The 113,142-nt window shown below is 68.7% G+C and carries 113 protein-coding genes, 2 tRNA genes and 1 pseudogene (2 of these 116 cut by a window edge); 50 read left to right on the top strand and 66 right to left on the bottom strand.

What is annotated here, in order from left to right; all coding sequences use genetic code 11:
- The 3 genes in view from JOE30_RS10745 to JOE30_RS10735 are tightly spaced (each overlapping or abutting the next) and all read left to right on the top strand, a layout consistent with a single transcriptional unit that may run on beyond the window.
- Nucleotides 1-1,187, top strand: the 3' portion of a protein-coding gene (locus JOE30_RS10745) for an ATP-grasp enzyme (protein ID WP_204866593.1). It extends 106 nt beyond the left edge of the window; 1,187 of the gene's 1,293 nt are visible here — the last part of the coding sequence; its start codon lies off the left edge, out of view; the stop codon is at nt 1,185-1,187.
- Nucleotides 1,180-2,265: a D-alanine--D-alanine ligase gene (locus tag JOE30_RS10740; RefSeq protein ID WP_307806137.1), complete on the top strand. Its 1,086-nt coding sequence runs from the start codon at nt 1,180-1,182 to the stop codon at nt 2,263-2,265. Before JOE30_RS10745 ends, JOE30_RS10740 begins: the two co-directional genes overlap by 8 nt.
- On the top strand, nt 2,262-3,044 hold the full coding sequence (locus JOE30_RS10735; RefSeq protein ID WP_239532351.1) for a TauD/TfdA family dioxygenase: 783 nt from the start codon (nt 2,262-2,264) through the stop codon (nt 3,042-3,044). The genes JOE30_RS10740 and JOE30_RS10735 overlap by 4 nt, the downstream gene beginning before the upstream one ends.
- Nucleotides 3,045-3,053: 9 nt before the next feature.
- On the opposite strand, the gene JOE30_RS10730 is transcribed toward JOE30_RS10735, so the two are convergent.
- Entirely contained in the window at nt 3,054-3,962 is a 909-nt protein-coding gene (locus JOE30_RS10730; protein WP_204866590.1) for a LysR family transcriptional regulator, read from the bottom strand.
- 85 nt (nt 3,963-4,047) lie between these two features.
- Between JOE30_RS10730 and JOE30_RS10725 the strand changes: the two genes are divergently transcribed.
- Together JOE30_RS10725 and JOE30_RS10720 are read left to right on the top strand one after the other, a co-directional pair.
- Nucleotides 4,048-5,274 (top strand): MFS transporter, encoded by a 1,227-nt coding sequence (locus JOE30_RS10725; RefSeq protein WP_204866588.1) that lies wholly within the window; start codon nt 4,048-4,050, stop codon nt 5,272-5,274.
- A gap of 34 nt (nt 5,275-5,308) precedes the next feature.
- Entirely contained in the window at nt 5,309-6,109 is an 801-nt protein-coding gene (locus JOE30_RS10720) for a HugZ family protein (protein WP_204866586.1), read from the top strand.
- 31 nt (nt 6,110-6,140) lie between these two features.
- On the opposite strand, the gene msrA is transcribed toward JOE30_RS10720, so the two are convergent.
- From msrA to JOE30_RS10705, 3 genes are all read right to left on the bottom strand, one after another.
- Complete coding sequence (msrA, locus tag JOE30_RS10715; protein WP_056447231.1) at nt 6,141-6,677, bottom strand: peptide-methionine (S)-S-oxide reductase MsrA; 537 nt, start codon at nt 6,675-6,677, stop codon at nt 6,141-6,143.
- An 85-nt stretch (nt 6,678-6,762) separates the two neighbouring features.
- A complete protein-coding gene (locus JOE30_RS10710) occupies nt 6,763-7,563 on the bottom strand; it encodes a GAF and ANTAR domain-containing protein (protein WP_239532350.1) in 801 nt (266 codons plus the stop codon).
- A 110-nt stretch (nt 7,564-7,673) separates the two neighbouring features.
- Entirely contained in the window at nt 7,674-8,189 is a 516-nt protein-coding gene (locus JOE30_RS10705; RefSeq protein WP_204866584.1) for a helix-turn-helix domain-containing protein, read from the bottom strand.
- A gap of 80 nt (nt 8,190-8,269) precedes the next feature.
- Here JOE30_RS10705 and JOE30_RS10700 point away from each other — a divergent pair, with 80 nt between their 5' ends.
- A complete protein-coding gene (locus tag JOE30_RS10700; RefSeq protein ID WP_204866582.1) occupies nt 8,270-9,643 on the top strand; it encodes an MFS transporter in 1,374 nt (457 codons plus the stop codon).
- A gap of 158 nt (nt 9,644-9,801) precedes the next feature.
- Nucleotides 9,802-10,881 (top strand): SDR family oxidoreductase, encoded by a 1,080-nt coding sequence (locus tag JOE30_RS10695; RefSeq protein WP_204866580.1) that lies wholly within the window; start codon nt 9,802-9,804, stop codon nt 10,879-10,881.
- 46 nt (nt 10,882-10,927) lie between these two features.
- On the opposite strand, the gene JOE30_RS10690 is transcribed toward JOE30_RS10695, so the two are convergent.
- Complete coding sequence (locus tag JOE30_RS10690; protein ID WP_204866578.1) at nt 10,928-12,013, bottom strand: tartrate dehydrogenase; 1,086 nt, start codon at nt 12,011-12,013, stop codon at nt 10,928-10,930.
- A 142-nt stretch (nt 12,014-12,155) separates the two neighbouring features.
- Between JOE30_RS10690 and JOE30_RS10685 the strand changes: the two genes are divergently transcribed.
- The gene (locus tag JOE30_RS10685; protein ID WP_204866576.1) at nt 12,156-13,754 is read left to right on the top strand and encodes a GMC oxidoreductase; all 1,599 of its coding nucleotides are present in this window, start codon (nt 12,156-12,158) and stop codon (nt 13,752-13,754) included.
- A gap of 18 nt (nt 13,755-13,772) precedes the next feature.
- On the opposite strand, the gene JOE30_RS10680 is transcribed toward JOE30_RS10685, so the two are convergent.
- A complete protein-coding gene (locus JOE30_RS10680; RefSeq protein WP_204866574.1) occupies nt 13,773-14,750 on the bottom strand; it encodes a Gfo/Idh/MocA family oxidoreductase in 978 nt (325 codons plus the stop codon).
- Between the two features lie 62 nt (nt 14,751-14,812).
- On the opposite strand from JOE30_RS10680, the gene JOE30_RS10675 reads away from it, so the two are divergent.
- Nucleotides 14,813-15,823, top strand: a complete 1,011-nt coding sequence (locus JOE30_RS10675; protein WP_204866572.1) for a Gfo/Idh/MocA family protein — start codon at nt 14,813-14,815, stop codon at nt 15,821-15,823.
- Here JOE30_RS10675 and JOE30_RS10670 read toward each other — a convergent pair.
- From JOE30_RS10670 to JOE30_RS10660, 3 genes are all read right to left on the bottom strand, one after another.
- A complete protein-coding gene (locus JOE30_RS10670; protein ID WP_204866570.1) occupies nt 15,816-16,445 on the bottom strand; it encodes a class F sortase in 630 nt (209 codons plus the stop codon). The genes JOE30_RS10675 and JOE30_RS10670 overlap by 8 nt on opposite strands.
- Before the next feature lies 1 nt (nt 16,446).
- The gene (locus tag JOE30_RS21525) at nt 16,447-17,802 is read right to left on the bottom strand and encodes an ice-binding family protein (RefSeq protein WP_275581296.1); all 1,356 of its coding nucleotides are present in this window, start codon (nt 17,800-17,802) and stop codon (nt 16,447-16,449) included.
- A 436-nt stretch (nt 17,803-18,238) separates the two neighbouring features.
- Complete coding sequence (locus JOE30_RS10660; RefSeq protein ID WP_204866568.1) at nt 18,239-18,991, bottom strand: IclR family transcriptional regulator; 753 nt, start codon at nt 18,989-18,991, stop codon at nt 18,239-18,241.
- Nucleotides 18,992-19,186: 195 nt separating this feature from the next.
- On the opposite strand from JOE30_RS10660, the gene JOE30_RS10655 reads away from it, so the two are divergent.
- Together JOE30_RS10655 and JOE30_RS10650 are read left to right on the top strand one after the other, a co-directional pair.
- Nucleotides 19,187-19,951 (top strand): CoA transferase subunit A, encoded by a 765-nt coding sequence (locus tag JOE30_RS10655; RefSeq protein WP_204866566.1) that lies wholly within the window; start codon nt 19,187-19,189, stop codon nt 19,949-19,951.
- Entirely contained in the window at nt 19,948-20,613 is a 666-nt protein-coding gene (locus tag JOE30_RS10650; protein ID WP_204866564.1) for a 3-oxoacid CoA-transferase subunit B, read from the top strand. Before JOE30_RS10655 ends, JOE30_RS10650 begins: the two co-directional genes overlap by 4 nt.
- Nucleotides 20,614-20,630: 17 nt before the next feature.
- Here the strand turns inward: JOE30_RS10650 and JOE30_RS10645 are convergent, their stop codons facing one another.
- From JOE30_RS10645 to JOE30_RS10635, 3 genes are read right to left on the bottom strand one after another with little or no spacing between them, the layout of a single operon-like run.
- Nucleotides 20,631-21,656, bottom strand: a complete 1,026-nt coding sequence (locus JOE30_RS10645; RefSeq protein WP_204870263.1) for an NAD(P)-dependent alcohol dehydrogenase — start codon at nt 21,654-21,656, stop codon at nt 20,631-20,633.
- 36 nt (nt 21,657-21,692) lie between these two features.
- Nucleotides 21,693-22,397, bottom strand: a complete 705-nt coding sequence (locus tag JOE30_RS10640) for an iron-sulfur cluster assembly protein (RefSeq protein WP_204866563.1) — start codon at nt 22,395-22,397, stop codon at nt 21,693-21,695.
- Nucleotide 22,398: 1 nt separating this feature from the next.
- Nucleotides 22,399-23,454 carry an amidohydrolase family protein gene (locus JOE30_RS10635; protein ID WP_204866562.1) on the bottom strand — a complete coding sequence of 352 codons (1,056 nt, stop codon included), beginning with the start codon at nt 23,452-23,454 and terminating at the stop codon, nt 22,399-22,401.
- 167 nt (nt 23,455-23,621) lie between these two features.
- On the opposite strand from JOE30_RS10635, the gene JOE30_RS21670 reads away from it, so the two are divergent.
- The gene (locus tag JOE30_RS21670) at nt 23,622-25,085 is read left to right on the top strand and encodes a helix-turn-helix domain-containing protein (protein ID WP_239532349.1); all 1,464 of its coding nucleotides are present in this window, start codon (nt 23,622-23,624) and stop codon (nt 25,083-25,085) included.
- A gap of 61 nt (nt 25,086-25,146) precedes the next feature.
- Nucleotides 25,147-25,914, top strand: coding sequence for an ANTAR domain-containing protein (locus JOE30_RS10625; RefSeq protein WP_204866561.1), 768 nt, complete (start codon nt 25,147-25,149; stop codon nt 25,912-25,914).
- Nucleotides 25,915-25,920: 6 nt separating this feature from the next.
- Here the strand turns inward: JOE30_RS10625 and JOE30_RS10620 are convergent, their stop codons facing one another.
- Together JOE30_RS10620 and JOE30_RS10615 are read right to left on the bottom strand one after the other, a co-directional pair.
- Nucleotides 25,921-26,670 (bottom strand): TIM barrel protein, encoded by a 750-nt coding sequence (locus JOE30_RS10620; RefSeq protein WP_204870261.1) that lies wholly within the window; start codon nt 26,668-26,670, stop codon nt 25,921-25,923.
- Nucleotides 26,671-26,696: 26 nt separating this feature from the next.
- Nucleotides 26,697-27,743: a Gfo/Idh/MocA family oxidoreductase gene (locus tag JOE30_RS10615; protein WP_204866560.1), complete on the bottom strand. Its 1,047-nt coding sequence runs from the start codon at nt 27,741-27,743 to the stop codon at nt 26,697-26,699.
- A 126-nt stretch (nt 27,744-27,869) separates the two neighbouring features.
- Between JOE30_RS10615 and JOE30_RS10610 the strand changes: the two genes are divergently transcribed.
- Nucleotides 27,870-28,847 carry a LacI family DNA-binding transcriptional regulator gene (locus JOE30_RS10610; protein ID WP_204870259.1) on the top strand — a complete coding sequence of 326 codons (978 nt, stop codon included), beginning with the start codon at nt 27,870-27,872 and terminating at the stop codon, nt 28,845-28,847.
- On the opposite strand, the gene JOE30_RS10605 is transcribed toward JOE30_RS10610, so the two are convergent.
- Nucleotides 28,837-29,493 carry a helix-turn-helix domain-containing protein gene (locus JOE30_RS10605; RefSeq protein WP_307806136.1) on the bottom strand — a complete coding sequence of 219 codons (657 nt, stop codon included), beginning with the start codon at nt 29,491-29,493 and terminating at the stop codon, nt 28,837-28,839. The two genes, JOE30_RS10610 and JOE30_RS10605, sit on opposite strands and share 11 nt — an antisense overlap.
- Before the next feature lie 163 nt (nt 29,494-29,656).
- Here JOE30_RS10605 and JOE30_RS10600 point away from each other — a divergent pair, with 163 nt between their 5' ends.
- On the top strand, nt 29,657-31,060 hold the full coding sequence (locus JOE30_RS10600; RefSeq protein ID WP_239532348.1) for an MDR family MFS transporter: 1,404 nt from the start codon (nt 29,657-29,659) through the stop codon (nt 31,058-31,060).
- Nucleotides 31,061-31,109: 49 nt separating this feature from the next.
- Nucleotides 31,110-31,862, top strand: a complete 753-nt coding sequence (locus tag JOE30_RS10595; RefSeq protein WP_204866558.1) for a GAF and ANTAR domain-containing protein — start codon at nt 31,110-31,112, stop codon at nt 31,860-31,862.
- A 17-nt stretch (nt 31,863-31,879) separates the two neighbouring features.
- On the opposite strand, the gene JOE30_RS10590 is transcribed toward JOE30_RS10595, so the two are convergent.
- The 5 genes from JOE30_RS10590 to JOE30_RS10570 all read right to left on the bottom strand — a co-directional run bounded on the left by JOE30_RS10590 (nt 31,880) and on the right by JOE30_RS10570 (nt 36,668).
- Entirely contained in the window at nt 31,880-32,509 is a 630-nt protein-coding gene (locus JOE30_RS10590) for a pentapeptide repeat-containing protein (RefSeq protein ID WP_307806135.1), read from the bottom strand.
- A 391-nt stretch (nt 32,510-32,900) separates the two neighbouring features.
- Complete coding sequence (locus JOE30_RS10585) at nt 32,901-33,512, bottom strand: vitamin K epoxide reductase family protein (protein WP_204866557.1); 612 nt, start codon at nt 33,510-33,512, stop codon at nt 32,901-32,903.
- Between the two features lie 92 nt (nt 33,513-33,604).
- Nucleotides 33,605-35,146 carry an AMP-binding protein gene (locus JOE30_RS10580; protein ID WP_204866556.1) on the bottom strand — a complete coding sequence of 514 codons (1,542 nt, stop codon included), beginning with the start codon at nt 35,144-35,146 and terminating at the stop codon, nt 33,605-33,607.
- Between the two features lie 40 nt (nt 35,147-35,186).
- Complete coding sequence (locus tag JOE30_RS10575; RefSeq protein ID WP_239532347.1) at nt 35,187-35,771, bottom strand: TetR/AcrR family transcriptional regulator; 585 nt, start codon at nt 35,769-35,771, stop codon at nt 35,187-35,189.
- A gap of 48 nt (nt 35,772-35,819) precedes the next feature.
- Nucleotides 35,820-36,668, bottom strand: coding sequence for an SDR family oxidoreductase (locus JOE30_RS10570; RefSeq protein ID WP_204866554.1), 849 nt, complete (start codon nt 36,666-36,668; stop codon nt 35,820-35,822).
- A gap of 65 nt (nt 36,669-36,733) precedes the next feature.
- On the opposite strand from JOE30_RS10570, the gene JOE30_RS21820 reads away from it, so the two are divergent.
- Nucleotides 36,734-37,423, top strand: coding sequence for an alpha/beta hydrolase fold domain-containing protein (locus JOE30_RS21820; protein WP_204866552.1), 690 nt, complete (start codon nt 36,734-36,736; stop codon nt 37,421-37,423).
- Nucleotides 37,424-37,459: 36 nt separating this feature from the next.
- Here JOE30_RS21820 and JOE30_RS10560 read toward each other — a convergent pair whose 3' ends face one another.
- Together JOE30_RS10560 and JOE30_RS21815 are read right to left on the bottom strand one after the other, a co-directional pair.
- Nucleotides 37,460-37,693 carry a hypothetical protein gene (locus tag JOE30_RS10560; RefSeq protein WP_204866550.1) on the bottom strand — a complete coding sequence of 78 codons (234 nt, stop codon included), beginning with the start codon at nt 37,691-37,693 and terminating at the stop codon, nt 37,460-37,462.
- 56 nt (nt 37,694-37,749) lie between these two features.
- Nucleotides 37,750-38,770: pseudogene (locus tag JOE30_RS21815) on the bottom strand (C4-dicarboxylate ABC transporter).
- Nucleotides 38,771-39,011: 241 nt separating this feature from the next.
- Here JOE30_RS21815 and JOE30_RS10550 point away from each other — a divergent pair.
- From JOE30_RS10550 to JOE30_RS10540, 3 genes are read left to right on the top strand one after another with little or no spacing between them, the layout of a single operon-like run.
- Nucleotides 39,012-39,725: an SDR family oxidoreductase gene (locus JOE30_RS10550; RefSeq protein WP_204866548.1), complete on the top strand. Its 714-nt coding sequence runs from the start codon at nt 39,012-39,014 to the stop codon at nt 39,723-39,725.
- Nucleotides 39,726-39,757: 32 nt separating this feature from the next.
- Nucleotides 39,758-40,687: an NADP-dependent oxidoreductase gene (locus JOE30_RS10545; protein WP_204866546.1), complete on the top strand. Its 930-nt coding sequence runs from the start codon at nt 39,758-39,760 to the stop codon at nt 40,685-40,687.
- A 30-nt stretch (nt 40,688-40,717) separates the two neighbouring features.
- Nucleotides 40,718-42,310 carry an ABC-F family ATP-binding cassette domain-containing protein gene (locus JOE30_RS10540; protein ID WP_239532345.1) on the top strand — a complete coding sequence of 531 codons (1,593 nt, stop codon included), beginning with the start codon at nt 40,718-40,720 and terminating at the stop codon, nt 42,308-42,310.
- Between the two features lie 12 nt (nt 42,311-42,322).
- Here the strand turns inward: JOE30_RS10540 and JOE30_RS10535 are convergent, their stop codons facing one another.
- Together JOE30_RS10535 and JOE30_RS10530 are read right to left on the bottom strand one after the other, a co-directional pair.
- Nucleotides 42,323-42,568, bottom strand: a complete 246-nt coding sequence (locus tag JOE30_RS10535) for a hypothetical protein (protein WP_204866543.1) — start codon at nt 42,566-42,568, stop codon at nt 42,323-42,325.
- 2 nt (nt 42,569-42,570) lie between these two features.
- The gene (locus JOE30_RS10530; RefSeq protein WP_204866541.1) at nt 42,571-43,536 is read right to left on the bottom strand and encodes an EAL domain-containing protein; all 966 of its coding nucleotides are present in this window, start codon (nt 43,534-43,536) and stop codon (nt 42,571-42,573) included.
- 158 nt (nt 43,537-43,694) lie between these two features.
- Between JOE30_RS10530 and JOE30_RS10525 the strand changes: the two genes are divergently transcribed.
- Nucleotides 43,695-45,020 carry a serine/threonine-protein kinase gene (locus tag JOE30_RS10525; protein WP_204866539.1) on the top strand — a complete coding sequence of 442 codons (1,326 nt, stop codon included), beginning with the start codon at nt 43,695-43,697 and terminating at the stop codon, nt 45,018-45,020.
- A 165-nt stretch (nt 45,021-45,185) separates the two neighbouring features.
- On the opposite strand, the gene JOE30_RS10520 is transcribed toward JOE30_RS10525, so the two are convergent.
- Both JOE30_RS10520 and JOE30_RS10515 read right to left on the bottom strand, forming a co-directional pair.
- Nucleotides 45,186-45,602, bottom strand: coding sequence for a hypothetical protein (locus tag JOE30_RS10520; protein ID WP_204866537.1), 417 nt, complete (start codon nt 45,600-45,602; stop codon nt 45,186-45,188).
- A 24-nt stretch (nt 45,603-45,626) separates the two neighbouring features.
- Nucleotides 45,627-46,556, bottom strand: a complete 930-nt coding sequence (locus JOE30_RS10515; RefSeq protein ID WP_204870252.1) for a glycoside hydrolase family 43 protein — start codon at nt 46,554-46,556, stop codon at nt 45,627-45,629.
- A gap of 234 nt (nt 46,557-46,790) precedes the next feature.
- Here JOE30_RS10515 and JOE30_RS10510 point away from each other — a divergent pair, with 234 nt between their 5' ends.
- A complete protein-coding gene (locus tag JOE30_RS10510) occupies nt 46,791-47,717 on the top strand; it encodes an aldo/keto reductase family oxidoreductase (protein WP_204866535.1) in 927 nt (308 codons plus the stop codon).
- Nucleotides 47,718-47,851: 134 nt separating this feature from the next.
- Here JOE30_RS10510 and JOE30_RS10505 read toward each other — a convergent pair whose 3' ends face one another.
- Complete coding sequence (locus JOE30_RS10505) at nt 47,852-48,415, bottom strand: AAA family ATPase (protein ID WP_204866533.1); 564 nt, start codon at nt 48,413-48,415, stop codon at nt 47,852-47,854.
- A 212-nt stretch (nt 48,416-48,627) separates the two neighbouring features.
- Between JOE30_RS10505 and JOE30_RS21295 the strand changes: the two genes are divergently transcribed.
- Nucleotides 48,628-49,302 carry a VOC family protein gene (locus JOE30_RS21295; protein WP_239532343.1) on the top strand — a complete coding sequence of 225 codons (675 nt, stop codon included), beginning with the start codon at nt 48,628-48,630 and terminating at the stop codon, nt 49,300-49,302.
- A 138-nt stretch (nt 49,303-49,440) separates the two neighbouring features.
- Nucleotides 49,441-49,671: a hypothetical protein gene (locus JOE30_RS10490; RefSeq protein ID WP_204866531.1), complete on the top strand. Its 231-nt coding sequence runs from the start codon at nt 49,441-49,443 to the stop codon at nt 49,669-49,671.
- Nucleotides 49,672-49,683: 12 nt separating this feature from the next.
- Here JOE30_RS10490 and JOE30_RS10485 read toward each other — a convergent pair whose 3' ends face one another.
- From JOE30_RS10485 to JOE30_RS10460, 6 genes are all read right to left on the bottom strand, one after another.
- Nucleotides 49,684-50,361, bottom strand: coding sequence for a haloacid dehalogenase type II (locus JOE30_RS10485; RefSeq protein WP_239532342.1), 678 nt, complete (start codon nt 50,359-50,361; stop codon nt 49,684-49,686).
- 123 nt (nt 50,362-50,484) lie between these two features.
- Nucleotides 50,485-50,736, bottom strand: a complete 252-nt coding sequence (locus tag JOE30_RS10480; protein WP_204866528.1) for a hypothetical protein — start codon at nt 50,734-50,736, stop codon at nt 50,485-50,487.
- Nucleotides 50,733-50,930, bottom strand: a complete 198-nt coding sequence (locus JOE30_RS10475; protein ID WP_204866527.1) for a hypothetical protein — start codon at nt 50,928-50,930, stop codon at nt 50,733-50,735. The genes JOE30_RS10480 and JOE30_RS10475 overlap by 4 nt, the downstream gene beginning before the upstream one ends.
- A 189-nt stretch (nt 50,931-51,119) precedes the next feature.
- Nucleotides 51,120-51,193: transfer RNA gene (locus JOE30_RS10470), tRNA-Leu, on the bottom strand.
- A gap of 29 nt (nt 51,194-51,222) precedes the next feature.
- The gene (locus JOE30_RS10465; RefSeq protein WP_239532341.1) at nt 51,223-52,062 is read right to left on the bottom strand and encodes a sulfurtransferase; all 840 of its coding nucleotides are present in this window, start codon (nt 52,060-52,062) and stop codon (nt 51,223-51,225) included.
- Between the two features lie 44 nt (nt 52,063-52,106).
- Nucleotides 52,107-53,540: a short-chain fatty acid transporter gene (locus JOE30_RS10460; RefSeq protein ID WP_204866526.1), complete on the bottom strand. Its 1,434-nt coding sequence runs from the start codon at nt 53,538-53,540 to the stop codon at nt 52,107-52,109.
- 146 nt (nt 53,541-53,686) lie between these two features.
- On the opposite strand from JOE30_RS10460, the gene JOE30_RS10455 reads away from it, so the two are divergent.
- Entirely contained in the window at nt 53,687-54,031 is a 345-nt protein-coding gene (locus JOE30_RS10455) for an MmcQ/YjbR family DNA-binding protein (RefSeq protein WP_204866525.1), read from the top strand.
- Here JOE30_RS10455 and JOE30_RS10450 read toward each other — a convergent pair whose 3' ends face one another.
- The 5 genes from JOE30_RS10450 to JOE30_RS10430 all read right to left on the bottom strand — a co-directional run bounded on the left by JOE30_RS10450 (nt 54,032) and on the right by JOE30_RS10430 (nt 58,334).
- A complete protein-coding gene (locus tag JOE30_RS10450; protein WP_204866524.1) occupies nt 54,032-54,979 on the bottom strand; it encodes a Ppx/GppA phosphatase family protein in 948 nt (315 codons plus the stop codon).
- Nucleotides 54,976-55,491 (bottom strand): DUF501 domain-containing protein, encoded by a 516-nt coding sequence (locus tag JOE30_RS10445; protein WP_027504060.1) that lies wholly within the window; start codon nt 55,489-55,491, stop codon nt 54,976-54,978. The genes JOE30_RS10450 and JOE30_RS10445 overlap by 4 nt, the downstream gene beginning before the upstream one ends.
- A 48-nt stretch (nt 55,492-55,539) precedes the next feature.
- On the bottom strand, nt 55,540-56,121 hold the full coding sequence (locus tag JOE30_RS10440) for a septum formation initiator family protein (protein WP_204866522.1): 582 nt from the start codon (nt 56,119-56,121) through the stop codon (nt 55,540-55,542).
- 8 nt (nt 56,122-56,129) lie between these two features.
- Nucleotides 56,130-57,425 carry a phosphopyruvate hydratase gene (gene eno, locus JOE30_RS10435; RefSeq protein ID WP_204866520.1) on the bottom strand — a complete coding sequence of 432 codons (1,296 nt, stop codon included), beginning with the start codon at nt 57,423-57,425 and terminating at the stop codon, nt 56,130-56,132.
- A 153-nt stretch (nt 57,426-57,578) separates the two neighbouring features.
- Entirely contained in the window at nt 57,579-58,334 is a 756-nt protein-coding gene (locus tag JOE30_RS10430) for a lytic transglycosylase domain-containing protein (RefSeq protein ID WP_204866518.1), read from the bottom strand.
- 207 nt (nt 58,335-58,541) lie between these two features.
- Between JOE30_RS10430 and efeU the strand changes: the two genes are divergently transcribed.
- From efeU to efeB, 3 genes are all read left to right on the top strand, one after another.
- On the top strand, nt 58,542-59,384 hold the full coding sequence (efeU, locus tag JOE30_RS10425) for an iron uptake transporter permease EfeU (protein WP_204870245.1): 843 nt from the start codon (nt 58,542-58,544) through the stop codon (nt 59,382-59,384).
- Nucleotides 59,385-59,476: 92 nt separating this feature from the next.
- Entirely contained in the window at nt 59,477-60,616 is a 1,140-nt protein-coding gene (gene efeO / locus JOE30_RS10420; protein WP_204866516.1) for an iron uptake system protein EfeO, read from the top strand.
- On the top strand, nt 60,597-61,877 hold the full coding sequence (gene efeB / locus JOE30_RS10415) for an iron uptake transporter deferrochelatase/peroxidase subunit (RefSeq protein ID WP_204866514.1): 1,281 nt from the start codon (nt 60,597-60,599) through the stop codon (nt 61,875-61,877). Before efeO ends, efeB begins: the two co-directional genes overlap by 20 nt.
- A gap of 4 nt (nt 61,878-61,881) precedes the next feature.
- On the opposite strand, the gene JOE30_RS10410 is transcribed toward efeB, so the two are convergent.
- From JOE30_RS10410 to JOE30_RS10395, 4 genes are all read right to left on the bottom strand, one after another.
- A complete protein-coding gene (locus JOE30_RS10410; protein WP_204866513.1) occupies nt 61,882-62,889 on the bottom strand; it encodes a MazG family protein in 1,008 nt (335 codons plus the stop codon).
- 7 nt (nt 62,890-62,896) lie between these two features.
- Nucleotides 62,897-66,586 carry a transcription-repair coupling factor gene (gene mfd, locus JOE30_RS10405; RefSeq protein ID WP_371831663.1) on the bottom strand — a complete coding sequence of 1,230 codons (3,690 nt, stop codon included), beginning with the start codon at nt 66,584-66,586 and terminating at the stop codon, nt 62,897-62,899.
- A 165-nt stretch (nt 66,587-66,751) separates the two neighbouring features.
- A complete protein-coding gene (locus JOE30_RS10400) occupies nt 66,752-67,396 on the bottom strand; it encodes a ScbR family autoregulator-binding transcription factor (RefSeq protein WP_204866512.1) in 645 nt (214 codons plus the stop codon).
- Nucleotides 67,397-67,558: 162 nt separating this feature from the next.
- Nucleotides 67,559-68,149, bottom strand: a complete 591-nt coding sequence (locus JOE30_RS10395) for a TetR/AcrR family transcriptional regulator (protein ID WP_204870240.1) — start codon at nt 68,147-68,149, stop codon at nt 67,559-67,561.
- 206 nt (nt 68,150-68,355) lie between these two features.
- Between JOE30_RS10395 and JOE30_RS10390 the strand changes: the two genes are divergently transcribed.
- From JOE30_RS10390 to JOE30_RS10380, 3 genes are all read left to right on the top strand, one after another.
- Nucleotides 68,356-68,426, top strand: a tRNA-Gln gene (locus JOE30_RS10390).
- 107 nt (nt 68,427-68,533) lie between these two features.
- Nucleotides 68,534-70,012, top strand: a complete 1,479-nt coding sequence (gene glmU / locus JOE30_RS10385) for a bifunctional UDP-N-acetylglucosamine diphosphorylase/glucosamine-1-phosphate N-acetyltransferase GlmU (RefSeq protein WP_204866511.1) — start codon at nt 68,534-68,536, stop codon at nt 70,010-70,012.
- Nucleotides 70,013-70,016: 4 nt separating this feature from the next.
- Nucleotides 70,017-71,000 carry a ribose-phosphate diphosphokinase gene (locus tag JOE30_RS10380; RefSeq protein ID WP_204866510.1) on the top strand — a complete coding sequence of 328 codons (984 nt, stop codon included), beginning with the start codon at nt 70,017-70,019 and terminating at the stop codon, nt 70,998-71,000.
- A gap of 67 nt (nt 71,001-71,067) precedes the next feature.
- On the opposite strand, the gene egtD is transcribed toward JOE30_RS10380, so the two are convergent.
- From egtD to egtA, 4 genes are read right to left on the bottom strand one after another with little or no spacing between them, the layout of a single operon-like run.
- A complete protein-coding gene (gene egtD, locus JOE30_RS10375) occupies nt 71,068-72,054 on the bottom strand; it encodes an L-histidine N(alpha)-methyltransferase (protein ID WP_204866509.1) in 987 nt (328 codons plus the stop codon).
- A gap of 49 nt (nt 72,055-72,103) precedes the next feature.
- Nucleotides 72,104-72,835, bottom strand: coding sequence for an ergothioneine biosynthesis protein EgtC (egtC, locus tag JOE30_RS10370; protein WP_204866508.1), 732 nt, complete (start codon nt 72,833-72,835; stop codon nt 72,104-72,106).
- Between the two features lie 3 nt (nt 72,836-72,838).
- On the bottom strand, nt 72,839-74,167 hold the full coding sequence (gene egtB, locus JOE30_RS10365) for an ergothioneine biosynthesis protein EgtB (protein ID WP_204866506.1): 1,329 nt from the start codon (nt 74,165-74,167) through the stop codon (nt 72,839-72,841).
- Nucleotides 74,164-75,417 carry an ergothioneine biosynthesis glutamate--cysteine ligase EgtA gene (gene egtA / locus JOE30_RS10360; protein ID WP_204866504.1) on the bottom strand — a complete coding sequence of 418 codons (1,254 nt, stop codon included), beginning with the start codon at nt 75,415-75,417 and terminating at the stop codon, nt 74,164-74,166. The genes egtB and egtA overlap by 4 nt, the downstream gene beginning before the upstream one ends.
- A gap of 152 nt (nt 75,418-75,569) precedes the next feature.
- On the opposite strand from egtA, the gene JOE30_RS10355 reads away from it, so the two are divergent.
- The 3 genes from JOE30_RS10355 to pth all read left to right on the top strand — a co-directional run bounded on the left by JOE30_RS10355 (nt 75,570) and on the right by pth (nt 78,368).
- Nucleotides 75,570-76,775, top strand: coding sequence for an aminotransferase class V-fold PLP-dependent enzyme (locus JOE30_RS10355; protein ID WP_204866501.1), 1,206 nt, complete (start codon nt 75,570-75,572; stop codon nt 76,773-76,775).
- Between the two features lie 248 nt (nt 76,776-77,023).
- On the top strand, nt 77,024-77,683 hold the full coding sequence (locus JOE30_RS10350; protein ID WP_204866499.1) for a 50S ribosomal protein L25/general stress protein Ctc: 660 nt from the start codon (nt 77,024-77,026) through the stop codon (nt 77,681-77,683).
- Nucleotides 77,684-77,789: 106 nt separating this feature from the next.
- Entirely contained in the window at nt 77,790-78,368 is a 579-nt protein-coding gene (pth, locus tag JOE30_RS10345) for an aminoacyl-tRNA hydrolase (RefSeq protein ID WP_204866497.1), read from the top strand.
- Between the two features lie 10 nt (nt 78,369-78,378).
- Here the strand turns inward: pth and JOE30_RS10340 are convergent, their stop codons facing one another.
- The gene (locus tag JOE30_RS10340; RefSeq protein ID WP_204866495.1) at nt 78,379-80,013 is read right to left on the bottom strand and encodes a fatty acyl-AMP ligase; all 1,635 of its coding nucleotides are present in this window, start codon (nt 80,011-80,013) and stop codon (nt 78,379-78,381) included.
- 164 nt (nt 80,014-80,177) lie between these two features.
- On the opposite strand from JOE30_RS10340, the gene JOE30_RS10335 reads away from it, so the two are divergent.
- On the top strand, nt 80,178-81,818 hold the full coding sequence (locus JOE30_RS10335; RefSeq protein ID WP_204866493.1) for a peptide chain release factor 3: 1,641 nt from the start codon (nt 80,178-80,180) through the stop codon (nt 81,816-81,818).
- Nucleotides 81,819-82,108: 290 nt separating this feature from the next.
- The gene (locus tag JOE30_RS10330) at nt 82,109-82,453 is read left to right on the top strand and encodes a hypothetical protein (RefSeq protein WP_231476131.1); all 345 of its coding nucleotides are present in this window, start codon (nt 82,109-82,111) and stop codon (nt 82,451-82,453) included.
- 194 nt (nt 82,454-82,647) lie between these two features.
- Here JOE30_RS10330 and JOE30_RS10325 read toward each other — a convergent pair whose 3' ends face one another.
- The 4 genes from JOE30_RS10325 to JOE30_RS10310 form a co-directional block, all read right to left on the bottom strand.
- Nucleotides 82,648-83,325 (bottom strand): fasciclin domain-containing protein, encoded by a 678-nt coding sequence (locus tag JOE30_RS10325; RefSeq protein WP_204866491.1) that lies wholly within the window; start codon nt 83,323-83,325, stop codon nt 82,648-82,650.
- 163 nt (nt 83,326-83,488) lie between these two features.
- Nucleotides 83,489-84,163, bottom strand: coding sequence for a DUF4166 domain-containing protein (locus tag JOE30_RS10320; RefSeq protein ID WP_027504082.1), 675 nt, complete (start codon nt 84,161-84,163; stop codon nt 83,489-83,491).
- 61 nt (nt 84,164-84,224) lie between these two features.
- Nucleotides 84,225-86,009: an ABC-F family ATP-binding cassette domain-containing protein gene (locus JOE30_RS10315; RefSeq protein ID WP_204866489.1), complete on the bottom strand. Its 1,785-nt coding sequence runs from the start codon at nt 86,007-86,009 to the stop codon at nt 84,225-84,227.
- Nucleotides 86,009-87,004, bottom strand: a complete 996-nt coding sequence (locus tag JOE30_RS10310; protein ID WP_204866487.1) for a 4-(cytidine 5'-diphospho)-2-C-methyl-D-erythritol kinase — start codon at nt 87,002-87,004, stop codon at nt 86,009-86,011. The genes JOE30_RS10315 and JOE30_RS10310 overlap by 1 nt, the downstream gene beginning before the upstream one ends.
- An 85-nt stretch (nt 87,005-87,089) precedes the next feature.
- Between JOE30_RS10310 and JOE30_RS10305 the strand changes: the two genes are divergently transcribed.
- On the top strand, nt 87,090-88,088 hold the full coding sequence (locus tag JOE30_RS10305) for a YafY family protein (RefSeq protein ID WP_204866485.1): 999 nt from the start codon (nt 87,090-87,092) through the stop codon (nt 88,086-88,088).
- On the opposite strand, the gene rsmA is transcribed toward JOE30_RS10305, so the two are convergent.
- Both rsmA and JOE30_RS10295 read right to left on the bottom strand, forming a co-directional pair.
- Entirely contained in the window at nt 88,076-88,933 is an 858-nt protein-coding gene (gene rsmA / locus JOE30_RS10300) for a 16S rRNA (adenine(1518)-N(6)/adenine(1519)-N(6))-dimethyltransferase RsmA (protein WP_204870238.1), read from the bottom strand. The two genes, JOE30_RS10305 and rsmA, sit on opposite strands and share 13 nt — an antisense overlap.
- Before the next feature lie 92 nt (nt 88,934-89,025).
- The gene (locus JOE30_RS10295) at nt 89,026-90,153 is read right to left on the bottom strand and encodes a resuscitation-promoting factor (protein ID WP_204866484.1); all 1,128 of its coding nucleotides are present in this window, start codon (nt 90,151-90,153) and stop codon (nt 89,026-89,028) included.
- A gap of 378 nt (nt 90,154-90,531) precedes the next feature.
- On the opposite strand from JOE30_RS10295, the gene JOE30_RS10290 reads away from it, so the two are divergent.
- From JOE30_RS10290 to JOE30_RS10275, 4 genes are all read left to right on the top strand, one after another.
- Nucleotides 90,532-91,920, top strand: a complete 1,389-nt coding sequence (locus tag JOE30_RS10290) for an amino acid ABC transporter substrate-binding protein/permease (protein ID WP_371831714.1) — start codon at nt 90,532-90,534, stop codon at nt 91,918-91,920.
- Complete coding sequence (locus tag JOE30_RS10285; RefSeq protein ID WP_081821039.1) at nt 91,917-92,684, top strand: amino acid ABC transporter ATP-binding protein; 768 nt, start codon at nt 91,917-91,919, stop codon at nt 92,682-92,684. Before JOE30_RS10290 ends, JOE30_RS10285 begins: the two co-directional genes overlap by 4 nt.
- Nucleotides 92,685-92,733: 49 nt before the next feature.
- Nucleotides 92,734-92,994, top strand: a complete 261-nt coding sequence (locus JOE30_RS10280) for a modification methylase HgiDII (protein WP_204866483.1) — start codon at nt 92,734-92,736, stop codon at nt 92,992-92,994.
- A 113-nt stretch (nt 92,995-93,107) separates the two neighbouring features.
- Nucleotides 93,108-93,746 carry an LppP/LprE family lipoprotein gene (locus JOE30_RS10275; RefSeq protein WP_204866482.1) on the top strand — a complete coding sequence of 213 codons (639 nt, stop codon included), beginning with the start codon at nt 93,108-93,110 and terminating at the stop codon, nt 93,744-93,746.
- On the opposite strand, the gene JOE30_RS10270 is transcribed toward JOE30_RS10275, so the two are convergent.
- The gene (locus JOE30_RS10270; protein WP_204866481.1) at nt 93,743-94,570 is read right to left on the bottom strand and encodes a TatD family hydrolase; all 828 of its coding nucleotides are present in this window, start codon (nt 94,568-94,570) and stop codon (nt 93,743-93,745) included. The genes JOE30_RS10275 and JOE30_RS10270 overlap by 4 nt on opposite strands.
- Nucleotides 94,571-94,591: 21 nt before the next feature.
- On the opposite strand from JOE30_RS10270, the gene metG reads away from it, so the two are divergent.
- On the top strand, nt 94,592-96,145 hold the full coding sequence (metG, locus tag JOE30_RS10265; protein WP_204866480.1) for a methionine--tRNA ligase: 1,554 nt from the start codon (nt 94,592-94,594) through the stop codon (nt 96,143-96,145).
- Nucleotides 96,146-96,215: 70 nt separating this feature from the next.
- Here the strand turns inward: metG and JOE30_RS10260 are convergent, their stop codons facing one another.
- Nucleotides 96,216-97,604: a wax ester/triacylglycerol synthase family O-acyltransferase gene (locus tag JOE30_RS10260; protein WP_204866479.1), complete on the bottom strand. Its 1,389-nt coding sequence runs from the start codon at nt 97,602-97,604 to the stop codon at nt 96,216-96,218.
- 209 nt (nt 97,605-97,813) lie between these two features.
- Between JOE30_RS10260 and JOE30_RS10255 the strand changes: the two genes are divergently transcribed.
- Nucleotides 97,814-98,935 (top strand): alpha/beta hydrolase, encoded by a 1,122-nt coding sequence (locus tag JOE30_RS10255; RefSeq protein ID WP_239532340.1) that lies wholly within the window; start codon nt 97,814-97,816, stop codon nt 98,933-98,935.
- Between the two features lie 56 nt (nt 98,936-98,991).
- Nucleotides 98,992-99,420, top strand: coding sequence for an SRPBCC family protein (locus JOE30_RS10250; RefSeq protein WP_204866477.1), 429 nt, complete (start codon nt 98,992-98,994; stop codon nt 99,418-99,420).
- A gap of 15 nt (nt 99,421-99,435) precedes the next feature.
- On the opposite strand, the gene rsmI is transcribed toward JOE30_RS10250, so the two are convergent.
- A complete protein-coding gene (gene rsmI / locus JOE30_RS10245) occupies nt 99,436-100,263 on the bottom strand; it encodes a 16S rRNA (cytidine(1402)-2'-O)-methyltransferase (protein WP_307806133.1) in 828 nt (275 codons plus the stop codon).
- A gap of 176 nt (nt 100,264-100,439) precedes the next feature.
- Between rsmI and JOE30_RS10240 the strand changes: the two genes are divergently transcribed.
- Nucleotides 100,440-101,921: a dolichyl-phosphate-mannose--protein mannosyltransferase gene (locus JOE30_RS10240; protein WP_204870230.1), complete on the top strand. Its 1,482-nt coding sequence runs from the start codon at nt 100,440-100,442 to the stop codon at nt 101,919-101,921.
- A 4-nt stretch (nt 101,922-101,925) separates the two neighbouring features.
- On the opposite strand, the gene JOE30_RS10235 is transcribed toward JOE30_RS10240, so the two are convergent.
- The 3 genes from JOE30_RS10235 to JOE30_RS10225 all read right to left on the bottom strand — a co-directional run bounded on the left by JOE30_RS10235 (nt 101,926) and on the right by JOE30_RS10225 (nt 104,513).
- Entirely contained in the window at nt 101,926-103,614 is a 1,689-nt protein-coding gene (locus JOE30_RS10235) for a BCCT family transporter (RefSeq protein ID WP_239532339.1), read from the bottom strand.
- 59 nt (nt 103,615-103,673) lie between these two features.
- A complete protein-coding gene (locus JOE30_RS10230; RefSeq protein WP_204866475.1) occupies nt 103,674-104,108 on the bottom strand; it encodes a DoxX family protein in 435 nt (144 codons plus the stop codon).
- Between the two features lie 93 nt (nt 104,109-104,201).
- Nucleotides 104,202-104,513 (bottom strand): GntR family transcriptional regulator, encoded by a 312-nt coding sequence (locus tag JOE30_RS10225; RefSeq protein WP_307806132.1) that lies wholly within the window; start codon nt 104,511-104,513, stop codon nt 104,202-104,204.
- Nucleotides 104,514-104,587: 74 nt separating this feature from the next.
- On the opposite strand from JOE30_RS10225, the gene arsC reads away from it, so the two are divergent.
- On the top strand, nt 104,588-104,929 hold the full coding sequence (gene arsC / locus JOE30_RS10220) for an arsenate reductase (glutaredoxin) (RefSeq protein WP_204866473.1): 342 nt from the start codon (nt 104,588-104,590) through the stop codon (nt 104,927-104,929).
- Between the two features lie 7 nt (nt 104,930-104,936).
- Here the strand turns inward: arsC and arcA are convergent, their stop codons facing one another.
- On the bottom strand, nt 104,937-106,151 hold the full coding sequence (gene arcA / locus JOE30_RS10215; RefSeq protein ID WP_204866471.1) for an arginine deiminase: 1,215 nt from the start codon (nt 106,149-106,151) through the stop codon (nt 104,937-104,939).
- A 62-nt stretch (nt 106,152-106,213) separates the two neighbouring features.
- On the bottom strand, nt 106,214-107,092 hold the full coding sequence (locus tag JOE30_RS10210) for an SDR family oxidoreductase (protein ID WP_204866468.1): 879 nt from the start codon (nt 107,090-107,092) through the stop codon (nt 106,214-106,216).
- 108 nt (nt 107,093-107,200) lie between these two features.
- On the opposite strand from JOE30_RS10210, the gene JOE30_RS10205 reads away from it, so the two are divergent.
- Nucleotides 107,201-107,800 carry a sulfite oxidase-like oxidoreductase gene (locus JOE30_RS10205; protein ID WP_204866466.1) on the top strand — a complete coding sequence of 200 codons (600 nt, stop codon included), beginning with the start codon at nt 107,201-107,203 and terminating at the stop codon, nt 107,798-107,800.
- A 1-nt stretch (nt 107,801) separates the two neighbouring features.
- Nucleotides 107,802-108,578 carry a ferredoxin reductase gene (locus tag JOE30_RS10200; protein ID WP_204866464.1) on the top strand — a complete coding sequence of 259 codons (777 nt, stop codon included), beginning with the start codon at nt 107,802-107,804 and terminating at the stop codon, nt 108,576-108,578.
- 23 nt (nt 108,579-108,601) lie between these two features.
- On the opposite strand, the gene JOE30_RS10195 is transcribed toward JOE30_RS10200, so the two are convergent.
- The 5 genes from JOE30_RS10195 to JOE30_RS10175 form a co-directional block, all read right to left on the bottom strand.
- Nucleotides 108,602-108,784, bottom strand: a complete 183-nt coding sequence (locus tag JOE30_RS10195; RefSeq protein ID WP_056447066.1) for a hypothetical protein — start codon at nt 108,782-108,784, stop codon at nt 108,602-108,604.
- 84 nt (nt 108,785-108,868) lie between these two features.
- Nucleotides 108,869-109,564 carry a TetR/AcrR family transcriptional regulator gene (locus JOE30_RS10190; RefSeq protein ID WP_051612955.1) on the bottom strand — a complete coding sequence of 232 codons (696 nt, stop codon included), beginning with the start codon at nt 109,562-109,564 and terminating at the stop codon, nt 108,869-108,871.
- Nucleotides 109,565-109,831: 267 nt separating this feature from the next.
- Nucleotides 109,832-110,269, bottom strand: a complete 438-nt coding sequence (locus JOE30_RS10185; protein WP_204866461.1) for an effector binding domain-containing protein — start codon at nt 110,267-110,269, stop codon at nt 109,832-109,834.
- Nucleotides 110,266-110,733 carry an effector binding domain-containing protein gene (locus tag JOE30_RS10180; RefSeq protein ID WP_204866459.1) on the bottom strand — a complete coding sequence of 156 codons (468 nt, stop codon included), beginning with the start codon at nt 110,731-110,733 and terminating at the stop codon, nt 110,266-110,268. The genes JOE30_RS10185 and JOE30_RS10180 overlap by 4 nt, the downstream gene beginning before the upstream one ends.
- A 135-nt stretch (nt 110,734-110,868) precedes the next feature.
- Nucleotides 110,869-111,840: a DMT family transporter gene (locus JOE30_RS10175; RefSeq protein WP_204866457.1), complete on the bottom strand. Its 972-nt coding sequence runs from the start codon at nt 111,838-111,840 to the stop codon at nt 110,869-110,871.
- Between the two features lie 111 nt (nt 111,841-111,951).
- Between JOE30_RS10175 and JOE30_RS10170 the strand changes: the two genes are divergently transcribed.
- Both JOE30_RS10170 and JOE30_RS10165 read left to right on the top strand, forming a co-directional pair.
- A complete protein-coding gene (locus tag JOE30_RS10170; protein ID WP_204866455.1) occupies nt 111,952-112,494 on the top strand; it encodes a CGNR zinc finger domain-containing protein in 543 nt (180 codons plus the stop codon).
- 247 nt (nt 112,495-112,741) lie between these two features.
- Nucleotides 112,742-113,142 carry the beginning of an aspartate aminotransferase family protein gene (locus JOE30_RS10165; RefSeq protein WP_204866453.1) on the top strand. 844 nt of this gene lie beyond the right edge of the window, so the window shows 401 of its 1,245 coding nt (coding positions 1-401); its start codon is at nt 112,742-112,744; the stop codon falls past the right edge of the window.

Here is a 113,142-nt window from a genome sequence, read left to right as displayed (position 1 = left end):
CCGGTTCGCCTGCCGCACAGCGCAGGACGGTCGTGATCAACGGCGGCAAGATGACCAAGGCGCTGCAACTCGCGAGATCGTTCCACGGCGCCGGTCACCGGGTGGTGCTGGTCGAATCGGCAAAGTACCGGTACACCGCGCATCGGTTCTCCCGGGCTGTGGACGTGTTCCACACCGTCCCGGAGGCGTCGGAACCCGGATATGCGCGCGCGATCGCCGACATCGTGTTGAGCGAGCGAGCGGACGTGTTCGTGCCCGTGTCGAGTCCGGCGTCCAGCGTGCCGGACGCCGAGGTCGGTCGACTGCTCGACGGGCGGTGCGACGTGGTCCACGTCGACCCGGCGACCGTGCGCATGCTCGACGACAAGGTGCAGTTCTCGGAGGTCGCGGAGTCGCTCGGTCTGCGCGTGCCGGAATCACACCTCGTCACCGACCGTCGACAGGTCGAGGACTTCGACTTCCCCGACGGCCGTACGTACATCCTCAAGCGCATCGCGTACAACCCGGTGGGCCGTATGGACCTCACGCCGTTGACGGGGCGGGACCGCGCGGCGAACGCCGCGTTCGTCTCCCGGCTCGACATCTCGGACGAGGATCCGTGGATCATGCAGGAATTCGTCACCGGGCAGGAGTACTGCACCCACTCGACGGTCCGCAACGGCCGCGTGCAGGTGTACGGGTGCTGCGAGTCGTCGGCGTTCCAGATCAACTACGCCATGGTGGACAAGCCCGAGATCCGGTCGTGGGTGGAGCATTTCGTCGGCGAGCTCGGACTCACGGGCCAGGTCTCCTTCGACTTCATCGAGGCGGCGGACGGCCACGCGTACGCCATCGAGTGCAATCCACGCACGCATTCGGCCATCACGATGTTCCACGATCACCCGGACGTCGCGGCCGCGTACCTCGACGACGGACACCCCGTCATCACGCCGCTCCCGTCCGCCCGGCCGACATACTGGATCTACCACGAGATCTGGCGGCTGCTCACCCAGCCGGGCCGCCTCGCCCGCGCGCGGACCATCGCCACCGGGAAGGACGCGGTGTTCACGCGGTGGGATCCGTTGCCGTACTTCATGCTTCACCACCTCCACATGCCGTCGCTGATCTGGTCGAACCTTCGCGCCGGCCGCTCGTGGAGCCGCATCGACTTCAACATCGGCAAACTCGTGGAGGCCGGCGGTGACTGACGACACGGCTCCGGCCCACCCGACCGCACGAGTGACCGTGCTCCACCTCGCGGGATCCGCCGAGGACGAGTTCCACTCGGACCTGTCGCGGGTGTACGCATCGGACGCGCTGACCGCGCTCGCCGATCCCGCACGGTACGAGTTCCACGTCGCACTGGTCTCGCCCGACCGCACGTGGCGGTTCCCGGTCGATCTCACCGACGACGCCGTGGCGGCGGCTCCGCCGCTGACGCTCGCGGACGCGCTGCACCACATCGAGGCTCTCGGGGTCGACGTCGTCGTGCCCCAGATGTTCTGCCTGCCCGGCATGACGTCCTACCGTGCTCTGGTCGACGTCGCGGGTCTGGCTCTGCTGGGCAACACCGCCGACGTGATGGCCGTCGCGGCGGACAAGGCGCTGACCCGAGCGGTGGTTGCCGCGGCGGGGGTTCCGGTGCCGGAGGGCCACGTCGTCGTCGTGCCCACGGACGCACCGCGTTCCGGCACGGGGTCGCCCGTCTCGTTACCGGCGGTCGTCAAGCCGGTGGACTCCGACAACTCGGTCGGGGTGGCGCTGGCGCGTACCCCGGACGAGTACACCGACGCGCTCGCGGACGCTGCGCGGTTCTCCCGCCGGGTGCTGGTGGAACGCTACGTCGAGTTGGGGCGTGAGGTGCGCTGCGGCATCGTCGTCGTGGACGGTGAACCGGTGTGCCTGCCGCTCGAGGAATACGCCGTGGACGCGGACAGTCGCCCGATCCGCACACGCGAGGACAAGTTGTCCCGCGACGAGGACGGGGCGCTGTACCTGGTGGCCAAGAACGCCACGAAGGCGTGGATCGTCCCGGAGGACGATCCGATCACGGAGCGGGTTCACGCGATGGCCCTCGAGTGCCACCGGGCGTTGGGATGTCGGCACTACAGCCTCTTCGACTTTCGCGTGGACCCCGACGGTCGGCCGTGGTTCCTCGAGGCCGGTCTCTACTGCTCCTACGCGCAGGGCAGTGTGGTCGCGGTGATGGCCGCGGCCGCCGGCATCACTCTCGCGGACCTGTTCGCCGCAGGACTGCGCGAACTCTCGATCGAAGGAGCACGATGATGCGGCACACCACCCTCGAACCCGTCGGCGCACTCGTCGAGGACGTCCGGGTCGAGGACCTCGACGCCGCGGGAATCGCCGAGACCCGCCGTCTCGCAGCGGAACACGGCGTCGTCGTCTTTCGCGGACAGACGCTCGACGACGCCCGCTTCACCGAGTTCCTCCGCGCGTTCGGCGACATCGTCTTCACCGAAGGCGAGACACCGGTCCCCGGGCACCCGGATCTCAACGTCATCAGCAACGTCGGTCGGACGACGACGCCGCGCTCCACCTTCCACGTGGACACGAGCTACGTGGCACAGCCGCCGGCGTACACCTCGCTCCGTGCAGTCACCGTGCCGTCGGAGGGAGGGCAGACCGTCTTCAGCAACCAGTACCGCGCGTGGGACACACTGCCCGACGACCTCCGCGACGAGCTCGTCGATCGCACGCTCACGCACGTCGTGACCGGTCTCGATCTCGCCGACGATGCCGAATCGTCCGCGGTACACCCGCTCGTGGCGACCCACCCGATCAGCGGACGGCGCTCGCTCTACCTGTCGACTCCCGCGCGATGCGCGTCGATCAGCGGGATGTCGCCCGACGAGACGGCCGAGACCGTCCGATTCCTGTACGACCACTCCACGGCCGAGGACAACGTGCACCGGCACACGTGGCAGCCGGGCGACGTCGTGCTGTGGGACAACCGGTGCGTCATGCATCGGGCCGACCACAGCGGAGTGGTGGGCGACCGGGTGATGCACCGCGGGATGGCCACCGACGGTCACGCTCGGTCCTGACGCCGATCGTCAGCGCGCCAGGACAGCGGCCCCTCGCCGCACCACCATGTCGCGGAAGGCGAGGGCCTGCGCGGGCAGGGTGCGTGCGGGCCACACCACGCCGATGCGTCGCCGCGCCGCGGGGTCGTTCACCGCGATGTCGACCGTGGGCAGCGGGCCGGCGGGAGCGGTCGTGCGAGGCAGGACGCTGACACCGAGCCCCGCCCCGACCAGCCCGCGCACGGTATGGATGTCCTGACCCTCGAAGGCGATGGTCGGGGCCATTCCCGCAGCGGCCCACAGTGTCTCGCAGAGGGAGCGCATTCCGTACCCGTGTTCCATCGCCACGTACGGGTCGTCCGCCGTCTCCACGAGGTCCACCGATCGGCGGCCCGCCAGTCGGTGATCGGACGGGACGACCAACACCAGCCTCTCGTCGTACAGCCCGAAGGACGTGTCGGTGCCGTGTTCGGCCCCGAGCGCCACGAACGCGAGGTCCGCGCTCCCGTCCTCCAATCTGTCGAGGCACCGGGCCCGCGCGCCCTGGTCGAGGGTGAACGTGACGGCGGGATGATCGGCGCGGAAGCGCTTGATGAGCAGCGGGAGGACACCCTCGCCCACCGTGTTCTGGAAGCTGACCGAGATGCGGCCACGAGTGCGGGCGTCCTGCTCGGTCATGGCGTCGAGCCCGGCCTCGAGTTCGCGGACCGCCCGATCGAGGAAGGGCATCAGTGCACGTCCCGCCGGCGTGAGGGCGATGCCCCGACCACGACGCTCGACGACCGCCACCCCCAACGCGGCCGAGGCGCGGGCGAGTTGCCGGCTCACCGTCGGCTGCGGCAGACCGAGGATGTGGGCCGCCTCCGTGATGTGTTCGGTCTCCGCCACGGCGAGCAGCGTCGGGATCAGAGGCAGGAGCGCCTCGGCTTCCTCACGCATGAATCGAACGATACGCCACCGTCATGATTGTGCGAGCTGCGATGCATTGGACGAATAGGTCGCGTCCGGCCTACCGTCGGATCCCGTGACCATCGACGAGGCGACCGACACCGACTGGGACGGACACACCCGCGGATCCCGCGAGTACCGACGGCTCGTCGCCGGACTGCTTCTCGCCGGTGTCGCCACCTTCGCCCAGCTGTACTCCGTCCAGGGCATCCTCCCGCTCATCGCCGCGAACCTCTCGATCACGCCGTCGCAGTCCTCGCTCGCGGTGGGGTGCGCCACGGTCGGCGTCGCGGTCGCTGTGCTGCCGTGGTCCGTGGTGGCCGACCGCGTCGGCCGGGTGCGCGCCATGAGCATCTCGATCGTCACGGCCACCGCCCTGGGGCTCGTCGTCCCGCTCTCCACGTCGTTGCCGATGCTGCTGACGGTGCGGTTCATGGAGGGCGCCGCCCTCGGCGGGCTGCCGGCCATCGCGATCGCCTACCTCAGCGAGGAGGTGCACCGCCGGAACACCGCGGTGGCCGCGGCCACCTACGTCTCGGGCACCACGCTGGGCGGGCTGCTCGGCCGCATCGTCGCCGGACCCGTCGCCGAGTACACGAACTGGCGCATCGGAACACTGACGGTCTCGATCATCGCCGCCGTGGCCGCGATCGCCTTCCTGCGCCTCGCTCCCGCACCGCGGCGTGCGCTCCCCGCGCGGGACGGCGGCCCGGGGCTGGGTGAACGCGTCACCGCACACCTCCGCGACCCCGGCATGCGCGCGCTGTTCGGGCAGGCGTTCCTGCTCATGGGCGGCTTCGTCACCGTCTACAACTATCTGGGCTTCCGCCTCGAAGCGGCCCCGTTCGGACTCCCCCAGTCGCTGATCAGCCTCATCTTCATCGCCTATCTCAGCGGAACCGTCTCGTCTCGCGTCGCCGGGCAGCTCGCCGGCCGATACGGACGCTCCGCGGTGCTCGCCGGGTCGACGGGCGTCATGATCGCCGGGGTCGCCCTGACGATCGCGCACTCCCTGATCGTCGTACTCCTCGGACTGGTGGTGTTCACGATGGGATTCTTCGCCGCGCACGCCATCGCGTCCGGATGGACCGGGCATCGCGCGGCGGACGGGCGCGCCCAGGCGGCGTCGCTCTACAACCTCTTCTACTACGGCGGTTCGAGCATCGTCGGCTGGACGGGCGGCGTCGTCTATCAGGCCTACGGCTGGTCGGCCATGGCCGCATTCGTCATGGCGCTGGTCGTCGTCGCCGCCCTGTGGGCACTGGTCCTGCGGTCGCCCGGCGCCGAGGCTCGGACGGCGTAGTCGCTCGGATCAAGGGCGCCGGTACTGTTCGCCCATGGCCACTCTCGATCACGGCGACCCCGGCGACGCCCCGTCGATGCCGACGCCCACCGCTCCAGTCACCCGTCCCCGCCGCCCGTCCGCGGCGGAGGAGGCGCGCACGGTGGCCGCGTCGACCAACACTGCCACGCTCGCGAGCCTCTCGGCCGACGGACACCCGTGGGCGTCGTACGTGACGTACGGCCTCATGGGCGGGAACCCTGTGCTGTGTGTGTCCCACATGGCGGAGCACGGTCGCAATCTCGCGGCCGATCCACGGGTGAGTCTGTCCGTCGTCGCTCCGGGCGAGAACAGCGATCCGCTTGCGAGCGGACGGATCACACTGGCGGGCACCGTGCTTCGGCCGTCGGGCTCGGACATCGACGCTGCGCGGGCGGCCCATCTGGCGGCTGTCCCGGCAGCGCGCTACTACATCGACTACAGCGATTTCACCGTGTGGATCCTGTCGGTGGACCGAGTCAGATGGGTGGGCGGTTACGGCCGCATGGACTCGGCCACCGCGGCGGACTACGCAGCCGCCGTACCGGATCCGGTACGGCCGGTGAGCGGGCCGGCGGTGGAGCACCTGAACACCGACCACGCGGACGCACTCACCGCGATGACCGCGGCATTCGGCGGATTTCCCGATGCGACGTCCGCGGCGTGCACCGGCGCCGACCGCTACGGACTCGACATCACGGTCACCACACCGAGAGGCGTGTCGTACACGCGAGTCGGCTACCTGTCGCCGTTGGCGTCACTCGACGATCTCCGCGCCGCGACGATCGAGCTGACGAGAAACGCCCGCCGCTCCTGAGGGGAGCGACGGGCGTCGATGGTCGACGGACTCAGCTGACCGCAGCGTTGCGGCGCGGCAACTTCCAGTCGGGGCGTACCCAGTGGCAGGTGTATCCGTTGGGGATTCGCTGCAGGTAGTCCTGGTGCTCGGGCTCTGCCTCCCAGAACTCGCTCGCCGCGGTGACCTCGGTGACCACCTTTCCGGGCCAGATACCGGACGCGTCGACGTCGGCGATCGTGTCCAGCGCGACGCGCTTCTGCTCGTCGGAGGTGTAGAAGATGGCCGAGCGGTAGCTCACTCCGCGATCGTTGCCCTGCCTGTTCTTCGTCGACGGATCATGGATCTGGAAGAAGAACTCGAGGATGTCGCGGTAGGTCGTCCGGGTCGGATCGAACACGATCTCGACCGCCTCGGCATGCGTCCCGTGGTTCCGGTACGTCGCGTTCGGCACGTCTCCGCCGGAGTAGCCGACGCGCGTGGACAGCACGCCCGGCTGCTTGCGGATCAGTTCCTCGACGCCCCAGAAGCATCCGCCCGCCAGGATGGCCGTCTCGGTCGTGGAACCTGCCTGTGTGCTGTCCGCCATGGTGTCTCCTCTTGTCGCAGTAACACTCTGTTTCCACAACGTCGGCGCGCGCCACGTTGTTCCGACGGGCGGTTCCGGCGGGCTGTCACGCGACGGGCGGAACCTCGACGGACCTCGTGGGATGCGACTCCTCGATCAGGGACAGCGCGACTTCCCGCAGCGGGCGGTTCTCGGACTGCGAGATGTGCGCGAGCATCGTGAAGGCCTGCACGGCATCGACGTCGAAACGCTCCATGAGGATGCCCTTGGCCTGGCCGATGATGTCACGACTTGCGAGGCCGTCCCGGAAGTTCTGGTCGTCGCGGGCACTGAGCAGAGCCACTGCGCCGTGAGCAGCGAGTGCGGATCCGACCATCTGAGCGTCGGCGTCGAAGGTGTCGGCAGTCCGGCTGAAGAGCAGCAACACGCCCAGATCGCGCGCCGACGGATCGGTGTAGAGACGGAACGCCGCCATCGACTCGATGCCTCGGTCGCGCGCGGCCGCGGCGAAGGAGGGCCACCGCCGCTCGTTGCCGAGGTTCTCTGCCACGACGGTGTCGATCTGCCAGATCTCGTTCTCGGTGGGCCCCTCGCCCAGTTCGAACTGCACACGGCAGAGATCGGCCGCGACCTCGTCGGTGCGGGCGTGGATGGTGCGCCGCGCGCCTGTCATCACGGTGACGCACGCGTGATCCACACCGGGCATCAGCTGCGTGGCCGACCGCACCAGGGCCGTCAGCGTGTCGTCCACCGATCGACGAGTGCCCCGCAGAGTGCGTGCCATCTCGGCGATGTCGCCCAGGGCGGAGGCGTTCCGATCGACCGCTGCGTCCTCACCGATGGTGCGCACGATGTCGCCGTGATCGCTGTACGGCACCGTCATGTGTTCCCCACTCTCGACGCCCATGACACCCCACCGTGTCGCGGACCTGTGTTTTAAGACCCGGTCCAGAATAGAGCGAGCCCCGAGGGGCCGTTGCGCGACCGCCCCCATCACCTCGCGCCGGGTCGCGGCCGTCACCTGATCGGCTCGAGCAACCGGCGAGGTTCGCGAAGTGCGCGGGACACGGCGTCGGGCCGCGGGGTCGCGGTCACACCAGGCCCCGGCGACACGACGACCCGACCGGCAGCGGGCACGATCCCGCACCGGGGGCAGCTGCCACGCTCGTCGAGCTCGCCGCCGCACGGTTCGTGACGGAACACCCGACGGGGGCCGTCCAGCGCGGGAGCTGCTCGTTCGCCCCACACCGTCAGGGCGTGCAGCGCGGGCCACAGGTCGACGAGGATCTCGGTGGGACGGTATTCCTCGCGCCCACCGACACGTTCCCTGCTCAACAACCCATGCTCCACCAGAGCCGACAGGCGCTGCGACAGCACCGCCTTCGACGTACCGAGGTGATGCTGGAAATCGGAGAACCGGCGCACACCGAACAGGGAGTCCCGCACGACGAGCAGTGTCCATCGCTCCCCCACGATCTCGAGTGCGCGGGCGAGCGAGCAATCCTGCGCGGCGTAATCCGTTCCCATCGCCATGGCTCGAGCGTACCTCGAACGGTCTGTTGACCGAACCACATCGGCGGGTTACGGTTCGCTCACCGAACCGAAGGACGGGCATGACACAGCAGCGATCCGCACCACCTCTCGCCCGTCCCCTGCCCGTCGCAGCATTCGGGACCCTGCTCGCCCTGGCCGCGTTCACCTTCCCCCTGGCGACCATCGGCAGCACCGCCGCGACGCTCGGCAGCGACGCGTCGGGCAGAACGTGGATCCTGAGCTCGATGAGCATCGGTCTCAGCGCCGCGCTGTTGGTGTCCGGCGCGCTCGCCGACGACATCGGCCGTCGCCGCACCTTCGTTCTCGGGCTCGTCGTCCTCGCCCTCGCGTCCGCTGTGTGCGCGGCCGCGCCGTCCACCCTCGTGTTCGTCCTCGCCCGGGTGGTCCAGGGCATCGGGGCGGGCGCGGTACTGGCGTCGAGTCTCGGCGTCATCGCGCACGCCTTCGAACCCGGCCCGCTGCGCGCACGTGCCAGCGGTGTCTGGGGCGCGGCCGTCGGCGCGGGCATCACCCTCGGGCCCCTGCTGTCCGCGACCTCGGACCGTCTCGCCACATGGCGCGCGGGGTACTGGCTGCTCACCGCGCTCACACTCGTCGCCGCGGTCGTCGCACGGCGCCTTCTCGCCGAATCCCGCACGGAGACACCGCGCGGGCTGGATCTGATCGGCGCCATCGCCCTGTCCGGCGGCCTGTCCGCTCTCCTCGCCGCGCTGGTCGAGGGTCGCGGTGGGTGGACGCGACCCGTACCCCTGGTCCTGCTTGCCGTGGCGGCGCTGCTGCTCGCGGGTTTCGTTCTGCACGAACGCCGGACCGCGTCGCCCATGCTCGATCTCACGCTGCTGCGCCAACCCGCCTTCCTCGCAGCCACCGTCGCCGCACTCGCCACCGGAGCCGGGGTGATCGCGCTGATGTCGTACATGGCCGGATTCGTCGGCGCCACATTCGGTCTGGATGCACTCCACAGCGCTCTCCTGCTGTTCGGCTGGTCGGCTACGAGTGTGATCACCGCTCTGCTCGCGCGGCGCATTCCCGCGTCCGTCTCCGGCCGAACACAACTGGCCCTGGGGCTCGTCGGTGTCGCCGTCGGAATGGGCCTGTTGCTCGGGCTGTCCGAGACGTCGTCACCCCTACGCCTCGTGCCGGGTCTCGTGCTGGCCGGCGCCGCGACGGGGATCGTCAACGCCGCACTCGGCCGAGAGGCCGTCGCGAGCGTCCCCGCCGGACGCGCCGCCATGGGAAGCGGGGCGAACAACACCGCGCGCTACCTCGGCTCCGCGATCGGAGTGACCGTGGTGTCGGTGGTGGTCCTGTCTGCCGGCACCACGCCGTCCGCGGTGTTCGACGGCTGGAACCACGCCGTGATCGTCGTCATCGCGATCACCGCACTGGGGGCCGCGGTCGTGGCTGCCACCCGGCCGAGCGCCGGACGCTGACCGCTCGTCAGACTCCCTCGGAGACGAGGTGTGCACCGCGGCGTCGACGCATCAGGCGGACCAGTGCGCCGCGCCACTCACCCCCACTGGTTGCCCCGTCGCCACGACGGGTAGCCCGAGCGTGATCGAGACACGATCACCGATCGGAGGCATCACACATGGCAGCACGAAGTCCGGGCACGGCGCTCGTCGTCGGAGCCACCGGCATCTCGGGGCAGACCATCTGTCGACGACTCGTCGACGCGGGGTGGCGCACCTACGGGTTGTCCCGCAAGACCGAGTTGCCGGTCGACGGCGTGACACCCGTGACGGCCGACCTTCTCGACGCGGACGCGCTGCGTGAGGCACTGCGCGGAACGGCGCCCGATCTGGTGTTCTTCACGGCGTGGATGATGCAGGACTCGGAGGCGGAGAACATCGAGGTGAACACCGCCACGCTCCGGAACACGTTCGACGCGCTGGCGCCGGAGAACTCGGTGAAACACGTCGCCCTCATGACGGGTCTCAAGCACTACCTGGGCCCGTTCGACGCCTACGGCGCAGCGGTGACGGCGGAGACCCCGTTCCACGAGAGCGAGGAGCGCCTCGACACACCGAACTTCTACTACGCCCAGGAGGACGAGTTGTTCTCGGGCGCAGAGCGGCTGGGCTTCACCTGGAGCGTGCACCGGGCACACACCATCTTCGGGTTCGCCGTGGGCAACGCCATGAACATGGCACTCACGCTCTCGGTGTACGCCACTCTCTGCAAGGAGACCGGCGAGCCGTTCGTCTTCCCGGGCTCGGAGACCCAGTGGAACGGCCTGACCGATGTCACCGACGCCGATCTGCTCGCCGAGCAGATGATCTGGGCCGCCACGAACGAGAACGGCGCTGACGAACCATTCAACGTCGCGAACGGCGACGTGTTTCGTTGGCGATGGCTGTGGCCGCGCATCGCCGACCATTTCGGGATCGAACCCGTCGGTTTCGACACCGAACCGCGACCGTTGGCGACGCGAATGGACGACGCACCCGACGCGTGGCGCCGCATCGCTGAGAAGTACGACCTCGTCGAGTCGGACGTGACTCGACTCGCATCGTGGTGGCACACGGACGGCGACCTCGGCCGCGACATGGAGTGCCTGACCGACATGACGAAGAGTCGCAAGGCGGGGTTCCTCGGATTCCGCTCGACCAGTGAGAGTTTCGCGGAGAACCTCGCTCGTTACCGGGACGCGCGGATCATTCCTCGTTGACGCCGGACGCAACGGCCGGGCGGGAGGAACCGCCCGGCCGTCGGCGTCACCGGCCGGCGATGGCGGTCACCTCGTCCGCGATGATGCGGCCCAACTCGTCGGTCCCCGACGTTCCGCCCATGTCGGCGGTGAGAGCGGCGCCGCCCCGTGCGAGCACGTTCTCGACCGCGGTCAGAACCGTGCGCGCGGCTTCGGGCTCGCCGAGGTGATCGAGCATCATGCTGCCGCTCCAGATCTGTCCGATCGGATTGGCGACGTTCTTGCCTGCGATACCCGGCGCTGATCCGTGCACCGGCTCGAACAGACTGGGAAAGAGTCCCTCCGGGTTGATGTTTCCACTCGGGGCGATGCCGATGGTGCCCGCGATCGCCGGTCCGAGATCGGACAGGATGTCCCCGAACAGATTGCTCGCGACGACCACGTCGAACCAGTCCGGGTGCAGCACGAAGTTCGCCGTGAGGATGTCGATGTGATAGCTGTCGACGTCCACCGTGGGGTGATGCGACGCCATGGCGGCGACCCGCTCGTCCCAGTAGGGCATCGAGATGGAGATGCCGTTGCTCTTGGTCGCAGACGTCAGGTGGCGCTTCGGCCTGGTCTCGGCGAGTTCGAAGGCGTACTTCAGGATTCGGTCGACGCCGATGCGCGACATGACCGTCTCCTGGATCACCGTCTCACGCTCGGTCCCCGCGAACATCCGGCCGCCGAGATCGGTGTACTCCCCCTCGGTGTTCTCCCGCACCACGTAGAAGTCGATGTCGCCGACCTCGCGCCCCGCGAGCGGGCTGGTGACGCCCGGCATGAGCCGGATGGGCCGCAGATTCACGTACTGGTCGAAGTGACGACGGAACTGGAGCAGACTGCCCCACAACGAGATGTGGTCCGGCACCACCTCCGGCCAGCCCACCGCTCCGAAGTAGATCGCGTCGAACGGTCGGAGTTCCTCGAACCAGCCGTCGGGCAGCATCTTTCCGTGCTCGACGTAGTAGTCGGCACTGGCGTAGTCGAAGTACTCGTACTCGAGGTCGAGGTCGAACGCCGCCGCGGCGGCGTCCAGTACTCCGATGCCGGCGGGAACCACCTCCTTGCCGATGCCGTCACCCGGGATCACTGCGATGCGTCTAATAGCCATCGTCCGAGCCTAGTCGGGCCGAAACCTTGACACTCGTTGACCGAACTGTCTAGGTTCTGAGCACCCGGCATCGAGATCGGGTGTTCGCCGGGGGGTGCCCACAGGTAGCGGCGGACTGCATGAACGATCCGGGGGAAGCCGCATGTCACCGTTCACTCGCCGCACATTCCTCTCCGGCGCCGCTGCGGCCGGCGGTGCGCTGATCGCCGGCAACCACGCCGCCCGCGCCTCTGCTCACGGCATCGCCGCACGCACACAACGGGTTCCGCTCTCCCGCGAAGATCACCGCGTGGTGATCGTCGGGTCCGGGTTCGGCGGCGGCGTCGCCGCACTGCGCCTCGCGCAGGCCGGCGTTCCGGTGACCGTGCTCGAACGCGGCCTGCGGTGGCCGACGGGCCCGAACGCCGAGACCTTTCCGCATGCTCGCTCACCCGACGGTCGTTTCCTCTGGTACGGATCCGCGAAGAACGTGTTCGGACGTCCGATCGACGTACCCGCCTTCACCGGCCTCGTCGAGGCGGTGCCCGGCGAGAACATGACCGCGCTGTGTGCGGCCGGGGTCGGCGGCGGGTCCCTCGTCTATCAGGGGATGACGCTGCAGCCGGCCGAGGCGGTGTTCGCGTCGCAGTTCCCCGGCGCACTGGACTGGGGCCTGCTCGATCGCGTCCACTACCCGCGGGTCGCCCGGATGCTGCACCTCGCGGTCGCGCCCGACGAGTTGATCGACAGCCCCAATTACGCTGCACCACGAGCATTCCGGGACAGTGCACGACGACTCGGACTCCCCGTGTCGAAGATCCCGATGCCCATCGACTGGAACTTCGCCCTCGACGAACTTCGTGGCGAGATGGCCCCGTCCTACACCAACGGCGACGGCGCCATCGGCGTGAACAACGGCGGCAAGTTCTCCGTGGACGTCACGTACATCGCCGAGGCGGAGGCGACCGGGCTGGCGACGGTACAGACCCTGCACCAGGTCACCGACGTCGAAAGGGCGTCCGACGGCCGGTGGACGGTCTACGTCGACCGCATCGACACCTCGGGGGCGGTGGTGGAGAACAAGATCCTCACCACGCCGACCCTGATCATGGCTGCGGGCAGCATGAACACCACGCGACTGTTGATGCGGGCGGCAGCGTCCGGCCGGATCCCGGACATGCCGGACGCGCTCGGCGACGGCTGGGGCACCAACGCGGACAGGATCTACTCGTGGACGACGTTCGACCAGGACTTCGGACCCGCACAGGGCGGACCGGTCGTCTTCGGCAGTCTCGACTGGGCGGACCCGTCCCGCGCGATGACGGTCATCCAGGCGTCGTTCCCCCCTCTCGGCGTGGACGCCCGAACCACCGTTCTGGTCGGCTACGGCGTCAGCGACGCCCGTGGGCGTTTCGTCTACGACGGCGCGCGGGACGATGCGATCCTGCGGTGGCCGCACGAGGGGGATGCGTCCATCCAGAGTCACATCGATCCGCGCGTGCGCGCGATCGCCGGACCGAACAGCCTCGTCGTGGACACCAATGCGGTGTTCCCGTCCACCTGGCACCCTCTCGGCGGAGCCAACATGGGGACGGTCTGTGATCTGGAGGGTCGAGTCCGGGGACAACGCGGCCTCTACGTTCTCGACGGCGCCCTGATCCCGGGCAACTGCGCGGCCTGCAACCCGTCGATGACCATCGCCGCAGTCGCGGAGCACGCTCTCGACAGCATCGTGGCCGCCGATGTCGGCACGATCATCTGAGCCGCCGCGCAGCCGAGGTCACTCCACGACGACGGTTCGGCCGCCGTCGTTCATCGACGCGACGAGAGCGTCGGCGACGAGCCCTGCACGCAGACCGGCGTCCGCGTCGGCGAGCTCCGAGACCCGGCCGGCCTCGAGCGAATCGACCCATTCCTGGAGTTGCAGGCGGTAGGCGTCCGCATAGCGGGGAACCCAGTCGGCCGGGTAGGCCACGGACCGTCGGCGGTCGCTGTCGGTGACCACGTGAGTGGGCAGCACGAGCGCGGACGCTCCGACGTCACCCACGACCTCGCACCTCGTGTCGTATCCGTAGCGGGCGTTGAGGAAGATCTCGACCGTCACCAGCACGTCGGACTCGGTCCGCAACAACATGATCTGGGGATCCTGCCGCGTTCCGGAATGCGCGGACGTGCGGCCCGCATGCCAACTCACCTCCGTGATCGGCGACGACAGCAACCACGGCACGATGTCGAGTTCGTGAATCGCGGAGTTGGTGATGGTCGACGCGGACGTGCCGCCAGGGTAGGCCTCGACGGTGCGACTCACGCAGTGTGCGACGAGGGGGTCACCCAGCTCACCGGACGACACCACGCGCTTCAGTTCCACGTAGGCCGGGTCGAACCGACGCATGAAGCCGACCGTGATCAAGGTGCGATCGCCCTGCGCGGCGATGATCTCGCGGCACTCCGCCGCCGTGGGCGCGAGGGGCTTCTCGCACAGCACCGGCTTGCCCGCGGCCAGCGCCAGGTGCACCAGTTCGGCGTGGGTCGAATCGTGCGAGGCTATGACGACGGCGTCGACGTCGTCGCGCTCGATCAGCGCCGGGCCGTCCGCCGCGACAGTGGCGCCGCGGAGGGTGGAGGCGACTGCACTCGCCCGTGCTGCATCGACGTCGGCAACGGCGGTCACCGTCGCGCCCGACACCCGTCGATCGAGGGACGAGGCGTGGTCCGCTCCCATGACGCCGACACCGATGATTCCAACCCGCACAGTCATGATCGAAAGTATTACATCTTAATGTCCTGACAAAAGCACTTTCCTCTGATTGGCTCTGCCGCATGACGCAGAGCGCTTCCCTTCCCCTGTCACGAGTGCCCGATCCCCGTGACGCGCCCGTGCTCCGATGGGCAGTCCTCGGGCCGGGCTGGATCGCGCACCGGTTCGTCGAGTCACTTCACCGACACACGACTCAGTCCGTCGTCGCGGTGGGGTCCCGCTCACCGGAGCGCGCACGCGCCTTCGCCGACGAGCACGGCCTCGACCGCGCGCACGGCTCCTACGAGGCCGTCTTCGCCGACGACGACGTCGACATCGTGTACATCGCCACGCCACACACCGAGCACCTCGCGAATGCCCTCGACGCCATCGCCGCGGGCAAGCACGTGCTCGTCGAGAAGCCGCTCGCCGTCGACGCGGCCGGCGCTGCCCGGATCGCGGAGGCAGCAGAGTCGGCCGGGGTGTTCGCGGGAGAAGCGATGTGGACGAGATTCCTGCCCAAGTTCGACGTGATCGAGCAGGTGCTCCGCAGCGGCGTCCTCGGGCCGATCCACACGGTGCTCGCGGATCACGGCGAGTTCTTCACCACCGATCACCGCATCTACGACCCGGCGCTGGCCGGTGGCCCGCTCCTGGATCTGGGAACGTACGTCGCGTCCTTCGCCTACTCGGTTCTCGGTGCACCGGAGACCGTGGATGCCCGGAGTCAGCCGGCGAACGACGAGATCGACGGTCAGATCTCGGCCCTTCTCACCGGAGAATCCGGACATGCGGTGCTCAACACCACGATCCTGACGAACACGCCCACGACGGCGGTCGTGTGCGGCCGGGACGGCACGCTCACCATCGCCGGGCCCTTCTTCATGCCGGGACCGTTCACGGTCGCACTGCGCGGCGGCATCACCCTCGCCTACGACGAGGCCTCGGGCCTCCAGGTCGACGGACTGCACCTCGCCGCGGTGGAGGCCGCGCGAAGGATTTCGGTCGGCGAGCTCGAGTCCGCCGTCCATCCCCTCGCCGACGCCATCGCGACCCTGGAGATCATCGACCGGATCCGCGACCGGATCAGCTGATCAGATCGGCGTAGACCACGATGTTGTCGTCGTAACTGGCTGCTCCGCTGTCGAACCGACCGCCACACGTGATCAACCGGAGTCCCGGGTGGTCGATGTCGCCGTACACAGTTGTCGTCGGGAACTCCGCCTTCGGGTACTGCTCGACCTGCGTGACCCGGAAGCGCGAGATGGTGCCGTCCTGCAGGGTGACGATCACGTCGTCGTCCGCTGCGAGGTCACCGAGCCGGGAGAACACACCCGGCGCACCGTCCCAGTCCACGTGACCCGCGATCACGGACGGCCCCAACGCGCCGGGGATCGGCGAACCGGTGTACCACCCGGCGGGAAACGCCCCGGGTGGTACCTCCATCGTCCCGTCCTGCTGCAGACCCAGGCCCATGAGGCCGGAGCTCACGGAGATCGCGGGAACGTCGATACGGACCGGCGGTGACGAGACGGCCGCGGCTTCCGAGACACCGGTGGTGCCCTCGTCGACCACGGCGACGTCCGCCGGAGCGGTCGCGACCGGCACCGGTGACTCGGTGCCGGCAGCAGTGGAGCATCCGGAGATCAGCGCCAGCGCGAGCACCACCGCAGCGCACAGCGCGCGCGCCGCGGTGGTGACCGAACGTGCTGCCATGTCAGCTCTTTCGACGACGCAGCACCAGGGCCGACCCGATGATCGCCGCGGCCGCGAGGCCGACCGACACGGGCTGCCAGTGGTCTGCCGACCGGACGGTGCTGCCGTCACCCGTGTCGACGCCACCACCCGGGACCTGAGTGATCTGACTGCCCGGCGAGTACTGGCCCGGAGCGTCCGGACCCGTGGGGACACCGGGGGTTCCGGGGGTGTTCGGGGTGTTCGGGGTTCCCGGCGTGTTCGGGGTTCCCGGCGTGTTCGGGGTACCCGGCGTGTTCGGGGTACCCGGCGTGTTCGGGGTTCCCGGCGTGTTCGGGGTTCCCGGCGTGTTCGGGGTACCCGGCGTGTTCGGGGTACCCGGCGTGTTCGGGGTACCCGGCGTGTTCGGGGTACCCGGCGTGTTCGGGGTACCGGGCGTGTCCGAGGTGGGCGGGACCGCCGGTGCGGTGGGCACCGACGAGGTGGGCGGTGTACCCGGCAACCCCGGGAGACCCGGGATGGTGATCACGGGAGGGACACCGGGGATCGACGGCAGTCCCGGGATCGACGGGATCGGAATCACGATGGGAGGCACGACGACTCCCCCGTCGTCGACCGGGGTGGTGGTCGTCTGCGGGGAACAGTCGTTGGCCGTGATCACGTTGTTGTCCAGAGTGACCGCACCGTTCCGCGCCAACATGCGACCGGAGACGGTCGCACCGTTCTGCACGCTGATCGAGGTGAGGGCCAACACCGTTCCGACGAACGTCGTGGAGGTACCGATGGTCGCAGAGCTGCCCACCTGCCAGAAGACGTTGCAGGGATTCACGTTGATCAGCGCCACCCTGCTGCCGGACCCCGTGATCAACGTGGACGGTGCCTGGAAGACGAAGACGGCGTCGGGATCCGATCCACCGTCCAACGTGACGGTACCGTTCAGGCCCAGTGCGCTGGAGGCCTTGTAGACCCCGGGAGCGAGGGTACTTCCGGTGATGTCGGCAGAGACGTTCGCCGAAATCGGCTCAGCGCTCGCCTGGTCGTATGCCGTGGTGAGATCCGACTGCGCCTGCAGCGCAACCGCATCGGCTGCGTGGATCGTGCCGTTGTTCACGACGCCGGGCGGGAACCCCGTGACGGCCGCGTTCGGACTGGTTCCGAGATCACCCGAGATGACCGACGGGCCGGTGTTGGTCACCCCCGCACCGGCCAGGACCGCGTATCCGGCGGCGGTGCCGAGTCCCACCGGAGTGGCGGCGTCGGCGGTACTCGCGCCGACGATCATCAGAGCCGCCGTAGCGACGGCGACGGTACCCAGCGCGGGGAGACGGCCTCGCTTACCGGCGTCGGAGGAAGAGCGGTCGAGGTGAGTCCTGGTCATTCGGTTCCTTGCGCGATGTGGTGAGCGTGCCGCATCCGAGATGCGGCGCGCGTGGAGCGCAGACTCTGTCCCCGACGACGCAGAGCGGTGCGATGAAGACCCGGCGACGTCGGCGCGTCGGTGACCGTCCGAAGAGACGACCACGGCGCCGAGGGGCAGGTGTGAGATCGAGCCGACTCCATCGAATGCGATGAAGATTTACGGCATAAACGAGAGTGAACAGGACGATAAAGGTAAAGTCAATGTGTGCCGTATTTGTAACGTTTCACGAAGCCACAGAACCACGTTGAACGCTATCGAATCAACTGTATGACAACAGGTATCGGTACATCTTGTAATGATCGACGCAACCTCGTACACGCATTCTCCATATAACGGGCGAATAACTTGGATGCGCCGTCCGCGTTCTGTCCGACCGGCCGAATTCGGCCTCGGATCACCGCAGACGTGAGGTCAACACGTGGGCGGCCCGCAACAGCTGTTCGCCGAGAACGGGACGCCGGGCATCGTCGAAGCGGCCGGCCACGCCCGTCAGACTCAGCGCCCACGCCGGGGCGTCGCGGCGATCGAACACCGCGGCCCCGAGCCCCCAGCTACCTTCCACCAACAACCCGGGATTCACCGAGTATCCCTGCACGAGAACCTGTTCCACCCGTTCGGCGATATTGTTCGGCGAGTGACATTCTCCCCAGCCCCCGAGATCTGCACGGCCCAGATACTCCGCCCGCTCACGTTCGGGCAGGTGCGCGAGGATGACCAACCCGGCGGACGCGACACCGAGAGGCATGCGCAGGCCGATGTGGAGGACGTGCGAGCGCAGCGGAAAGCTGCCTTCCTCGCTCGCGATGCAGACCGTCTCGTCGCCTCGACGTGCGGACAGGAAGGCGCTCTCCCCCGTCGTGCGGGCCAGATCGCGCAGGATGTCTCCCGCGCTCGACGTGATGTCGTACCGCTCCGCTGCCATCGATCCGAGAAGAAACGTCTCGGGCCCCAACGCCCACCGGCCCGACTCGTGCCGATCGACGAAGCCCTCCGCCGCCAACGCGGTAACCATCCTGTGGACGGTGGGCCGCGCCAATCCGGCGGTTCTGGCGATGCCTGTGGTCGACGCGCCGTCCGGCTCGTGGTCACCGATGGCACGCATCACCGCCGCAACTCGTGCGATGACCGATCTCGCTGCCTCCGCCATCACCACAGTCTAGGGCTCGCGGGGTGTCCATTCAGTGAACGCCGAGCCGCTGATCGTTCCACGAGTCGAGCAGTTCGCTGTCCGAACCCCGTATCGCCTGCGAATACGCCGCGGTCCTGGTCGAATACAGACAGTGCGCGCGTCCACTCACCGGACCCGTACGTCCGATCGGTATCCGAATCTCAGGAGGAACTCGTGGCCACCGAAGTCCTGTCCACACCCGCCGACGCGGTCCGCGGCGTCACGGACGGCGCCACCCTGGCCGTCGGCGGCTTCGGGCTCTGCGGCATCCCCGACGCGTTGATCGACGCCCTGGCCGCCACCGACGTCACCGATCTCGAGGTCTTCTCCAACAACTGCGGAGTGGACGACCACGGCCTCGGCATCCTGCTCGCGGCACACCGTATCCGTCGCGTCACGGCGTCCTACGTCGGCGAGAACAAGGAGTTCGCCCGGCAGTACCTCTCCGGCGAGCTCGAGGTCGAGCTCACTCCCCAGGGCACTCTGGCCGAGCGACTACGAGCCGGGGGCGCGGGCATCCCGGCGTTCTTCACCCCGGCCGGTGTCGGCAGCCCCATCGCCGACGGCGGGCTCCCGTGGCGCTACGCCACCGACGGATCCGTCTCACTGGCATCACCCCCGAAGGAGACCCGCGTCTTCGGCGACAAGCGATACGTCCTCGAGGAGGGCATTCGCGCCGACTTCGCGCTCGTGCACGCGCATGTGGGCGACACCGACGGCAACCTCGTCTTCGACAAGGCAGCCATGAACTTCAACCCTCTCGCCGCCATGGCCGGCCGCATCACCGTCGCTCAGGTCGAGCATCTCGTGCAGCCGGGCGAGATCGACCCGGCGCACGTGCACCTTCCCGGTGTGTTCGTCCAGCGCATCGTCGAGACCGGCCCACAGACACCCCGCATCGAGAAGCGCACCACCCGACCCGCAGGAGACGCACGATGAGCACGGACACCGGATGGACCCGCGAGAACATGGCCCGGCGCGCGGCGGCGGAACTGCGCGACGGTGATTACGTGAACCTCGGGATCGGGTTGCCCACACTGATTCCCGGCTTTCTCGATCCCGCGATCCGGGTCACGCTGCACTCCGAGAACGGCATCCTCGGCACGGGCCCTTACCCCACCGAGGACGAGGTCGACGCCAATCTCATCAACGCCGGCAAGGAAACCGTCACCACCCTGCCCGGCGCGGCATTCTTCGACTCCGCGCTGTCCTTCGGCATGATCCGCGGCAGCCACATCGACACCGCCGTCCTCGGCGGCATGCAGGTCTCGTCGACCGGCGACCTCGCCAACTGGATGGTCCCGGGCAAGATGGTCAAGGGCATGGGCGGCGCCATGGACCTCGTCCACGGCGCCGCGCGCGTCATCGTCGTCATGGAGCACACCGACCGGGACGGCAACCCCAAGATCGTCGACGCGTGCACCCTCCCCCTCACCGGTCAGGCCGTCGTCGACCGTGTCATCACCAACTACGCCGTCATCGACGTCGTCGGCGACGGCACCCTCGTCCTACGGGAGACCGCGCCCGGTGTCACGGCCGCGCAGGTTCACGACGCCACCGGCGCCACCCTCACCGACGCGGACGACCTCGTCGCGCACTGACCGGCGGCGGGCCGTTCTCACGGCGTGAGGATGGCCCGCCCCCGCACCGTGCCCGCGTCCAGATCGTCGATGGCACTCTGGAAATCGTCGAGTGCGTACTTCGCGGTGTGCAGAACCACGGACCCGCGGGCCGCGAGAGCCATGAGGTCGCACAGGTCGTTGTAGGACCCGACCAGGTTGCCGATGACGTTGATCTCCGACGACACGATGTCGATGGTCGGCACGTCGATGTTCTCGCCGTATCCTACGACGTGGTAATTGCCCGCCTGCCGCAACATCGCGATGCCCTCCGCCGTCGCGCCGCCTTCACCGACGAAATCGATGACCGCTTCGCCGCCCTGCCCGCCGGTGAGCTCGAGCACCTGCTCGATGTGGGTGCCGTCGGCGACGACGCCATGATCCGCCCCGATGGACAGGGCCAGCTTCACCGCGTCGGCGTTACGGTCGACGACCACGATCTCGGCCGCGGTCAGCGCCTTCAGCACCTGAATCCCGATGTGCCCCAGCCCGCCTGCGCCGATCACCACGACGCGGTCGCGGGGAGTCAGATGCCGGGAAGCCTTCGCCGCGGCGTGATAGGCCGTCAGTCCGGCATCGGCGAGGGCAGCCACGTCCGCCGGCTCCAGGGAGTCGTCCAGCTTCACCACACTGCGTGCCGACGTCTTCAGGTACTCCGCGTAGCCACCGTTCGTGTCGATGCCGGGGAACTGGTTGATCTCGCAGTGCACGTCGTCGCCGGATCGGCAGGCGCGGCAGAGCCCGCACGTGATGAGCGGATGGACGATGACCTTGTCGCCCTCCTGCACGTTGGTCACGGCGGAGCCGACGGCGTGAACCCACCCGGCGTTCTCGTGGCCGATCGTGTACGGCAGCGTCACGTTCGACTTCTCGGCCCACTGCCCCTCGAGGATGTGCAGATCCGTACGGCACACCCCCGCTCCGCCGATCCGGACGACGACGTCGAACGGCCCTGTCGGGGTGGGAACGGGCACCTCGGTCATTCGGAGCTTCTCGTGGTACCCCACGACCTGGACTGCGCGCATGGTGCTCATGTCATGTCTCCTCGGTTCTCGGAAAGGTCAGGCGTCGACCGTCGTACGGTCCGGATCGTCGTAGCGGGTACGGAGCAGTCCACGGCAGAAGTGGGCGTTGCCGTCGATCGAGATGCGGGTCGATCGAGCCCGACGCAGCGCGAGCGGCACGTCGAGCTGCGCGTAGCAGGCTCCGGTGTGATCGACCATGACGATGCTGCCGGGCGCCTCCTCCAGGCCGAGGGACCGGCGCCGCGAGAGCAGCGCCCTGGTCGTCTCGTCGTCCGGGAGATCCCCCAGCACAACGGTTCCCATGTCCTCCATGCGACGGGACGGATCCCGCTTCAGCAGTGCGGTCAGGCACCGCTCCATCGCCGCGACGTGAGCCTTGCGCTGAAACGTCGTCCGGAGCTCCTCCAGGTCGTTCTCCGCCTCGTGCGCGAAGGTACCCCGGTACCCGGCGTCCGCGGCGAGTCCCGCGTTGATGATCGGCGAGTCGTGGTGGTCGTCGAGTTCCACCGTCACGTTCCGCGTCCACGGCAGGCCGGTGAGCACGTCCTTCGCGTCGGAGGCCATGAGGTAGGCGAAGTTCGGCGCGCAGAAGGATGTCGGCAAGCGCAGGTGCACCACGACGTCACGGTCCTCGGAGACGGTGAGCGACTGCACGAAGTCGAGGTCGGTGATCGGCTCGTCGAGCTCGGGATCGATCACCACGTCCAGAGCCCGCATCGCCGAGTCGGCACGGGTGGTCATCTCACGCACCCACGAGAACGTCGTCGGCGGCCGCACGGTCGGCACCGCGCGGGCCGGTGGCGGTCTCGTCCGCATCGGCGATCTGCAGCTCCGCCGGAACCGGGATGTCGTACATTTTCGCAGCGTTCAGGCCCAGCACCTTGCGCTTCTGGTCCATCGTGATCTCCGGGTACTCATTCAGCTCCGCCGGGATCTGGAAGTCGACGAACGACTCGATCAGCCAGCGCGGTGTCCACAGGGCGTAGTCGGACGAGAACTGGATCCGGTCCTCACCGAGCCAGTAGAGCAACTCGCCCATGATCTGGCCGAAGTACTTCGGCCGGGAATGGATGAACGGCATCGCGACGGCGAGCCCTGCATGCACGTTCGGCTCCTGGGTGGCGATCCAGCAGAAGTCCTCGAGCCGCGGGAGACCGCAGTGCTCGACGACGAAGTTCAGATCGGTGAAGTCGGTGGCGACATGATCGACGTCCGCCACGTCGAAGGCATCGCGATCGAGCGGCCTGATGGTCGGTCCCTTGTGGACGTGGATGTTGGTGATCCCGAGCTCGCGGCAGACCTCCAGGTAACGCCGGGTCCAGTCGTCGTCGAGCTTGTAGCCGCGAGAGTCTCCGTGCCACTCCGCCGTGTAGAGCTTGACGCCCTTCAGCCCGAACCGTTCGGCATCGGCGCGGAGCTGATCGAGCCCACGCTCGCCGTTGCGCGGATCGAAGTGGTGGTTGTAGGTGAGCTTGTCGGGATTCTGCGCCGTGAGGGCCCATGCCTCCTCCGTCTGCCCGAACCCGTTCACGTAGAACTCCCCGAGGTGGGCCGGCTGGAAGATCGCATGATCGACGTACCCGTCCTCGAAGAGGTCCTTCATCAGGCGGTCGCCGCCCTGGTAGAGATACTCGTCGTACGGCCACAGCTCGCTCTCGGGCGACAGGTTGCGGTGGTAGTCGTAGAAGCAGTCGATGAACTGCTTGCCGTGGATGTTGCGCTGGTTCTCGGGCCGCGCGTCCCACAGCGCGACGTGCGCGTCGACGATGAAGAAGCTGTTGTCGCCCTTGGTGTACATCGAGGTCCCTTCGTCGTGTGACTGGCGTCACCTTCACTGGCTCGACGCTAGGGCGCGACGGACGGGAAGCGGGCGTCGCCGGCGTCTCAATCTGAGACGGTCGACCACCTCCCGGGCGCTGTAACCTGGATCACAACCCGACCGCTTCGACCCACCAGGACGCCCGCGTGCCCGCACAGCTCCCCGAACACCGGACCGGCTCCGGCCGCGAGGTGGACGCGGTCGCCGGTGCGGTACCCCCTCGGCTCCGCGCCTCCTGGCTACGGAGTCGGCGCTACGGCATCCCGGTGGATCATGTCGAGCCGGTCTTCGCCGGGACGGAACGGCAGGAGTCGCTCTTCCGGCAGTGCGGGGACGAAGTGCTCGCCGACCTGCAGCAGACCCTCACCGCCGAGCCGGTGGGCCTCATGCTCACCGACGCCGACGGCCTCGTCCTGTCCCGCCTGAGCGGGGACCACACGTTGCTCCGCGCGCTCGACGACGTCCACCTCGCGCCCGGCTTCGGCTACTCGGAACGGGAGGTGGGGACCAACGGTCTGGGTCTCGCGCTGGCCGACCTGGCACCCACCCTGGTCCGAGCGGAACAGCACTACTCCCACAGCCTCACCGGCTTCACCTGCGCGGCCGCCCCGGTGCTGGATCCCGCGACGGGTCGTCTGCAGGGTGCCGTGAACCTCACCACCTGGTCCCGGACGTCGAGCGACCTCCTACTGACACTCGCACGGTCGGCCGCGAGCACCATCTCGCTGTCGATGTCGTCCCGATCGACCGGTCGACGAGAGCGACCGACGGTGCGTCGCAGCCTCTTCCGCATCGAGCACGGGTCCACCGGCACTGGCGTTCGACTCGGCGCGGAGTGGTCACGACTGGAGGCGGACGCCCACTCCGCGATGGCCGCGGGATCGACCGTCGCGGTGATCGGCCGCCCCGGCTCCGGCCGCTCGTCGCTGGTGACGCACGCTGCGCGGCGCGCCTTCCCGCGCCACCGCATTCTCTCGGCAGCGGCCCCCGCACCCGACGACGTCGACACGTGGCTCGACCTGTGGACGTACGAGGCGGATCGCAGCGATACGGTCGTCGTTCTACGCGACGTCGACACGCTCCCCGACTTCGCCGCGCAGTCACTCGTCGACCTGCTGCGGTCCGCCGATACCCGGATGCCCTTCGCGGTCACCGCGGAACGCTTGCACGACATCCCGGCCGCACTCGCCTCCGCGGTCGCGTCGGTCGTGTCGCTGCCCCCGCTGTCGGACCGACCGGACGACGTCGTGCCGTTGGCTCACGAGTTCGCGCGGGCTGTGCGCGGCCGCGATGTACGCATCACCTCCGCGGCGGAACGCGCTCTGCAGCAACATGACTGGCCGCAGGGCGCGGCAGAGCTACGTGACGTCGTCACCCGGGTCGCGTCACGGGCGGACGTCGTCGACGTCGCGATGCTGCCCGCCGCACTGCTGGCGGGCCGAACCCGCCGATTGTCGAGCATCGAAGCCTTCGAGCACGGTGAGATCGTCCGGGTGCTCGCCTCGGGCAAGGTCACGATGAGCCAGGCGGCCAGGCAACTCGGGATGAGCCGCGCCACGCTCTACCGAAAGATGGCCTACTACAAGATCGATCCGCGCAACCCCGGCTGAACCACCTCGGCCGCGTAGTCTCCTCCCCAGACGACTCGACATCAGCGGGAGGAGCGCGACCATGGACGACGAACTCGCGCGACGTCTTCTCGCACTGCGCGACCTCCCCCACTTCCGTCGGGCCCGCGAACGGGACTCGACGGCGACGACCACGGTCTCCGATTTCCTGACCGGCTCGGTGGACGACGATGCCGCTCTGCTCGTCGTGCTCGAGCAGGGCGCGGCGGCGGCGGTCCGGACACTCGACGGCGTGACGCACGCCGGCATCACCGCCACCGTGGACGGCCACCCCTTCACCGTGTCCCCCACCGACGCCGTCGTCTTCGCGCTCGACGCCCAGCAGTACGACCTCGACGACGGACCCTGCCTGCGCGCGGTGCGGACACACTCGTCGCTGCACTTCTCGCACGACGAGGTGGCCCGACTCTGGCCGCCCCTGGCCGCCCTCGCGGCGAGGGCCGGCGTGGACCGGGTGCACGCGTGCGCGCTGACCGTCGACGGAGCGGCCGCCGGCTCGGTCAACCTGTACGCCGCGGGGTCTCCCCTGTCCTCCGCGCAACTCCAGGCCGAGGACGATCTGGTGTGCGTCCTCGTCGACCACCTCGACAGTGCCCTGTGGTCCTACGGCCGCGGGCGCGACCTCGACGCCGGAGTCCGACGGATCGGTGCGGCCATGGCGGACCGCCGGGTCGTCGGCATCGCGGTCGGCATCCTGATGGTGAGGGACGATCTCGACATGGGTGAGGCACGCGACGTCCTCGAGAACGCCGCAGCCGCAGCGGAACTGCCACTCGTCGACGTGGCCCGCCGCATCACCGAGGACAGCTGACCGAGATCATGGCGCCGTGAACGCCGCCTCGAAGGCGTCGAGCGCCTCGTCGGGGTCGGCGCGTGCCCACCCTTCGAGTCCGACGACACCGTCGTACCCCATCTCGCGTAGTGCCGAGGCGACGACGGGGTAGGCGATCTCCCCGGTGCCCGGTTCGCACCGACCCGGAACGTCGGCCACCTGGATCTCGCCTATCCAGGGAAGCGAGCGCCGCACGGTCTCGATCAGGTTCCCCTCGCCGATCTGAGCGTGGTAGAGGTCCAGATTCAGGCGCAGTGCCGCACTGTCCACCGCGGACACGAGAGCGAACGTGTCCGCCGCGGTGGCGAACGGAGTGCCCGGGTGATCGACCGCGGTGTTGAGGTTCTCGAGGGTGAACACGCGACCGGCACGCTCGCCCAGCTCCGCGACCCGGCGCAGTGTGTCGGCCGCCCGGAGCCACATGTCGGGGGTCACCGTGTGCTCGGGGTGGACCGGCAACCCCTCCGAATCGAGACCCGTGCCGTGCAGATTGAGGCGCGGGCAGTCGAGCCGATCGGCCACCCGCAGCGACTCCGCGGCCGTGCGGAGCAACTCGTCGATGCCGTCCGGGTCGGTGAGGCTTCCGCTCAGGTACCCGGTCATCGAGGAGAACCGGGCACCCGTGGCCCGCAATTCGTCGATGTTCTTCGTCGACCAGTTCCAGATCTCGACCTGCAGGCCGCGGTCCGCGATCCGTCGGACCCGATCGACGAACGGCAGATCGAGGTGGAGCATCTCGGCGCTGGCCGCCAGCGCGTACGTCACCGGACACCGTCCGAGTCGAGATCCGCGACGGTGACCGTGGCACCGGACCGCACACTCTCGATCGCGGCGAGCGCGATCGACAGGGCGACCCGCGCGTCGGAACCACCGACGAGCGCGGGCGTCGAGTCGCGGACCGAGGACACGAACGCGGTGAACTCGCCGATGTAGGCCTCGCGCAGCAGATCGGTGTCGCGACGGGCGGTGTCCACGGTGATCCCGCGAGCGTCGTACAGCGTCATGTCGCTCGACGCCGCGGTGCCGGCAGTGATCATGCCGCCGGATCCGAACACCTCCCCGCGGACGTCGTAGCCGTACAGCGCGGAGAAGTTGGCCTCGGCCGTCGCGAGGGCGCCGTTGTCGAACGCTATGGTGACGACGGCGGTGTCGAGAAAGCCGTCGTCCCTGGCCTCGGGCCGGATCAACGCGTCGGCCATGGCGTGCACCCGCACCGGAGCGGCTCCCGGGTTGAGGAAGCACAGCGTGTCGAAGTCGTGGATCAGAGTCTCGAGGAAGACGGTCCACGGTGGAACGCGGCTCGGATCTCCACCCCACGGACCGGGATCACGGGTGAGCGACCGCAGCAGCTGGGGCGTCCCGATCCTGCCCTCGTCGACGGCCCGGCGTGCCGCCGCGAACCCCGGCGCGAAGCGTCGGTTGAAGCCCACCTGGAGTGTCACTCCCGCCGCTCGTGCGGCGGCGATGGCACGGTCCGCGTCCTCGAGGGTCACGGCCATCGGCTTCTCGACGAACACGTGCTTCCCTGCCTCCGCGGCCGCGACGACGAGATCGGTGTGACTCCGCGCAGGAGCAGAGATCACGACCGCGTCGACGTCGTCACGCCGCAGGGTCTCCTGGATGTCGGTGGACGCCGTCGGCGCACCGAGTTCTCCGGCGAGCCTGTCGGCGGCGCCGGGCACCGGATCCGCCACTGCCCGCAGTGCGGCACCCGGTACCCGGCGCGCGACGATCTCGGCGTGGTTGGCGCCGATCCTGCCCGCACCGAGCACCGCGATGCCCACCACCTCCGAACGATCGACTGCCATGTCGCCTCCTACTAGTACGTTCTAGTTTGCCTGATGGCAGAGGCTAGAACGTACTAGACGCCGACGTCAACACCCCCGTACGATCGGGGCGTGACCACCAGGAGACGAACCGCGCGTCCCGTCACGATGACCGACGTGGCACGGGCGGCAGGAGTCTCCACCGCCCTGGTGTCCATCGTCTTCCGCGACTCCCCCGGCGCCAGCGACGCGACCCGTGCGCGGGTCCGTGAAGTCGCCGACGAACTGGGGTACGTCCGCGATCGACGGGCGAGCAGCCTGCGGCAGTCCCACTCCCGGCTTCTCGGGGTCGTCTTCGAGCTGCAGCAACCGTTCCACGGGGATCTGGTCGAGCACGTCTACGCGGCCGCGGCCCGACGGGGATACGAGGTGGCTCTCAGCGCCGTCGCACCCAGCCGAGGTGAGACGGCGGCCATCGACTCCCTGCGTCACGATCGCTGCGAGGCGACCATCCTCCTCGGCAGCCGACTGCCGGAGGACGAGCTGGCCGCGCTCGCGCGCACCGTTCCCACCGTCGTCGTCGCCCGCCGTGTCGACAACCCGGACACGGTGACGGTGCGCAGCGACGACGTCGCCGGCATCACGCTGGCGGTACGGCATCTCGCGGAGCTCGGCCATCGGCGCATCGCCTTCGTCGACGGCGACGGCGCACCGGGCAGCGAGGACCGATCCGCCGGTTTCCTGGACGCCCTGTCCCACATCGACGACGCCCGGGCCGAGGTGGTGCGGGGCGGCCTCACGGAGGACGACGGAGCGCGAGCCGTCGAGGGACTCCTCACCGCCGAGCGGCCGCCCACCGCGGTGATCGCCTTCAACGACCGGTGCGCCACAGGCGTTCTCGCCGCACTGGTGGCTCACGGACTCGCGGTGCCGCGGGACATGTCGGTGATCGGGTACGACGACTCGCGCGTCGCCGGACTGGACCACGTCGCACTCACCACGGTGTCCCAGGACGCCGAGAGCCTGGCCGAGGCGGCGGTCGACGCCGCACTCGCCCTCACCGTCGACGACGGTGCGCCGAGCATCGTGCTGACGCCCAGCCTGGTGTCACGGTCGACCACCGGCGCCCCCAGAGCTACGTCGTGACGTCCGGGGCGGCGCCGGTCACCACGGTCCGCAGATCACGGCAAGCGACGCGATAGATCTCCGCCAGGTCGGCGTCCCGATCCCCGTCGTCCACGCGCGCAGCCCACGTGTCGAACGCGACCCGGACGGTCATGATCGCCGTCTCGGCGGTCAGACGGGAGGGCGATCGCGGAACTCGCGCCGCCAGCGCGTCGGCCAGGCGAGCGATGACCACTTCGTCGAGGGCGATCGCCGCGGACCGCAGGTGCGCATCCGACACGATCAGCCGACGGACACGCATCACGCGATCCGACGACGCCGTGTTCGCCGCATTCATGCGCCGGAGGAACCGCGCCACGATGTCCTCGATGCCGACCAGACCGACACTGTCGAGGTCGGCCTCGGTCACCCACGTCAGGATCTCGCGCTCGAGCCCGGCATCGAAGCCGACGACGGACTGCTCCTTCGTGGGGAAGTGACGGAAGTACGTGCTCTGCGAGATACCCGCGCCGCGAGCGATGTCGCCGACCGTGGTGGACGCGAATCCCTGTCGCTCGAACAGTTCCAGTGCCGCCAGCGAGATCTCGGAACACATGTCGCGGCGTCGACGTTCCCTCAGATCGGGCACCGCTGTCGCCGCCGCATCGGTCGAGCCGTCTCCACTCACGACATCACTCCTCTCCGAATGGCCGTCACCTTACATCAACAATCAGTTTGACAGTGACTGTCATACAGGAAGACACTGTTACGACACCGAACGACAGAGAGGCCCCACGACGATGCAGGTTCAGCAGACAGAGGCGGACGCGCCGCGCGTGGCGGACGGGCCCATGCCACGGAGCAGTCGGCTGTTGATCGCGGTGCTCGTGGTGTCGGCGTTCGTCATGATCCTCAACGAGACGATCATGAGCGTCGCGCTGCCCACCCTGATGGTCGATCTGGCCATCGACGCCGGCACAGCGCAGTGGCTCACCACCGGCTTCCTCCTGACCATGGCCATCGTCATCCCCACCACGGGCTTCCTCTTCCAGCGCTTCACCCTCCGCCAGGTCTTCTTCGCGGCAATGACGCTGTTCTCCGTCGGCACCGTTCTCGCCGCGTCGGCGCCTGGCTTCCCACTGCTGCTCACCGGTCGAGTCGTCCAGGCCGGCGGCACGGCGATCATGCTTCCTCTTCTGATGACGACCGTGCTGCGGCTGGTCCCCGCCGATCGGCGCGGCCGCATGATGGGCGTGATCTCCATCGTCATCGCCGTGGCTCCGGCCGTGGGCCCGACCATCTCGGGCGTCATCCTCAGTGCGCTCGACTGGCGGTGGATGTTCTGGCTCGTGCTCCCGATCGCGTTGCTGGCCTTCGCGATCGGATCCCGCCTGGTGGAGAACGCCACCGCGGCGAGCACCGTGGCCCCGTTCGACGCCGTCTCGGTGGTGCTGTCCGCGCTGGCGTTCGGCGGCATCGTGTACGGACTCGGCAGCCTGGGTCACGCCGCCGAGGGCACCGCGGTCCCCGTGTGGATCCCGTTGGGTGTCGGCGTCGTCGCACTGATCGTGTTCGTCCTCCGGCAGATCGCTCGTCAGGACTCGGGCCGGGCCCTGCTCGACCTGCGTCCGCTGCGCACCCCCACGTTCAGCATCGGCCTGGGCATGCTCTCCATCAGCATGATGGCGCTGTTCGGTGCCCTGATCCTGCTGCCGATGTATCTGCAGAACGTCCGCGGGCTGGACACGTTGACCACGGGCCTGATGCTCCTTCCCGGCGGTCTGATCATGGGCGGTCTCGCTCCCGTCGTCGGACGGGTCTTCGACCGGGTCGGCCCCCGCCCACTGGTGGTCCCGGGCGCCGTCGTCGTCAGCGCCGCACTGTGGTCGATGACGATCCTCACGGCCGACACCGCCCTCCCCGTGGTCGTCGCGATCCACTCGCTGCTCAGCGTCGGACTCGCTCTGATCATGACTCCGCTGATGACCTCCTCACTGGGTTCGGTTCCGCCGCAGCTGTACTCGCACGGCAGCGCGATCTTCAACACCGTGCAGCAGTTGGCGGGAGCGGCCGGCACCGCGCTGTTCGTGACCGTGATGTCGACCGCTGCGGCCTCCCGACTGGCCGGTGGCGTGGGCGACGTGGCGGCGCAGCAGTCGGGGATCCACACCGCGTTCCTGTGCGGGGGTGCCGTGTCCCTGCTGGCAGTGGGCGCCTCGTTCTTCATCCGTACGCCCGCGCCGACTCCGGCGTGACCTCGGTCGTCGTCGGAAGGTTGTCGGCCCGTCGTGGTGCAATGGTGCGGTGAACTCCTCTGACTCCCTGCCGCTCGCGGTCGTGATCGGTAACGCCGTCCGCTCGTTGAGCGCGTCGGGCACCGACGACGACCATGCTGCAGAGTTGATGCACCGCCTGGTCGACGCCGCGTGCGCGTGCATCCCCCACACGGACATGTGCGGAGTCACCGTCGAGCTGAACGGCGCACCCTTCGCGGCCGCGACGTCGTCGGCCACCGTCTCCGCCATCGACCTCGAGCAGTACGACGCGGACAGCGGTCCGTGCCTGCACGCCGCTCGTGAGGGCGAGACGGTGCTGGTCGACTGCGTCGCGGGAGACGACCGGTGGCCGGAGTTCGGCACCACCGCGCGTGCCGCCGGGATCGCCGCGATGATGTGCACCCCGGTGCGGGTGGGTGACCGCACCATCGGTTCACTCACCCTCTTCGCCCACACCCCGCACTCGTTCGACGACCTGGACCGTCAGGTTCTCAGCACGCTGGTCGGCGCTGTCTCGGACGCGCTGGAGCGCGACGACCGGCACCGCGACCTCTCGAGCACCGTCGACGGCCTCCGCGAAGCCATGGCCCACCGCGCGCCCATCGAGCAGGCCAAGGGCATTCTCATGGCCCTGCGCGGCATCGACGACGCCGCGGCGTTCGAGGTGCTCTCGACCGAATCGCAGCGCACCAACCGCCGACTGCGGGACATCGCCCGCGAGTTCGTGGCGTCGGTGACGGACGTCGCGCCGGCCGAGATGACCGGCGCGCGTCCCGCCTGACGTACCAGCTCGACCGGTCACCAGCCGGGCGGAACCTCCAGGTCGGGTGGAAGTCGGGTGTTCCGATCCCCGCGCGCGGACGCGAGTTGCGTCCGGGTGACGAACAGCGCGTCGCGCAGGTCCGCGCCCCGGACGTCCGCGCCGCGCAGATCGGCCCCGAGAAGGTCGCATCCCGCGAGATCGGAACGGCGCAGATCTGCCCCCACCAGTGACGCCCCGCGCAGGTCGGCACCGACGAGCCGCGGAGCACGCAGGTCGGCGCCCGCCAGGTCCGCTCGTGGGACGAGCCGAGAGTCTGTCACCGCTCCGTCCGCGAAGTAGGCCGCGCGCACCTCGACACTCACGGCGTCGAGCACCTGCCGAACACGTCCTCGCACGGACGCCACGTCGACCGCGAGAACCGACGCGGCGCCGGCCTCGATCGCGGCAGAGATCTCCGCGCACAGCAGGTCGACCTCGTCGGTCAGGTCGCTGTCGTGGCCACGCGTGCGCACCCGCGTCAGATGCCACAGCATCTCGTGCAGGTCCATCACGACCTCGAACGTCGAGAAGACGGTGCGCGCGGTCGCGTCACCGTCCCGCCACGACGTGGCCGGGAACATCGTCGTACTGACGAGTTGGCCGGCGCCGAAACAGTCGAAGGACACGCAGCCGCGGTAACCACGTCGAGGCAGCGCGGAGTGGATCGAACACCGGAACGTCGTGTCCAGATGGGGACACGGAACGCCCGGTGGTTTGTCGGTCGCGAACTCCACCGATCGCGAGAATCCGAGGGCAGTGCAGCACAGGCCGGTGCATCGCGCGCACTCGGCGCGCAGGGTGGACGGACGAGGGACAGGGGCCGAGAACGGCTCGTTCATGAGGTACTCCGGAGAGAAGTGACAGGGGCCGGAGGCGGCGGAGCCCTCGGAAGGGTCCGCCGACACGGGCGCACGCAGTCACCACCGAACGCACGGGGTGCGCTCGGTCGGAGCCACAGGGCCTGATCAGGACATCATGAAGAGAATCACTGCCCGCAGAGTAGCGCACCGACAACGGTCAGCCGAGCACGAACCTCTGCACGACGAGTCCTGCCAGCACGAGGTACCACACGGCGAGGGGGACGGCGTGGTAACGATTCAGCAGATCCCTCGTCCGGCCCGGTCCCGCCAGAGCCGACACGTTCACCACCGTCACGTACCAGAAGACGGGCACCGTGACGGCCCACACCACCATGCAGTACGGGCACAGTGCACCGATCTCGTACAGGCTCTGCACGATGAGCCAGTGCACGAAGGCGACGGCCGCGGTGACCCCCACCTGCAGCCCCGCCCAGAACCACCGGTCGAGACGCGTGCGCATGAGCAGGGCGACGCCCACCATGGCGACGATGGCGAAGCCGCCCACCCCCATGAAGGAGTTGGGGAATCCGAGGACGGCCGCCTGGCGCGATGCCATGACCGAGCCGCAGTTGACCACGTCGTTGAGGTTGCACGTCGGCGCGTACGACGGGTCCGCCGTCAGCCGAATCTTCTCGTAGGTCAGCACACAGGCGGCCGCGAATCCGATGATCCCGCCGATCAGCAGCACCCACGGCAGCACGCGCGCCGGGGTACCGCGGGACGGACGGTCGACGTCGACGTCGTCGTCGGACAGCGAGGACATCGTCATCGGTGGGATCCCGTCGGAGAGTCGGAGGGTCGGAGAGTGGTCGTCGAGTCCCCGAGTGTAAACAGCCTCCCTGAGAGATCGGCTTCGGCGAGTCAGTTGACCTCGCGGTCCATCCCGTCCCAGTAGGGCGTGCGTAGCTTGAACTTCTGCAGCTTGCCGGTGGCCGTGCGCGCCAGCACGTCCCGGAACTCCACGGTGGTCGGCGCCTTGTACCCGGCCAGTCGCTCCTTGCACCACGCGATGAGGTCGGCCTCCGTCTTCGAGCCGGCGTCCACGCCCGGCGCGAGCACCACCAATGCCTTGATCGTCTCGCCCCACTTCTCGCTCGGCACCCCGATGACGGCGACCTCGCTCACCGAGGGATGGGAGAAGAGGCAGTCCTCGACCTCGATGGACGAGACGTTCTCGCCGCCGGTGATGATCACGTCCTTCTTCCGGTCGGCGATGGTGAGATAGCCGTCGTCGCCGATGACGCCGCCGTCACCGGTGTGGAACCAGCCGCCGTCCAGCGTTCTGGCGCTCTCCTCGGGCCGTCCCCAGTAGCCCTCCATGACGACGTTGGATCGCGCCAACACCTCACCGGTCGGGTCGACGTCGAGTCGGACACCCAGCGCGGGGGCACCGGCCCGAGTGAGCTTCGCGGCACGCTCCTCGGGTTCCAGATCGTCCCACTCCTGGCGAGTGCGGTTGACGGTCAGCAGAGGGGACGTCTCGGTGAGCCCGTAGATCTGGATGAACTCCCACCCCAGCTCACGCTCCACTCGCGCAACGGTCTTCGTCGGCGGCGGCGCACCGGCCATGATGATGCGCACCCGATCCCGGCCGGGGATCTCGCCCTCCCACGACTGCGCGGCATCGAGCACCGCTGCCGCGACGGCGGGGGCCGCACACATCACCGTCACGCCGTGATCGCTTACGCGGCGCAGGATCTCGGCGCCGTCGACCTTGCGCAGGACGATGTGCTGCGCACCGACTCCCGTCATCGCGAACGGCTGGCCCCAGCCGTTCGCGTGGAACATGGGCAGGGTGTGGAGGTAGACGTCGCGATCGCTGACACCGACGTGCATGCCGAAGGTGACCGCGTTGACCCAGATGTTGCGGTGCGTGATCTGGACACCCTTCGGGCGAGCCGTGGTCCCCGACGTGTAGTTGATGGCGGCGGTCGCGTTCTCGTCCGGCTCCCAGGCTGCCGGAGTGGATCCCGGCGGGGCGTACAGGTTCTCGTCGTCACCGAGAACGACGACGTGTTCGCACTCCACGTCGCCGAGTGATTCCTTCAGCTCCGGATCGATGTAGAGCACGCGCGCACCGGAGTCCTGGACGATGTACCGCACCTCGTCCGGCCGGAGTCGAAAATTGACGGGGACGATGACGCGGCCCCAGCCACTGATTCCGTAGAACGACGTGAGGAGGCGGCCCGCGTTGTGGCTGACGATCGCCACTCGATCGCCACGCTCGATACCCAGATCGTCGAGCTTCGCGGCCTGCCGCCGGGCGAGGTCCGCCATCTCGGCATAGGTCGGCGATCCGAGGCTCGGAGCGGGCTGATCGGGCTCGTCGACGAGTCCGATCCGGTCTCCGTACACGGCGGCGGCGCGGTCGAGGAAGTCGGTGACACTGAACGGGACGAACATTCGACCGACACTAACAAGGCGCCGCGCCGTGCGGCGCGGTTCACCGAGAGGCGGTGCCCAACAGGTCGGCCATCATGCCGACGAGCCACTCCTCGACGACGTCGAGCGGCCGCGTGCTTCGTTGCGCCTTGCACATGAGGAGGGCGCCCTCGATGGCCGACAAGGCAAGGGTTGCAGCGCGTTCCGCGTCGTCACGAGCGACACCGCGCTCGCACAGAGATGCCGCGATGATCTTCTCCCACGACGTGAAGGCCGCACCTGCCGCATCGCGGGCACCCGGGGTGTTGGGCCCCTCGACGGCTGCCGCACCGACGGGGCACCCCGCGGCGTGATCCGTAGCGACGAGTTGGTCGCGGAACGAACCGACGATGGAGGCCATGGTGCGCTCGGGTCCCCGCGACGCGAGACCCGCCGAGATCATCGATCCCATGACGTCACCTGCACCCCGTGTCGCTTCCTCGACGAGCTGCGGGCGTCCTCCGGGAAAGTGGTGGTAGATCGACCCGCGCGGCGCATGGGCATGCTCGATGACGTCGGCCACAGAGGTGGCCTCGACACCCTTCTCCCGGAACAGCAGCGCCGCGCTGCGCAACATGTCGGTACGGGCGGTGCTCTGCCTGGGCATGGGATTCCTCTCGTTCTATGCACCGCACTATACCGAGAACGCTCGTGCTCAGCCGACGGTGAGAAACTCCCGGAACGAGAGCGGTCGGCGTCCGGTGATCGCCTCCACGTCACCCGACACGTCGGCGAGAGCGCCCGAGGCGATGGCCGTGTACGTCGACACCCACGCGTCGTTCTGCCAGTCGGGTGCCGCCCACCGTGCCCTCGACTCGTAGGCCTCCGCCACCGTCTCGTCGTGGAACCGCACGTCGACTCCCCGGACCTCGGACAGTGTGGCGGCCACCTCCGTCATCGACAGCGCCTCGGGCCCGGTCAGATCGTAGGTCCGGCCGATGTGACGGGCCGGGTCGCTCAGCACTGCCGCAGCGGTGCGCGCGACGTCGACGCGGGCGACGAGCGCGGCACGCCCCTCCCCCGCCGGTCCGCGCAGCACACCGTCCTCCCCCACGAAGTGCTCCATGACGTCGAGGTAGAAGTTGTCCCGGAGGAACGTGAACCCGACACCCGTGGAACGGATGTGACTCTCCGTGGCGTGGTGATCTCGCGCCAGGGTGAAGACGGCGTCCGGCGCGGCGCCGACGAACGACGTGTAGACGATGTGGCGCACCCCGGCGGCGACGGCCGAGTCGACGAACGTGCGCTGCTGGTCGACACGATCGGCGCTCTCGGAGGCGGAGACCATGAACAGGACGTCGATCCCGGCGAGTGCCTGCACCGCGGCAGTCGCGTCCGAGTAGGAACACTGCGCGACGTCGGCGCCCGGGTGTGACGGCGCGCGACCGGCGTCCCGCACCAGCAGACGCTGCGACGCGCCCGCAGCGGCGAGCGACGCGGCGACAGCGCCGCCGAGTGCGCCGGTCGATCCGGTGACCGCGACAGAGGTTCGGGTGACGTTCATGGGCTTCCCTCTCGTGACACGATGGCGCCGGACGATCACCGACCAGGAGACTTTTTCATGGCGACGTGGCAGATGCGTGCGGTGGCGGTGTACGTGCGGGCGACGGCGAAGCGGACGATGGCGTCCGAGGCGCGTGCCGAGCGCCGGATGCGGCGGCCGAAGAACTCTCCGACTCCTCCGACGCGCATGGCGGGACGGCACGACATCGAGCGGTTCGAGGTCGCGGGACGGCCCGTCGACGTGGTGCGTCCGCGCGAAGACCCTGCGTCGGCGGCGTCCTGTATCTCCACGGCGGAGCGTTCGTCAGCGAGATCGCCGCTCAGCACTGGTCGCTCGTCGATGAGCTCACCGAGGCGGGGCTCGCCGTCGCGGTACCGCACTACGGCCTGGCTCCGGATCACACCGTGGACGACGCCTACCCCCTCCTGAGGTCGGTCCACGAGAGGATGGTGGCCGAGCACGGGATCGACCACACCGCGATCATGGGTGATTCTGCCGGCGGCACCCTCGCCCTCGGGCTCGCACAACGGCTCGCGGCGGCCGGCAGACCGGGGTCTCATCTCTGCCTGATCTTCCCGTGGCTCGATCTCGCGCTGACGAACCCGGCGATCCCCGACGTCGAGGCGCGCGACCCGTGGTTGACGAGCGTCGGCCTGCGACATGTGGCGCGGAGTGTCCCGGTGCGATCCACGTCTACCCCCTGCTTCCCACACCCGAGGGGGCGAGCGCACGGCGCAGCATCGTCGGCACGCTGATGCGCGATCTCACGACCGCGCCCTGACGTCGAGGCGTCAGGTGTTGCTCACCGCGTCACGACGCGCGCGGAGACGCCGGAGACGGACGACGACGACCACGGCGAGCAACAGCCACCCGGCGCCGATCACACTGCAGCCGACCACGACCATGGTGCGTAACGGGTGATCCTGGTCGAGGCGCGCGCCGACGAGCGCCCAGAACAGGCCCAGCACCGCGAACAAGGCCATCGCTTGCGCGACGGATCGCTTGAACGTCACTCGTCTCGTCACCAGCGGGGTGTACCCCGAACCGGTCGCGAACTACCCCCGAGGGGGTGCGAGTCTCGTCACGCGGGAACGACGATGGTGCCGCGCAGGGTTCCCCGCACCGTGCGGGTCGCGACCGTGGCCCACGCGACCGACAGCACCGCGAACAGCGCGACGGCGAGATCGTCGACGAGTGCCGAACCGAGTGCGCCGCCGAGCGCACTCGCTCCCGTGACGCAGGTGCCGATGGGGAACGTGAACGACCACCACGTCAACGAGAAGGGCAAGGCGTGTCGGAACGCGCGCACGGTCAACGCCGTCGCCGTCGCGAACAGCAGGGCGGCGAAGCCGCCGAGCACCAGACCGAGGACGATGCCGACCACGTGCAGCCCGACCGCCACGGAGGCCTGCTCCCCCGTGAACACCGCTGCCGCCTGTGTGCCGAGCAGATTCGCCGCGGTGATCGCCTGGCCCACGACCCCGAGCATGATCCACACGGTCGGCGGCGGCTCCGGCGGGGACCGCGCCGCGCAGCAGCGCTCCGTGCACATGGGCCAGTGTCAGCATGCCGACGACGAGGGCCAGGCCGAACAGCGCGTAACAGAACATCGTCACGGCCACACGCAGCTCACCGCCGAGGAGCGGAAGCAGCAGGGCACCCGTGGACGCCGACACCATGGGCGGGACCACGGGCATCAGCCACGCGGGGATCGCGGTGCGATCGCGATGCTCGACGCGGGTCATCATGACGTAGGGAACGACGACGCTCGTCGCCAGCCCGAGCACAGTTCCGACCACCCAGAGGGTCACGAACACCGCGGTGGCAGCGCCGTTCCCCACGATGTCGCCACCGACCAGTCGTGCACCGGCACCCACGGTGAGCAGAGCCATCGGGACGGCGCCGTGGAACTGCATCATCACCGGGTCCGCTGCATGGCGCAGTGCGATGCTTCGGTGCCGCTGCCACGCCGCCGCGTAGGCCACACCGAGAACGACCAGTGTGGCGACGGCGCATAGCCAGATCGCGACCGCCAGGACGCGGATGCCCGGGATCTCCGTCCTCAGTGTCGCCGCTGCGGTGGCGACGATGCCGGTTCCCATGACGGACGCGAACCAGTTCGGCGTCACGTGCGCGAGTAAGTGGTCCGGACGTGCACTGGTGGAGACGGTGGTGGTGATCATGCCTCGATCGTGTCCGGACATGCGCCCGGTCGGTAGACCGCGCGCTCTTGTCACCCCACAATCCGAGGTTGTGGCCGCGCGAACCGCATCGCGGAACAAAACATGACCACGCTCGGTTATGAGTGCAGTCATATTTGTCCGTCACAGAATCGAGCGCGTCATGACCTCACTCGCCGGATCCGTCGTCCTTGTCACCGGAGCCAACGGTGGCATCGGCACGCAGTTCGTCCACGATGCCCTCGCCCGCGGCGCCGCCAAGGTCTACGCCTGCGCCCGGACGCCGCGCGACTGGGACGACGACCGCATCGTTCCCCTCACCCTGGACGTGACCGACCCCGCGTCCGTCGAGGCCGCCGCCGCACAGGCCGCGGACGTCACGGTGCTGATCAACAACGCGGGCGCACTTCCGCCCGGCGCCAGCCTGCTCGACGTCGAGGTCGCCGACATCCGCGCCACCATGGAGGTGAACTTCTTCGGTCCCCTTCTCGTGGCGCGAGCGTTCGCGCCGGCACTGATCGCCCACGGCGAGGGCGTGTTGATCGACGTGCACTCGGTCGCCAGCTGGTACCACTTCGGTGGCGCGTACAGCGTGTCCACGGCGGCGCTCTGGGCGGCCACCAATTCCCTACGTCTCGAACTGGCGCCCCACGGCGTGCTCGTCACCGGTGTGCACATGGGGTACGTCGACACCGCGATGGCGGCGGGCGCCGACGGGCCGAAGTTGACGACCGAGCAGCTCGTCGCGGCCGTTCTGGACGGAGTCGAGGCGGGTGAGACGGAGGTGCTGGCCGACGAGTCGACCGTCGGCACCAAGGCGGCACTGGCCGGACCACTCGATGCCCTGTACCCCGGATCCCGCCCCACCACAGTCTGATTCGACCGACACAAGAACTCAGGAGACTCACGATGCGCGCACTCGTCCTCACCCGCCACAAGGACCCTCTCGTCGAACGGGATGTTCCGGAGCCGATCGTTGGCGAGTTCAGGCAGATACTCCCGTACACCCTTCCCCGCACACTCGGCCACGACGTCGCCGGCACCGTTCTCGCGGTCGGCTCGGCAGTGCGGTCCTTCGCCCCGGGGGACGAGGTCTGGTCGCGGCCACCGACCGAACACATCGGCACCTTCGCCGAGCGCATCGCCGTTCCCGAGTCCGACGTGGCACCGAAACCGGCCGGCATCAGCATGGCCGAGGCCGGATCGTTGCCCCTCGTCGCGCTGACCGCGTGGCAGGCGTTGGTCGAGCGAGGCGGTCTGCAGGCCGGTCAGACGGTGCTGATCCATGCGGGGTCCGGTGGTGTGGGCACCATCGCCATTCAGCTCGCGAAACATCTGGGAGCGACCGTGGTGACCACGGCCAGTGCCCGCAACGCGGACTTCCTGCGGGAACTGGGCGCCGACGTCGTGATCGATTACCACACCGACGATCTCGACACCCTGTCCGGCGTCGACCTCGTGCTCGACAGCGTCGGCGGTGAGACACTCGAGAAGTCGCTCCGCGTGCTGAAGCGGGGCGGCAAGGCCATCGGGATCACCGGCCCGCCGGATCCCGCCTTCGCCTCCGACGCCGGCCTGAACATCGTCGTCCGCACGGCCATCGCCGTGATCAGCCGGAAGATTCGTCGACGGGCGGCGAAAGCCGATGTGTCGTACGAGTTCCTGTTCATGCACCCGGACGGCGGTCAGCTGCGCGAGATCGCCGCGCTGATCGAGAACGGGGCGCTCCGTCCCGTCGTCGGCCGCACCATCACCTTCGACGAGATCCCCGAGGCGCTGTCGGCGATGTCCGCCGGCGGCAACCGCGGAAAGATCGTGGCCACCCGTCCCGTCGCCTGATCGACGGCGGCTGCCGGTAGCGTCGTCGCGATGAGCTGGATTCGCATGAACGACGTCACCGCCGGCTACGAGCAGAAAGTCGTTCTCCGCGAGGTGTTCTTCCGTATCTCCGACGGCGACCGGGTGGGCCTGACCGGCCGCAACGGCTCGGGGAAGACGACACTCCTGCAGCTGCTCCTAGGGCGCGTGGCGCCGGACTCCGGCACGGTGGACGTCACCGAGGGTGCTCGGGTCGGTTACTTCTCCCAGTTCTCCGAGCTCGACGGCGATCGCAGCATCACCGCCGAGCTGGAGTCGCTCTTCGGGGACATCAGGGCGGTGGAGAGCGAACTGGCCGAGGTCGAGACGGCGCTCGGAGGCGACATCGACGAGAAGGAGATGTACCGCCTCGTCGACCGGCAGGCCGAGCTGCTCGAGCAGATGGAGGTCGGCGGTGGATGGACGTACCATCAGCAGATCGACACCGCCCTGTCGATGCTCGGTTTCGACGCCGAGCGTCGAGAACTGCCGGTGGACAAGCTGTCCGGTGGTTGGCGCAACCGAGCCGCGTTGGCCCGCATCGTCCTGAAATCGCCCGATGTCCTCCTTCTGGACGAGCCGACCAACTTCCTCGACGTCGCCGGGATCACGTGGCTCGAGCGGTGGCTCCGTGACTTCCGCGGCGCTCTGCTCCTCGTCTCCCATGATCGCCATTTCCTCGAGCAGGTGGTGACCACCATCGTCGAGATCGAGAACAACCGGTTGCACACCTACGACGGCAGCTACTCGGAGTACGTGCAGCAGAAACAAATTCGACTGAAGAACCTCGAGAAGGAATTCAGCACCGAGCAGCAACTCCTGGCCTACGAACAGGACGCGATCACCGACCGGAAAGAAGCCGCGAAGAATCCGAGCGGCGTACTGAAGCGGCGACTGGCGTCGATCAAGAAGAGCAAGACCCCTCGCCCGGTCGATCAGATCATCACGTCGATCTACGGCGGACTGCACGTGCACGACGACCTCTGCGTCGTCGACGGTGTCACGAAGGGGCACGGCGGCGATCCTCTGTTCGCGGATCTCTCCTTCGAGATCCATCGGGGCGACCGCATCGCGATCACCGGACCCAACGGCTGCGGGAAGTCCACGCTCCTCGACGTGCTGACCGGTCTCGCACCAGCCGACTCCGGAACGGTGAAGTGGAAGGTCAAGGCGCCCGCGTTCATTCACTACAACACGGTGCTCGCGAACCTCGATCCGGCCGACACCGTCACGCACGCGGTCAACGCGATGCCGGACAGCCTGGCACTGACGGCGACCCGGAAGGACGTGGCACGCTTCCTCGCTCTGCTGCAGTTCTCCGATGCCGAACAGAAGCAGCGCATCGGAACACTGTCCGGAGGTCAACAGGCACGCGTCGCGTTGGCGCAGTGCCTGCTGTTCGGAGCCGGCGTCATCGTGCTGGACGAGCCGACCAACCACCTCGACCTCCCCAGCGCCCAGGTCCTCGAACGTGCCCTGACGGCGTTCCCCGGGGCCGTCGTCGTCGTGAGCCACGACCGCTTCTTCATCGAGAAGGTGGCCTTCCGTCAACTCGCCTTCGACGGCCAGGGCGGCGTGGAGAAGATCGCCGGCGTGCAGATGTAGCCCGGGGTTCGCTCAGCGCGGCGGCACTCGGTGCAGAAGCAGCGTTGCCGCGTCGAGCACCTGATCGCGGTCGCGGGTGAGTCGATACTCCACACACGGCTCCCCGTCCGCGGTGCACGGCACCGCGGTCAGCGCCGCGGCGAATTCCGGGTCCACCACCACGATCGAGTGTTCTCTCGCCAGCGGCTCGCTCTGTCCGATCACGACGACGCGATGGTGGCCGGCCCATGATCGCGCGTCTCCCGCGGTGAACAGCACGGTCAGAGCACTACGTTCGGACAGCCCATCGAGCAGCTGCCGCCGAGTCCCGGCCATCGTCTCCGGCTCCGGGACTGTGACGAGCACCAGCGACGTCGGCCCACACTCCAGGGCACGACGGAGCAGATCCTCCTCCAGTCGGCCAGCGCGGCCGGGGTGGTCCGCACCGCGGTACCGCGGCCGTGGGTGAGCCCGAACGGCGTCACGGCCACCGGGGCACGCACCGTCACAGCGGGGCCGGCAAGCCCTGGATGCGGTCGACGCGGCGCGGCGTCGAAACGTGGCAGCGGGCCGGGGACGCCGAAGTACCACCCCTGCCCCCACGAGGCACCGAGCTCGCGGGCGCGGGCCTCGTGCGCAGCATTCTCGATACCTTCGGCGACGACGACGGAACCCGTTCGCGCGGTCTCCGCTGCCACCGCGGCCAGGAGCGCGATAGTCTCGGGCGTGGACGGTTGCTGGATCAGGCGCATCTCGAGCTTGACGACGTCCGGTCGCAACAACGCCAGCAGCGCGAGGCTCGACGAGTCCGCCCCCACGTCGTCGACGGCGATACGCCACCCGAGGTCTCGGGCGTGCGCGACCGCGCGCAGGATTCCGGCCGGATCCGCCATCAGGTCACGCTCGGTGATCTCCACGACGATGGACTGCTCGGCGGCGTCCGCCAGCGCGGCGCGCGCGAATTCCGGCGGTGGGGCGTCCAGGGCGGCGGGTTCGGAATTCACGAACAACGCCAGCTCACTCGGCAGCCCTGCCGCCGCTGCCCCGCGCACTGCGGACACGCGACAGAGCCAATCGAACTCGGCGGTCACACCCCGGCGCTCGGCCTCGGCGAACAACTCCTCGGGTGAGCCCCCGGACGCCGGCCTCGTCAAAGCCTCGTAACCGACGATCGAGCGATTCCGCAGATCGACGATGGGCTGAAAGACGGTGTCGATCGGGCCGGGAAGAAGAGGGGGTGCGTCCACCACGTGTCCTTCCCGATCCACCACTGTTCCGACGTCCCCACCCGGCCACACAGTGTGCCTCGAGTGTCGTTCGAGTCGGACATCGCCGCTCCGTGTGATCAATGGCCGGCCCGCCCTAGGATCAATGCCCATGGTGAACCCGTCGACAGGTGCGATCAATGGCTGAGCAGGTGGCCGCACCGCAGGCGGGCCCACCCCGCATCGTCGCCGGTCGCTATCTGCTCGGACCTGTCCTGGGCCGCGGTGGTGTCTCGGACGTGTTCCGGGCGACCGATCGGACGCTGGGCCGGGCCGTGGCTGTGAAGTTGTTCCGCAGCGACGACCACACACCGCACGACCGTCGACGCATCGACAGCGAGATGCGCACCCTCGCGTCGCTGACCCACCCCGGCCTGGTCACGCTCCACGACGCCGGCGCCGAGTCCGACGTCGTCGGCTACGACGGGCCCTACCTGGTGATGGAGTTCGTGGACGGCACCACGCTGTCCACGTTCCGCGCGGGCGGCGCCCTGCCGCCCGAGGTGGTCCGGCAGATCGGCCACCAGGTGGCGCAGGCACTGGCCCACATCCACGCGTCGGGCATCGTCCACCGCGACGTCAAGCCTGCCAACATCCTGATCACCCGCGACGACGACGCGGGACTGCGAGCAAAGCTCACCGACTTCGGCATCGCGCGCATCGTCGACTCCGACCCGATGACCGAGCACGGCACCGCCGTCGGGACGGCGCACTACCTCAGCCCGGAGCAGGCGACGGGCGAGCCGATAGGGCCGGCTTCCGACGTCTACTCGCTGGGCCTGGTCCTGACCGAGTGCCTGACGGGACGAATGGTGTTCGAAGGCAGCGCGATCGCCGCCGCGATAGCCCGTCTGCATCGCGACCCGGTGATCCCCGCCGAGCTCGGTCCGGCATGGGTGTCACTGCTGACCGACATGACCTCCCGGACGCCGACCGCGCGCCCGACCGCCGCCGACGTGGCTCGCCGGCTGGACACCCCCACCGAGGACACCGATACCGCAGTTCTCGCGACCCCGGTGGCGGCGCCGTCCGCAGCCGAGTCCGGTCGTCGATCCGCCGTGCCGTGGGTACTCGCCGCGCTGGGAATCTGCGCGGCGCTCGTCACGGTGCTCGCGATCCGCGGGGCGGGGTCGGACGGTGAACCGACGACGGAGCCGCCCTTGTCGAGCACGTCCGTGGTGGTCGAGACGGCGCCGGAAACGACGGCCACCCCCGCCCCGGTACCCGAGACGGTCCCGGAGGTCGCGCCACCGGTCGTCGAGACGACGACGGCTGCTCCCGCACCCGTCGTTCCGCCACCCGCAGCACCCGGGAACGGTAACTCCGGGAACGGCAACGCGGGCAACGGCAACGCGGGCAACGGCAACAACGGGAACGGCAACGCGGGCAACGGCAACGCGGGCAACGGCAACTCCGGGAACGGCAACGGCAACAACGGGAATGGGAACGGGAACGGGAATCGCTGACACGCCCATGATCACCCTCGTTTGTGGCGTGACAGCTCGGGTAGGCCGCACCGGAAGTGTCCGACACTTCGCGGGGAGTCGCCCGTAGGTTCAGAGCACTCCCCCACCGACCACACGTCGCTCCGGCACGCGGCAAGCCCTGACGACGCTGGGTCCGCGCGGCCTTCACCGGTCGGCGTGCGCCCAGCGTCGCGCGCCGGCGAAGGTTCCCGCGAGGACGAGCACGACGACGATCGTCACGGCGGACCACATGGTCGCGGACGCGTCGAAGGAGAACAGCAAGCCTGCTCCCAGTGCGGCCACCGTCGCGACCACCGCACCGAGGGGAAGCGCCACTGCCACCGCCGCCGTCGTGCGCCGGACCAGAGGATCGGAGGTCAGCCGCAGCGTCAGGAACACTGCGAGGAGTGCGAGAACATATGCCGCCGCAACGCTCCCCCCGTAGAGGACGAGCAACCCGTCCACGGGGAACGCGACGGACGCGTCGGGCGGCAGACCGACGAAGGCGGACGCGATCCACAGCACCCCCGGCAGCAGACCGAGCAGGACACCGGTGAGTCCCGCGGCGACGACTCGTCCCATGTCGTCAGCGACGAGCGGCCGACATCACGCCGGCTCTCGCATCACACCGAAGTGCCGCGCGGTTCCGGACACCCCGGGCAGTTCTTGCACCGGTGACCACGTGGTGAGACCGTCCGTGCTGTCCGAGTACAAGTACTTTCCGTCGGTGTAGGCATCGAGGTAGATGCGCCACACGTCGTTCGGCAGCTGGACCAGAGCCGGACCCTCGACCATGGAACCCCACGCGCCGGGGGCGACGAAGCGGTAGGGCCCGAGCACGGTCGGCGCGACGGCATGCTCGACGAACTTCTTCGTCTCGTTCTTGGTGAACGCGTGATAGGTGGACCCGACCTTCACGATCGTCGTGTCGATGTGGTCGGCTCCGATCCCGTCGAGCGGCACCGGAATGCTCCACGAACTCAGAGCGTCGTCGAGTGCCGTCATCAGGTAGGGCACGAAGCCGCCGCCCGTCGACAACGACAGGACGACGTGCACACGGTCACCGTCGACGAACCATTCCGGAGCCCAGGCCTTGGTGACGAACGGCGACAGGGACGGTCCGTCCGCGAAGCCCGCCGACTCGGAGAAGAACGGGATGCGTGGGCCCTTGCCGTCCCCGGTGCCGGGCATGAACGCGCAGCAGAACGGTACCGGTTGCGTGCCCGTGAACGTCCAGTTCACCCGGTCCGGGCTGCGAGCGAAGCCGATGTTCGCACCGTCGGCCGTGGTGTAGGTCAGGCGGTAGGACCCGTCGGTGTGGCGAAAGATGCTGGGGTCACGCACGAGTCCCGACGGCGGCCGGAAGGCGGACGTGCGCTCCGACGTGAACGTGGTCCCGTCCGTCGACCGATACACGTCGAGGTCACGGTCGCTGGCATTGCTGAACGCGACCATCGTGTAGGTCCATTCCGCCGGAGCGGCAGTACTGCTCGCCGGCGCGGCGACGAGCAGGCTCGCCACGGCGAGAAGCACCATCGGTAGGCCGGACAGTCGCCTGCGTCGGAGGGTCGTCACCGATGCAGTCTCCCAGTCCCATCTGTCTCATCTGCACCAGGAGTCACATCGGTGCGGGATCGTTACGCAGGTCGTTCACAGGAAACGCCGCTACCGAAGACGCGGGCCGTCGCGGGGCCCGGTGGCGCGATGCCGGGCGGGCGCATCTGACGATGCGGTTGCGCCCGGAGGTTCGCGGCGGGTAGTCAGGTGCAGATGAAGACCTACGAGCTTCCCGGCACCGATCTCCGCGCGTCCAGCATCGTGCTCGGCCTCATGCGCATCGAGACGCTGAGCGACGAGGAGATCCGAACCCTCGTCGGCACCGCGCGCGATGCGGGGGTGTCGGTCTTCGACCACGCGGACATCTACGGCAGCGAGCGTCATGCCTGCGAGCGCAGGTTCGGTGACGCAGTGACGTTCGCGTCGGATCGAGACGACGTCGTCATCCAGAGCAAGGTGGGCATCCGAGAAGGCTTCTACGACTTCTCGTCCGAGCACATCCTGACCACCGTCGACGAGTCTCTCGCCGCCTTGCGCACCGATCACCTCGACGTCCTGTTGCTGCATCGGCCGGACACCCTCGTGGAGCCGGCCGAGGTCGCGGCTGCCTTCGACACGCTGCACGCGGCGGGCAAGGTACGACACTTCGGCGTCTCCAACCACACTCCCGGACAGATCGAGGTGCTGAAGACCGAGGTGCGACAGCCCCTGATCGTGAACCAGGTCCAGCTGAGCATCACGCATGCACCGCTCGTGGCTGCCGGTCTCGCGGCGAACATCGCCGGACTCGAGCAGTCGGTCGACCGCGACAACGGGTTGCTCGACCACGCGCGACTGAACGGCATCACTCTGCAGGCGTGGTCACCGTTCCAGAAGGGAACGTCGGACGGCGTCTTCCTCGGGGATCGCGAGAACTACCCAGAACTGGACGATGCGCTCCGCGAGCTCGCCTCCGAATTCGGCACCACGCCCACCGCGATCGCCACCGCGTGGATCACCCGGCACCCGGCGAACATTCAGGTGGTGCTCGGAAGCACCAACCCCGGCCGCGTGCGGGAAGCTGCCGCCGGCTCGGACGTGGTTCTGAGCCGGGAGCAGTGGTACCACCTCTTCCGCGCTGCAGGGCACACGCTGCCCTGACACCGGTGAACCATGTTCGCCCGCACCCTTTCTCGGTTCCCGCACGCGACCTCGCGGAGCAACACGCGTGCAGAACGCGACGAGGGGTGCGGGAAGGTCCGGGCGGTGCGGGTGAGTCACTCGGTGCCGACGGGTCAGACCTGAGCTCTCGGCAGACCCCGCACCCAGAGCATCGCCTCGCGGCTCGATCGCAATCGGACGACTCGAAGATGCGGGTACGCACTCACTGCGTCGACCACGCGCCCGCGCATCTTCTTTCTGCCATTCCAGCCCCACCGGACGATGTGTTCCGGGTCGGTGAGGATCGTCCCCAGCGGCGGCTCGATGTTGCCGTTCCACAACGGAACTCGATGTCGGCGGCGATGGAGCGTACGACGGACGAGCCGCACCATGTGCACGTGAACGGGAAGGTCGAGCCACACCAGAGTGTCGGCGCGCTCCGGCAACAGCGGGCCCAGTTGCGTCGTGTACTGCCATTCGGTCACCCACCGCTCGCGGGCCGTGAACGCGTCGACTTCGGCGTGGAAGCGCGGTCGCACAGTCCACCCCGGTCCGTGGAAGAGCGCATCGATCTCGGTGTGCGGCAGACCCGTGCGGTTCTCGATCTCTCGCGCCAGCGTGGTCTTCCCGGCACCCGCCGGCGCCCCGATCAGGATGCGTCGCGGTGGCGGGTCGAGGTGGTCGCGGGATTCGAGCACCTGTCGACTGTAGGGGTTCGAGCCCGTGGACCGCGCCGCCCGGTGACCCGCGGGCTGGGTTCCCGCACTGTTTCTCGGCCCGCGCACGCAACCACGCCGAGCAACACCCGTGCGGCTCGCAAGGATGGGTGCGCGAACACCGGGATTTCAGCGCCCGCAGGAGAGGATGGTCGTCGTACACCCTTCATCGGCACGTCGACGAGGAGCCACGCATGAGCCCGTACGTCCACCTCAGCGGTCAGCTGGTCTGTCGGGACGATGCCGAGCTGGCCGTCGTGTCGGAATGCCTGCCCCGTCATGTCGAGCTGACGCGGGCCGAACCCGGCTGCGTGTCCTTCGACGTCCACCAGAGCGGTGATCCCCTCGTGTGGCTGGTGGACGAGTACTTCGCCGACGAGGCCGCCTTCGCGCGACATCAGGACCGAGTCACGTCGAGTGAGTGGGGCACACGGACGGCGGGCATCGAACGGCGATATGTCGTGGAGCGAGCGCGCGGTGAGGCACCCACCCCGACGACGAGCGGGCCGTTACGCACCGCGGGCATCTCCCTGGATTGTGCGGATCCGGAAGAACTCGTTCGGTTCTATCTGGCCCTTCTCGGTGGTCGTCGACTCTGGCGCGACGACCAGGCGTGCGGGATGCGCACCGATGAGGGACTCGTCGTGGTGGCACAGAAGGTCGAGGAGTACATACCGCCCGAGTGGCCCGGAACCGCCGTGGTGCATCTGGACATCGACGCGGGCAACGATCTGGCCGGTGCGGTGCGGTACGCGGAAACCTGTGGCGCGCGACAGTCCGAACCGCAGTTCGATTCTCGGTGGGCTGTTCTCCTCGATCCGGCCGGACACCCGTTCTGCATCACGACGATGGTGTGGTCCGACCAGTGACGAGTCCGGCGCGGTGGCCCCGCGGTCGATGGGCAAGTGGGATCCGGTGCAGCAGTCCGCGCTGTACGCGGCTGAGTGCACCGGATTCGCTCAGCGCGGCCGGCGTGTTGTTCTGGCACCCACCGAGAGGAACGACAGATGAAACTCCTGACGGCATGCCTCGGCGCAGCGATCGGGGCGCTCACGGCCACAGTGCTGTATTCGATTCTCGTGCCCCCGAAGCGGGTGAACTACGCGTTCGTCTCCGGGCGCGAGCCGCTGTTCGTCGTCGACTGGCAATGGCTGTTCACCGTCGGATCCGGCGCCGTGATCGGAGCTGCTGCGGGTGTGTGGGTCGGGATCGTCATCCGCCGGCGACGCGGCCGGTGATCCGCGGACTCGTCACTCGTCGGTCGAGTCGAACAGTGCGCGCACCACACCGTCGAGCGTCTGCGCCGAGACGTCCGCCTCGCGGAAAGCGGCACTGGGCACCTTCTCCTCGCGGCGGCACCATCCGGTGCGCATTCCTGCGCGTCCCGCTCCCTGAAGATCCCAGGAGTGCACCGCCACCATCGCGCACCGGTCCGCCGGGACCCCGGCGCTCGACACCGCCAGCTCGTACGGCGCCGCTGCCGGCTTCCACGCGCGGACGTCGTCGATGCTGAGCACTTGTTCGACGCGATCGGACACACCCGCCCGGTCGAGGAATCCTGCTGTCGAATCCGCGCTTCCGTTGGACAGGGTGAACACTCGCGCACCACTGGCGACAGCGGCGTCGAGTGCCGCGACGACGTCCGGGTGCGGTGTCGTCTCGGCGAACCCTCCCACGACGTGCTCGATGTCGGCGTCGGGGACGGATCCTCGTGTGTACGCCCGTAGAGCGGACGATGCCACGACGGCGAACGGCTCGTATGCACCGGACAGGGTCAGCGCCATGCCGTCACGCAACAGGTGCGCGAACCATCCGTCGAACGACGACGACGGCGCCACCGCGGTGAACCTGTCACGGACGATGCCGAGATCGGCGAGTGTGCCGACCACGTCGAACACGACGACATCCGGACCAGTGCGTTCTGCCATGCCACCGGCGTACCCGACGCGGCGAGACGTCAACCCGCTCGACCAGCACGCCGACGCCTCGGCGAGCCTCCCCGGACGTGCCCCGTCGTCGGAGTGCGTCCCGGACAGAATTTCACCGAGTCCTCACGCCTCGTCGATCGCCGCGTCCCCGGTGTCCGATCGGGCCACACCGACGGTGAAGGCATTCGCCAACTCGTCGAGCACGCGCTCCGCTCGCGCGGCGCGCCAGGTGTCACCGCACGCGAGCACTCTGTCGCGGTGCGAGGCGAAGTGGGCGCTGAGCAATGGGATGAGGTCGACCGGGATGTCCATCGATCCCCGCGACGGCCGGGCCTCGAACACCTGGTCCACCTCGGCGCGGATGTCCCCGGTCATGACGCATCACTCAGCGTCGCGGGCTGCCCACCGCTCGTTCGACGACGCTCGGCGAGCAGACGCTCGAGTGCCATCAGTCTGAACACCTCATCTGCGGGGGCGTTCTCCCGTACGGCGGCGCGTCGTTTCTGCACGATCGCCACCACGTCGTTCACGTCGGCCGTTCGGTCCATGTCGTCTGCTCTCGACACCATGGCGTTCTCCCTTTCCGACACCGGACGAGTCGTGGAACAGTCGGGCCGATGCCTGGTCTTCGGCCGTCGCGCGGCCGGGAACGAGCGCGCGGCTCGGAGCATCGACCGCGCTGGACGAGGTCGATACCCGGCGGGAGGGCCGGTAAACACCACGAGCGCAGTGCCGAGAAGACGGAAGCACGGTGTCGGTGCCCCCACCGGGACTCGAACCCGGAACACAAGGATTTTAAGTCCTCTGCCTCTGCCAATTGGGCTATAGGGGCCTGCTCGAGGCCAGCCTATCGCGGGCCGTTCAGAAGTCGCCCGCTCCCGTCTCGACCGGTCGCGCGGGATCCGACGACCACGCGGACCACGATCCCGGGAACAGGGCCGCATCGATCCCGGCGAGTGCGAGCGCTGCGATCTCGTGCGCCGCGGTCACACCGGAACCGCAGTAGACGGCCACCTTGTCACCGGGCCGAATACCCATGGTCGTGAACCGATCTCGGAGAACATCAGGCGCAGCGAAGGTCCCGTCGACGGTCACGTTGTCCGACGTCGGCGCACTGACGGCGCCGGGAATGTGGCCGGCACGGGAATCGACGGGCTCGACCTCCCCGCGGTACCGCTCCCCCGCACGTGCGTCGAGAAGACGACCGGGGAATGTGGCGGCATCGTCTGCCGTCACCGTCGGCAGATTGCCCTCGGAGAGCGTCACGTCTCCAGCCCGCGGCGCGGTCTCCTCGCCCGACCGCGTGGGTAGTTCGGCCGCCTGCCACGCGCCGAGTCCACCGTCGAGCATGCGCACGGTCTCGACGCCCGCCCAACGCAGCAGCCACCACGCCCGAGCCGCAGCCATGTTGCCGGTGGCGTCATAGACGACGACGGACGAATCGGTGTCGATGCCCCATCGCCGCGCATCCTTCTGCAGATCGTCGAGTGCGGGCAAGGGGTGTCGCCCGTCCGTGGGCTCCCCGTCACCGGCGAGTTCCGAGCTCAGGTCGACGAAGACTGCGCCGGGGATGTGTGCGTCGAGATAGTGCTGGTGGTTGTCGGGATCACCGAGTGCCCACCTGACGTCGAGCAGCACTGGCGGGTGCGGCGACGTCAGCGCTGCGGACAACTCCGACACGGTCACCAGGATCTCCGACATGGCGATCAGCTTACGACTCGGTGCGCCGCGCCCCTCCGCAACGGCTAAGCGGGGATGACCGGCGGCTCGAAGGTGAACGTCGTCCCGAGCAGCCAGACGAGCAGCAGCACCACCGGGAAGTGGAAGAGGAACTGCAGGAACGTGAATCCGATGAGATCGCGTGCCCGCAGACCCAGGACGGCGAGCAACGGCAGCATGAAGAACGGGTTGATCAGGTTGGGCAGTGCCTCGGCCACGTTGTAGATCTGCACCGTCCAGCCGAGGTTCATCTGCACGTCGGTGGCGGACTGCATGACGTACGGCGCCTCGACCAACCACTTGCCTCCGCCCGACGGTACGAAGAGTCCCAGGATCACGGTGTAGACGGCGATGACCACCGCGAAGGCTCCGCCGCCGCCGACCTCGGTGAAGAACGTGGCCAGGTGCTCGGACACCGTGACCCCGCCCCGCCCTTCGGATTTGGTCAGAATCGCGGCCATCGCGGCGTACAGCGGAAACTGCACCAGAATGCCCGCCGTGGCGGGCACGGCCCTGGCGACGGCATCGAGGAACCGGCGCGGTGTGCCGTGCAGCACGAGTCCCAACATCAGGAACACCAGCAGATAGCCGTTGAGGCTGCTCACCACCGACAGCACCGGCTTCGAGAGAAGTTGCGACACCAGCCATCCCAGCGTCATCGCCCCGGCGAGGATCGGCAGGACGCGGCTGTACTCGAGCCACTCGCCAGGACGGGTACGCGTCGGCGGCTCGGCGATCGTGTCGTCGAGGTCGACCTTCAAGGCCTCGGCGGTCGTGATCGCCGCACCGGTGGGCGCGGAGAAGTGCGCGATGATCACGGTGAGCACGATGATGATCACGCACATGACCAGTGACTGCCACGTGAAGATGGTGGTGCCGAAGTCCAGGACTCCCGTGATGCGGAGCAGGGCCGGCGGGAGCGAGCTCGCGGTGGCCTGGAGCTGCGCCGCGGACGACGACATGCCCAGTGCCCACACCGCGCCCAAGCCCATGAAGGCCGCGGCGCCGAGCGCCCGGTAGTCCACGCTCAGATCGCGTCGCCGGGCGATGGCACGGGCGAGCAGTCCACCGAAGACGAGGCTGAGCCCCCAGTTCAGGAACGACACCGAGCACGACATGAGGGCGACGAAGCTGACCGCCGTGCGTGGGTTGTTCGGCAGCGCGGCCAGTCTCGTGATCAGCCGCGCCACCGGTGGCGACGTCGCCACGACGTACCCGGTGAGCACCACCATGGCCATCTGCAGAGTGAACGCCGTCAGGTCCCAGAACCCGTTGCCGAACGCGTCGACCACGTTCTGCGGCGACGATCCGTTCGCGAACGCGGCGAGCGCCACCACGAGCACGCCGACCAGCGCGAAGATGTAGGCGTCGGGGAACCACTTCTCGGTGCCGCGGGCCAGTGCCTGAGCCGTTCGCGCCAGACCCTTCTCCGCGGGTGCATCGGTGTCGCGGACTGCCATGGTGACCTCCTGGTCGTCGGACGATCGGTGTGTCGGGGACCACAACGGCCTCGATCGACCCTTCCCGTGCGTCCGCCCGAAGGCAAGAGGCATCACTGCACCGTCGATCTGCGGCGATGCAGGAACGCAGGTGGCACACTGCGTCCATGGCGACAGAGGACGACGTCCGACGTATCGCACTCGCGCTGCGCGAGGTGACGGAGAAGCCGTCGTACGGCACTCCCGGCTTCCGCGTGAAGGACCGACTGTTCGCACGGGTCCACGAGATGCCCGACGTTCTGCTGCTCCGCAGACCGAGCGTCGAGGACCGCGAGGCCCTCATCAGCTCGAACCCGGCAGCGTTCTTCACCACCGATCACTACGAGGGTCATGCGTCGGTGCTCGTGCGATTGCCCGAAGTGGACGTCGACGAACTCCGTGAACTTATCGAGGAGGCGTGGGAGTGCCGCGCTCCGGTGACCGTCAGGAAGCTCGGCCCGAAGCCCCAGTGATCACCGCCCGGCGACGCTGAGAGCGATCCCGTCGAGGATGTCGTGCTCGCTCACGACCAGGGTGTCGATTCCGGCTTCGGCACCGATGTGCTCGGCGAGTGTGGCCGCGACGAGGGATCCGCCGCCGATGACGTCGACCCGACCGGGATGCATCGGGCCGAGCACGGCACGGTCCGCCCTCGTCATGCCGAGCAGTCGATCACAGACGTCGCGCAGATCGGTGAACGGGATGCGCGACAGGTGGATCGCGTCCGGATCGTAGGCGGGCAGATTCTGTGCCACGGCCGAGAGGGTGGTCATGGTCCCGGCCACCCCGACCCAGGTGCGGGCATCCTTCACGGGTACCGCGTCGAACGCCGGCCGGAGGCGCTCCGAGGTGAAGGCCTGCCCTGCCCTGCGCTCGGCCTCGGTGGGTGGATCGGAGGGCAGGCATCGCTCGGTGAGCCGAACACATCCGATGTCGGCGGAGAAGGCGGCGCGCACGCCGTCGGCATCTCCGAGCACCAGTTCGGTGGAGCCGCCGCCGAGATCGACCACGAGGAACGGCCCCTCGTCCGGATCGAGGTCGCCGACCGCCCCGGCGAACGACAGAAGAGCTTCCTCGTCTCCCGAGATGACCTCGGCCACTGCGCCGTCCGCGACGGAGGCGAGTGTCCGGCGCGTCATGTCGAAGAACAGATCACGATTGTCGGCGTCGCGCGTGGCCGACGTCGCGACCATGCGCACCGCGTCGACACCGCCCAGCTCGGTGATGATGTCGACGTACTCGAGCAGCGCCGCCTCGGTGCGGTCGATCGCTTCGGATGCGAAGGACCCGGTCGCGTCGACACCCTGCCCCAGCCGGACCACACGCATCTCACGTGCGAGGTCTCGGAGACCGTCGTCGTCCACGTCGGCCACGAGCAGACGAATGGAGTTGGTTCCGCAGTCGATCGCGGCGACCCTCATGCGCGGAGCTCCTCGATGGTGGGCCAGTCCGCGGGCAAGGCCGTGCCGCGCAGGGGCCCCTCGGCGGCCAGTGCCACCGACTCGTCGCCCAGCGGATTTGCACCCGGTCCCTTGGCCAGCGAGTGCGCCATCAACACGTGCAGGCACTTGACCCGGTCCGGCATCCCGCCGCCGGTGAAATCGGTTCCTAGCGACTCGATCTCGTTGCGCTCGGCCAGATACGCCTCGTGGGCTCGAAGGTAGGCCGCGGCGAGCTCCTCGTCCTGCTGCAGCCGCTCGGTCATCTCGCGCATGACACCGGCGGATTCCTGGCGGCTCGCCTCGGCCGTCAGACGGGGGTCCGTGAGGTAGAAGAGGGTGGGGAACGGCGTGCCGTCGGGCAGCTTCGGCGCCGTCCTGACGACGGCGGGGCGGCCGTCCGGGGTGCGGTAGGCGATCTCGAGCACGCCGCGCGGCTCTCGTCCGAGCTGGGCGGACACGGCGTCGAGGTCTTCGCGCGACACGTCGCTCACTGGGTCTGACTCATTTCCGGATCGGGTGGATCGGCGTGCGCCGAGGCGTCACCGTGGGGTGGTCGCCGTGGACCACAGGTCGCTGTACCAGGGTCCGGGCGGGGGCGGCGGCGGATCGTTCTCGATGTCCGATCGTGCACGCGCGCCGGGCAACTGGACTTGATAGGGGGTCTCGCCGGGCATGACGTAACCGAGGCGTTCGCGGGCCTGTGCGGTGATGTAGGCCGGATCGTCGGTCTGGTCCTTGCGTATCTGGAGTTCGGCCACGCGCTGTTCGAGGGCCACTCGCTCGGCGGCGACCTGGGCGGCGTCCCCGCGCTGGGAGATGTACGTCCGCAACGGAACTGCGAGAGTCAGGGCGAGAGCGCAGATCACCACGGCGAGGACGACGGCCTTGCCCGTGGACAGGCCGAGGAACGTGCGTTCCTTCTTCTCGCCGCCGCGGCGGCGTCCGCGCCGACCGACCAGTGCGGCACCCTCGGTGACGACGTCGTTGACCGCGCCGGCGACGGTCCGGGGCTGCGAGGCCCCGGACCCGTCGCGGCGCGTGGAGCGCCCGGGACGCGCGTCACGGCGCGGCGAACGGCCACCCGGCCGTGCCGCACTGCGTCGAGAGTCCCGGTCCGCCATGGGTGAGCTCAGCTGTCCTTCGAGGTGAAGTCGAGCCGCGGGAACGCCAGCTCGCCCGAGTAGCGCGCGGCGTCGCCGAGTGCCTCCTCGATGCGCAGCAGCTGGTTGTACTTGGCGACGCGCTCACTGCGAGCCGGGGCACCGGTCTTGATCTGTCCGCTGCCCACGGCGACGGCGAGATCGGCGATGGTGGTGTCCTCGGTCTCGCCGCTGCGGTGGCTCATCATCGTGCGGTAGCCGCTGCGGTGCGCGAGATCGACGGCGTCGAGGGTCTCGGTCAGCGTGCCGATCTGGTTGACCTTCACCAGGAGAGCGTTGGCGGCTCCCTTGACGATGCCCTCCTCGAGGCGCTCCGGGTTGGTGACGAACAGATCGTCGCCGACGATCTGGACCCGGTCACCGATGCTGTCGGTGAGGGCGACCCAGCCGTCCCAGTCGTTCTCGTCGAGCGGATCCTCGATGGAGACGAGCGGGTACTGGTTCAGCAGATCCGCGTAGAACGCCGACATCTCCTCCGCGGTGCGGGTATTGCCCTCGAAGGCGTATCCCTTTCCGGCGGTGAAGAACTCGGTGGCGGCGACATCGAGCGCGAGAGCGATGTCGGAGCCCAGCGTGAGGCCGGTCTTGCCGATGGCCTCCGAGATGAGGTCGAGTGCGGCCTTGGTGCCCGCGAGGTCGGGGGCGAAACCGCCCTCGTCGCCGAGACCGGTCGACAGGCCCTTGGCCTTGAGGACCGACTTCAGTGCGTGGTAGACCTCGGCGCCCCAGCGCAGGGCCTCCTTGAAGGTCGGCGCACCGATGGGGGCGATCATGAATTCCTGCACGTCCACACCGCTGTCGGCGTGGGCGCCACCGTTGATGATGTTCATCATCGGCACCGGCAGGATGTGGGCGTTGGGTCCACCCAGGTAACGGAAGAGCTCCAGTCCGGCGGACTCGGCGGCCCCCTTGGCCACGGCGAGCGAGACACCGAGCAGGGCGTTCGCGCCGAGGCGCGACTTGTCGGCGGTGCCGTCGAGGTCGAGCAGGGCCTGGTCGACCGTGCGCTGCTCGATGGCGTCGAGGCCGATGACGGCCGGCGCGATCTCGTCGAGCACGGCGTTGACGGCCTTCTCGACCCCCTTGCCGCCGTAGCGATCGCCGCCGTCGCGGAGCTCGACGGCCTCGTGCTCACCGGTGGAGGCGCCCGAGGGCACCGCTGCACGGGTCAGCGTGCCGTCGTCGAGCGCGACCTCGACCTCGACCGTGGGGTTGCCACGTGAGTCGAGGATCTCGCGAGCTCCGACCTGTTCGATGATGGCCACGAATGAACTCCTAGTCAGGCGTTGAACACACAGCTTCGGGCGCGAACCGGTCACCCGTGGTCGGGCGCGGCTCGAAGACAGACTAGCCGCCGCAGCCGCCGCGCTCGATCTTCGACGCGCAGGCGGGCAGGCCGGTGGGAGTTCAGGTCCGCATCAGGACGGCCGGGCACCGACGGAGTAGGCGGAGGCCGCGTCGCGGACGTCCCTCAGGTAGACCCCCGACAGGTTGTAGGCCATGAGGGCGGCCTGCCATCCCTCCGGCGTGGTGAGGTCTCCCCCGCGGGCGCAGAGGTAACGACCCGCGGTGAGCGCGGCGTCGTCGAGATTGTCGGGATCGGCGCGGCCGTCCCCGTTGGCGTCGACGCCCCACTTGCGCCAGGTCTCGGGGATGAACTGCATCGGCCCCATCGCGCGGTCGAGGACGGTGTCGCCGTCGAGTTCGCCGCCGTCCGTGTCGGTGATCTCGGCGTTGCCCGCAGTACCGTCGAGGGGCACTCCGCGGATGGGCGGGGACACTGTGCCGTCGGGACCGACCGACGATCCACCGAAGGTGCCGTGACGGCTCTCGATACGGCCGATCCCGGCGAGAGTGGTCCAGCCGAGACCGCACCCCGGTGACGAGCGGGCCATGACCGCGGCCGCGTGGCCGTAGGCCTCGAGCGCGGTGCGGCCGATACCGGTGGGGTCGACGAGCGGTTCCGCCCAACCGGCGAGCAGGTCGGCCGAGCGACCGGGCGCGTCCACGTCGATCGGCGGCAGGGGCGCTCCGGGCCCCGGCGGGATTCCCTCCGGGATCTCCACCGCGGGTCTGCCCGGATCCAGACCGAGGGCACCGCAGCCGGAGACGACGGCGGCCGTGGCAATGGCAGCCGCGACGACGCGGAGGCGCCGAGAGCGCGGTGGAAGCATGCCTCCATCATCCCGAGCCTGAGTAATAGAACAGTAAAGGTCTTCACAAGTCCTGGTCGGAGGCTGTTTCCCACCCCGAAGCCGGTGTATGTTCACCATTCGTATGAGGGTCGCCTTGCCTAAGACGCCCCACTCCACTCGAACCCGGGAGATCCCGCCGTGTCCACAGTCGCCGTCGTCGCGTCCGCGCCGTCCGTCGTGACACAGATGGTCGGCAGCGGACTGATCGGGGTGCGGGAAGGACTCGAGACCGGCATCGTCGTCATGATCCTGGTCGCGTTCCTCGTGAAGTCCGACCGCCGCGACGCGCTGAAGTGGGTGTGGACGGGTGTCCTGGCCGCCGTGGCCATGGTCGCCGTCGTGTTCACCGTCATCCACCTCGGCACCTCGACGGTCACGGGCCTCACCGCCGAGATCATCGCCGGCGTCGCCTCACTGATCGCCGTCGCGATCGTCACCGGCATGGTCTTGTGGATGCGGTCGGCCGCCGCCTCCATCTCCGGCACGTTGAAGGCCGGCATGGCCCGTGCACTCGACGTCGGACCGGTGGCCGTCACGTCGCTCACCTTCCTGGCGGTCGGGCGCGAAGGGATCGAGACGGCGCTCCTCATGGTCGGCTACGCGGAGAACACCAACGGCAGTTCCTGGCCGCTGCTGGGCCTGCTGGCCGGAATCGCCGTCGCTGCGATCCTCACCGTCCTCCTGTACTTCGGAGCAGTGCGCATCGACTTCGCCCGGTTCTTCCGCTGGACGGGCGTCTTCCTCGTGTTCGTCGCCGCCGGGATCCTGGCGTACGGACTGCGGGCTCTGCAGATCGGCGGAATCCTCCCCGGTGGCAGCGCGACCGCGTTCGACATCAGCGACACCTGGGACGCGGGCAGCTGGTACGGCACCGTCGTCGCCGGCATCTTCAACTTCCGCCCCGAGCCGACCGTGCTGCAGGTCGCGGCCTGGGTGCTCTACCTCGTCGTCGTTCTGCCCCTGTTCCTCCGGCGGCCGAAGGCCGTACCACGAGTCACCGCACCGCAGCCGCAACCCGCCGCCTCCTGACCACACACATCTCCCCGCTCCAGAGCCTCCGGCCTTCCCGCTCCACCACCGACCGGCCTCCGGCCTTCCCGCTCCCGAAAGGGCACCACTCCATGCGCACCACCACCCGCCTCCTCTTCTGCGCCGCCGCGCTGCCGCTGGCCCTCACGGCCTGCACCGAGAAGGAGGCCGCGACCTCGGCCGAGGGCGGCGACATCGTGGTCGACGCGACCGACAGCTCCTGCGACGTCGGAACGACGAGTGCACAGACGGGCAGCTCCACCTTCCAGGTGACCAACAACGGCTCCAAGGTCACCGAGTTCTACGTCTACGGCGAGGGCGACCGCGTCATGGGAGAGATCGAGAACATCGGGCCCGGCGTCTCCCGCCAGCTCATCGTCGCGCTGCCCGAGCCCGCCACGTACCAGACCGCGTGCAAGCCGGGCATGGTCGGCGACGGCCTCCGCGGCGACTTCGTCGTCACGGGTGACGCGAAGGAGTCCGACGTCGACGGGACGCTCGCCGAGGCGGCCGACGGCTACAAGCGTTACGTCGTCAGCCAGGTCACGGCGTTGCAGGAGACGACGGGGGCGTTCGTCACCGCGGTCACGTCCGGTGACGTCGAGAGCGCCAAGGCCCAGTTCCCGCTCGTCCGCACCTACTACGAGCGCATCGAACCCGTCGCGGAGAGCTTCCCCGACGATCTCGACCCTCGCATCGACCTGCGCGAGCCGGACGTCGAGCCCGGCGCGGAGTGGACCGGGTTCCACCGCCTCGAGAAGGACCTGTGGGCACAGGGACTTCAGCCGGACACGAACGCGATCGCCGAGCAGCTGAAGGCGGACGTCGACGAGCTGGTCGAGGGCGTGCAGTCCCCCGACTTCGTGATCGACCCGATCACCGTGGCGGGCGGCGCACAGGGCCTCCTCGACGAGGTCGCCCAGACGAAGATCACCGGTGAGGAGGATTTCTTCTCCCACACCGACCTGTACGACTTCCAGGCGAACGTCGACGGATCGCAGGCAGCGGTGGCGGCGCTCGCTCCGGTGCTGTCCGAGCGGAACCCGGAACTCGCGGCCACCATCGAGCAGCGCTTCGCCGAACTCGACACCGAGCTCGCGAAGTACCGCCAGGGTGACGGCTTCGTCTCCTACGACACGGTCACCGAGCCGCAGCGCCAGGACCTGTCGAAGAAGATCGACGCCCTGTCCGCGTCGGTGAGCCAGGTCCAGGGTGTCGTCGCAGGCGCCTGAGCGGACGTCCGACACGGACGCCGCCGCCACCCCGCCGAGTCGACGCCTCTCGCGCCGCGCGCTCTTCGGTGGTGTGGGAGCCGGCGCACTCGCAGTCGGCGCCGGCGCCGCGCTGGGCCGGTCGACCGCACCCGAACCCGTGGTCGCCGACGCGGCCGAGGCCGTGGTGCCGTTCCGCGGCGTCCACCAGGCGGGCATCGTCACGCCCGCGCAGGACCGCATGCACTTCGTCACCTTCGACGTGACGACCACTTCGCGCGACGAGATCGTCGCGATGCTCACGAAGTGGACGGCGATGGCCGAACGCCTCACCGTCGGCGCCGAGTCGGTACCCGCTGGCGTGGTCGGCGGCGGACAGTACGAGCCGCCGGGTGACACCGGCGAGGCCTACGGCCTGATGCCGTCCAACCTCACGCTGACCATCGGCTTCGGCCCGTCGTTCTTCGACAAGTTCGGTCTGGGCGACCGCAGACCGGCTGCACTGCAGGATCTTCCGCGATTCCCCGGAGACGACCTCGACCCGGCGCGGAGCGGTGGCGACATCGCGGTGCAGGCCTGCGCCGACGATCCGCAGGTGGCTGTGCACGCCATCCGCAATCTCGCGCGCATCGCGTTCGGCACCGCGTCGGTGCGGTGGTCGCAGCTCGGCTTCGGTCGCACCGCGTCGACGTCGACAGCCCAGGCGACACCGCGCAACCTCTTCGGCTTCAAGGACGGCACGAACAACATCAAGGCCGAGGACGCGGCGACCGTCGACGAGCACGTGTGGGTGAACGGCGGCGAGTCCGACTGGATGACGGGCGGCACCTACCTCGTGGCGCGGCGCATCCGGATGAAGATCGAACCGTGGGACCGCGCGGTGCTCGGCGAACAGGAACGCGTCATCGGTCGGTCCAAGGCCACCGGCGCGCCACTGGGCGGCACGGCCGAGTTCGACACCGTCGACCTCGGCTCGTCGACCATCGCGAAGGACGCGCACGTACGACTGGCGTCGTCGGAATCCCTGGGCGGCATCAAGATTCTTCGTCGCGGGTACAACTTCACCGACGGCTCCGACGGCTTCGGCCACCTCGACGCGGGGCTGTTCTTCGTCGCCTTCTGCAGCGATCCGCAGACCCAGTTCGTGCCGATGCAGCAGGCTCTCGCGCGACGAGATGCACTGAACGAGTACATCTCCCACGTCGGATCAGCGGTCTTCGCCTGCCCGCCAGGAGTACCGGAAGGCACCGAGGCCTACTGGGGCTCGACGCTCTTCGGCTAGACGGTCAGCGGTTCTTCTCGTCCGTCTGCGGCCGGTGGTGGGACGCGGCGACGCGCGCGTCGTCCGTGCCCGTCGCCGCGAGCGGCCGCCCGAACATGTCGGTGCCCGGCCAGTACTTGGACCACGCTCGTGCGTCCATCTCGGCCGATCGGACTCCGTCCATGGCGGCGGCGCGCTCCGCGGCTCGCACGTCGGCCACGAACTCGTTGACGGTGCGGCGCAGCGAGTCCTCGGCGCTGGTGGCACCGTGATCACCCGAGATGTCGATGCGCACCGAGAGCATGGACTCCGGGACGAAGTCCTGCGGGAGCCCGGCCTTGACCGCACGGGTGATGACCTGCTGGGCGAGCGCGAGCGAGGGCTGCGCCATGGCGATGCCGTCGAGGCACGACGCGCGAACTTTCTCCGCGGCCTTGCGCTCCTCCCAGGCCTTCTCCTGCGCACCGATGTCGATCGGGGCGCCGGACGTGTCGGCCAGGTGCGGGCTGCGGTGGGTCAACTTGGCCACCAGGGTGGACGCGACGTCGTCGATGTCGAACGCCTCGGCGCCCGCGTCCTTGGCGATGCGCGCGTGGAAGATGACCTGCAGCAGCAGATCGCCGAGCTCCTCCCGGATCGAGTCCGCGTCGCCGGTCTCGATGGCGTCGAGCAGTTCGTAGGTCTCCTCGAGCAGGTATCCGCGCAGCGACTCGTGCGTCTGCTGCGCCTCCCATCCGCCGAGTGAGCGCAGTTTGTCGATGACGAAGACCGCCTCGGCGAGGTTGCCGCCGCGGGGCACCGGCACCTCGATGACGTCCTCGCCGCGCGTGATGCGTTCCTGGACGTCGGGGTTGTCGCGGCTGGTGCTGATGAGCACCTCGGGTTCGTCGTCGCCCGCGGAGGTGAACCCCGTGAGGCGCCAGCGGATGGAGACCGGCACCTCTTCCGTGAAGCCCACCGGCTTGTCCAGCAACGTCACGGCCTGCACCGGCACCATGGTGGGCCGCAGGGGATCCAACAGCAGAATCGTCATCGCGCGCTCACACCCCGATCGGTTGCTCGACTCGTACGGAGCCCGCGGGCTGCCCGTCCATCGCGAGCAGTACGTCGGCGACGAACTGCAGAAGTTCCTCGTCGCGGACACGGGCCGAACCGACTCCACCACCTGCCACCCGCGGAATCGGGATCTGCACCGTGCCGGTGGTCGCCCGATACTGTGCGCTGGGGTAGAGCCGCTTCAACCGTATCTGCTTGGAGTCGGGTAGGTCCATCGGCGCCAACTTCACCATGGTCCCCGCCATCTGCACGTCCACGATGCCGTAGGAACGGCACAGGATGCGCAGGACGGCCACGGCCACGAGCCGGGCGACCTCGGCCGGCACGGGGCCGTAGCGGTCGGTCAGCTCGTCGATGACCGCACGGATCTCGGCGTCGTTCTGCGCCGCGGCCAGCTTGCGGTACGCCTCGAGTCGCAGCCTGTCGCTGGTGACGTAGTCCGGTGGGATGTGGGCGTCGACGGGGAGGTCGATGCGCACCTCCTTGGGCGCCTCGTCGGTGGTGACGGGGCGCCCGTCCGCGACGGCGCGGTAGGCCTCCACCGCCTCGCCGACCAGTCGGACGTACAGGTCGAAGCCCACGCCGGCGACGTGGCCGGACTGCTCCGCGCCCAGCACGTTGCCCGCGCCGCGGATCTCGAGGTCCTTCATCGCCACGGCCATACCGGCGCCGAGGTCGGAGTTCTGCGAGATGGTGGCCAACCGGTCGTACGCCGTCTCGGTGAGCGGCTTCTCCGGCGGGTAGAGGAAGTACGCGTAGCCGCGGTCCCGGCTGCGGCCCACACGTCCACGCAACTGGTGGAGCTGGGACAGACCCAGCGAATCGGCTCGCTCGACGATCAGCGTGTTGGCATTGGAGATGTCGAGGCCCGTCTCGATGATGGTGGTGCAGACCAGGATGTCGAACTCTCGCTCCCAGAAGCCCTGCACCGTCTTCTCGAGCGCGTCCTCGTTCATCTGACCGTGGGCAACCACGACGCGCGCTTCCGGCACCAACCGGCGGATGTTCGCGGCGGCCTTGTCGATGCTGCTCACGCGGTTGTGGACGTAGAAGACCTGGCCGTCGCGCAGCAGCTCACGGCGGATGGCCGCCGCCACCTGCTTCTCCTGATAGGCACCGACGTAGGTCAGGACGGGGTGACGCTCCTCGGGCGGAGTCAGGATGGTCGACATCTCACGGATGCCCGCCATGCTCATCTCGAGCGTGCGCGGAATCGGTGTCGCCGACATCGTCAGGACGTCGACGTGCGTGCGCAGCGCCTTGATGTGCTCCTTGTGCTCGACGCCGAAGCGCTGCTCCTCGTCGACGATGACCAGCCCGAGGTCCTTCCACTGCACACCGGTCTGCAGCAGCCGGTGCGTGCCCACGACGATGTCCACCGTGCCGTCCGCGAGTCCGGCGAACGTCTCCCGCGACTCGGCGGCATCGGAGAACCGGGACAGTCCCTTGACCGTCACCGGGAAGTTGGCCATCCGCTCGGTGAAGGTCTGCAGATGCTGCTGGGCCAGCAGGGTGGTGGGAACGAGCACCGCCACCTGCTTGCCGTCCTGGACGGCCTTGAAGGCCGCTCGGACGCCGACCTCGGTCTTGCCGTAGCCGACGTCGCCGATGACCACGCGGTCCATCGGGACGGGCTTCTCCATGTCCGCCTTGACCTCGTCGATGACGGTCATCTGGTCGACGGTCTCGGTGAACGCGAAGGCGTCCTCCATCTCCTTCTGCCACGGGGTGTCCGGCCCGTACGCGTGACCGGGCGCCGCCTGCCGCGCCGCGTAGAGCTGCACGAGCTCTCCCGCGATCTCTCGGACGGCCTTGCGGGCCTTGCGCTTGGTGTTGGTCCAGTCGGATCCGCCCAGCTTGCTCAGGCTCGGCATCTCGCCGCCGACGTAGCGGGACAACTGGTCGAGCGACTCCATGGGAACGAAGAGACGGTCACCCGGATGGCCGCGTTTGCTGGGCGCGTACTCGACGACGAGGTACTCACGGCGTGCCCCGCCGATGGTCCGCTCGACCATCTCGACGAAGCGGCCGATGCCGTGCTGGTCGTGGACCACCATGTCGCCGGCCGTCAGCGCGAGCGGATCGACCTGGTTGCGACGCTTGGCAGGCAACCGTTTGCCGTCGCCGGCCGCCACGACCCGGTTGCCGGTGAGATCGGCCTCCGTCACGACCACCAGGCCGGCGTCACGCAGGACGAGACCCGAGTGCAACGACCCACACATCACGCCGACGACGTCGGGGCCGGGCTCGGCTCCGGCGTCGAGTGGGAGCGCCGGCACTCCGGCCTCCCGCAGGCGTTCGACCGTGCGCTGCGCCGTTCCCGCGCCCGCGACGACGACGGCCACACGGCCGCCGGACGCGAGGTGCGCCGTGAACATCTGGAAGAGCGTCGCGAGCGCCTCCTCGGAGCCGCGCACGTCCGGCGCCGCGTCCACGTCGAGCACGATCTCCTCGTCGCTGCCCGAGGCGAGCGGGCCGACGGTCCACCACGGCCGACCGGCCGCCTCCGCGGACTCTCGGACCTGCCGGAGCGACCGGTACGCGGACGCGCTGAGATCGAGGTCGAGGACGGCGCTCTCGTCCGTCACGCTGCTGGTGTCGAGAGCTGCGGTGTCGAGCGGAGCGGCCGCACCGATGCTCGCGGCCGTCCACGACGCCTCGAGGAACTCCTTGCCGGTCCGTACCAGATCCGTCGCGCGCGTACGCACCTTCTCCGGGTCGCACACCAGCACGTGGGCGCCGTCGGGCAGCGCGTCGGTCAACAGTTCGAGACCGCCCGCCTTCAGCACCGGCAGCAGCGCCTCCATACCCTCGACCGGAACGCCGGCGGAGATCTTCTCGAGCATCTCCACCAGGATCGGGTCGCCGGTGTTGTCGGCGGCGAGACGCGCCGCACGCTCACGCACCGCCTCGTCGAGAATCATCTCCCGGCAGGGCGGCGCGATGACCGTGTCGACCTCCACGTCGGGGATGGAACGCTGATCCGCGACCGAGAAGGCGCGCAGGTCGGTGACCTCGTCACCCCAGAACTCGACACGGACGGGGTGATCCGCCGTCGGCGAGAACAGGTCGAGGATGCCGCCGCGGACCGCGAACTCACCGCGTTTGCCCACCATGTCGACCCGCGTGTAGGCCAGTTCGACCAGTCGCTTCTGCAAGTCCTCGAAGTCGAACTCCGCCCCAACCCGTAGGCCGACGGGCTCTATCTCGCCCAGTCCACGCGCCATCGGCTGGAGCACCGAGCGCACCGTGGTGACGATGATCTTCAGCGGGACGCCGTAGTCGGCGTCCTGCGGCCGGGCGAGGCGCCGCAGTACCTCGATACGACGACCGACGGTGTCCGCTCCGGGAGACAGACGCTCGTGCGGCAACGTCTCCCAGGACGGGAACTGCGCCACGGCGCCGCCCACCATCTCCGTGAGCTCGGCCGTCAGATCGTCGGCCTCGCGGCCCGTCGCGGTGACGAGCAGGACCGGTGTGGTGCGGGACATGGCCGCGGCGATGAACGCCCGTGCCGGAGTGGGTGCCACCAGGGTGGCCTCGCGGCGCCCGGACAGATCGACGATCTGCGCGAGCGACGCGTCACGCAACGCGAATTCCAGCAGGCCCGACATCCGGCCCGCACCGTCGTCCGGGGTCTGCGCGGGGGAAACATGGACGGACGGCGAGGACACCAGCAGAACTCCTGACGGAAAGACGACACGATCGTGCACCCGCAACGCTCGACACCCCTCACGGAGATCGATCGGTCGGTGACGACTCGGTATCGATTCTAGGAGCAGTCCCCGACAGAAACGACCATGGGCCGACCGAGGCGACCGCAGCGCGGCCGCTCGTCGTCAGGCGCCGTAGCGCAGGACACGACGGGCGGCGAACTCACGGAAGTAGTCGAGCTTGCGGCCGGGAACGAGCGACGGGAGCAGGTAGTGCCAGAGCCGCTCCATACGCGACGACAATTCCTTGGTGCTGTCGGTGGCCACCGCGACCATGTGGGCGCCGACGATGACCTCCAGGAACAGCATTCCGGTGGTCACGGGGTCGAGATCGGCCTCGAGGTCGCCCTCGTCGATGGCCCGGCGCGCCAGACCGGTGTGGTACTCGGCCCAGCCCTCCATGACGTTCTCTCCGGTGCCGCGGTAGTCGCCGATCTGGTGCTTGAGCCGGAACATCGCGGCGACCATCGGATCCGTGACCGCCAGATCGACCGTGATGTACGAGACACCGATCTCTGCTTCGAGGGCGGGGATCCGGCCGTCGTCCAGGGCGCGGCACGCCGTGGTGAGCCGCCGCACGCCCTCGTCGATGACGGCGCGGGCCAACTCCTCCTTCGACCCGAAGTGGAAGTAGAGAGCACCCTTGGTGACCTGCGACTGCGAAATGATCTCGCTGAGGCTGGCATTGGCGTACCCGAGCCGCAGAAAGACATGGGCGGCCCCCGCGAGCACCGTGTCTCTGGTGATCTCGGCGCGTGCCTGTCTGACCATGCGATCCGCCTCGAAAGTTTGGGGCATTCAATCCGTGAACAACGCGAGAACGGTACCACTGGACCACTACACAGCACGAGCACTCGTCCCGGAGTACGAGCGTCGTGTCGTCACGACCGACGAGGTGGTCCACCGTGACCACCTCCGGTGACACTCGCGCTTTCAGCTCCCCAACCGGGGATCGGGCTCCAGATTCGTGAGCCCGTTCCAGCACAGATTCACGATGTGCGCGGCCACCACCTCTTTCGACGGAGACCGTTCGTCCAGCCACCATTGCGCTGTCATCGACACCATTCCGACCAATGCCTGGGCGTACAGCTGGGCATTGGCCGGGTCGATGTCGCGGCGGGAGAAGTCACCCGCCAGGATGTGCCCCACCTGGCCGACGGCGTCGTTCAGCAGGCTCGAGTACGTTCCCTCGGCCGCGGCGACCGGGGAGTCGCGCACGAGGATGCGGAACCCGTCGCTGCGCTCCTCGACGTAGGTCAGCAGGGCCAGCGCCACCCGTTCGACCCGTATCCGGGACCGGTTCTCGGTCAGCGACGACGTGATCATGGACAGCAGTGTGGACATCTCGCGGTCCACCACCACGGCGTAGAGACCCTCCTTGCCGCCGAAGTGCTCGTAGACGACCGGCTTGCTCACCTGGGCGCGTTGCGCGATCTCCTCGATGGACGTGGCCTCGTAGCCACGCTCGGCGAACAGCGTGCGGCCGATCTCGATCAACTGGGCCCGGCGCTGGGTGCCCGTCATCCGGACGCGGGGCGCACGTTCCGGGACGCCGGCGTCACCGGGTGCACGCGGCTGATCGGGCTCGCGGGGCGCGTCGGGCGTCGAGGTCATGGAATCACTGTGACACGCGAGCGCTGCGCGGCGAGTGAGGCCTGCGGAGCGTTTTACGGAGCGGGTGCACTCGTGCGAGGATCGACGCGCTCGGCGCACGCCAGCCGAGGCTGTGATCCGCCGTGGTGTAATGGCAGCACCTCTGATTTTGGTTCAGATAGTTCAGGTTCGAATCCTGGCGGCGGAGCCGCTACGCCACAGCGGCGGAGCTGCTGTCGTAGAGCGGCGGAGCCGTGGCGACGCGTGTGGCGGGTCCCCCGCCCGGGGCACATCCGAAGTCGGTCGAGGAGATTCATGACGTCGAAGGTCGCTGTAGTCGTGCTCGCCGCGGGGGCGGGAACCCGGATGCGATCGAAGACTCCGAAGGTTCTGCACGAACTGGCCGGTCGGTCCATGCTCGCGCACGCTCTGCACGCGGCCGACGGGGTGGACCCCGACCACCTCGTCACGGTCGTCGGGCACGACCGCGAGAAGGTCTCGGCTGCCGTCGCCGATCTGGCCGAGACGCTGGGTCGGACCATCGACATCGCGGTGCAGGCCGAACAGCACGGCACCGGTCACGCGGTGCAGTGCGGCCTCGCGTCTCTGCCCGCCGACTTCGACGGCACCGTGGTGGTCACCGCGGGGGACGTGCCGCTGCTCGACGCCCACACGTTGCAGGCGCTCCTGCACGATCACCACTCCTCCGCGGAGCCCGTCGCGGTGTCGGTGCTCACCTTCGTCCCCGACGACGCGAACGGCTACGGCCGCATCGTCCGCGACGGATCCGGGCAGGTCCAGGAGATCGTCGAGCACGCCGACGCGACTCCCGATCAGCTCACCATCACCGAGGTGAACTCGGGTGTCTACGCCTTCGACGCGCAGTCGCTGCGGGTGGCTCTCGACTCGCTCGGCACCGACAACGCGCAGCACGAGCTCTACCTGACCGACGTCCTGAAGATCTCGCGCCGACGCGGCCTGCCGGTGTTCAGCACTCAGCTCACCGACCCGTCGCTGGTGCGCGGCGTGAACGACCGGGTGCAGCTGGCCGAGGTCACCCGCATCCTCAACGAGCACATCCTCGCCCGCCACATGCGCGCCGGGGTGACCGTGATCGACCCGTCGTCGACGTGGGTGGACATCGAGGTCGCCGTCGGACGCGACGCCGTGCTGCACCCCGGCACGCAGTTGCACGGACGCACCGTCATCGGTGAGGACGCGATCATCGGGCCGGACACGACGCTCACCGACGTGTCGGTCGGCGAGGGCGCGACGGTGGTCCGCTCGCACGGATTCGACTCGGTGATCGGTGCCGGAGCGACGGTGGGGCCCTTCACGTTCCTGCGGCCGGGCAGCGACCTCGGCGACCACGGCAAGCTCGGCGCCTTCGTGGAGACCAAGAACGCGACCATCGGAGCGCACTCCAAGGTGCCGCACCTGACCTATGTCGGCGACGCCAGCATCGGCGAACACTCCAACATCGGCGCGTCCAGCGTCTTCGTCAACTACGACGGCGTCGGCAAGAGCCGGACCGAGATCGGTTCGCACGTGCGCACCGGTTCCGACACCATGTTCATCGCGCCGGTGCGCGTGGGCGACGGGGCCTACACGGGCGCCGGAACCGTCCTACGCCATGATGTACCGGCGGGAGCGCTCGCCGTCTCCGGTGGTCCGCAACGGATCATCGAGGGCTGGGTGCAGAAGAAGCGTCCGGGATCGCCGGCGGCAGAGGCAGCCGAACGCGCCCGTTCGACCGAGGAATCACACGTGCACGAACCGAAGGACGGCGAGTAGAGCAGTGACCACAGCCAACTGGATCGACAACCAGAAGAACTTGATGCTCTTCTCCGGTCGCGCTCATCCCGAGCTCGCCGAGCAGGTGGCGAAGGAACTCGGGATCGAGGTCACCCCGCAGACCGCCCGCGACTTCGCGAACGGCGAGATCTTCGTCCGCTTCGAGGAATCCGTCCGTGGCTCCGACGCCTTCGTGCTCCAGAGCCACCCGTTCCCGCTGAACACATGGCTCATGGAACAGCTCATCATGATCGACGCGCTCAAGCGCGGATCGGCGAAGCGCATCACCGCGATCCTGCCGTTCTACCCCTATGCCCGCCAGGACAAGAAGCACCGCGGCCGCGAGCCGATCTCCGCGCGTCTGGTCGCCGATCTGCTCAAGACGGCCGGTGCCGACCGCATCATCACGGTCGATCTGCACACCGACCAGATCCAGGGCTTCTTCGACGGCCCGGTCGACCACATGCACGCGCACAGCCAGCTCGCCGACCACATCCGCGAGGGCTACAACCTCGAGCACATCACCGTGGTCTCCCCCGACTCCGGCCGCGTGCGCGTCGCGGAGAAGTGGGCCGACTCGCTCGGCGGGGCGCCGCTGGCGTTCATTCACAAGACGCGAGACCCGTTGGTGCCCAACCAGGTCAAGTCGAACCGGGTCGTCGGTGACGTCGAGGGACGCACCTGCATCCTGATCGACGACATGATCGACACCGGCGGCACCATCGCCGGCGCGGTGAAGGTGCTAAAGGAAGCCGGCGCGGGCGACGTCGTCATCGCCGCCACGCACGGCGTGCTGAGCCACCCGGCCGCCGAGCGCCTCGCATCGTGCGGCGCCAAGGAGGTCGTCGTGACCAACACGTTGCCCATCAGCGACGACAAGCTGTTCCCGTCGCTGACCGTGCTCTCCATCGCACCCCTGCTCGGCAAGACCATCCGTGAGGTCTTCGAGAACGGGTCCGTCACCAGCCTGTTCAACGGCAACGCCTGAGAAACGACGACACCGACAGACACTCCCCGCGGACCTCGTCCGCGGGGAGTGTCTGTCGTCGGGCGCCCTACTTCCGGGCGAGCACCAAGGCGAAGCGCTCGTCGGGATCGGTCCAGAACTCGTCGACGGTCAGCCCCGCGGCGGCCAGTTCGCCGGTGATCGACTCGCGGCGGAACTTGGCCGAGATCTCGGTCCGCATCTCCTCACCCGCCGCGAACTGCACGTTCAGGTCGAGATCCGCGACGCGCACCGTGTGGTCCCGACGCGCTCGGAGCCGCATCTCGATCCACTCGTTGCGCTCGTCCCACACGGCGACGTGCTCGAAGTCGTCCACGTCGAAGTCGGCGTCCAGCTGCCCGTTCAACACGGAGAGCACGTTCAGGTCGAACTGCGCCGTCACTCCCTGCGCGTCGTCGTACGCGGGCACCAGGATCGCCGGGTCGATGACCAACCCGACTCCGAGCAACAGGAACTCCCCCGTGTCGAGGGTGTTCGAGATGGCGGAGAGGAACTCGGCGCGCTCCTGCGGCACGAGGTTCCCGAGTGTGCCGCCCAGGAACGCCAGCGTCCTGCGCCCGCCGGTGGGCACCCAGAACAATCCACTGTCCGGGCCGCCGGTACTCGTGAAATCGCTGACCACTCCGTGGATCTCGAGGTTCGGATACTGACGCGACAACTCCTCCATCGCACCGGTCAGCGCCGACGGCGAGACGTCCTGCGGAACGTAGCGACGCAGGGTGCCGTGTTCCAGACCCGCGGACAGCAGCACTCGGGTCTTGTCCGACGATCCCGAGCCCAACTCGACCAACACCTCCACTCCCGTCACGCGCGCGATCTCCGCGGCCCGTTCGGTCAGCAGGGCGCGCTCGGTGCGCGTCGGGTAGTACTCGTCCAACTCGGTGATGCGCTCGAACAGTTCGCTGCCCACAGCATCGTAGAAGTACTTCGGCGGCAACCATTTCGGCGTCGCGGTGAGCCCGCGGCGGGCATCCTCCCGCAGCGATTCCTGTAGATCGCCCTCGGTGATGTGGATGTCCAGTGACGGCGCTGTCATGACGAACTCCTTGTTGCTGACGAGCATGGAAGGTGCAGGGATGGAGCGGTCAGAAGGTGGTGATGTCCACGGATCCCGGTCGGGCGGAGACGAGGCACCGATCGGGCACCTGCTGCCATCCGGGCAGCTCGTCGAGCGGTTCGGACGCGAGCACGACGCTGTCCTCGTCGTATCGGACGGAGAGCGAGTGGTACAGCGTCGTCGCCCAGAGCGACTCGCCGTCGCCGAGCAGCAGGTTGACGCGCGAGTCCGGAGCGGCGGCGTCGACGTCCGCCATCAGGCCGGCGAGCGCGTCCGCGGGATCGCGGTCCAGTAGACGCTGCTGCAGAATCGCCCACAGCACAGCGGAATCCGTCGGTGCCGCCAACCGCAGCAGCGTCTCGACGGGCACCTTCTCGGCGAGCGCGGAGACCGACTGCGGCCATCCGCGTACGACACCGTTGTGGCTGAACGCCCATCGCCCCTCGACGAAGGGCGCGCACGCCGACCGCTCGACCGGCATGCCGACGGTGGCGGACCGCACGGCCCCCATCACCGCCACCGAGCGGATGTGGGTGAGCGTGTCGGTGACGGCCGAATCACCCCACATCGGCATCGCGCTCCGATACGACGACGCGGTGCCGTTCGACCACCAGGCCGCACCGAAGCCGTCCGCGTTGATCGTGCCGCCACCGCGCATCTCGCGGGGTGCGTACGACTGGGTGAGCAGCGATGTCGGGCCCGCGGTGAGCACGTCTCCGACGGTGCGAGCGGGTCCGAGATAGCCGACGTGTCGGCACATCCGCTACCGGTGTCCCACGTCGCGGGCGCACCGGAAGCCGGCGAAGATCTGGCGCCGGATCGGGTGGTCCCAGTTGCGGAAGGTCGCGCGGACCGCCGTCTGGTCGGTGCCGAACGAGCCGCCGCGCAACACCTTGTAGTCGCCGCCGAAGAACACCTCGGAGTATTCCGGATAGGGAAACATCTCGAACCCGGGATACGGCTCGAAGTCGGATGACGTCCACTCCCAGACGTCCCCCATCAGCTGCTCGACGCCGAGCGGCGAGGCACCCTCGGGATACGCGCCGACGTCGGCGGGCTCGAGGTGTCGTTGACCGAGATTCGCGTGCCGTTCGTCGGCGTCGTCGTCGCCCCAGGGGTTTCGCCGGGAGAGCCCCGACGCGGGATCGAAGCGCGCCGCCTTCTCCCATTCCGCCTCGGTCGGCAGCCGCTTGCCGGCCCAGCGGGCGTAGGCGTCGGCTTCGAACCAGCTGACGTGAACCACGGGCTGCGCTGCTCGAATCTGCTTCGCGCGTCCGAAGACTCGACGCCACCACACACCGTCGTCGTCCTGCGACCAGAACTGCGGCGCGGTGAGACCGGCCTCGGTGCGGTGCGCCCAGCCGCGTTCGGTCCACAGTTCCTCGCGGTCGTAGCCACCGTCGGCGATGAACTGGAGGTACTCACCGTTGGTCACCGGAGCCGCGTCGATCGCGAAGGTGGGCACCTCGACACTGTGCGCGGGCCGCTCGTTGTCGAGGGCCCACGGATCGTCGCTGCTGCCCATCTCGAACGCACCACCGGGGACGATGACCTCGACGTCGTGGGCGGGCGGCAGTTGGGCGCGGGGAGCGTCGGGTGCCTCCAGCACGGCGTCGCCGGTGCGCAGCTGATGAGTCGCCAGCATCGTCTCGTCGTGCTGCTGTTCGTGCTGCGCGACCATCGCGAAGACGAAGCCGTTCTCCACCAGCCGACTCTCGTCGAAGGTGCAGCGCTGCAGCGCATCCAGCGACAGGGCTCGCACGGTGTCCACGTAGGTGCGCGCCTCGTCGGGCGACAGCAGATCGAGCCCCGGTCGGGTGGACCGTGCGTGGCGGAACGCGTCGTAGAGGTCGTCGATCTCCGGGTGCACGGCGTCGCGGCCGCCCACGTCGCGGACCAGCCACAGCTCTTCCTGGTTTCCTATGTGGGCGAGATCCCACACCAGTGGGCTCATCAACGGCGACACCTGCTCGCGCAGCCCGTCCTCGTCGAGGCACCGGGTGAGTGCCAGGGTCCGGGCGCGACTGCGCACCAGCATCGACTCGAGTCGGCCGCGCAACGCCACCGCGTCGACCGTCGTGTTCGCCGTCATCGTGAGAACTCCTTCCGTGCATCGCCTCGTGGTGGTGTCGCCGCTGTCCCGAGTGCCGTCGGCGGCTGGGCGGCGGAGCAGCGCGTCGCCGCGCGGCCCAGGGCTTCCCGCGCCTCGCCGTGGCTGGAATCGGCCGCGAGTGTCAGCAGCTCCACCGCGGCTCGCCGCAATGCCTGGTCGGCGAGTCCGTCCCGCGCCGCGTCCTCCCACCTGTTCAGAGTGGGTTCCGCCAGGTCCAGTGCCTGATCGGCCACCGAAGCGGAGGACAGCAGGGCGTCCACCGCGTACATCGGCACCTCCCACATCCCGTCGGGTTGGCCGTCGAGGTACCGGATCTCGAGGTGGCCGCTCGCTCGCACGAGGGGGAACACCGTCGTCAGGTGATAGTCCAGGTCGGCCGTCGTGGGGCGCCGACCCATGTCGTCGTCCAGGTCACCCGCGAGCCACTGTGCGAACGTGGCTTCGCGCGGCGGTGCGGTGAGGCGCCCGTCGCGTCGCACACACAGGAGCGGGACGTCCATCACCCAGCGCGCGTAGTCACGGACGGGGTCGACCCCCAGAGGGACGCGCGTGCGGGTGCGGTCCAGTTCGAACCAGGTGCGCATGCGCTGCGAGGCCCACCGACCGTCGGGAACGCCGTGCAGAGCGGGCGTGGTCGCGAACGCCGCCAGCAGCGCCGGACCCACGGCATGCACTGTGGCCCAGCGCCGTCGGATCTGCTCGTCGTCGCCGCCGGCGTCCACACTGACCTGGACCGCGGCCGTGTTGCACATCATGAGCTTGCCGTACGGGCCGTACTGCTCGAAGCGCCGCTCCATCGCGCAGTAGCGCGGCAGCGTGAGCAGTCGGTCGGGAGGTCGCTGCGTGTCCGCGCCGCCTCCGGCCAGCGAGATCCCCTGCGAGTCGAGCAGGCGGGACAACGACCGCTCGTCGTCGCGCAGCGCCTCGACGACGGAGGCGAGGGACGTGGCGGGCGAGGACGACAATTCGATCTGACCACCGGGCTCGACGGAGACGACACTTCCGGAGCGGAGGGCGAGTGCGGGGGACTCGCGCCGAAGAGACTGCGGGGTGTGGGCACCCAGTGCCTCGGCGAGCGAGTCGAGAGTGGGACGTGCGCCGGACGGGGTCCGGGTGAACCATTCGAGTTCTGCGCCGATCAGAGTCGGCGGCCCCACCTTGAAACAGACCCGGGCGAGGTATGCCTCGGCGGCGGGCCGCGAACTGAGAGTGCCGGAAACGGCCGTCATGGATGCCTCCGCGGGGTGACGGTGGAGCGTGAAGTGGAACGGGCACTGCGTACGGGAACAGGAACGGACACTGCGTGTCCGGATGACGACTACCCCCGCCCTCCACAGACTAATCGTTCCCGCGTGCGGTCGCCGGTAGTGTCGGCATCACTGTGAACGCCACCCCCGAGACGGACACCGTCGACGTACTCGCCGCCCGCGCGGACACCCCTGCCGCCGAGCACGGGGTGTTCCTCGACAGCGCCGGCTCGTCCCTACCGCCTCAGCGCGTCGTCGAGACGGTCGTCGGACACCTGCGTCGTGAGGCCGAGGTGGGTGGATACCGCGCGGCGCGTGAACGCTCCGAGGATCTCGCCGCGGTGCGCACGTCCGTCGAGACGCTGATCGGAGCCCCGACCGGCACCGTGGCACTGTCCGACAGCGCCACGCGGGCCTGGTGCGACTTCTTCTACGCGGTGCCGCTCTCCCCCGGTGACCGCATCCTGGTCTCCACCGTCGAGTACGCCACCAACGCGATCGCCGCGCTGCAGCGGGCGCGGGCCACCGGCGCCGTGGTCGACACCATTCCCGTGGACCCGTCCGGACGCATCGATCTCGAGGCTCTCGAGCGGATGATGGACGATCGCGTCGCGCTGGTCTCCCTCGTGCACGCGCCGACCAACGGTGGCCTGTTGAATCCGGTCCGGGAGATCGTCGACCTGGCCCACCGTCACGGGGCCCTCGTGCTGCTCGACGCCTGCCAGTCGGTGGGCCAGATCGCCCTCGACGTGGACGAGCTCGGCGTGGACGCTCTCTCCGGGACGGGACGCAAGTGGCTGCGTGGTCCGCGCGGTACCGGTTTCCTTCACATCGCTCCGTCGGTGCTCGACACCCTCGAGCCGCGATCACTGGATCTGCACAGTGCCTCCTGGACCGGTCCCGATTCGTACACCGTCGCCGACGACGCGCGGCGGTTCGAGACGTGGGAACACGACGTCGCGGCCCGGCTCGGTCTCGGAGCCGCCGTCGATCTCCTGCTCGAACTCGGACCGAGCGCGGTGGAAGCCGCGGTGCGTGCGCGGGCCGAGCGGCTGCGGAACGCCCTCGCCGAGGTGCGCGGCATCGCGGTGCACGACCTCGGCGAGCACCACACCGGCATCGTGACCTTCACCGTCGAGGGCGTCGCGCCCGCCGCGGTGAAGGATGCACTGGCGGATCGCGACGTCACCGTCTCCGTCAGCCCGGCGTCGTCGACTCTGCTCGACATGACGGCCCGCGGACTGGACTCCCTCGTCCGGGCGTCTCCCCACTACTTCCTGACCCTCGATCAGATCGATCACGCCGTGGACGAGTGCCGGGCCCTGACGTCGCAGCGGTGACCAACCGACCCGACGGTGACGAGCAGGGGCGATTCGCGGCCGATCGGCGCGTTCGGGTAGTGTTCACGCCGTTGTCTCGGCGAGGGTGACGAGTGCGCAGTGCGTACGTCACCGTGATCGACGCAGGCGCGGTCTCGCAGCCGTCCTCGTTCGTGTCCACGCCGAGCGAGTAGTACCCGCAGCAGTCACACCGGACCGCAGCCGTTTCAGACCGCAGTCACACCAGATCTTCCGAGGAGCCCCGTCACATGGCCAACGTTCTCAACGCCACCGTCCGCACCGAGTTCGGCAAGGGCGCAGCCCGCCGCACCCGGCGCGACGGTCTCGTCCCCGCCGTCCTGTACGGACACGCCACCGAGCCCAAGCACCTCTCGCTCCCGTCCCGCGAGTTCGCCGCCGTGCTCCGCGCCGACGGCACCAACGCCGTCATCGAGCTCCAGGTCGACGGCGAGAAGCACCTCGCCCTCACCAAGTCGGTCGTGGTCCACCCGATCCGTAACTACATCGAGCACGCCGACCTCCTCGTCATCCGTCGCGGCGAGAAGGTCACCGTCGAGATCAACGTCATCGTCACCGGCGACGCGGCGCCCGGCGCCCTCGTCACCACCGATGCCAACGTCATCGAGATCGAGGTCGACGCGACCCAGATCCCCGAGCAGTTCGAGGTCTCCGTCGAGGACGCCGAGATCGGCACCCAGATCCTCGCCTCGTCGATCGAGCTGCCGTCCGGCGCGACGCTGATCTCCGATCCCGAGCTCCTCCTCGTCAATGTCGTCGAGGCGCCCAGCGAGGCTGCACTCGAGGCCGAGGGCGCGGGCGACCTCGCCAGCAACGTCGCCGCCGAGGAAGAGGAGGCTGTCGAGGACAGCTCCGCCGCCGACGAGGCCGCAGCAGCAGACGAGAACTGATCCACCGAGTACCACCGCGGCGCGCCTCCCTCACCGGAGGCGCGCCGTTTCTCGTTCCCCACTCGGAACGACCCCGCACGTCACGAGCTGAAAGCGACTGCCGCACATGACCGATCGCCCTGCTCTCGTCATCGGCCTGGGCAATCCCGGGCCGCAGTACGAGCGCACCCGACACAACGTCGGCGCCGTCGTCGTCGACACCCTGGCGGAGCGGATGCGGGGGTCGTTCTCGTCGCACAAGCGCAGCAACTCCGACGTGCTCCAGGCACGGCTCGGAACTCGCCCGGTCGTGCTGGGGAAGCCGCGGTCGTACATGAACGAGTCCGGCGGCCCGGTCGCCAATCTCGCCCGGTTCTTCTCCGTGGCGCCGGCGGACATCATCGTGGTGCACGACGAACTCGACGTCGACCTCGGTCAGGTGCGGCTGAAGACGGGCGGCGGCGAGGGCGGGCACAACGGGCTGCGCTCGATCTCGAAGTCGTTGTCCACCAAGGACTACCTTCGCGTCCGGGTCGGGGTGGGGCGGCCGCCCGGCCGGATGGATCCGGCGTCGTACGTACTGAAGCCGTTCGCCGCCTCCGAGCGCGACGAGTTGGCGATCGTGGTGGAGGAGGCCGCGGACGCAGTGGAGCTGCTCCTGAAGGGCAGCCTCGAGGACGCGCAGAACCGCATCCACCGACCCTGAGGCACTGCGCTCAGCCGAGGAGCGATGCCGAGTTCGCGCGGCGGAGCTTGCCCGAGGACGTCTTCGGAATGGTGCCGGGACCGAGCACCGCGACTGTGCGAGGACGAACCCCCACTTCGGAGAACACCGCGTGCACGATGTCGTGCTCGATGCGCTTGACCGCATCCGGGTCGGCGATCTCGTTGGTCTCCGCCGCGACCGCGAAGCTCTCCCGCTTCTGCCCCGCATCGAGACGGATCGCGACGGCATTGCCCGGCCGGACGCCCGCGACGGTGCCCACGGCACGCTCGATGTCGGTCGGATAGATGTTGCGGCCGCCCATGATGATGACGTCCTTGATGCGCCCGCAGACGACGACCAGGTCCTCCTCCGTGAAGTACCCGATGTCGCCGGTGTCGAGCCACCCGTCGTCGTCCTGCGCGGACACCGCGCCCTCCACCGTGATGTACCCGGGCGTCACCGCCGGCCCCCGCACCTGGATGACGCCGACGCCGCGGCTCGGGAGCACCTGGCCCTCGCCGTCGACGACGCGCCCCTCGAGATTCGGCACCATCCGCCCGAGCGTCGCGAGACGACGGACGTTGCCCTTGGTCGACGGAACGGCGCGGCCCATCACCTCGAGCAGGTCCGCGTCGACCACGTCGAGCACCTGGCCCTGATCGCGTACCGGGATCGACACCGCGAGCGTCGTCTCCGCCATCCCGTAGACGGGTGCGAGAGCCGTCGGGGCGAGCCCGAACCGGGCGCCCGCCTCCGCGAGGGCGAGCATCGTGTCGGGATCCACCGGCTCGGCCCCGTTCCACGCGTAGCGCAACGACGACAGATCGAGGGCCGTGTCGGCGGACGCCTGCTTCAGCCTGCGCGCGAGCAACGAGTACGCGAAGTTGGGAGCGGCGGTGACGGTGCCGCGGTACTTGTCGATCAGTTGGGCCCACAGCAGCGGTGAGCGCAGGAAGTCGATCGGCGTGATGCTGACGACCTCGGCACCGACCTGCATCGGCACCGACAGGAACCCGACCATCCCCATGTCGTGGAACAGCGGGAGCCAGCTGACCATCACGTCGTCCTCGAGCGAGTACTCGATCCGATCGATCATCGCGTAGGCGTTGACGTAGAAGTTCTCGTGGGTGATGCGCACGGCCTTGGGAGATCCGGTGGACCCGGACGTGAGCTGTTGCAGCGCGATGTCGGACTCGTCGGTGTGCACGGGATCGATGTCCTCACCGCCGCGCAGGTCGTCGATGGTCAACACGGTGATCCCGCGTTCCTCCAGGATGGGCGCCGCGGCGTCGAACGGTGCGCCGAGCACCACCGCGGCGGCGTCGATCATCCGGATGACGGTCTCGGTGTCGGCACCCCACACGGCGAGATCGGTGCGCGGCGTCGGTTGATGCAGCATGGTCACGGACGCGCCGCGCATCCACGCCGCTTGGCACGACGGCGCGATGTCCACCGGCTGACCGGCCAGGATGCCGATCGCGTCCCCGCGTGAGACCCCCGCCGCAGCGAGCCCGCCGGCCATCCGGCGCGCGACCGCATGGATGTCGCCCCACGTCTGCCGCAACGGGGCGTCGGGCTCACCGGTGACGAGACCCCGCTCGGTCGTGGCCGCGGTCGCGTACATCTCCTCGGTGAACCTGCTCAACGTCACTCCCTCGTCGCTGGTGCGTGCCGGGTACGCGCACCACTGTTACATCCGGACGACGGTGACCGCTGTTACGGACGGACGGGCTCGGCGTGTCGGCCGAGTACCCTGGGTACGTTCCGACCAGTGATCCGCACAGCTGCGGTCACCGAAGAAAGGCCCTCGTGAGCACCCCGTCCGTCGACACCGACACCACCACCGCGGTTCCCGCCGCCGGCACCACCCCGCCGAAGAACCTCCGGCGCGAGGTGGAGCGTCGTCGCACCTTCGCGGTGATCTCGCACCCCGACGCCGGCAAGTCGACGCTCACCGAGGCTCTGGCTCTGCACGCGCGGAAGATCTCCGAGGCCGGTGCGATCCACGGGAAGTCGGGTCGCCGCTCCACCGTCTCCGACTGGATGGAGATGGAGAAGGCGCGCGGAATCTCCGTGAGTTCGACGGCGCTGCAGTTCGACTACGCCGATCACACCATCAACCTGGTGGACACCCCCGGTCACGCCGACTTCTCGGAGGACACCTACCGCGTGTTGACCGCGGTGGACGCCGCCGTGATGCTCATCGACGCGGCGAAGGGTCTGGAACCGCAGACGCTCAAGCTGTTCCAGGTGTGTCGGCACCGCGGCATCCCCGTCATCACCGTCGTCAACAAGTGGGACCGGCCGGGCCGCTCCCCCCTCGAGCTGCTCGACGAGATCGAGGAGCGCATCGGTCTGACGCCGACCCCGCTGTACTGGCCCGTCGGCATCGCGGGTGACTTCCGCGGACTGCTCGACGTGTCGGAGCACCAGTACATCCACTTCACCCGCACGGCCGGTGGCGCGACCATCGCACCCGAGGAGTTCATGGACTCCGAGGCCGCGCAGTCCCGTGAGGGCGACGACTGGACCACCGCCGTCGAGGAGAGCGAGTTGCTCGTCGAGAGCGGGCAGCGCCACGACGAGGACGAGTTCCTCGCGGGCCGGACGTCTCCGGTGATCTTCGCGTCGGCGATGCTCAACTTCGGCGTGCACCAGATTCTCGACACCCTCGTCTCGTTCGCCCCGGCCCCGGGCCCCCGTCCCGACGTGGCCGGCGGCGAGCGCGAGGTCACCGACCCCTTCAGCGCGGTCGTGTTCAAGGTGCAGGCCGGTATGGACACGGCGCACCGCGACCGCCTCGCCTTCATGCGCGTGGTCTCCGGAGTCTTCGAGCGCGGCATGGTGGTCACCCATGCGCAGACGGGCAAACCGTTCACGACGAAGTACGCGCTGACGGTGTTCGGCCGCGAGCGCACCACGGTGGAGAACGCCTACCCCGGCGACGTCGTCGGTCTGGTCAACGCCACCGCGCTCGCTCCCGGCCACACGCTGTACGCGGATCGCAAGGTCGAGTTCCCGCCGATCCCGTCCTTCGCTCCCGAGCACTTCGCCGTCCTCCGTGCGGAGAGCGCGAGCAAGTACAAGCAGTTCCGTCGCGCCGTGGATCAGATGGATCAGGAGGGTGTCGTCCAGATCCTCCGCAACGACATCCGCGGAGACGCGTCTCCCGTCCTCGCCGCCGTGGGTCCGATGCAGTTCGAGGTGGTGTCCGCGCGCATGAAGTCGGAGTTCGGTGTCGAGGCGCGCATGGAGCCCCTGGGCTACTCGATCGCCCGTCGCACCGACGCGGCCTCCGCCGGCGAGCTCGGTCGGCAGCGCGGCGTCGAGGTGTTCACCCGCACGGACGGCGTGATGTTGGCGCTGGTGAGTGACAAGTGGCGGTTGCAGTACATCCAGAAGGAGTTGCCGGACCTGCTGCTCGAGCCGCTGGTCGCCGCAGCCGACTGATCCTCTGGGACATCTCCACACCACCTCACCCTCAAATTGGTGTCATCTCCAATCCATAGGGTCAAAACTGTTCGCTGTTTCCTTCCCGTGGTACTTTTTCTCTGTTCGAACGTACTTCTGGTTTGTTCTTCGGAAGTACTCGAGTCACGTACCGAGACGATCGAGGAGCAGTCCGAGTAATGAGCGATGGATCAAGTGGGCCCCTCACGGGGATCAAGATCGGCAAGGCACCAGCCCACCGATCCAACGGGACACCTTCGAGCGTCACTCCGAGCAAAAGTGAGGTCGACATGACAACCAGTGATCAGATTTCCGAACACGCGTTGCCTGGCGGCAGCACGTCCACCAACGGATCGTCGAACGGCAGCAGCTTCGCCTCGGGCCGTCACCCGAGCCCCGATCGCCGCACGGCCATGGGCATCGCGTCCATCCGCATCGCGGGCCGGCTGACCCAGAACGAGATCACCAGCCGCGACACGCGCCCGATGGATTCCTCCACCGGCCCCGACGAGCTGCTGCAGCTCCTCGGTGAGTACCTCACCTCCGGTGGGCTCGCGAGCCCGGAGCTGCACGTGCGGTCCAACGGCACGACGGTGGTGCTCGATCTGCAGAACCCCGCCAAGGGCTTCCGCTGATCTTCCCCTGACGCACGAGAGAGGCCCCCGGCATCGCCGGGGGCCTCTTTCCTGCTCTCACAGTCCGTGCCCGTGACGCACGAAGGCGACCCGAGAAGAATCTCGGGTCGCCTCGTACTACTTCACGACGGACACAGTCGGGGGACGACCGCCGCGAAGAGAGTGTTCGTCCTCATGATCCCTGTGGAAAGGGATCAGGCGGGGGGCATCATGACCGAGTCGACCAGGTAGACGGTCGCGTTGGCGGTCTTGACGCCACCGCAGACCAGGTTCGAGTCGTTGAACTTGAGCGACTCGCCCTCACCGGTGATGTTGACTGCCTGGCCCTCGACCGAGGTCTGCTCGCCGGCGATCGCGTCAGGCGCGAGCTGGCCGGGGATCACGTGGTACGTGAGGATCTTGGTGAGCAGCGCCGAATCGGTCTTCAGCGTCTCGATGGTGGCCGGGTCGATCTTCGCGAACGCGTCGTCGGTCGGGGCGATGACGGTGAACTCGGAGCCGTTCAGCGTGTCGACCAGGTTGACGTCCGGGTTCAGTCCACCGGAGACCGCTGCGGTCAGGGTGGTGAGGATCGGGTTGTTGGAGGCGGCGACGGCGACCGGATCGGCAGCCATTCCGCTCACGGAGCCGGCGCCATCCGGAACCTGCTCGGCGTAACCGGCGCAGCCGGAGCCGACGAGGTTGGAGGCCGGGTCGGCGCTCGAGTTCATCGCGGTCGAGGAGGACATGGCCGACGAGGTCATCGACTCCATGCTGCTGCTCGCGGTGGTCTCGGTGGTGCTGCTTTCGTCGGACGAACATGCGGACAGTCCGAGGAGTGCAACTGCTGCGAAGCCGACTGCTACTGCACTCTTGCTCTTGGTGACGCTCATGGCGAGAACCCTTCTTGTACGGATCTGATAGCCGCTCACCGCCGGTGATGATCACCGGCCGCTGTCGGTTGTGTCATCCACCATTCGGATCCGGGTCCCATGGGGGATTGGTGACGGTTGTGAGAAAAATTCCGCACCAGTCACTTCGGGGTCCGACCAGCGATCACTCCCTGGGATCGGTACGCCCCGGCCCCAATTCGGCGGGCAGATCGGTCGGAAGGCAGGTTTCCTGTGTGGCCGTGAACCATCCGGTGTACCGGAACAACCGCCCGAGCGTGCGGCCACGCACCTCGATGTCGATGCGGTGGCGCTGCTGCTCCTCGTCCCACCACTCGCGGCCGATGGTCTCCGCCGACAGAAGACCCGGCGGCTTGATCGACCCACGCGGAGCGAGGAACCGGGGCAGACCGCTGTCGAGCCGCAGACCACCGTCGGCGTCCGCGGAGCACTGGGTGTGCACCACCATGTCGGGGCCGGCACCGATGTAGTCGAGTGCGCCGCGCGATCCCACGACCATCACCGAGTCGAGTGCCACCTCGTGGCCGGGGAACTGGAACCGCCGGACGAACGCCAGCGTGGGCCTGCCCAGCTCGTCCGTGTACGCGTAGTTGGCGATGGTGAAGGGGATGTTCTCGCCCGAGTCGGAAGGGACCATCCGCCGCTTGCCACCGAGCCACAGGGCCGGCGGCGGCAGCAGAGGAGAGTGCGTGATGGTCTCCATGACACCGGTACCGAACTGCGCCACATGATCGTCCGCACCGAAACCGAAGCGCCACTGCACCTTCGGGTGAAGCTTCTCGAACTCCGAGCCCATGACCTCGGACACGACGGATGTCATCGTCACTCCTCGCGCAGAACGCGGTCGCCGATCGACCGCCTGAACGCGAGGGTAGACCGTGTCAGCCCAGTTCCTCGGCCAGCTCCATCCACCGCTCCTCGACGGAATCCTTCTCCGCGACGACGGTGAGCAGCTCGGCGTTGAGCGACTGCAGGGTCGCAGGATCCGTGGCCGCCTCCGCCAGCGAGGTGTGCAGTGCGCGCACGCGATCGTCGAGCTTGACCAGGGACCGCTCGAGCTTCGAGAGTTCCTTGCGTGCGGCACGCTCGTCGGCGCCGCCCTTCGCCGCCGCCGGCTTCGCTCCCCCGCCCGACGTCATGCCTGGTGCCGCGTCGTCGGCCGCGGCGATTCGCGCGCGACGCCGCAGGTACTCCTCGATGCCACCCGGCAGGTTGGTGAGCTTGCCGTCGCCGAACAGGGCCCACGTCGAGTCGCAGACGCGCTCGATGAGGTACCGGTCGTGACTGATGACGATCATGGTGCCGGCCCAGCCGTCGAGCAGATCCTCGAGCTGCTGCAGCGTGTCGATGTCGAGGTCGTTGGTCGGCTCGTCGAGGAGCAGGACGTTCGGCTCGGACATCAGGACGCGTGTCAGCTGCAGTCGGCGGCGCTCGCCACCGGAGAGGTCACCGACGGGCGTGCGCTGCCGCGCAGGCGTGAAGCCCAGCCGCTCGGCGAGCTGCCCGGCCGAGATCTCCCTGTCGCCCAACTGGATTCGTTCAGCGACGTCCTGGACCGCCTCGAGTACGCGCATCCCGACGGGCAGGTCGTCGAGCTCCTGGCGGAGCCAGCCGATGCGCACCGTCTTGCCCTCGATGCGGCGGCCCTTCGCGGGTTCGAGCTCGCCGGCGATGGTGCGGAGCAACGTCGTCTTGCCGGAGCCGTTGACGCCGACGAGACCGATGCGCTCCCCCGGCGCGAGGCGCCACGTGAAGTCCTCCACCAGCACGCGACCGTCCGGGGTCGCCAGCGTGGCGTCCTCGAGCTCGATGACGATGCGGCCCAACCGCGTCTGCGCGAACTTCGACAACGCGACCGAGTCGCGGGGCGGCGGCACGTCCGAGATGAGGGCCTCGGCCGCCTCGATGCGGTAGCGCGGCTTCGAGGTACGAGCGGGCGGGCCGCGGCGCAGCCAGGCCAGTTCCTTGCGGGCGAGGTTGCGGCGACGATCCTCCGCGGCGTCGGCCTGGCGAGAGCGCTCCGCTCGGGCGAAGATCCAGTCGGCGTAGCCGCCCTCGTAGGTCTCGACCTGGCCGTTCACCACTTCCCAGGTGCGGGTGGCGACGGTGTCGAGGAACCACCGATCGTGGGTGACGACCACCAGTGCGGACCGCCGGTTCACCAGGTGCTCCGCCAGCCACTGGACGCCCTCGACGTCGAGATGGTTGGTCGGCTCGTCGAGCACGAGCAGATCGAGGTCCTGCACCAGTGCGGCGGCGAGCGCCGTGCGTCGGCGCTCACCTCCCGACAACTGTTCGACCGGTGCGTCGAGCCCGAGACCGGTGATGCCGATGCCGTCCAGAACGCTGCGGATCCGCGCGTCACCGGCCCACTCGTGCTCGGCGACACCGAGCGGCGCGAGGACGATGTCCCCGATGGTGGACCCGGGCGGCAGGACACCACGCTGCGTCACGACGGCCATCCGGAGGCCGCCCACGCGGCTCACCCGGCCCGCGTCGGGCTGCTCGACGCCCGCGAGCACCTCGAGCATGGTGGTCTTGCCGTTGCCGTTCAGGCCCACGACGCCGATGCGCTCGTTCTCCTGGACACCGAGCGAGACGCCGTCGAGGAGCGGCTTCACGCCGAAGGATTTGGAGACCTGCTCCAGGTTGATCAGGTTGGCCATCAGTGGTGTCCCCGGTCCCTGTCTGTCGATGTGCGGTCTGTCGCTGTGCGGTCGGGGTGGCGTCCGTCGGGTCGCGTGCCGTCACCCCGCACGCGGGCGCCGGGAACGGGTCCCGACGCGACGCGGACGGTGCGGCAGACGCCCGCTCCGGAGAGTTCCGCGCCGACCTCGACCGCGTGGTCGGCGGAGGCGCAGAGGAAGGCGCAGGTGGGGCCGGACCCGGAGACGATGCCGGCGATGGCACCCGCCTCGGTACCGGCGCGCAGGGTGCGACGAAGACCTGGTTCGAGGGACAGCGCCGCGGCCTGGAGGTCGTTGCCCAGGAGCGGCCCGACCCGCGCCGGATCGCCCGACGCCAGGGCCTGCATCAGCTCGTCGGGTGCGCCGAGGCGCGGGGGCGTTCCCCGTTCGCGCAGCCGGTCGAGTTCGCGGTAGACCGCGGGCGTCGAGAGGCCACCCTTCGCGAGGGCGAGCACCCAGTGGAAGGAGTTGCGTGAGAGCACCGGCAGCAGCTTCTCGCCGCGGCCCGTGCCGACGGCCGTGCCACCGGCGACGGAGAACGGGACGTCGCTGCCGAGCTGCGCCGCGAAGTCCATGATCTTCTCGCGGGACAGGCCGAGGTTCCAGAGCGCGTCCAGAGCGACGACGGTCGCGGCCGCGTCGGCGCTGCCCCCGGCCATGCCCCCCGCGACGGGAATGCCCTTGTCGATGCTGATGGCGACGGCCGGGCGACGACCGGCATGGGCGGCGACGAGTTCGGCCGCCTTCCACGCCAGGTTGGTGTGGTCGGTGGGAACGATGCCCGCATCGTCTCCGTACACGCTGACGGACAGTGTCTCCGCGGCCACGACGGAGACGTCGTCGACGAGGGAGAGCGCGTGGAAGACGGTGGTGAGTTCGTGGTAGCCGTCGGGGCGCAGGTCGCCCACGGCAAGGTGCAGATTGACCTTGGCGGGAGCGCGGACCGAGACCGGCCGCGGAACGACTGTGAGCACGTCTCACCACTGTAGTCGGCGTGCGCCCGAGTACCGAACCGGATCGAGGACCCGAACTGTCCGCTGTCGGGTGCATCATGACGACATGCGCGAGACGTCCGCTCGACTGCTGGCTCTGCTGTCGTTGCTGCAGACCCGGCGCGACTGGTCCGGGGCCGATCTGGCCGAACGGCTCCAGATCACTCCGCGCACCGTGCGCCGCGACATCGACCGGCTGCGGTCGCTGGGCTATCCGGTGGACGGAACGGTCGGCGTCGGCGGCGGGTATCGGCTGGGCGCAGGCGCGGAGATGCCACCCCTGCTCCTGACGGACGACGAGGTGATCGCCGTGGCACTCGGGCTGCAGAGTGGCGCGTCCGCGTCCGTCACCGGCACCGCGGAGTCCTCGATCGGGGCCCTCACCAAGCTGCGGCAGGTGATGCCGTCACGGCTGCGTCACCGACTCGACGCACTGCAGATCGACGTCGTGCAGTCACGTCCGGTCCAGTCGAGCGTCGACGCGTCGGTCCTGACGGCGTTGGCGACCGTGTGCCAGAACCACGAGCGCCTGCGTTTCGACTACCGCACCCACGGCGGGGACACCATGCGGCGTGAGGTCGAGCCGTACCGGCTCGTGCGATCGGGGTTGCGGTGGTACCTCGTGGGCTGGGACCTCGCCCGTGAGGACTGGCGGTCGTTCCGCGTCGACCGCCTCGACCCGAAGGTGCCGACAGGGCCGCGCTTCACTCCTCGCGCCCTGCCCGAGGGCGGCGCCGCAGAGTTCGTGTCGAGGGGCATCGATCGGGCGTTCTCGGCCGCCCGCGGACGGGTCGTCCTGCACGTGCCGTTCGAGCGGATCGAGGACCGCGTCGATCCGCAGTGGGGCACCCTCGCCCGACTCGACGACGAGCGGTGCGAGGTCTCGGTCACCGCGGACACCTACCCGTCGATGGCGCGGTGGCTCGCCGCCTTCGACGTGGACTTCACGGTGTGCGGTCCGCAGGAGTTGATCGACGCCTGCGAGGTCGAGTCACGACGACTCGACCGTGTCGCCGCCCGATACGCCCGTGCCCGCGACGAGCACCGCACGCGTCAGGACCCGTGAGCACCGGTGGTCTGCGCCAGTCGGACGAACGCCGCGGCGTCGAGCGTTTCCCCGCGCGCCGACGGATCGATACCCGCTTCGAGGAGTCGCGTCTCCGCCATGGCCGCCGACCCGGCCCACCCCGCCAGAGCCGCACGTAACGTCTTGCGCCGCTGCGCGAATGCCGCGTCCACGACGGCGAACAGGGTGCGGCGGAACGTCTCGTCCATCGGCCACTGCGGATTCTCGTGCCGATCGACCCGCACCAGACCCGACTCCACCTGCGGCACCGGCCAGAACACCGAACGGCCCACGGCGCCCGCGCGGCGGACGTCGCCGAAGTACGCGGCCTTCACACTCGGCACCCCGTAGGTCTTGCTGCCGGGAGGAGCCGCCAGCCGGTCCGCCACCTCCGACTGCACCATGACCAGCGCGGTGCGCAGGGTGGGGATCAGGGCGAGCAGGTGCAGCAGCACCGGCACCGCCACGTTGTACGGGAGGTTGGCCACCAGTGCGGTCGGCGCGCCGGGAATCTCGTCGCGGCGCACGCGCAGGGCGTCGGCACCGACCACGGCCAACCGGTCGACACGTGACTCGGCGCGCTCGGCGACGGTCTGCGGAAGACGCTGCGCCAGTACCGGGTCGATCTCCACGGCGACCACGTCGTGCACGACGTCGAGCAACGCAAGGGTCAATGATCCGAGCCCCGGCCCCACCTCGAGCACCGTGTCGTCCGGACCGACACCAGCCGCGGTCACGATTCGCCGCACCGTGTTCGCGTCATGGACGAAGTTCTGGCCCAGGGTCTTGGTGGGACGGACGCCCAGCTCGGCTGCGAGGGTGCGCACCTCCGCGGGCCCCAGCAGACGGACGCGTGCCGGACCGGTAGCGGAATCGGACGCCGGCGAATCGGACGTCGGCGGGGCGACGGGAGGTTCGGACACGGGTGGAGCGTATGTCAGCGCAGCCCGAGCCTGCTGGTGCAGGAGGGCCAGGCGCCCCAGCCCTGGGTGCGCTGGGTCTGCGACGCGATCGCGATCTGCTCCTCGCGGGTGGCCAGGTCGGCGCGCGCCGCGTACTTGAGCCCGCCCTGCCGCTCCCAGGTGTTCTGGTCGAACTGCACGCCGCCGAAGAAGCCGTTGCCCGTGTTGATGGCCCAGTTCCCGGTGGCCTCGCACTGCGCGAGCGCGTCCCAGACGGCGCCGTTCTCGACCGGCGGCACCTCGGTGCCGGGCTTGGCACCGACGCGCACGGTCTTGGCGACCGGCGGTGTCGTGACGTCGGCCTTCACGAGCGTGCGGGAGACCTCGACACCGTTGACCTTGTTCACCGAGTAGGTCGCGTTCTGCTCGCCCGGAGCACCGGCGGACTCCTCGATCGTCTTGCTCATGTTCATCGTCGGGTCCTCGATGCGCTGATCCGGCGCGACGACGGGTTCGGTGACGCTGACGGTCTCCGTCCGATCTCGGGTCACCGTGACCACGGCGCCCTCGACGAGCGGCTCGTCCGCCGCGGGTGCGACGGTGTCGTTCTGCTCGAGCGGCGCACCGGCCGCGGCGAGGAACTCGCCGATGGTGGGCGCGGCGAGCCGCATCGGTGCAGGCGACGCGGCGCCGTCGGCAAGGGTCACGGACTTCGGCAGCACGACGTTGACGGAGGCACCGTCGAGCGGCAGCGGGTCGGACTCCGACTCGTCGATGTGGACGTCGGGAGCGATGCCCAACTGATCCTTGGCCTCGGCGACGGTGGAGGCGGTGGTCCACACCGTCGTCGGCGCACCGTCCACGGTGAGAGTCACCTCGCGGGCCCGCTTGAGCGTGACGGTCTCACCGTCGTCGAGGGGCGCATCCGCGGCGGGCGCGACCTCGTCCCGCTCGGTGGGCTGATATCCGGCGGCCTCGAGAGCGCTGCGGACGTCGGTCGTCATCGTGGAGAGCTGGACCTGCTGCCCGTCCACGTCGATCGTGACGGTCTTGTGGCGGGCCACCGCGACGCTGGCTCCCACGACGAGGGTGGCGAGAAGTGCGGCCACCACGACGTACAGCAGGCGGGACCGGGCGGAGTTGAGTCTGGCGACGTGCGACATCGTTACTGCGCTCCCGCCCGGGTGGACACGACTGGTCGAACGGACATCACGGACGAATAACGCAACTTCGGTTCCTTGCCGGGTCGAGACGATCACGAGGCCGAGAGGCTCGCATCGGGGTCATACGATCACGATACGGTAACGAGCGGGCACAGGTTCGGCAACTTCGTGGCCTCGAGCAGCCCGTCGACCGTTCCTACCTTCCGGTAAGGGTCGTCACGAGCCCCCCGGCCGATAGGGTCCGACCCGACTGTTCACCTGCACCAGACCGGAAGGCTCTTCGTGAATCCGACCTCCCCACCGCGACCCGAACGGGGACGGTGGCACCGACTGCGCCGCCTCCCGGCGATCACCGCCGTCGTGGCACTCGTCGCGTTGGTGCTCGCACCCGCAGCGCAGGCCCAGCCGGCGCCCCCGAGCCCGGTGGAGGGTCGCACGTTCGCCATTGCCACCGACGTGACCTTCGCACCGTTCGAGTTCCAGAACTCCGACGGTCAGTTCGTCGGTATCGACATGGACCTCATCCGGGCGATCGCGGAGGACCAGGGTTTCCAGGTCGACATCCGGCCCCTCGGGTTCGACGCGGCGCTGCAGGCGGTGCAGGCGAACCAGGCCGACGGCGTCATCGCCGGCATGACGATCACGCCGGCGCGTGAGGCCGTCTTCGACTTCTCCGAGCCCTACTTCGAGTCCGGCGTACAGATGGCCGTGCTCGAGAACTCGTCGATCACCTCGTACGACGATCTCTCCGGGCAGCAGGTCGCGGTCAAGAACGGCACCGAGGGCGCCGACTTCGCGGAGAGCATCAAGGCGCAGTACGGCTTCACGACGCGATACTTCGCCGACTCCGCCAGCATGTACGACGAGGTGCGCACCGGGAACTCGGTCGCCGTGTTCGACGACTACCCGGTGCTGCAGTACGGCATCACTCAGGGGAACGGTCTGAAGACGGTCACGGAGAAGGAGTCGCCGAGCAACTACGGCTTCGCCGTGGACAAGGGCGCCAACCCCGAGCTGCTCGCCGCGTTCGACACCGGACTCGCCAACCTGCGGTCGTCCGGCCAGTACGACGAGATCCTCGGTACCTACATCGGCGCCGCGGCGGACGAGACGGACAACTCGATCCCCGGACTGATCAAGAGCGAGTACAAGGAACTGCTGAAGGGCCTCTGGCTCACGATCGTCCTGACGGTCATCTCCATCGTGCTGGCCCTGATCCTCGGCGCCGTCTTCGGACTCTTCCGGGTGTCGACGAAGGCGTGGCTGCGCGGGATCGGCGCCACCTACGTGGCGATCTTCCGCGGCACTCCACTGCTGGTGCAGGCCTTCTTCATCTACTTCGGCATTCCCGCCGCGCTCAGCTTCCAGATGTCGGCGTTCACGGCCGGCATCATCACGCTGTCGCTCAACGCCGGTGCGTACATGGCGGAGATCGTCCGCGGCGGCATCCTGTCGGTGGACAAGGGTCAGATGGAGGCCTCGCGCAGTCTCGGTATCAGCTACCTGACGTCCATGCGCAAGGTCGTGATGCCGCAGGCGATCCGGACGATGATCCCGTCCTACATCAACCAGTTCGTCATCACGCTGAAGGACACCTCGATCCTGTCGGTGATCGGCCTGGCCGAGCTCACCCAGTCGGGGCGCATCATCATCGCCCGCAACTTCCAGTCCTTCAACATGTGGCTGATCATCGGCGTCATGTACTTCGTCATCATCATGGCGTTGACGATGCTGTCGAACCGTCTCGAGAAGAGGATCAACAAGTGAGCACCGAGACCACCGCGCCCGACGCCGCTGCGGCCGAGGTCAAGATCCGCGCCATCGGACTGAAGAAGTCGTTCGGCGATCTCGAGGTGCTCAAGGGCCTCGACGTCGACGTCCACTCGGGCGAGGTGGTGTGTGTCATCGGCCCGTCCGGCTCCGGCAAGAGCACCTTCCTCCGGTGCCTCAACAAGCTCGAGGACATCACGGGCGGCACGGTCGTGGTCGACGGTTTCGACCTGACCGATCCGAAGGTGAACCTCGACTCCGTGCGCCAGCACATCGGCATGGTGTTCCAGCACTTCAACCTCTTCCCCCACATGAGTGTCATCGAGAACGTGATGCTCGCGCCCGTGGAGACGAAGAAGTCGGACAAGTCGAAGGCGCGCGAGAACGCCGTTCGTCTGTTGGCCCAGGTGGGCCTGGCCGACAAGGAGAACGCGAAGCCGGCGCAGTTGTCGGGTGGGCAGAAGCAGCGTGTCGCCATCGCACGAGCACTGGCGATGGACCCGGACATCATGCTGTTCGACGAGGCCACGAGTGCATTGGACCCCGAGATGGTCGGCGAGGTCCTGCAGGTCCTCCGCGATCTGGCGAAGGGCGGCATGACGATGGTCGTCGTCACGCACGAGATGGGCTTCGCCCGCGAGGTGTCCGACCGTGTGATCTTCATGGCGGAGGGGTACATCGTCGAGGAGGGTTCGCCGGACGACCTGTTCGGCAACCCGCAGCACGAGCGAACGAAGGACTTCCTCGACAAGGTCCTGTGAGATGCGGGCCCCGCACCGAGAAGCCGGCACACCGACGAGAGGCACGACAGTGAGCGACGACCAAGAGGTCATGCAGAAGATCACGGCGAAGATCGACGCTCGATTGGGTGCGCAGACGAACGGTCTGCAGAACGAGGTGCCGCCCGGAGCGAGCACGCAGGACGACGACGAAGACGGTGAGCGTGGTCCCCTGGGCCGCGACTACCACCTCGCGGGCAAGTACGCGCAGGCTCTGGCCATCAACGAGCCCAGCGTGATCGACCGCGCCGAGTTCGATCGACTGGTGGAGACGTACGGGGACGACGACTGACCCGTCGCCGCGACCCGATCGTGACCTGAGCATCGGTAACGATCGGGTGGTGGTCGCCGACACACCCTTCGACCGCCGAGCAGAACGCTCGGTACGGACACCCTGGAGGCCCGGTGACCACTCTCCCGCGTTCGATGGCCGTTCTCGCCGTGGCGGCATGTGCCGCTGCGGCCGTGTCGTGCAGTTCCGGCGGCACGACCGGGACGGCGCTCCCCGCCGACGACCCGGCACCCTCGTCGTCGACTCCGGCGCCTGCACCGGAGCCCGCGCCGGAGACGAGGGTGGAGACGCAGACCGAGACGGTCACCGTGCCCGCACCCGCACCCGAGCAGCCCGCGCAGGTGGTGCCGTGCGTCGACCCGAATTCTCTGAACGTGCGCACCGCCGTGGCGAACCTCGGCACCGATTCGCAGGGCGGGGTCTTCGTGATCGACGACCACACACCCGGTACCAGCGCGGACGGGTGTCCGACGCTCGAATGGGCGCGGGCGACGGGGACCGGTATCCGGAACGGCACCGTGCAGTCGCACGTCCTGTTCTTCACCAACTCGGGTGACTACCTCGGGACCGCCACGTCGGATGCCTACAGCTACACCTCCGTGGTCGGCGCATCCGACAGCACCGTCACCGTGCGCTATCGCTGGCTCGACGAGAGCGATGCGTTCTGCTGCCCGTCCAACACCTCGTACGTCGACTTCACGCTGGACGGCGGAATCATCGTCCCGAACGGGCAGTTCCCGCCCCCGAACTAGAGGCGGTAGACCCGCTCGGCCGTCGCCGTCGCCGATGCCGCGACGTCCTCGGCGGTCCGGCCGGTCGCCTCGGCCAGGGCGCGCGCCGTGTAGGGAAGGCAGTAGGGCTCGTTCGGTGCGCCGCGATACGGATGCGGTGTCAGGAACGGGGCATCGGTCTCGAGCAGGAACTGCCCGTCCGGCACCAACTGGGCCGCTTCCCGCAACTCGTGGGAATTCTTGAAGCTCACCGTCCCGGAGAAGCTGAGCACGTAGCCGGCGTCGACGCACACCTCGGCCATCTCAGGACCGGACGAGAAGCAGTGGAAGATCACCGTCTCCGGCGCGCCCTCGTCGAGGAGCACCGCGAGAACGTCGTGATCCGCGTCGCGGTTGTGGATCATGAGGGGCTTGCCGACGCGCTTCGCCAGATCGATGTGCCAGCGGAAGCCCTCGACCTGCTCCTCCACCGCGGCGCAGCCGTCGAGCTTCCCCGGCCAGTAGTAGTCGAGACCGGTCTCCCCCACGGCGACGGTGCGGGGATCGCGCGCGAGGCGCTCGATCTCGGCCTTCACCTCGTCGGTGAGCACGTTCGCCCGCGTCGGATGGATCGCGGTGGCCGCGTAGACACGGGGATCCCAGTGCGCGGCGGCGACGGCGAAGCGAGCGGCGTCCAGATCGTCCGCCACGGTGACGACCCGGCCCACTCCGACGGACTCGGCGCGGTCGAGCACGGCCGCGACGGACGCCGCATCGCTCGCACCGCACGCGTCCAGGTGCGTGTGTGCGTCCACGAGGGGGGCCAGCGGTGCGGGCAGGTCGGGGGCGGGACGGTCTCTCGGCACGAAAGATAGAGTATGCGCACCATGACTGAGACCGGTTCGACCAAGCCTGCGTTCTACATCACGACCGCTATCGCCTACCCGAACGGTGATCCCCACATCGGCCACGCGTACGAGTACATCGCCACCGACGCGCTCGCTCGGTTCAAGCGACTCGACGGTTTCGACGTGCGGTTCCTGACCGGCACGGACGAGCACGGTCTCAAGATGGCCCAGACCGCCGCCAAGGAGGGCATCTCGACCGCCGATCTCGCGCGCCGCAACTCCGACGCCTTCCAGGCCATGCAGGAGTCGCTGAAGATCACGTTCGACCGGTTCATCCGGACGACGGACGCCGATCACCTCGAGGCAAGTCGCGACCTGTGGCAGAAGATGACCGACAACGGCGACATCTACCTCGACTCGTACAGCGGCTGGTACTCGGTGCGGGACGAGGCGTACTACGCCGAGGGCGAGACCACCCTTCAGGAGGACGGCTCGCGTATCGCGACAGAGTCGGGCACACCCGTCGAGTGGACCGAGGAGTCGACCTACTTCTTCCGCCTCTCGGCCTACCAGGACAAGCTGCTGGCGCTCTACGAGGAGCGCCCCGACTTCATTCTGCCGGCGACGCGACGCAACGAGGTGGCGAGCTTCGTGAAGTCGGGTCTGAAGGATCTGTCGATCTCGCGGTCGACGTTCGACTGGGGTGTGCAGGTCCCCGGCGACGCCGATCATGTCATGTACGTGTGGGTCGACGCCCTGACGAACTACCTCACCGGCGTCGGCTACCCCGACACGGACAGCGAGTCGTTCCGCAGATACTGGCCGGCGGACGTCCACATGATCGGCAAGGACATCGTGCGCTTCCACGCGGTGTTCTGGCCGGCCTTCCTCATGTCCGCGGGCATCGAGCTGCCGAAACGCGTGTTCGCACACGGCTTCCTGACCAACAAGGGCGAGAAGATGTCCAAGTCGTTGGGCAACGTCGTCAGCCCGGCGGCGCTCGTCGACGAGTACGGACTGGACTCGCTGCGGTTCTTCCTGCTGCGCGAGGTGTCGTTCGGGCAGGACGGCAGCTACAGCCACGAGGCCATCGTCACCCGCATCAACGCGGACCTGGCGAACGAACTGGGGAACCTGGCTCAGCGGTCCCTGTCCATGGTGGCCAAGAACTGCGATGCGCAGGTGCCCCAGCCCGGCGCGTTCACGCCCGCCGACGAGGCGATGCTCGAGCGCGTGGACGGGCTCGCCCCCATCGTTCGAGCCCACATGGACGAGCAGGAACTACACCTTGCCCTGGAGGCGATCTGGTCGGTGCTGGGCGAGACCAATCGCTACTTCTCGTCCCAGGAGCCGTGGGTCCTGCGCAAGACCGATCCTGCGCGAATGGCGACGGTCCTGTACGTCACGCTCGAGGTGCTGCGCGTCACGGTGCTGCTGACTCAGCCGGTCATGCCGGACAGCACAGCGCGTCTACTGGACCTCCTGGGTGTCTCCGAGCGTGAGTTCGATTCTCTCGGAGCACGTCTCACCCCCGGCGTCGCGCTGCCCAAGCCCACCGGCGTCTTCCCCCGCTACGTCGAACCGGAGGAGTGAGCGTCGGTCGCGTCTCGGTCACCGAACGCGACCGACACCGCGAACACGACGTCCACCGAGCTGGCGAGACTCACCCGTCGGCCAGCTTCTCGAGCTCCTCCAACGCGGTGTCGAGATGCGTGAGCATGCGTTGCAGCGACGGCACACTGCGCCGATCGCCGACGAGTCCGAAGTTGACGTTGTCGGCGTTGGTCGCGAGCGTGATGTTGAGCGCCTGCCCGTCCAGCACGATCGACGCCGGGTAGACACCGTCGAGTTTGGCACCGTTCCAGTACATCTCGGTCTTCGGACCGGGCACGTTCGAGATGATCACGTTGAACGGAGGCGGTGTGTTGCGCACGAATCCCGGCACCGGCGTGAGCAGGAGCGGCGCCATCACGGCCGCGCCATAGCTGAGCGCCTGCAGCGGAGACAGGTTGCGCATCATCGCCTTCGACTCGTTCATCGATGAGACGACGGCGGCGAGTCGGCGTTCCGGATCGGGCTGATCGGTACCGAGGTTGCACAACACGGTGGTGACGGCGTTGCCGCCGTCCGCGTCGGCGCCGGCCTCCCGCATGGACACCGGCACCATCGCGATGAGCGGCTGATCGGGCAGTGCGTTGCGGTCGATGAGGTACGACCGCAGCGCGCCGGAGCACATCGTCAGCACCACGTCGTTCAACGTGACCCCCAGCGCTGCCGCGATGTCCTTCATCCGCGACTTGGACCACTGCTGCGAGGCGAAGCGGCGTGCCCCGCCGATCGGCACGTTGAGCATCGTCCGCGGCGCGGTCAGAGGCAGCACCATCTCGTTGCCGCGCAGCTTGTTCAGACCGATCCGCGCCGCGGCGGGTCCGACCCCGGCGAGCTCACCGGCCGCCTTGACGCCCGTGGACAGCAGCGACAGGACGCCGCCGTCGTCGACCTTCGCCACCTCGGTGCTCTTCTTCGGCCGCTCGAACAGCGCCGGGTCCCAGATCGGACCGCAGTCGCGGGCATCGGGGTCGGTGGTCAGGGTGCGCTCGAACAACTTGAGCGCCGAGACACCGTCGACCAGCGAGTGGTGGATCTTGCTGTAGAGCGCGACGCGGCCGTCGGCCAGCCCCTCGATGATGTGCAGCTCCCACATCGGGCGGTGCCGATCGAGAGGCGCACTGTGCTCGGCGGAGATGTAGCGCAGTAGTTCGCGGATGCGGCCCGGCCTCGGCAGCATGATGCGCCGGACGTGATGCTCGAAGTCGAGATCGTCGTCGTAGACCCAACGCACGGTGCCCATGAAGTTGACCGGCGGAGCCGGACGCTTGCGGAACAGTTTGTAGACGTCGGTGGCGGCCTGGAACGTCTCGTAGAGCTGCATCCCGAAGTCGTCGCCCGCGTCCTCCGGGGGCACGAACAGCTGCAGTCCCCCGACGTGCATGGGGTGCTCGCGCGTCTCGGCCAGTAGGAACATCGACTCTGTGACCGGCATGAAGGGCATGGGGCGGACCTCTCTCGAACTGCGGAACCGCGTGGTCACGGTGCGGCTCACCTGCAGGTTCACTGTGCTACCCGGAAGTAACGAACCCACAACTATTGCGACAACGTGGGGTCACGGTGTGACCCCGGCAACAACTATTCCTCGAGAAGTGTTTCGTTTCGGCCCTATCGTGCGATTCATAGGACGAGCAAGGAAGTGGAGGGCCACCCATGAGCATCGCCTCGGCCGAGATGACCGCACCGTCGTCGCTGACACGCACGTCCGCCAGTCGCCGGGTGCGACGCGCCCTCGGCGTCGGCACTGCCGTCGACCGTCAGGAGTTCGAGGGCGGCAGCGTGCAGTCCAAGCTTCTCGCCGCGTACCTGCGGCGCACGGTCCGCCCCTTCCTCGGCGTGTGGGCCCGCACCCACAGCCTGCCGTGGCCCATGTCCATGGTCGACCAGGCCGGCCGACTCCTCCCACCCGTGGGTGACACCACCATCGCGCCCGTACGACTCGACGAGTGCCGGGCCGAGTGGGTCCGCACGGACAGCCCGCGTCGCGTCGGTGCCGACGGCAGGTCCGTGCGCCCCACCCGCCGCGCCGACCGCGATCGCGTGATCCTGTATCTCCACGGCGGCGCGTTCGTGGTGTGCGGCCTCAACAGCCACCGACGCCTCGTCTCACGTATCGCGCAGTCCACCGGCGCCGACGTGCTGTCGGTCGACTACCGGATGATGCCGCGCAACCCCATCTCGCACGCGGTGGAGGACGGGGTCGACGGCTTCCGCTACCTGCTCGACGCGGGGTACCTGCCCGAACAGATCTTCATCGCCGGGGACTCCGCCGGCGGTTACCTCGCCTTCATGGTGGCGCTGGCCCTGCAGAGCCAGGGACTGCCGCCCGCCGGCGGCATCATCGCGCTGTCTCCGCTCACCGATCTGGATCCGACGCGGAAGATGGTGCATCCGAACGCTTCTCTGTGCTCGGTCTTCCCCAAGGGCGCCGTGCCGGCGCTCACGAAGCTGGCGGACGAGGTCGAGGCCCGCATCGTCGTGGACGGCAAGCGCGGTCCGCGCGTGTGTCCCGTCGATGCCGACCTGTCCGCCCTCCCGCCGGTCCTGATCCAGGTCGGATCCACCGAGATGGTCTACGCCGACTCGGAACTGATGGCGGAGCGCTTGGCGGACGCCGGGATCGAGTGCCGTCTCCAGGTGTGGCAGGACCAGGTGCACGTGTTCCACGCCGCGGACTTCGTTCCCGAGTCGGCGCGGGCCATCTCCGAGATCGCCGTGTTCGTCGACGAGCAGGTCCGCCGCGGCACAGTTCCCCTGGCCGGCACCGGGACATGACCACGACACCGACCCAAACCGCCCTGTAGGTGTGGACGGTCGGTTACATTCACGCCATGGCTGTCAGCGGAAACAGAGAAGTCGAGATCGAGGCACCACCGGCCGACGTGCTCGCGGTCATCGCGGACCTCGAGGGCCTGCCGGCGTGGTCGTCGATCCACAAGAAGGTCTCGGTGCGAGAGCGTGACGATCAGGGTCGTCCCGTCCTCGCCGAGATGACCGTCGCCGTCATGGGATTCACCGACGAGCAGGTGCTGCGCTTCACGTGGACCGACATGTCGGTGGCGTGGGACGTCGTCGAGAGCACCCAGCAGAAGTCGCAGCACGCGGAGTACCGCCTCAGCGAGACCGACAAGGGCACCCACCTCGAGTTCGAGATCACGCTGGACCCGAAGATCCCGGTGCCGGGGTTCATCGTCAAGCGCGGGACGAAGTCGGTTCTCGAGACGGCGACCGACGGGCTGCGCCAGCAGGTCGTCGGCTGACGCCGCGGGGCCACGTCACTCGCGCGCGGCCAGCACCGCTTCGTAGAGCGCGCGCTTCGACACGTCCGCCGCGGTCGTGGTGGCCACCCGTGCGCACGCGTCCTTGAGGCCGAGCCCGGCGGACACGAGATCCTCCACCTCGTCGACGAGGTCGGCGGGATCCGCGCTGACGGGCTCGGCCCCGGCCAGTACCACCGTGATCTCGCCGCGTACTCCGTCGGCGGCCCACTGGGCCAACTCCCCCAGCGTCCCTCGCTTCACTTCCTCGTAGGTCTTGGTCAACTCGCGGCACACCGCGGCGCGGCGATCCGGCCCGAGTACCTCGGACGCGTCGGCGAGGCAGTCGGCGATGCGGTGTGGGGCCTCGAAGAACACGACGGCGCGGCTCTCCGTCGCCAGTGTGCGCATCCACGCCTGCCGGGGGCCACGCTTGCGAGGGGCGAATCCGTCGAAGCAGAACCGCTCGACCGGCAACCCCGACAGGGCCAGTGCGGTGGTCACGGCGGACGGCCCGGGCAGGCAGGTCACGCCGATCCCCGCCTCGGCGCACGCGGCGACCAATCGGTAACCCGGATCGCTCACGGAGGGCATACCGGCGTCGGTGACCAGCAGGACCCGACGTCCCTCGCGCATCTCGGCGAGCAACAGCGGAACCCGATCGACTTCGACCTGGTCGTAGAAACTGACGACGCGACCGGTGATCTGCACACCGAGCGCCGTCGCCAGCGACTTCGTGCGACGCGTGTCCTCCGCCGCGACGACGTCGGCCGTGGCCAGTGCGTCGCGCAGTCGAGGCGACGCGTCTGCGGGGTCCCCCATCGGTGTCGCACCGAGTACCAGCACGCGTCGTCCTCATCTCGCTCGTCGGTCACGACCGCGGTCGCCGTCGGCACCTAGCCTACGATCGAAGCGTGACCCTCGTGACCGCGCGTATCCCCTCCGGTCGCGACGGTTCCGACGAGTACCTCACCGCGCCGCGCCCCGCTCTGCCGCCCGCGGTGTTCGGGCCCACCGACCGCATGCGCGGATGGATCGTCACCGCGGTCCTCACACTTCTCGCGGCCGTCACCCGCTTCACGATGCTCGGCTATCCGACCGACGCCGGCACCCCGGTGTTCGACGAGAAGCACTACGCCCCGCAGGGCTATCAGGTGCTCACCGGCGGCGGTGTCGAGGACAACCCGGCCTACGGGCTCGTCGTGCACCCGCCCGTCGGCAAGCAGCTGATCGCCGTCGGCGAGGCACTGTTCGGCTACACCGGATGGGGCTGGCGGCTGTCGTCGGCCGTCTTCGGTGTGGTCCTCGTGCTCCTCGTCGTCCGCATCGTGCGCCGCATGACGCGCTCGACGCTGCTGGGCGCGATCGCCGGGATCCTCATGATCGTGGACGGCGTCACGTTCGTGACGTCCCGGGTCGGCATGCTCGACATCTTCATGGTCGTGTTCGTGGTCGCCGCGTTCGGCGCTCTCGTCCGCGACCGTGACGACGTCCGGGAGCGGTTGCACCGAGTCGCCGTCGAGGGTCGTATGGAGATGACCACGTGGGGTCCGCGTCTCGGCGTCCGCTGGTGGCGGTTCGGCGGCGGACTCCTGCTCGGTCTGGCGTGCGGAACGAAGTGGTCGGGCATCTACTTCGTCGCATTCTTCGGGCTGCTCAGCGTCGCCTTCGACGTCGCGGCCCGTCGCCAGTACGGGGTCTCGCGGCCGTGGGTCGGCACCGCCGTGCGCGACGTGGGCCCCGCGCTGTACGCGCTGGTGGCGATTCCGCTCGTCGTCTATCTGGCCACCTACGCCGGCTGGTTCGCGAGCGAGACCGGCGTCGACCGGAACGCCGTGGGCACCGACGTCGGGACGGGTGGGCCGTTCTCGTTCGTGCCCGCCGCCTTGCGCTCGCTCTGGTACTACAGCGGCAACGTTCTCGACTTCCACGCCGGGCTGACCAACTCGGCCGGCAACCGCCACCCGTGGGAGTCCAAGCCCTGGACGTGGCCGATGGGCCTGCGGCCGATGCTCTACTACTTCGCCGACGGGCAGCAGATCACCGGTTGCTCGACGGGCGGCAACTGCGTCAAGGCCGTCATGCTCATTGGCACGCCCGCTCTGTGGTGGGTCGCGTTCCCCATGCTCGGCTGGGCGCTGTGGAGCACCGTGGCCCGTCGCGACTGGCGCTACGCCGCCGTTCTCGTCGGCTACGGCGCCGGCATCCTGCCGTGGTTCCTGACCCTCGACCGTCAGATGTACTTCTTCTACGCCGCGGCGCTCGCGCCCTTCCTCGTCATGGGTGTCACCCTGGTCCTCGGCGACATCCTCGGGCGAGGACTCCGCAGTGGACAGGATCGCGAGGGACGGGGGCGCGAGCGCCGCACGCTCGGTCTGTTGCTCGTCTCGCTGTACGTCGCCGTGGTGATCGCCAACTTCGTGTGGCTCTGGCCGATCCTCACGGGTCTGCCCATCAGTCAGGAGACGTGGCAGCAGCAGCTCTGGTTGCCGAGCTGGCGCTGACCGCTCAGAGCTCGGTGCGCCCGGCCTTCGTGAGCCGCAGACGTCGACGACGCTGCGTGAGCACCAGCGGATCGTGCGACAGATCGCGGTAGAGCGACACCGACAGCCCGATCATGACCAGCACGAACGGTGCCGCCGCGATGATCGTCATCGTCTGCAAGCCGGTGAGCGCGTCCGCGCCGCCCGTCCACAGGATGATCGCGGCGGTGCCACCGGTGATGGCTCCCCAGAACACGACGACCCAGCGGCTGGGCTCGAGGGTGCCGCGCTGGCTGAGCGTACCCATGACCATGGACGCCGCGTCGGCGCCGGAGACGAAGAAGATGGCCACGAGAATCATCACGACGACCGTGGACAGGCCGAAGAGCGGCAGGTTCTCGAGCATGCCGAACAGCTGGGACTCGCTGCTGCCACGAGCGGCCAGGTCGATGCCGTCGCGCTGCTCGCCGATGCCGGCGCCGCCGAAGATCGAGAACCACACCAGACTCACGGCACTCGGGATCACGATGACGCCGATGATGAACTCACGAACGGTGCGGCCACGGCTGATACGGGCGAGGAACATGCCGACGAAGGGGGTCCAGGAGACCCACCAGGCCCAGTAGAAGATCGTCCACGACGACAGCCACGACGCGGTCTCCGGATCGGACGATGCCGCCGAGCGGGCCGACATGTGGAAGAGCTGGCTCGCGTAATCGCCGATGGTGGTGGGAATCAGGTTGAGGATCAACACCGTCGGGCCCAACACGAACACGAAGAGGGCGAGGACGAGCGCCAACACCATGTTGATGTTGGACAGCCACTGGATTCCCTTGGCGACGCCGGAGACCGCGGACGCGACGAAGGCGAGGGTCAACAGCGCGACGATGGCGACGAGCAGGAGCGTGCCGGCCTCACCGAGCCAGCCGATGACCTCGACACCCGAACCGATCTGCAGCGCACCGAGTCCGAGCGAGGCGGCGGTACCGAACAGTGTCGCGAAGATGGCGAGGATGTCGATGACCTTGCCGATCGGGCCCTCGGCGCGGCGGCCGAGGAGCGGCAGGAAGGCGGAGCTGATGAGCTGGCGGCGGCCGCGGCGGTAGGTGCTGTACGCGACGGCGAGACCCATGACGGCGTAGATGGACCACGGATGCAGGCTCCAGTGGAACATCGTGGTGGCCATGGCCGTTCCGACACTGCTGTCGGTACCGGGCGGCGGCGTGACGAAGTGTGTCAGCGGTTCGGAGACGCCGTAGAACATCAGTCCGATGCCCATGCCGGCGCTGAACATCATGGCGATCCAGCTGACGGTCTTGAACTCCGGCTTCTCCCCGTCTTTGCCGAGCGGGATGCGTCCGTACTTCGACACCGCCAGGTAGATGCAGAAGAGCACGAAACCGGTGGCGGAGATGATGAACAGCCAGCCCATGTTGGTGACGAGCCAGTCCAGCATCGAGGACGTCACGTTCTCGAGGCTCGTCGGTCCGGCCAGCCCCCAGACGATGATGCCCGTGACGACGGCCGCTGCGACGCCGAACACGACGGGGTCGAGGGTAGCGCGCCGCGGCGCCGGCTCCTGCGACCCGGGGTCCTGCACATCGGGGTGCGCGGAGGTGGGCAGCACGGCAGATGCCGCGGACGACTGATCGTCCGCGGCATCATCGCGTGGGGTGTCAGCGGGTCCTGTATCCGTGTCCATACGCGATGTCATGAGAGGTCACGTTGCTCGCCTTGACGCCCCAGTGCAAGTTCACAGACTGTTTTCGCAGGTCACGACGTTGCGCGTGCACGCGATGTCGGACGCCGGAATGCGCGGTCGACACTGTACGTGCCCGAGCCGACGGCCGCGAGGAGAAGCGCACCGGCGCCGAGCGCGACCACCAGTTCCCAGCCCCCCTCACCGACGAACACGCCCTTGTCGAGGTGGACGAAGACGAGCGCGCCGACCATGTCGACGACCAGCAGCAGAGCCGCGACGGACGTCAGCACGCCCAGGATCAGAGCGGCTCCACCGATGAGCTCGACGAAGGTGGCGAAGTACGCCGACACCTGCGGGGCCGGAATACCCATGCCCTCGAAGCCGGCGATGGTGGCGTCGAGCCCGTTGGTACGCAGCTTCTGCCAACCGTGAGCGACGAACACGACGCCCAGGGCGATGCGCGCGACGAGTGCGGCGATGTCTCGAACGACGACAGGTGTCTTCACGGTGATTCCTCTGATGGGTCGGACGGGATTCGGGTCGGACGGGATTCGCGACCACGATGACACACGTGAGGTTGAAGCGTCAACCTAAGAGATTCAGGAATCCGAGATCGCCGTCCGCACGTAGCTCAGGGCCACCTCGTCGTCGATGCCTGCGCGACGTGCCGCGCGGACGTACTCCGTGGCCGCCAGTTGCACTGCCCCGGCCGAAGGATCGCCACCGGCCGCCACGAAGGTGCCCGAACGCCCCCGGGTCTCGATCACGCCGTCCTTCTCGAGTTCGCGGTACGCCTTCGCCACCGTGTTGGGAGCGAGGTCCAGCGTCGCCGCGAGAGCTCGCACCGTCGGCAGTTTCGATCCCGCGATGAGCTGCCCCGACCGCACCGCGGCGACGATCTGCGACCGCACCTGGTCGAACGGTGCCGTCCCCGACGCACCGTCGATCGTGACCTCATCGGTCCCACTCCCGCCATACTTGCTCCATGTCCGTCACGATCTATCACAACCCCCGGTGCTCGACGTCCCGCAACGTACTCGCGGCCATCCGCGACGCGGGGGTGGAGCCGACCATCGTGCCCTACCTGACCACCCCGCCGGACGAGGCGACGTTGCGAGCCCTCATCTCCGACGCCGGCCTCACCCCGCGCACCGCGGTGCGCAAGCGCGAGACACTGTACAAGGAACTCGATCTCGCGAATGCCGACGACGAGACGGTGCTCCGCGCCATGCTGACGCATCCGGTACTCATCGAGCGGCCCTTCGTGGTCGGCGAGAAGGGCACCGTACTGGCGCGCCCGGCGGACACGGTGAGCACGGTCCTCTAGCCGGACATCACGCAGGATCGCGGGCGACGGGGCAGGACATGCAGCGGGGACCGCCGCGGCCCGACCCCAGTTCCGATCCCGAGATGCGCAGTACCTCGATGCCGGACGCCTCGAGGCGCGCGTTGGTCTCGACGTTGCGTTCGTACGCGACGACGACGCCGGGAGCCAGTGCGAGCGTGTTGTTCCCGTCGTCCCACTGCTCACGTTCGGCGGTGACGTTGTCCAGGCCGGTGTCGATGACCCGCAGTTTGCCGATTCCCATGGCGTCGGCCGCGGCGTCGAGGAACGGGCCCGCGCCGGTGATGGTCACACCGGTGTCCTCACGGCGAATCGTGAAGGCGGACAGGGTGTCCTGGATGATCGGGTACATCACCACTGCGTCGGTGTCGACCATCGTGCACACGGTGTCCAGGTGCATGGACGCCCGCTCCTGCGCGATGGGCACCACGAGCACGGTGTGCGCGAGGTCGTCGTCGAAGAGGCTGCGCGCGAGCGCTTCGGCACCGGCGGGCGTGGTGCGTTCACCGACTCCCACGGCGACGACGCCGGGCGCCATGAGCAGCACGTCGCCGCCCTCCACCGGCGCGGTGTGCGACTCGTACGCCCGGCGCACACCGAGGAACCGTGGATGGAAGGCGTAGATCAGATCCGTCAGCGACGTCTCCCGAGCGCGTGCCCGCAGCGCCAGCGACGTGATCGCGACGCGTTGCTGGATCCAGAACGACGAGTCGCGGGTGAACAGCAGGTTCGGGAGCGGCTCGATGACGAAGTCGCCGCCGTGGTGCATGCGCCGGACGAGCGAGACACCCGAGTCGTCCGCGACCGGCAGTTCGTCGAAGGTCATGCCCGCCATCAGCACGGTCGCCAGTTCGGGTGCGGGCAAGCCGCGGAGGTAGGTCGCCAGGTCCCGGGCGAGCACGTGTCCGAGCCGCCGGGGCTCCACCGCGGCGGCGACACCCTGCACGCGCGCGGCACCGCTGAGGGCCAGGGTCTCGGTCAGCAGATCACCGAGGAGGAGGACCTCGACACCGCGTCCTCGCAGCAGGTCAGCGAAGGCGTCGTGCTCGTCGCGAGCGCGGTCCACCCACGGCAGCCCGTCGAACAGCAACTGATCGTTGTTGCGGGGGGTGAGTCGGCGCAACTCGTCGCCCGGACGGTGCAGCATGACCGTCCGCAGCGTTCCCACCTCGGAATCCGCTCCCAGCGGAGCCGTCGCATCCATGCCAGAACGGTAGTGCGTGAGCGCCGACTCGGCACGCGCTCCGCCGCGACACGCGCGAGAGGTCAGCGCAGCAGCCGGGAGAAGTAGTCGTTGGCCGCCTGCATGGTCATCTCGTAGGGGCGCGCGAACTTGCGCGACACCCAGTACCCCACCCGGATGTCGTTGCTCGAGTAGACGAGGAAGTGCCGCTTCGCCATCCCGGTCAGGATCTTCTCCGCGACCACCTCGGGCGTCACGGCGTGGGCCTCGAAGCGTGCGGTCAGCTTCGTCACGCGCGGGTCGTCGCGATCCACGCCGGCGATGTCCACCGTCTCGACGAGCGGTGTCCGCACCGCCCCCGGAACCACGAGCGAGACGTCGATGCCGTGCCGGGCGAGGTCGTAGCGCAACACCTCGGACATGCCGCGCACGCCGAACTTGCTGGCACTGTAGGCCGCGTGCCACGGAAACGCGAGCAGGCCGGCCGACGACGACACGTTGACCAGGTACCCACCGCGACCCGCCGCGATCATCGGGGGAACGAAGCACTGGGTGACGTGGATCGGGCCCATCAGGTTGATGTCGATCAGCGCCTTCCACGTCTCGTGGGCCATGTTCTCGACGGTGCCCCACGCGGAGATCCCGGCGATGTTCATGACGACGTCGACGCTGCCCACCTCGGCGTGCACGGCGTCGGCGAACGAGGCGACGGCGTCGTGATCGGAGACGTCGAGCGCACGCGAGGCGACGACGCTGCCGCCGTTCTCGGCGATGGTGGCGGCAGTGGCAGCCAGCCCGGCCTCCGCGATGTCGGTGACGACCAGCCGCGCGCCCCGCCGCGCGGCCTCGATCGCCGTGGCGCGACCGATGCCGCTGGCGGCGCCGGTGACCAGCACGATCGCCCCCCTCAGGTCGGTCCACGACCGCCGCGGACGCCTCCCCCTCAGCCTGCTCTGCACCATCGCGTCGCACTCCCCCCTCGCCGGCCTGCTGTGGTGCCCGACACTACCGGTCGGGGGTGCGCGCTCCGACTTGTCAGAGGCCCGAGGACCGGCGCAGAATCTGCCACCATGGCGTTGATCTCGAAGGGCTTCGTGGGCCGCCGACGCGGCGACGACGGTCGGACTCCCCCCGGCCAGTATCTGACCAACGATTTCCCGGTTCTCGCCATCGGGCCCGCACCCGTGGTCGCGACGGACACGTGGTCGTTCTCGATCACGTCCGAGACCGGGGAGACCCGGACCTGGACGTGGGACGAGGTGGCCGCGCTGCCGCACGAGACCCCGACGGTCGACATCCACTGCGTCACCAAGTGGTCGAAGCTCGACACCAGCTGGAACGGCGTGAGTCTCGACGTGCTGCTGGACGGTCTCGACACCGAGGCCGGGTACGTCGTCGTGCACGGCTTCGACGGATACACCACCAACCTGCCCCTCGAGGACCTGCGAGACGGGAAGGCCTGGCTGGTCACCGAGTTCGACGGAGCGCCGCTCGCGCGCGAACACGGTGGTCCGGCACGGCTTCTCGTGCCGCATCTGTACTTCTGGAAGTCGGCGAAGTGGGTCTCGCGCATCGAGCTCACCGAGGAGAACGAACAGGGATTCTGGGAGCGCGGCGGGTATCACGACTACGGCGACCCGTGGCGCGAGCAGCGATACCAGGGCGACTGACGTGACCACCGGATCCACGGCCGGGGTCGGGGTCGGGGCCAGGCCCTGGCTCGTCGCGGCGGTGCTCGAGGTGCGGCGCGAGACCCCGACCGCCTCGACGCTGGTGCTCGACGTCGACGGCTGGCCGGGACATCTCGCCGGGCAGCACGTGGACGTGAAGCTGACCGCCGAGGACGGGTACAGCGCGCAGCGCAGCTACTCCCTCGCCTCCGCACCGGACGGCACGTCGCGCATCGAGATCGCCGTGCAGAACGTCGCCGACGGCGAGGTGTCCCCCTACCTCGTCGGCGCCGTCGAGGTGGGCGACCGGTTCGAGATCCGTGGACCCGTCGGCCGGTGGTTCGTCTGGCGGCCGTCCACACCCACCGAGACCCCGTCACCGCCCGTCCTGCTCGTGGGCGGCGGCTCGGGCATCGTTCCGCTCCGGGCGATGGTTCGCGCGCAGGCCGCGGCGGGCTCGAGCGGTGGCCGGGTGCCGTTCCGCGTGCTCTACTCGGTGCGCGAGCCGGCGGAGGTCTACTTCGCCGATGAGTGGGCGCATCCGCCCGCCGGAGTCGACGTCACCACGCTCTACACGCGGCGCGCTCCCGCCGGGTCCCGCAGGCCACTCGGCCGCATCACGATCGAGGATCTCGACGCGCACGGGTGGCCGGCCGAGTTCGAGCCGCGGTGCTACATCTGCGGACCCACGAACTTCGTCGACACGGTCGCGGACATGCTGGTCGCACGAGGACATGCACCGGCGAACATCCGCACGGAGCGCTTCGGCCCCAGCTGACAGCCGTCCCCGCCCGGCCGAGGTCAGAGGCGGGTGGTCATCTCGTCCTGGTAGTCCCGGACGGTGCGTTCGATGCGTGCGGCATCGTCGGCGTCACCGCGTTTCCGGGCGTCGTCCGCGCGTGACTGCAGCACGCGAATGGCCTTGCGCAGCTCGTTGTCGGACATGCGGCGGTCGGTGCGCTCGCGCGTGGCAATGTCTTCCATGGGTATCTCCCGACGTCACTGGTGCTGTCGACACGCGAAATCGTGTGTCTCACGTCACAGTGTGCGCCGGAAGAGCGCCGAACGCTAGTGGTTGCTGGAGACGCCGGTGTCGCTGGTGGCGTCGGCGCCCGAGCGATCGCGCACGAAACTGGAGAGGCTCCGCGAGGCGAACTCGCGGAAGTACGGGAGCTTCGCCGGCGGCACGAGCGAGGGCAGGATGGTGTGCCAGACCTGCTCCATGCGCACGGCGGCACCGTCGAGGCGCGCGGTGCCCTCGGCGACCATCAGCACGCCGCTGAGCATCTCCGAGACCAGGCAGGACGCGGTCTCGGCGTCCAGCGAGTCGATGACGTCACCGTGTTCGATCGCACGCTCGAAGAGGTGCGAGAAGATGTTCTGCCAGGTACCGAAGACGCTTCCCCGCGTGGGGTCCGGTGCGTCCACCTCGAGTTGCAGGCGGTACATGATGCGCACCAGGTTGTCGGTATTGGCAAGGTCGAGAACGGAATACGTGATTCCGATGACGGATTCGAGTGCGGGAGAACGGCTGTCGACCATTCCGGTGCAGGCGGCCGCCACCCGTTCGCGACCCTCGTCGACGAGTGCGCGTGCCAGTTCTTCCTTGGAGGCGAAGTGGAAGTACAGCGCACCCTTGGTCACACCCGACTCCGCCGAGACCTGACTCAGGGTCGCCGTGGCGTGGCCGACCCGCAGGAACAGATCGGCGGCAGCCCGCAGGGCCGCGGACCGCGTTGCCTCCGCACGTAATTGCCTGACCATTGTTACTCCCCACTAGTCACGCGCGTTCGGGCCGGTGCTCCGAACCGCCGGTGTGAATCCCGTGTCACACCCTTCTACTGCGCGTGATCATGATAGGCACAGGTTGGACTCGAACACCGCCAGAGAAATGCACTCGAGACAAAATCACAATGCCGAACAGCATTCGAGCGAGTCCTGGCACCGCTCCGACTCCTTCTACTCGTCGGTAGGTTCTTTATCGCGGCGAGAGCCGACTTCTCGTCCGTCGACACCGGACGTCGGCGCACGTCATTGCAGCGAGACGGAGACGAAGATCTCGACGTTTCCGTCGGGCGCGAGGCACTCGAACTCCACCCCGCCGGCACGCACGATCGAGCCGTCGGCAATGGCATCCTCGGCCTGCGCCCACGCATCCTCCGCCCGGTCGGGCAGAGTCATCGAGGGGGTGAAGACGGCGAACGCTCCCGACGGAACCGTGACGAAGACGTCGCCGATCGGCACGTCGTCGACATTCCCCCGAGGAACACCGACGACGACGTTGCAGACCCCACGCTGATCCGGGACGTAGACGGTGTAGACGTCGGCGTCCTCCGGCTCGCGTTCGCGGATACGTTCACGCAGGAACACGACGAGATCGCTGGCGCTGCCCTCGGGACCGGGATCGACACCGGGTACGACCAGACCCCCGAACACCATGCTGGGACGAGCGACGAGACGAAACGTCATCCCGCACCGCCGACGCCCCGAGAACCGGGCGCCGCGACCGGAACGTACATCTCGATCTTGTACGCGTGGGGATACACCTCGAACTCACCGGTGAAAGCGCGAGTGAAGGACCCCATCTCCTCCGCGTGGGTGATCTCGTTCCACAGCGTCGTCAGAACCTGCGGGAAATTGCCGACCGCAGAGAATTTCGCATAGCGCCCCGCCGGCACACGCGCCACGATATGACCGCGGCGCACGTCACCGTCGGCGACGCGGTACCCGACGATCTGCGTGCTGTAGGACCCGATCGCGGGAACGAAGTCGGTGTACACCGATCCGAGCGGTTCACCGATGTCCTGGTTCAGGATTCCGGACCACGCGCGTTCGAGATTGGTGTCGTAGAGCGAGCCCAACGCCCGTTTCGGGCTGCGCACAGGGAGACCCGCAACCCACGTTTCCGCGAGGTCGACGAATTCGATGGTCATGACGGGCTCCCGTGCAACGGCTTCGATGTCCGCGTGGTGATCACTGCCATTCCGGCGGACCGGCACTCGCGACCCCGCCCGGAGAAGTGCCCACCCGCCGAACACCACGACGCGCCCTCACCATACAGTGCCGCGTCAGGGGAGAACGGATACCCCGTGAGATCCGTCCATTCCTGCCGAGGCCGGCAGCGCCTCCACGAGCGGCGGCGCATCGGAGCGCCACTGCACCACAGCGGCTCCCGTCAGAATTGCTGCACCACCTGCGATTTGAGTGAGAGACACCGTCTCGCCGAGCAGGAGCCACGCGGCTCCCACCGCGCACAGCACCTCGACCAGCGCGATCACCGACGCGGTCGAGGCCCCGAGCGCGCGGGACGCCATGATCCCGAAGACGTACGCGACGGCCGCGGAGACCAGGGCGAGCACCGCGACGGCGGTCCACCACGGCCACGCCCGGCCGTCGAGAGCCACGTCGTTCGTCGACACGTGCAGCGGAACCATTCCCAGCATTCCGGCGACGCCGACCACAATGGCGCCCACCGCCAGTCCGGCGGCCGAGAGAACCAACGGATCGACGGCGTCACCCTGTTTCGCGGACACCACGAAGTAGAACGCGAGACACACGGCGGCGGACAGACCCCAGAGCACTCCGACAGGATCGAACACGGCGCCGTCGAACACGTCGAGCACGACGAGGGCGCCACCGAGCGCGAGTGCGACACCCGCCATCGTCGTCGGACGGGGGCGCCGCCGGGTGGTGATCGCGATCCAGCCGATCACCAGGACCGGCCCGAGGTACTCGAGCATGAGTGCGACACCCACCGAGAGGTGTTGGATCGCATTGAAGAAGCAGACCTGGGCTCCCGCCACCGCGACGACGCCGTACGCGACGACGGTGACGGGAGCCGAGAGCAGGCCACGGAGTGCGCCGCGGCGCAGCAGGACGACCACGGGCAGGAGGATCACCGCACCGCCCACGATGCGAGCGAGCACCGCGGACTCGGGCGACCACCCGGTGTCGGTGAGCGCCTTCGCGAACGGGCCCGACATTCCGAACGCGATCGCGGAGGTCGCGGCGAACGCGACACCGGAACGGGAGCACACCATGAGCGACCCTTTCGAGGGACCCGGCCACACCGTCGGGCACGTCGCCCGTCATGTCATGACCGTAACTGTAGATTGGTCATGACATTAGAGACCAGGGAGGTCAGGAGTCAAATGCTTTTTGCTCATGACACACGCACGGCGCTCGTCTGGGCCGCGGCGCTGATCAACACGGCCGCCAACGGCGAGGACCACCTCGCCGACGTGGAGACCCTGTCCTCGATGCTCGACGAGCACGAGTGGACGGGGCGCCGCGACGGCACGCAGGAGGAACTCGATGCCGTGCGGGCCCTTCGCCCGGCCTGGCGGGCGCTGTGGGAGACGGGCGAACCCGACGCCGTCGTACCCGTCGTCAACGCGATGCTGGCCGCATCCGATGCCCGCCCGTACCTCACGCGCCACGGCGACTGGGGTTGGCACATGCACGTCAGCGACGACGACGCGCCCCTCGTCGACCGCATGACGGCCGAGACCGCCGTCGCCCTCGCCGACATGGTGCGGTCGGACGAGCTCGAGCGTCTCCGCCTGTGCGACGCACCGGACTGCGACGCGGTGCTCGTCGACCTCTCCCGCAACCGTTCGAGGCGGTACTGCGACACCGGAAACTGCGGCAACCGCGCCCACGTCGCCGCGTACCGGGCCCGCAAGCGGAGCTGACCACACCCGGTTCAGGTGAACCGATATTCGCATATTTTCCGATGCTCGGAGCCGCTTCCCGGTCACGCGACCAGCCACTCGGAGCTGCCCTGCAGGATAACGGTGATTCGCGTCATCTGTTGTCGCACAACATTATCGGACCATGCGTCCACTTTGACGCCACCTGCAGCCGGGGTTACCGTCGGTGATCGCGGCGACCCGCCGGGCCGCACGCCTCATCGCTTCTCCTCGTCTCGGGAGCCACACCATGTCGATCTCGACGTCCCTCGACGGGCGGGTGCAGAGCCACACCCGCGCGCATCTGTCCGAGTCTCGTGCACGCGTGGCCTCCATGCTGGGCGACATCGTCGAGGACCGTTCCCTCGGAGCCAGGCTGTGGTCGACCGACGACGTCGAGTACCTCAACTGCGGCGGGTACGGGACCCTCCTGCTCGGTGCCCGGCATCCCCGCGTGGTCGACGCGGTGATCGCTCAGCTCGGTCGCCATCCCGTCTCCACCCGCACCCTGCTCGAACCTCGGGTGGCCGAGGCCGCGGGGGCACTGGCGGCCCGCCTGCCGGACCCGCTGTCGAAGGTCTACTTCGGCGCCTCCGGAACCGAGGCCACCGAAGCCGCCGTCAAGATGGCGTGCAGCGCCGGCCACCACCG

The sequence above is a fragment of the Rhodococcus sp. PvP016 genome (genome assembly GCF_017832185.1).
Lineage (GTDB): Bacteria > Actinomycetota > Actinomycetes > Mycobacteriales > Mycobacteriaceae > Rhodococcoides.
The sequence above is the reverse complement of the archived record's forward strand: the minus strand, read 5'-3'. Positions and strand labels throughout refer to the sequence as shown.

Coding starts and splice junctions, on each gene's coding strand:
- JOE30_RS10735 (WP_239532351.1), top strand. CDS start 2,262: ATGATGCGGCACACCACCCTCGAACCCGTCGGCGCACTCGTCGAGGAC.
- JOE30_RS10730 (WP_204866590.1), bottom strand. CDS start 3,962: ATGCGTGAGGAAGCCGAGGCGCTCCTGCCTCTGATCCCGACGCTGCTC.
- JOE30_RS10720 (WP_204866586.1), top strand. CDS start 5,309: ATGGCCACTCTCGATCACGGCGACCCCGGCGACGCCCCGTCGATGCCG.
- msrA (WP_056447231.1), bottom strand. CDS start 6,677: ATGGCGGACAGCACACAGGCAGGTTCCACGACCGAGACGGCCATCCTG.
- JOE30_RS10710 (WP_239532350.1), bottom strand. CDS start 7,563: ATGGGCGTCGAGAGTGGGGAACACATGACGGTGCCGTACAGCGATCAC.
- JOE30_RS10705 (WP_204866584.1), bottom strand. CDS start 8,189: ATGGCGATGGGAACGGATTACGCCGCGCAGGATTGCTCGCTCGCCCGC.
- JOE30_RS10700 (WP_204866582.1), top strand. CDS start 8,270: ATGACACAGCAGCGATCCGCACCACCTCTCGCCCGTCCCCTGCCCGTC.
- JOE30_RS10695 (WP_204866580.1), top strand. CDS start 9,802: ATGGCAGCACGAAGTCCGGGCACGGCGCTCGTCGTCGGAGCCACCGGC.
- JOE30_RS10690 (WP_204866578.1), bottom strand. CDS start 12,013: ATGGCTATTAGACGCATCGCAGTGATCCCGGGTGACGGCATCGGCAAG.
- JOE30_RS10685 (WP_204866576.1), top strand. CDS start 12,156: ATGTCACCGTTCACTCGCCGCACATTCCTCTCCGGCGCCGCTGCGGCC.
- JOE30_RS10680 (WP_204866574.1), bottom strand. CDS start 14,750: ATGACTGTGCGGGTTGGAATCATCGGTGTCGGCGTCATGGGAGCGGAC.
- JOE30_RS10675 (WP_204866572.1), top strand. CDS start 14,813: ATGACGCAGAGCGCTTCCCTTCCCCTGTCACGAGTGCCCGATCCCCGT.
- JOE30_RS10670 (WP_204866570.1), bottom strand. CDS start 16,445: ATGGCAGCACGTTCGGTCACCACCGCGGCGCGCGCGCTGTGCGCTGCG.
- JOE30_RS21525 (WP_275581296.1), bottom strand. CDS start 17,802: ATGACCAGGACTCACCTCGACCGCTCTTCCTCCGACGCCGGTAAGCGA.
- JOE30_RS10660 (WP_204866568.1), bottom strand. CDS start 18,991: ATGGCGGAGGCAGCGAGATCGGTCATCGCACGAGTTGCGGCGGTGATG.
- JOE30_RS10650 (WP_204866564.1), top strand. CDS start 19,948: ATGAGCACGGACACCGGATGGACCCGCGAGAACATGGCCCGGCGCGCG.
- JOE30_RS10645 (WP_204870263.1), bottom strand. CDS start 21,656: ATGCGCGCAGTCCAGGTCGTGGGGTACCACGAGAAGCTCCGAATGACC.
- JOE30_RS10640 (WP_204866563.1), bottom strand. CDS start 22,397: ATGACCACCCGTGCCGACTCGGCGATGCGGGCTCTGGACGTGGTGATC.
- JOE30_RS10635 (WP_204866562.1), bottom strand. CDS start 23,454: ATGTACACCAAGGGCGACAACAGCTTCTTCATCGTCGACGCGCACGTC.
- JOE30_RS10625 (WP_204866561.1), top strand. CDS start 25,147: ATGGACGACGAACTCGCGCGACGTCTTCTCGCACTGCGCGACCTCCCC.
- JOE30_RS10620 (WP_204870261.1), bottom strand. CDS start 26,670: ATGCTCCACCTCGATCTGCCGTTCGTCGATCGGGTCCGACGGATCGCG.
- JOE30_RS10615 (WP_204866560.1), bottom strand. CDS start 27,743: ATGGCAGTCGATCGTTCGGAGGTGGTGGGCATCGCGGTGCTCGGTGCG.
- JOE30_RS10610 (WP_204870259.1), top strand. CDS start 27,870: ATGACCGACGTGGCACGGGCGGCAGGAGTCTCCACCGCCCTGGTGTCC.
- JOE30_RS10600 (WP_239532348.1), top strand. CDS start 29,657: ATGCCACGGAGCAGTCGGCTGTTGATCGCGGTGCTCGTGGTGTCGGCG.
- JOE30_RS10585 (WP_204866557.1), bottom strand. CDS start 33,512: ATGACGATGTCCTCGCTGTCCGACGACGACGTCGACGTCGACCGTCCG.
- JOE30_RS10580 (WP_204866556.1), bottom strand. CDS start 35,146: ATGTTCGTCCCGTTCAGTGTCACCGACTTCCTCGACCGCGCCGCCGCC.
- JOE30_RS10575 (WP_239532347.1), bottom strand. CDS start 35,771: ATGCCCAGGCAGAGCACCGCCCGTACCGACATGTTGCGCAGCGCGGCG.
- JOE30_RS10570 (WP_204866554.1), bottom strand. CDS start 36,668: ATGAACGTCACCCGAACCTCTGTCGCGGTCACCGGATCGACCGGCGCA.
- JOE30_RS10550 (WP_204866548.1), top strand. CDS start 39,012: ATGACCTCACTCGCCGGATCCGTCGTCCTTGTCACCGGAGCCAACGGT.
- JOE30_RS10545 (WP_204866546.1), top strand. CDS start 39,758: ATGCGCGCACTCGTCCTCACCCGCCACAAGGACCCTCTCGTCGAACGG.
- JOE30_RS10540 (WP_239532345.1), top strand. CDS start 40,718: ATGAGCTGGATTCGCATGAACGACGTCACCGCCGGCTACGAGCAGAAA.
- JOE30_RS10525 (WP_204866539.1), top strand. CDS start 43,695: ATGGCTGAGCAGGTGGCCGCACCGCAGGCGGGCCCACCCCGCATCGTC.
- JOE30_RS10520 (WP_204866537.1), bottom strand. CDS start 45,602: ATGGGACGAGTCGTCGCCGCGGGACTCACCGGTGTCCTGCTCGGTCTG.
- JOE30_RS10515 (WP_204870252.1), bottom strand. CDS start 46,556: ATGGTGCTTCTCGCCGTGGCGAGCCTGCTCGTCGCCGCGCCGGCGAGC.
- JOE30_RS10510 (WP_204866535.1), top strand. CDS start 46,791: ATGAAGACCTACGAGCTTCCCGGCACCGATCTCCGCGCGTCCAGCATC.
- JOE30_RS21295 (WP_239532343.1), top strand. CDS start 48,628: ATGAGCCCGTACGTCCACCTCAGCGGTCAGCTGGTCTGTCGGGACGAT.
- JOE30_RS10490 (WP_204866531.1), top strand. CDS start 49,441: ATGAAACTCCTGACGGCATGCCTCGGCGCAGCGATCGGGGCGCTCACG.
- JOE30_RS10485 (WP_239532342.1), bottom strand. CDS start 50,361: ATGGCAGAACGCACTGGTCCGGATGTCGTCGTGTTCGACGTGGTCGGC.
- JOE30_RS10480 (WP_204866528.1), bottom strand. CDS start 50,736: ATGACCGGGGACATCCGCGCCGAGGTGGACCAGGTGTTCGAGGCCCGG.
- JOE30_RS10475 (WP_204866527.1), bottom strand. CDS start 50,930: ATGGTGTCGAGAGCAGACGACATGGACCGAACGGCCGACGTGAACGAC.
- JOE30_RS10465 (WP_239532341.1), bottom strand. CDS start 52,062: ATGTCGGAGATCCTGGTGACCGTGTCGGAGTTGTCCGCAGCGCTGACG.
- JOE30_RS10460 (WP_204866526.1), bottom strand. CDS start 53,540: ATGGCAGTCCGCGACACCGATGCACCCGCGGAGAAGGGTCTGGCGCGA.
- JOE30_RS10455 (WP_204866525.1), top strand. CDS start 53,687: ATGGCGACAGAGGACGACGTCCGACGTATCGCACTCGCGCTGCGCGAG.
- JOE30_RS10450 (WP_204866524.1), bottom strand. CDS start 54,979: ATGAGGGTCGCCGCGATCGACTGCGGAACCAACTCCATTCGTCTGCTC.
- JOE30_RS10440 (WP_204866522.1), bottom strand. CDS start 56,121: ATGGCGGACCGGGACTCTCGACGCAGTGCGGCACGGCCGGGTGGCCGT.
- JOE30_RS10430 (WP_204866518.1), bottom strand. CDS start 58,334: ATGCTTCCACCGCGCTCTCGGCGCCTCCGCGTCGTCGCGGCTGCCATT.
- efeU (WP_204870245.1), top strand. CDS start 58,542: ATGGTCGGCAGCGGACTGATCGGGGTGCGGGAAGGACTCGAGACCGGC.
- efeO (WP_204866516.1), top strand. CDS start 59,477: ATGCGCACCACCACCCGCCTCCTCTTCTGCGCCGCCGCGCTGCCGCTG.
- JOE30_RS10410 (WP_204866513.1), bottom strand. CDS start 62,889: ATGACGATTCTGCTGTTGGATCCCCTGCGGCCCACCATGGTGCCGGTG.
- JOE30_RS10400 (WP_204866512.1), bottom strand. CDS start 67,396: ATGGTCAGACAGGCACGCGCCGAGATCACCAGAGACACGGTGCTCGCG.
- JOE30_RS10395 (WP_204870240.1), bottom strand. CDS start 68,149: ATGACGGGCACCCAGCGCCGGGCCCAGTTGATCGAGATCGGCCGCACG.
- glmU (WP_204866511.1), top strand. CDS start 68,534: ATGACGTCGAAGGTCGCTGTAGTCGTGCTCGCCGCGGGGGCGGGAACC.
- egtD (WP_204866509.1), bottom strand. CDS start 72,054: ATGACAGCGCCGTCACTGGACATCCACATCACCGAGGGCGATCTACAG.
- egtC (WP_204866508.1), bottom strand. CDS start 72,835: ATGTGCCGACACGTCGGCTATCTCGGACCCGCTCGCACCGTCGGAGAC.
- egtB (WP_204866506.1), bottom strand. CDS start 74,167: ATGACGGCGAACACGACGGTCGACGCGGTGGCGTTGCGCGGCCGACTC.
- egtA (WP_204866504.1), bottom strand. CDS start 75,417: ATGACGGCCGTTTCCGGCACTCTCAGTTCGCGGCCCGCCGCCGAGGCA.
- JOE30_RS10350 (WP_204866499.1), top strand. CDS start 77,024: ATGGCCAACGTTCTCAACGCCACCGTCCGCACCGAGTTCGGCAAGGGC.
- pth (WP_204866497.1), top strand. CDS start 77,790: ATGACCGATCGCCCTGCTCTCGTCATCGGCCTGGGCAATCCCGGGCCG.
- JOE30_RS10330 (WP_231476131.1), top strand. CDS start 82,109: ATGACAACCAGTGATCAGATTTCCGAACACGCGTTGCCTGGCGGCAGC.
- JOE30_RS10325 (WP_204866491.1), bottom strand. CDS start 83,325: ATGAGCGTCACCAAGAGCAAGAGTGCAGTAGCAGTCGGCTTCGCAGCA.
- JOE30_RS10320 (WP_027504082.1), bottom strand. CDS start 84,163: ATGACATCCGTCGTGTCCGAGGTCATGGGCTCGGAGTTCGAGAAGCTT.
- JOE30_RS10315 (WP_204866489.1), bottom strand. CDS start 86,009: ATGGCCAACCTGATCAACCTGGAGCAGGTCTCCAAATCCTTCGGCGTG.
- JOE30_RS10305 (WP_204866485.1), top strand. CDS start 87,090: ATGCGCGAGACGTCCGCTCGACTGCTGGCTCTGCTGTCGTTGCTGCAG.
- JOE30_RS10295 (WP_204866484.1), bottom strand. CDS start 90,153: ATGTCGCACGTCGCCAGACTCAACTCCGCCCGGTCCCGCCTGCTGTAC.
- metG (WP_204866480.1), top strand. CDS start 94,592: ATGACTGAGACCGGTTCGACCAAGCCTGCGTTCTACATCACGACCGCT.
- JOE30_RS10260 (WP_204866479.1), bottom strand. CDS start 97,604: ATGCCCTTCATGCCGGTCACAGAGTCGATGTTCCTACTGGCCGAGACG.
- JOE30_RS10255 (WP_239532340.1), top strand. CDS start 97,814: ATGAGCATCGCCTCGGCCGAGATGACCGCACCGTCGTCGCTGACACGC.
- JOE30_RS10250 (WP_204866477.1), top strand. CDS start 98,992: ATGGCTGTCAGCGGAAACAGAGAAGTCGAGATCGAGGCACCACCGGCC.
- JOE30_RS10240 (WP_204870230.1), top strand. CDS start 100,440: ATGCGCGGATGGATCGTCACCGCGGTCCTCACACTTCTCGCGGCCGTC.
- JOE30_RS10235 (WP_239532339.1), bottom strand. CDS start 103,614: ATGACATCGCGTATGGACACGGATACAGGACCCGCTGACACCCCACGC.
- arsC (WP_204866473.1), top strand. CDS start 104,588: ATGTCCGTCACGATCTATCACAACCCCCGGTGCTCGACGTCCCGCAAC.
- arcA (WP_204866471.1), bottom strand. CDS start 106,151: ATGGATGCGACGGCTCCGCTGGGAGCGGATTCCGAGGTGGGAACGCTG.
- JOE30_RS10210 (WP_204866468.1), bottom strand. CDS start 107,092: ATGGTGCAGAGCAGGCTGAGGGGGAGGCGTCCGCGGCGGTCGTGGACC.
- JOE30_RS10205 (WP_204866466.1), top strand. CDS start 107,201: ATGGCGTTGATCTCGAAGGGCTTCGTGGGCCGCCGACGCGGCGACGAC.
- JOE30_RS10195 (WP_056447066.1), bottom strand. CDS start 108,784: ATGGAAGACATTGCCACGCGCGAGCGCACCGACCGCCGCATGTCCGAC.
- JOE30_RS10190 (WP_051612955.1), bottom strand. CDS start 109,564: ATGGTCAGGCAATTACGTGCGGAGGCAACGCGGTCCGCGGCCCTGCGG.
- JOE30_RS10185 (WP_204866461.1), bottom strand. CDS start 110,269: ATGACGTTTCGTCTCGTCGCTCGTCCCAGCATGGTGTTCGGGGGTCTG.
- JOE30_RS10180 (WP_204866459.1), bottom strand. CDS start 110,733: ATGACCATCGAATTCGTCGACCTCGCGGAAACGTGGGTTGCGGGTCTC.
- JOE30_RS10175 (WP_204866457.1), bottom strand. CDS start 111,840: ATGGTGTGCTCCCGTTCCGGTGTCGCGTTCGCCGCGACCTCCGCGATC.
- JOE30_RS10170 (WP_204866455.1), top strand. CDS start 111,952: ATGCTTTTTGCTCATGACACACGCACGGCGCTCGTCTGGGCCGCGGCG.